The following is a 115,343-nucleotide window of genomic DNA, read 5'->3' as shown; positions in this document are numbered from 1 at the left end:
CCCGGAAAGCGCTGGAAAATAACTCCATCGACGACACCGAAACCCTCGGGCATTATCTCAACCGGAACGGCTACTCCCGATACTTCCGGAATTACTACATCGTGCCTATGGGTGCCGCGATCTGGTCCGCCCCGGAAATCGTTCTGGAGCAGTTTCCCATCCGCTTCTTCCTTCAGTTTTTCAACAACCACGGGATGCTGTCCGTCGATGATCGGCCCACCTGGCGCGTCATCTCCGGAGGATCGTCCCAGTACGTGTCCAGAATGATGGACCGCCTCGGACCTCATACTCATTTAAATACTCCCATCGACCGCGTCAAACGGGATGAACAGGGCGTGAGCCTTTGGATCCATGGAGAGGAACAACGGTTCGATCAGGTGATCTTCGCCTGTCACAGCGACCAGACACTGTCGATTCTGGGTGATGACGCAACTGCTCAGGAACGCGAAATTCTTGGCGCTATCGGTTTTCAAGACAACGAGGTGGTCCTGCACACCGACAGCCGCATGCTTCCCAGCACACAGCTCGCCTGGGCGGCATGGAATTACTTCATTCCGCAGCACAGCACCGAACCGGTGTCCGTCACCTACAACATGAACATTCTGCAGAACTTTCACGATGCCCCTGAAACCTTCTGCGTAACCCTCAACCGCAGTCAGGACATCGATCCGACGAGGGTCATCAAGACATTCCGGTACTCCCACCCTGTATTCACTCTGGATGCGGTGGCAGCCCAGAACCGCTATGAGGAAATCGGAAACCGGAACCGCAGCCACTTCTGTGGGGCCTACTGGTTCAATGGCTTTCATGAGGACGGCGTTCGAAGTGCCCTGCGCGTCACTGGCGACCTGGGCGTGGAGCTAAAGGCATGAACAGCCAGTGGCTTGAGGGCTCAGTTCGGCACCGGCGAATGGCCCCCACCCGGCATCGGTTCGAGTACAGCACCGGCATGCTGGCTGTGGACCTGGATGAGTGGGATTCGGTCACGGATATCAGCCCGCTCTTTTCTCTGGAACGCTTCAACTGGCTGTCTCTTCGGCGGGCCGATTATTTCAAGCCGGATCATGGCCCTCTGGCTGACGCCATCCGCCAGCACGTGGAGCAGGCCACAGGCTGGCGGCCAGAGGGCCGCATTGAGCTGATATCCCATCCTCGATACATCGGATACGTGTTTAACCCGGTGAGCTTTTATTTCTGCTACGCCGGGTCAGACGATCCCTTGGAAGGCGCTGTTCCAAAGGTGATCGTCGCCCAAATCACCAACACGCCCTGGCACGAACGTCATACCTATTGTCTCGAAACCACCGGCTCGCCACCGAGCCCAGCTGGCTGGCGCAGCGAACGGTTTGGGTTTGAGAAACGATTCCACGTATCACCGTTCAACGGCATGGAACAGTCCTACCAGTGGACGTTCAGCTTCCGAGGCCCGGAACTGCGAATTCATATGAACGTGAATGAAAACGACAGCAAACACTTTGATGCCACGCTGGTAGTCCAGCGGGCACCCCTGACACGTAAAGTACTGCACAGAAGCCTGCGCCGATTTCCGCTGGAAGCATTCAAGGTGACCGCGGGGATTTACTGGCACGCGTTTAAGCTGAAGCTCAAGGGTGCGCCTTTTTACACCCACCCGGACAAGCTGCCAGCAGACGACCCTGCCTTTGAGCGTGGTGTGCAGGATGCGGGGCTGGACGTGTCGTCAACGGTCAATCACAACCAACATCGCGGAAGGGTTAGCTCATGGAGAACCTGAACACACCGGCAACCACGCCAGAACAGGCTGTGGCGCCTAATCCCTGGGCGAATCGAATGGCCCGTAAGCTGGTGGTCCAGCAGTTTGAACGGCTGGCGCACGGACGCCTTCTGGTAAAGGATGTCGATGGCGAAACCCTGACCTTTGGCGACGGCGACAGCCGCTATCCGGTCGCGGAACTCCTGGTCCACGACAGTTCCACCTGGAGAGATCTGCTCACCGGAGGCAGTGTGGGAGCTGCAGAAGCCTTCGTGGCGGGCGACTGGTCGTCCCCGGACCTGGTCGCCCTACTGCGTTTTTTCACCCGCAACATTGACCGGATGAACGCCTTTGAAGACCGCTACAGCTGGTTGACCAAGCCTGCTCTGAAAGGTTTGCACTGGCTGAACCGGAACACCAAAGAAGGCTCCCGCAAGAACATCAGTGCCCATTACGATCTCGGTAACGACCTGTTCGAAATGTTCCTTGACCCATCCATGATGTATTCGTCGGCAATCTACCCCAACGACGAATCCAGCCTGGATGAAGCCGCCACCCACAAGCTGGACACCATTTGCCGGAAACTCGACCTGAAGCCTACCGATCACGTAATCGAAATTGGCACCGGCTGGGGCGGATTTGCTGTTCACGCCGCCAAACATTATGGCTGCCACGTGACCACAACCACCATTTCGAGTGAACAACTGGAACTCGCCCGGACCAGAGTGAAAGAAGAAGGCCTTGAGGAGCAGATTACCCTGCTGTTCGACGATTATCGCGACCTTGGAGGCAAATTCGACAAACTGGTCTCCATAGAGATGATCGAAGCCGTCGGCCCTCAGTTTCTCGACAGCTACATCAGCCAGATCAACCAGCTCCTTAAACCTGACGGGCTTGCCCTGATTCAGGCCATCACCATGCCAGAGCAACGCTACCAGCGGGCGCTTAAGAACGTGGATTTTATTCAGAGGTATATTTTCCCGGGCAGTTTCATTCCGTCGTTTGGTGCCATTCTCGATTCGGTTCGCTCACGCAGCAATCTGGTCATGACCCACGCCGAGGACATTGGATTCCACTACGCCAGAACGCTCAACGACTGGTGCAAACGGTTTATGGCGCAGGGCGATAAAGTAGAGAAACTGGGCTACGACCTGGCTTTCAGGCGCCTGTGGCAATTTTACTTCGCGTACTGCGAAGCGGGATTCAGCGAACGTGCCATCGGGGTTTCACAACTCCTGCTGGCCAAGCCTGAAAACAAGCGCGCCAATCTGCTGAGCCTATGATCACTTCGGAAACCGCCCGCAATGTTATTAACTTCCTGCTGTTTCAGGCGGGGTGGCTGATCTGCGTGCTATTTCCCGGAAAGCCCGCAGCCGCTATCGTCCTGGGATTTCTGGTGCTTCACTTTATTCTCGTAAGCCAAAAGCGCAAGAGTGAGCTCCAGTTTATTGGCCTGGGGACCGTGGTTGGTGCCACGCTCGATCTGCTGTGGTTCCGGACCGGTGTTCTTGGACTGGACAGCCAGGAAGTGTTTCTGACGCCGCCATGGCTGGTGGCCATCTGGGCGATTTTTATGACAACCCTGTGCCACTCGCTGGATTGGATCAGCCGAAGGGTCTGGTTGCCCTTTGTGCTGGCGCCCGTTGCCGGCCCCTTTGCTTACTGGTCCGCCAGCAAACTCGGTGCAATCACCCTTCCCGACCTGGCCCCGTCACTGGCGGCCATGGCCATTGGCTGGCTGGTGGTCTTCCCCCTGCTACTCTTTATCCGCAAATCCCTGTATCCGGAATTGCAGGCATGAACCGTAAACGTATCCTGACACTGGCCTCGGCCCTGTCGCTGACCTGCTCACCAGCCATCGGCGGTGAGATGCGCTTTACGGGCACCGCCAAGACGTTTTCGGGAGGAATCCTCTATACCGAGGATCACGATATATCCGGAAGCTGTCGGGACGGCAGTTTCCGGCCAGACGCTCATCAAGTGAGTTACCGGTGGCCCGATCAGGAGCAACCATTTGCCCGGAAAGACCTGGTTTACGGTGAATCCCTTATTCGGCCAACCGTTAATTTTCGCCAACCTCAGTTCAACGAATCCATAACCATTAACTACACCGGCGAATTCAAGCTGGAAGTGAACTGGCAGGCACCCAAGGGCGAAACAAAGACCTTCGATATCTCGTTCCCGGAAAACCTCGTGGTGGATGCCGGTTTCGATAATTTTGTCCGCCGGCACTGGGAGCAGGTGCTCAGTGGCGAGTCCGTCTATTTCCATGTTCTTGCACCCACACGGGGAGAGCATTTTGCGTTCGTGCTGGAGCCGGCAGAAAACCCTGACATCACAGCCGATCACGTGTTCCAGATTCGCCCCACCGGCTTCGTTCTGCGCTTCCTCGTCAAACCGATCCAGCTCGGGTACGACGCCAATGGCGCACTCACCGACTACTATGGTCTGACCAACATTCGGAAGAACAAAGATTCCAACTACACGGCCCATATCCGGTACCGCATGACAGACTGGCCAGACTGTGAACTGATCCGCTGAAGCCGCCTCCCCCGCCAACGCCGCCCCCCCAGGGCAATGTGTTACACTGCTCTCGCCTAGGTTCTTAAGAGTCCAGAGTTCGCGCCCATGATGTTCGTTTCGTTCAACGTCAACAGTATTCGTACCCGTCTTCATCAGCTCCAGGCGGTCATTGATCAGCTCAACCCGGATTTCATCGGCCTTCAGGAAACCAAGGTACGGGATGAAGAGTTTCCCGAGGATGAAATCCGCTGCATGGGCTATCACGTCAGTTTTCATGGGCAGAAAACCCATTACGGCGTAGCCCTGCTGTCAAAGCAGGAGCCCGATAAGATCATCAAGGGATACCCCTGGGACGGCGAAGATTCCCAGCGCCGACTGATCACCGGCGATTTCACCATAGACGGGAAGAAGCTGACCGTAATAAACGGCTATTTTCCTCAGGGTGAAAGCCGGGACCACCCGGTCAAGTTTCCCGCCAAGGAAAAGTTCTATGCCGACCTGATGAAATACCTGGATGAACTGGCAAACGCCGGGGGTCATGTCGTGGTCATGGGCGACATGAACATCTCGCCCACCGATCGGGATATTGGCATCGGGCCGGACAACGCCAAGCGATGGTTACGCACCGGCAAATGCAGTTTCCTGCCAGAAGAGCGGGAGTGGCTTGGCGAGGTTGAGTCCCGTGGTTACACCGACGTGTTCCGGCACCTGCACCCGGAGGAATCAGACACCTTCAGCTGGTTCGATTACCGCAGCAAGGGGTTTGAACGCGAGCCCAAGCGCGGCCTCCGAATCGACCTGATCATGGCCAGCAGCAGCCTGCTGCCGAAAGCCATTGAAGCCGGGGTGTCCTACGACATCCGGGGCATGGAACGTCCATCAGATCATTGCCCCGTATGGGCGAAAATTGAACTGTAGGGGCAAGCTCGTTATTGCATGAAAAAAATTAAAACCAGGGATCGGATCCTCAATACCAGCCTCGCCCTGTTCAACAGCCTGGGCGAGCCCAACGTCACCACGCTGCTGATATCCGACGAAATGGATATCAGCCCGGGTAATCTCTATTACCACTTTAAAAGCAAGGGCGACATTGTGGATGAGCTGTTCAAGCTCTACGAAGAGGAAATGGTGGATCTGCTGGCCGTTCCGGGGGACGCCGATATTTCCCTGGACCAGAAAGGCTTCTTCCTTCACCTGTTGTTCGAGGCGGTTGCCCGGTATCGATTTATCTATCAGGACCTGGTGAACATACTGTCCCGTTACGACCACCTTCAAAGCCGCTTCAAGCGCCTCAAAGGCAAAAAGACCGAAGCGTTCCGCGTGATCTGCCGGAGCTTTCAGCGCCAGGGTATGATGGTAATTGACGAAGAACAACTTGAAGCAGTTTGCGAACAGCTTACTCTAACAGCCTGTTATTGGAGTAGTTTCGATACGCTCTCACACTTAAGCGACCGGGAATCGGTGGATCCCGGCCGGGGGGTTTATCAGATGTTTCATCAGATCATCCCCTACCTGACCCCCTCCGAGCGGGAGCAAGCCAGGCTTATGAGCCGGGATTACCTCTAGTTTATTACTCTTCCTCGTCAGCGGCTCGCTTGCCCCGAAGACGCTTAAGCTCATTCTCGAGCGCTTCGATTCGGTGCTCCAGCGCTTCAATTTCTTCCCGGCGATGAATGCCAAGGCGACGTAACGCTCCGGACACACGCTCATCAAACAGGTGCTCCAGCTTATCCCACGTGCCCGTCGCTTTCTGACGGACGTCATCCACCCGGGTTTCGACCGACTTGATCTGCTTTTCAACAACGCCGCGGGTCTTGTTTTCCAGTTGCTCGCCTTCCTGAACCAGGCGCTCAAAAAACTTCCCGGTATCTTCTTCAGCCTTGTTGTACGCCCCAAGGCCGGCCAACCAGATCTGACGCGCAGATTCTTTCACTTTTGCCGCGAGCTGCGGATCGTTCTCCGGCTTTTTATCGCTTTCTTCAGACATGCAACAACCTCAGGGAAAGGAATTAGGACTGGACGACCATTGTATTACACCACCGGCACAATTTCAGTGCGCCTGTAGGCCGCTCTGGATAAGGCTTCAGTATAAGCAGGCTACAGATATGAAAAAATGTTTTGAATAGATGAGGGGAAGAACTTGCGGTGCTCAAAATATATACAATACTTCCTAATACCGGTATCCCTGCTGATGCCGGTTTGTCTGGAAGTCTTTCATGGATACTACTCGCACGCCTCTGCCCGGCACCCTCTGCCGGGCTTTTTTTTGATACACCGCGCCGCTCACTCACCTTGAGCCCCCGCGCTCAGTGCTCTGGACGCTCATCCCTCCTTGATGCCCCCGTCGGTGCTGGCATTTGGGATAGTCCCGACTACGCTCGAATGCCCAGGTTGTCAGGGTCATCCTCAAACTCCCGCCCTTACAAAACCGGCCCCGAATGTTAACTCCCCGGGCGAACGGGGCGCACTCCTCGATACCTTTAGATGCCTGGCGTTCAATTCAGCCCAAACCGTTCAGGCGTCCGCTTTATCGAGGGTTTCCATACTTTCCTTATGGTTGTGCTGGTTGAAAACCTGGTTATCAGCCCAAGGACTTCTATTGCAGGGTCAAGAGAATTCTGCCGCAAAGGTCAGCTCGTCATTCAATGAATGCAAAAAGGACCCAACTATGCTTTCGAAACTGTTGCCCTGGAAATACCTGATGCAACGTGCGGCCCATCATTACGGCTTTATCGACCCGGTTTCCTTTCTCGCTCGTCTGAGAAAGTTTTCCCAGCCATCCGAAGTCGCCGAACCGATAGAGCTACTGCGGGCAGGTGTCACCTTTCATTCCCGCGGGCTTATCAATACCAAAGCCATCCAGACCAACCTGGACTGGGTCTGGCCTTACTGGGTTGAAAAGCAATTCAAGCCCGGCGATCCCAGCTTCGTTCCACGGGCATTCAGTTTCAGCCATGTAAACCTAACCCACCGAGACTGGTCTGCGGTCGGTTTACCGGATATGTCGCTGTATCCGATTGTCGATCCCAGGGGTTTGGTCACCCCACTCTACGATGGCTGGTCGCTTGATTTCTGGTTGCAGTCGGCAGATGGGCAACTGCACGTACCCAGCCGCGCCGCCGATTTTCAACAACAGCTGCATACGGACGGCCGACTGCAAGTCGAGTCCGTTTTCAATACCGCGGCAGGCTCCCTGACAGCAGTCACTGAACTGGTACTCAATGCACAAGATCACCCGGAGCTAAAAATCCAGCTCCACGGCCACCTGCCCGAGGGTGGGCGTATATTGGTAACCGCCCGTCCTTACAATCCCGAAGGCATTCAATTTATCGAGGACATTTCAGTGGCCTCCCCCCAAACGCTGACCGTGAACAGCAATACGACCGTTTCATTCGACCACGCCGCAGACCAGCGTTTTCTGTCAAACTACAGCCACGGGGATGTCGCCCCGGATATCCAGCGCCAGCAAACGACCGAAGATACCCACATCCACTGTCGTGCAGGGATGGCAACAGCTGCGCTCGGGTTTGACGTTCCCGCCGAACAGGGCCGGCGCTCGGTTGCGATGATCATCGATCTGAGCCGGGAAATGAATCGGGAAAGCCGGAGCATAAACTTCTCCACCACCTGGCCAGACGCACTTGCATCAGCCGCGACGCTGCAGGTACCAGATAAACGCTTACAGCAGCTTTACGACACCAACCTGAAAACACTGACATTGCTCAGCGCCGAGGATGTGGTACCCGGCCCCTACACTTACAAACGCTTCTGGTTCCGCGATGCCTGCCTGATGATGAACGCCCTGTTGGCTGTCAACCTGCCGGACCGCGTTGGACGAGCCCTGCCCGGGTTCCGAAAACAGCAGAAACGCGATGGCTATTTCCAGTCACAGGAAGGTGAATGGGACTCCAACGGACAGGTCCTGTGGATCTTTGATCGGTACGAAAAACTCTCCGGTAATACGCTAGACGACAATCTGATCGACGCCGCCCGCAAGGCCGTCACCTGGATTGACAAAAAACGGGTTAATGCGCCCGGCACACGACATCACGGTCTGTTCCCCGCAGGTTTCAGTGCCGAGCATTTCGGTCCGAACGACCATTACTACTGGGATGACTTCTGGGCCATTGGTGGCCTTCGCGGTATCGCCGATCTGTTCCGGCGTCATGGGCTAAACGAGGAAGCCGAAAGAGCCGACCGCGTCCGCCAGGTTTTCGAGCACGATGTTCAACAATCCATCGACAGTATCGAACCACATCGCAGTCTCGGTGGCATTCCGGCCTCGCCCTACCGGCGAATGGATTCGGGTGCCATAGGCTCGATGGTGGCTGATTACCCATTGCAGCTAACAACCGACAATGACCCGGCTATGGCTGCGACTGCGAACTATCTGATCGACCACAGTTTTTACAAAGGCGCCTTTTTTCAGAACATGATTCACTCGGGTCAGAATATCTACCTGACCCTTGCGGTCGCGCAGACCCTGCTTCGCCAGGGTGATGACCGCTATCAGGCGTTACTGTGGACGGTGATGGACGCTGCCTCACCGACCGGGCACTGGCCGGAAGCGATTCACCCCAGCTCAGGGGGTGGCTGCATGGGCGACGGTCAACATGGCTGGGCAGCGGCTGAGTTTCTGATGATGGTCCGAAATTTGTTTGTGCGTGAAGAGCAGGATCGCCTGGTCATTGGTTCCGGTCTACCCAGGGAGTGGATCGAAAGTGACGAAAACCTGCACTTCGGGCCAACACTGACCCCCTGGGGGGGCGTCAGTGTTACCCTCGAGGGAACCGGAACCGAACGACGCATTAAGGTGAATGCGGACTGGCACCATAGTGGCCGGATGCCGGATATCGACGTTGCGATTCCCGGTTATGAGGCCTTCCAGTATCGAAGCGGCGCCGGCCCTGTTGCACTAAAACCCGCCCGGCAGACCAAGGAGAGCGTGAATGAACATTCTGATGTTCACTAACACCTACCTGCCTCATGTCGGCGGGGTCGCCAATTCGGTTTCACAAACGGCCCAGGTGTTAAGGAGCAAGGGGCACCGGGTCATCGTAGTCGCACCCGAGTTTGACGACAGTGAGGAACCGCTGTTTGAACTGCAAGATGATGTCGTCCGGGTGCCGGCCATCCAGAACTACAATGGCAGCGATTTCTCGGTTCGCCTGCCGGTTCCCTTTGCGCTGACCAACCTACTCGACGAGTTGCCGTTCGATCTGATTCACAGTCATCACCCCTTCCTGCTGGGCGATACGGCCGTGCGCATGGCGCGTCGCTATCAGGTGCCTCTGGTGTTCACTCACCACACCCGTTACGAACAATACACCCATTACGTCAGTGAGCAGTCTGCACTGATGCCTCAATTTGCGGCGGAGCTTGCCACCGAATACGCCAACCTCTGTGATGCGGTTGTGGCACCGAGTACCAGCATTCGGACACTGATCCGCAAACGCGGCGTCGAAACCGCTGTGGAGGTGATTCCGACCGGTGTCGTCATGGAGCGCTTCAACCAGGTCGATCAGGCGCAGGCCCGTCATCGCCTTGGGCTGAACGCTGATAGCAGGATCATCGGCCATGTCGGTCGCCTGGCAAAGGAAAAGAATCTGGATTATCTCTGCGATGCCGCCATCAGCGTACTGCGACAGGACCCTGCTGTGCACTGGATTATTGCCGGTTCCGGCCCCAGCGAACGCGATATGCGCGCCGCTGCTGAAGAAGCGGGGGTTGCGGAACAAATCGTCTGGCTCGGACAACTCAGCGGTCAGGATCTGGTTGACGCTTACGCCGCCATGGATCTTTTTGTGTTTTCCTCACAGTCGGAAACTCAGGGAATGGTGGTCACTGAAGCCATGGCGGCAGGTACACCGGTGGTCGCCCTATCAGCTCCTGGAGTTGATGATGTTGTTGACAACGACAATGGCCGGTTGCTGCCGGACAATACACCCGCCGACGCGTTTGCAGACGAATGTCAGAGCCTGCTCAATGCCCCGGACAAACGACAGGAAAAGCGGAAAGCAGCACTTGATACGGCGAAACGCTTTTCCGATCAGTACAGCGCCGAGAGACTGCTTCGGTGGTACCGCCAGACACTGGACTGGTTTGAACCGGAGCTGAGCCGAAACGAGGAATTCCCAGTGCTGGATAACCTCACGGCGAAACTGCAGGCGGAATGGCAGTTACTGCAACAGAAACTGACCGCCGTCGGACAGACCCTGACCGAAGATCTGGGCGCTTCCTGATGAACGCGAACCGCAGAAAACGACGCCAGGCGACTCTCTGGCTGGGGCTAACCCTGGCTGCCATGGTGGTGATCGCGATGGTGCTCACCTTTGCAACCGATATCGGGCAGGTTCTTGTCCAGCTCAAAGACTTTTTGCTGAAGCCGAATGCCGCCACGGAGTGGTATCTGGTCGCGCTGATCTTTCTGCCGCTTCTGGGCGTGCCCCTTAGCATGTTCTGCATCATGGCCGGGGTTAAATTCGGCTTCACCTGGGGAATGGCGGTCATTGGCGCGGCCATGTTCGGCCAGATGCTAATCTGCTATGCCGCCATGCATTCGTACATCAAGCCCGTCGTAAAGCGCTTTCTGGACCAGCGCGGCTATAACACGCCCAGGTTAGGCAAATCATCGCAGGTTAACTGGGCGGTCGCGCTTGTTGCTGTGCCGGTTCTGCCATACATGGTGAAAAACGTTCTTCTCGCCAGCGGTACATTGCCTCTGCGGACCTACATGCTCATCAACTGGCCACTGCAGATGCTCCAGGCCGTGCCGTACGTCATGTTTTCTGGTGCCGTGAAAAGCCAGAACGCAACGCTTATGTGGGTGGCTATCGGTATTTTTCTGGTTTTCTGGATTGGAGCCCGCAAGCTGCAAAAGCGACACAAGAACCGGACCAATGCATCCGATCAGCCCCCCCCAAGATATTAAGCCCCTACGCTGCTGGACACTTCACGCACACCCGCGATGACCCTTTTTTTTTGGTAAGATCGCCCCAACTATTTGTCCATTCAATCTTTTCGGTTACTAAATCGGAGTCATCAACAATGACCATAGCCTGGAGTGATTTCACCCCATGGGCCGCGCTCAGTGGCGGCATACTCATCGGGGTTGCGGCAGCCATCTTCCTTCTGTTCAACGGCCGGATTGCCGGCATAAGCGGCATATTGGGCGGTTTGCTCACTCCCTCTCAGGGAGGCGCATCATGGCGCATTGCGTTCGTCGGCGGCCTGATCGCAGCTCCCCTGCTGTGGCTGGCCTTTGGTGCCTTGCCACCGATTGAGATTAACGCCGGCTATCCCGCGCTCATTGTTGCCGGCCTTCTGGTTGGCCTGGGCACCCGTTACGGGTCCGGGTGTACGAGCGGGCACGGTGTCTGCGGATTGTCCCGACTGTCGGTTCGTTCCCTCGTCGCCACGCTTTCCTTCATGGCGGCAGGGTTTGTCACCGTGTTCGTCATCCGCCACATTCTGGGAGTCTGAGTCCATGAAACAAACCCTTGCAGCATTAATTGCCGGGCTGGTATTCGGCATCGGCCTGATTGTTTCCGGCATGGCCAACCCCGAAAAAGTACTTGGTTTTCTGGATCTCGCCGGTCTCTGGGATCCGTCACTGGCCTTCGTGATGGGCGGCGCCATCATCGTCGGGCTTGTGGCTTTTTCGGTTGCACGCCGACGCACCCTGTCGTTTCTGGGGCTTAAAATGAACATTCCTCAGTCCAACCAGATCGACAAGCGCCTGGTGTTTGGCAGCCTGGTGTTCGGTATTGGCTGGGGCATCGCCGGTTTCTGCCCTGGCCCCGGTCTCGTCGCCCTGGGGGCAGGCGAAGGCAAAGCTGCGGTTTTCGTTGCCTCAATGATTGGCGGCATGATCCTGTTCGACCTCCTCGAGCGCAGAAAAAAGGCGGCCTGAATCCCGCCAGGACGTCGCCAGCCACCTTACAGCCGGTCCAGGCATGTGAGATGATGGCGACCATCCATTTTTCGTTTTTTAAGGCAAAAGCTAATGGATATCAGAAAGATCGATGACACTATTTCAGTAGCGCCCCAGATATCTGTCGAAGACGTTGCGGAAATCGCTCGTCTTGGCTATCAGACCCTGGTAGCCAATCGCCCCGACCAGGAGGAGTTCGGCCAACCCCTGATGAGCGACATCGAAGCCGCTGCCCGGCAGCAGGGGCTGAACTGGGTCTACATGCCCGTCGAATCCGGCAACATTACCGATCACGATGTGGATCAGTTTGCGCCCATGATCCGTGACGCAGAGAAGCCCGTACTGGCTTTCTGCCGATCAGGAACCCGTTGCACCGTATTGTGGGCATTGAGCGCAGCCAGAGATTCCGGTGCAGAAGAGATCTTCACCAAAGCGCGAAACGCCGGTTACGACATTACCCCACTGGCACCACGGCTCGCTCAGCAGGCGCAGCACCGGGACTGAAAACGGACCTCATTCACCAGCTTCAGGATGATTTATGCGCTTCAAAGGTTCAGAGAGTTTCAGCCACCGGCAGCCGGACAAACTCGGTGTGCTTGTCACCAATCTTGGAACACCGGATGCACCAACCCCCTCTGCCCTGCGTCGATACCTTGCTGAATTTCTCTCGGACCCCCGCGTGGTTGAAATACCACGTCCGATCTGGTGGCTGATTCTTCACGGCATCATCCTCAGAATTCGTCCCCGCCGCAGCGCCAAGGCCTATGCCGGCGTCTGGCAGCCTGAGGGGTCCCCGCTCCTGATCCACACGGCCAAGCAAGCGGAGTTCATCCGTGACAGCCTGAGGGAAAAATACGGGCACAACATCGTGGTTGGCTTCGCCATGCGCTATGGCAACCCCTCTATTTCACGGGTTCTGGATGAAATGCAGGAGCAAGGCGTGCGCAAGCTGCTGGTTGTGCCTCTTTACCCTCAGTACTCAGCCTCAACGTCAGCGTCGACGTTTGACGCCATCGCCAAGGATTTCATGGGGCGGCGCTGGCTTCCTGATTTCCGTTTCGTGAGCCACTACCCGGACTACCCGCCCTACATCGAAGCCATGGCCCGTCATATTGAAGCGCACTGGGCGAATCATGGCCGTAACGACAAGCTGATTCTGTCCTATCACGGCGTTCCCCTGAAGTATTTGCAGAAAGGCGACCCCTATCACTGCGAATGCCACAAAACGTCGCGACTTCTGGCCGAACGCCTTGGTCTCTCGGGCGATGATTATCTGACGACCTTCCAGTCCCGCTTCGGACGGGAAGAGTGGCTGAAACCCTATACGGACCACACGCTCAAAGCTCTGCCTGGTCAAGGCGTCAAGTCAATCGATGTATTCTGCCCCGGATTCTCTGCGGACTGCCTTGAGACCATCGAAGAAATCAACGAAGAGAACCGTGAGTACTTCATGGAGGCGGGTGGCCAGGCCTTCAGCTATATCTCTGCGCTTAACGCGACGCCGGGTCACATTGAAGCTCTCGTGAAGCTGATCGACGAGAACCTTCAGGGCTGGACGCTGCCTAACAATCAGGCTGAGACACTGGATGCCCGCCAGCAGCGCGCGGATGAACGCCGGGAAGCCACCTATCCTGGCAGGACGGTATGACCATGAAACTGAATTGCGATCTGGGGGAAAGTTACGGTGCCTGGACCATGGGCCAGGATGAAGCCGTCATGCCCTTGATCGATATGGCCAATGTCGCCTGCGGTTTCCACGCAGCCGACCCCGTGGTGATGCGTAAAACCGTGGCCCTGGCCCTGAAACACGGTGTGGAAATTGGAGCCCATCCGTCCTACCACGACATTGCCGGTTTTGGCCGCCGGTCCATATCCCACTCCCCCGAAGAGATACACGCCCTGCTGCTCTACCAGCTTGGCGCACTGGACGGCATGTGTCGCGCTGAAGGCGCTGAAATCCAGTATGTAAAGCCCCATGGCGCCCTCAATAACGACATGATGCAGGATGATGACCTGCTGCGCACCGTCGCCCGGGCCTTAGCCAGTTATCGGTCGGATCTGCCCCTGATGATCCCGGCCACCCGCCGGCATCGGGAACAACGCTCCATCATCGAGTCCATGGGCGTGCCCGTCCTTCTTGAAGCCTTTGCCGATCGGGCTTACACCGACGAAGGCCAGCTGGTCCCCCGATCTCAGCCCGGTGCCGTCCACACCGACCCGGAAACCATCGTGGCTCAGGCGACGTCATTCGCCCATGAGCAAGGTGTATCCAGCCACACGGGGCAATGGCTGGATCTGCCAGCGGACAGTCTGTGTGTCCACGGGGACAACGAAGCCGCCCTGCAGGCCATTGTGGCAATCCGGGAGGCACTGGCGAAGTCTCGTCCATGATCCAGAGCGTGTCAGACGACAGCATCCTGATCACTCTGGGCGATCATATTGACCCGACCCTGACACCACGCATTGCGCAAGTCTGCTCAATCATTGAGGCAACCTGCACCCCCTGGCTGGTAGACATCATCCCCTCCTATACCACCATCCTCGTGGTTTACGATCCTCTGCAGGTCGATTTTCGACGGGCGGAATCAACGCTCTCGAAACTGGTCCGCGCAACAACGCCATTCACATCCGACGATTCACCGGCGCCCCACGCCCCGAAAACCCATGACATTCCCGTCTATTACAGTGATGAATCGGGCCCGGACCTTCAGCGCATTGCAGACATGCATAACCTCCGTGTGCAGGAGGTTATCGACCGACATTGTGGCACCACCTATCAGGTCTATGCCCTTGGCTTTATGCCGGGATTTGGGTTCCTCGGTTCGGTTGACGAGCAAATTGCCACCCCACGACTGGAAACACCCAGAAGCCGTGTTCCTTCCGGCAGCGTCGGGATTGCCAACCAGCAGACCGCAATCTACCCCGCGGTGTCACCCGGTGGCTGGAACCTGATAGGCCGAAGCCCAACCAGAATGTTTGACCCGGAAACGCTCTCGCTTCTGAAGGTTGGTGACCGGGTGACGTTCCACTCCGTATCACGTGTGGAATACCTGGCTCTGGGAGGCGAACTGTGAAACTTTTTCGAGTCTTGCAGCCGGGCCCACGGACCACCATTCAGGACAGTGGCCGCCAGCATTACCAGCGGCACGGTTTGGCCCAGGGCGGCGCCGCTGATCGCTTTGCTTTCCTGTCGTGCAATAAATTGCTGGATAACGACCTCAATGATGCCTGCCTTGAAATGACGCTCGGGGGGCTTAGCATGGAAGCACTGGCAAATGTCTCAATAGCGATTGCTGGTGCCGACTGTCAGGCCACCATCAACGGCGTGTCTGCGCCGGCTTGGCAAAGCTATGCACTGCGTGCCGGGGACCGCCTCAGCTTTTCTACGCCAGGCACCGGGCGCCATACGTATCTCGCCGTGAAAGGAGGCCTTCGCAGTGCACATAAATTTGATAGTCAATCGGTCGTGGTCCGGGAACAGATTGCAGGGCTCAGCGCGCTCGAAGAAGGCGATTCATTGGTCGGAGTCTCGCAACAGCCGACACTGGCCCGATACTTTCCGGAAGAGCTGATACCCGCCTACGACGCGCCCCTGACAATGGGAGTTGTACCCGGCTACCAGTTTGAGCGGTTTTCTAGCACTGACCGTGCACGCTTTGTCACATCGACCTATCAACTCAGCTCCCAATCCGACCGCATGGGTTACCGGCTGGAAAATGGCACACTGGGGACGCCACCAGAGGGGATCGTGTCCGAGGGTATTGCGTTTGGTGCCGTCCAGGTGCCGGGGGATGGTAATCCGGTGATTCTGCTGCAGGACCGGCAAACCATCGGTGGCTACCCCAAATTGGGAAGCCTCTGCGCTGTGGATTGCTACCGACTAGCTCAGGCCAGGCCAGGTCAATCCATTGGGTTTCGATGGATAGATATCTCTGAGGCTCAGTCGGCACGAGTGTTGTTTGAGGAACGATTCAGGCGGTCTCGCTGGACCTCACAAGGAGATTTGGTCTGGAGTTAACCGGAAGAAAATCCTTCAATCCTCATCTGCGTTCGGGGATTCCGACCGGGTAACCGGCTTAACTTCGCAGAAAGTGCATTCCTCCAGATCAACACCAGCACCCCCTGTTTCGACATAACGCACACGATGCTTGGCGCTTGAGCGGTTGGCCGACACCGAAAATTTCCGGTCAGTCTCACGGTCAGCAGGGACTTTTTTTCTGGATACCATAACCTTCTCCTCAAACGCTCAGGCGAATTCGAGCTGATTTGACCTATTAATTAGGAACGGATACGGGATAATTCAATGCTGAGAGGAAAAAGAAAATTATCTGCCCCACACAAATAATCGCAATGCCCCTACTTTTCGAGAAGCATCCCATTACCTATGCCATCAGTAGCGGGCACACCAGGTATCTTGATGTCATCATCGATTAACCAACGAGCGATATTAACGGCTCGTATCCAGAAAATTCGAAACAAGAATGCTACGCACTGGCTCAGGAGGCCCCTTGAGAGACGTAACGGCCGTTGAAGGAATCTCTACATTAGAAACTTTTTCACTGGTCCAAATATGAGTACTCGACCCATCCAAAGGAGAAGAGAGCCGGCTCGCTATGACGACACAAGCACCCTTGAGGGCACCGACCGTAGCGCAGACGGCAGCCCCACATTCCGGACAGGCAAAATAGGTTTTCTCAATTCCCGAACCACCCTTCATCGTCGTCGGACGACTTTCTCCTAGAGCTTTACATCCGTCGGGCTCAAAGAAAGCGATATCTACGTAAGGCAACCCAGTCACACCCCTGCAATCAGAGCAATGACAAACCACCTGAGTCACGACCGGTGTTGTTATATCCAGTACCAGTTGACCACAATCACAACTCGCAGAGATTTTTTTGCTTTCGGTCATACTTTCCCTCGCTCCTTTAATTAGCGCAGCCTCCCGGAAAAAGAGATGATATGGCGTCAGTCACTGCGATGATTGTATCAGTGATTCCGGAATACCAATGAAGTTGGCGCGTCTTTCCCAAATCATCTTATACAGCGGCATAAGACCGATTTAAACCAAGCTATGGGGGATCCAGAGGACTTGAGGATATGCGTGAGGAGTCAGTACTGAGGGAAAAATGGCGGTGGGCCAGGGATTCGAACCCCGGGAAGGCTATTAACCTTCGGCGGTTTTCAAGACCGCTGCATTCAGCCACTCTGCCAGCCCACCGTTTTTCCATTGCTGCCGTGCGACAGCGGTGTGCATGATACCGGATTTGCCTGTGCTGTCAACGCCCCGAAAATCCGTCGAGGACATTTTCGAGCATTACCGGCATTTAATGGAATCCATCTACCGGTTTACGGTCGTAAATGATTGAAAGTTACGTGTACGGCATTATTATGTGTACATAGAACTTAGAATCATCACTCAGTGGAGATGAGAATGGAGAACAGACACATCAACAGTCAGCAGGGCACTTACGCAGCGCCCCACACACAAACGTCGACCGGTATCAGCGCCGACACTACCAAAGTGCTGCGCAACACCTACACACTGCTTGCCATGACACTGGCCTTCAGCGCAGTAATGGCTGGCGTTTCCATGGCTGTTGGTTTGGGCCGCGGCGCGAGCCTGCTGTGCAGCCTGGGTGCCTTGGCTTTGATCTGGTTGGTGCTGCCACGCACCGCCAACAGCTCCAAGGGTATCGCCGTTGTTTTCGCTTTTACCGGCCTTCTCGGCCTGTCCCTCGGTCCTATCCTGAACTACTACCTGTCTCTGTCCAACGGCGGTAGCATTGTGATGCAGGCCCTGGGTGGCACCGCGCTGGTGTTTTTCTCACTGTCCGCTTATGTGCTGACCACCAAGAAAGACTTCAGCTTCATGGGCGGCTTCCTGTTTGCCGGCCTGATGGTCGTGATCTTCGGCATGCTGGGCATGTTCGTGGCCTCCATGTTTGGCGTCGAAGTCAGCGCCTTCAGCCTGGCGCTGAGTGCAGCGATCGTTCTCCTGATGTCTGGCCTGATCCTGTTTGACACCAGCCGCATCGTAAACGGTGGCGAGACAAACTACGTCATGGCAACCACAGCGCTGTACCTGAACATTTACAACCTGTTCACCAGCCTTCTGCACCTGATCGGCGCCTTTAACGACGAGTAAGACGTCGTTGGCAACCGACCGAAAAAGCCCCGGCTCCGGCCGGGGTTTTTGCTTTTTGACCGGTTTGATATAAAACACTCCCTATGAGCGAAAACACACACAACTCCTTCACCCTGGTGATTACCGGCGCCCCATACACCACTCAGGCACCGCAGACTGCGCTGGCCTTTGCCCGTGCAGCGATTGCCAAAGGCCACACCATTGACCGGATCTTCCTGTACGGTGATGGCGTTCACCTTGCGTCCTCGTTAACGACCCCACCGTCGGACGAAACCCATTGGCCGAATGCCTGGGCCTCGTTCCTGAGTGCCAACCGGGTACCCGGGGTCGCCTGTGTTGCTTCTGCACTTCGTCGTGGCCTGGTGGACGAGAACGAACAGAAACGACATGAGCTGACCTCAAGCAACCTGCTTGCCCCCTTTGAGATCGCAGGACTTGGCGAATGGGTTGAAGGTAATATCAAGTCATCCAAAACCCTGTATTTCCACGGCGGACACTGAGTCATGACGACGCTCATCGTGATAGACCAAGCTCCCTACGGACTCTGGGCAGGCCGCGAGGCACTGGATATGGCCTTCTCACTGGCAACCTTTGATCAGCCAGTAAGCCTCCTGTTTACCGGTGCCGGCGTGAACTGGCTGCGCAAGGGGCAGACGCCGGACGCCATTGAGCAGAAATCGGTTGAGAGGAATCTGTCTGCCGCTCCTGTTTTCGGGATTGAGCAGCTGCTGGCCGATGAGGCATCCTGCCAGCGCTATGGGCTGTCACCAGATGAACTTATTGACGGTGCAAATATGGCTCGGGGCAGCTCTGGCTTGTTAGCCAGCTACACCAACGTTATTTTTTCCAACTGAGTCTCAGCATGAAGCTTCCTATGAGCCAGATTCACACCTTACACATCCTGAACAAGACTCCGGAACACCCCCGCTTCAATGAGTGTTTGGCCATGATGGGGCCAGACGATGCATTGGTTCTGACTGAAAATGGCGTCACTGCCCTGTGGAGCACGAGCAAAGCAGCTCTCCCCAAGGTTTTCGCTACTAAAGCAGATCTGCAGGCTCGCGGCCTTGTAGCAGAGGCAAATGGCGCGACGTCGGTGGACTACCCTGAACTGGTAGATCTTACGGTTCAGGCAAAACGGGTTATCAGCTGGTAATCGGAAAATGAACGAGCAGGCACTTCCGCGACGAAATAACGAGGGGTTCCTGGAGTCTGCCAATGAGTGGACCCAGGCCGTGGCTCAGGTAATTGCCTCTGAGGACGGCATTAAACTGTCTGAAAAGCACTGGGAAATCATTGAGTTCTTGCGGGAATTTTACGGAAAACACGAGATAGCACCGCCCTCTAACCGACTCTTCGTAAAAGCCGTCAGGGAGGCGTTTGGACAAGATAAGGGTAACAGCATCTACCTGATGCAGCTTTTCCCGGGCACACCGGCAAAGACCGCGTGTCGGATTGCCGGCCTGCCGCGGCCGACCAACTGCCTTTAGTCCTTGTCTCTGGCGCGAGAGGAATCCTGGCTGCGACGTTCAAGATCGTCCGCATTACCAATAAAGCTGCTAAGTCCGTTCTCAAACAGCCCCGAACCAAATTTCAGAAACTGCCGGGTGGATTCCTTCAGGCTTCCGTCCAACGCCGTTTCTGGCAGCTCTCGAAAGGCTTCACGCACACCTCGCTTAACACCCTGTGAGACTTTGGGCTCGACCTCCCGGGAGGCATCAATCAGTTCCTGAACCTTGCGGTCCAGATGCGGGCGAACCACAAAAAACCAGACGACCAGCAGCACCAGCGTCACGGTTAATCCGGTTATTACTGCCACCAACGCAATCAGTGTCCAGTCCGTCATAACGATCTCCCTGTGATCAAGGTGCTATAAAGCAAGGTACGTGAGCGAAACAAACTGGGCCGCACCGGCCGCCGCACCGAAAATTCCCCCGATCAGCATCAGCAACAATTCTTCTTCGCGAAACGCTGGCCGCAATATGTCCTGAAATTCCGTTGGCCCCAGAGCCTTCAACTGACTCGACAAGACCTCAGCAACCACGGGGGCGCGCTCCCGATTGAATTCCGGGTCACTGAATACGTCCCTGGTCGCCACAACCGCTTTCTGGTTCATGACTTTTTTCAGTTCGGTGTAGCCCGCCATCCCCACGCTCACTTGCGCCGTTAGTTTCATGATAACGGAGTCATCGAGCAACGGACGTAAATGCTTCTGGATAATGGCGCGGGTTCGGTGACCGTAACGCCCATTGAGCATGGCGTCAGCCACCTTCTCAACGGTAATCAACTCCTCAGCAACAAGCCGTGCCCAGACTTCGGAAATTTCGGGCTGGCGACGGAGGAAAAGCCCCTGAAATTTCCAGAACAGAATACGGCGAGGCCGAACCGGCGCAAAAATAAAGTTGATCGCAAGCCAGTTGGTAATGAATCCTATGAAGAACCCGCCAACAGGCAACATCCAGGGTTCCGGGAATCGAATCCAGAGGGGAACCAGCGCAGCCCCCAGCACACCACCGATGATGGCGCCGCAGTTAACCACGGAGCGCAACTCCACCGAACCGGCCTGCTGAAAGATTCGATTCATCAAGTCAGGATGATTTTGAAGCTCCCGGCTCAGAAGCGCCTTAAGATCGACCAGATCGTCGAGATCATCACCGAAATCCTCGACCAGCTCCTCAATCCGGTTTGGCAGCTGCTCCCTCGCCCACTGGTAAATCCGACGCTTCACGAACATGGGCAGATTGTCCCAGAGCACAGGCTGAATCTCATACATGACTTCGTCGATGTATTCATCCAGACGCGGCGTCACCTGGGAAATGATCCGCTCAACAATTCGCTCGGGTTCCAGCTTTTCGTAGACGGCGTTTAGATCGCCAAACTGCTGCATGGTGCGATCCACGCATATATGCGCCATTTTCTCCGACTTCCGGGGAATAACACCCTGCCACCCGATGGCACCCAGCCCGATAAACCGAACAGGATAAAACGACATCTGAATAGCCAGCCAATTGGTCACCCAACCGACCAGGCCCGCCGTTAAGGGCAGCATAAAAAGTGTAACGTCGAACAAATGAAACCCCGGAGTGAAAATAACTTGCCAGAGATATTAGAGGAGACCACCAGACATTGCCGATGGCGAAACCACTCGGCCCATACGGAGATAATGGCGTAAAGGCCCAGGAGCATCATTGGCCGTGCAGCCAGCCGAACAGCGGTACTGCGGCAGGCAGGTACAAAAAAGCGCCACCCGCTGACTGCGACTGGCGCCCTTTTTACAGGAGCAACACCTTACTGCTTACTGGTAGTAAGCGTTCTCGGTATTGGTATGGTCCGTGATGTCGCGGACACCGGTAATTTCAGGGATCCGCTCTTTCAGAGTCGTTTCCACCCCCTGCTTGAGTGTCAGACTCACTGCGGAGCACCCCTGACAACCGCCTCCAAACCGAAGAACTGCCACGGATTCATCTACGATTTCCACCAGTGAAACCTCGCCACCGTGTGCCGCCAGATTCGGGTTGATCTCGGATGCCAGGATATAGTTCACCCGATCAGGCAACGGCGCATCGTCAGACACGTTCGGTACTTTTGCGTTCGGCGCCTTGATGGTCAGCTGACCACCCATCTGATCCTTGGAGTAATCGACGAACGCCTCTTCCAGGAAAGGTACCGAGCTGTGGTCGAGATACAGTGTGAACTTGCCCAGATCCAACTGTTCGTCCGTCGGCACAATTTCATTGGGCGGGCAATAAGCCAGGCAGGTTTCGGCGTTTTTTGTGCCGGGCTGGGTGACGAACATGCGAACGCCCATGCCCTCTACGTCCTGCTTGTCGATCAGTTGTGCGAGATAATCCCGGGCGGGATCTGTCACAGTTACCAATGCCATTTTAAGAACCTGTCTGAATGTTTCCGGATATTCTAAGGGACTCACTCGGAACATGAAAGACCAAGTAAAATACTCGGTCTTTTAAAGGGTACTCATTTCTACGTATAGTTGAGCAACCTGAAATTCAACCGGGCAATACGATAAAAAGCGTGGCGGCTCTACGACGGCCCCGCGCATTTTTGCTATGATTCCGCGCCATTACTGACAATACGACGCAACAACAGACTCTCGGAAGTACACCTATGACCGATCGCAAAACCCGCCTCGAGCAGCTTAAGAACGCATTGAAAGAACGCATTGTCGTTCTCGATGGTGGTATGGGCACGATGATCCAGAGCCGCAAACTGGACGAGCAGGCGTTCCGCGGCGATCGGTTTGCAGATTACGACCGCGAGGTTAAAGGCAATAACGACCTGCTGAACCTGACCCAGCAGGAACTCCTCAAGGAAATCCATGCAGAATACCTGGAGGCAGGCGCGGATATCATTGAGACCAATACCTTTAACTCTACACGCCTGTCCCAGGCGGATTATGGTCTTGAATCCATTGCCCGCGAGCTGAACGTCGCTGCCGCCAAGCTGGCCAGGGAGATCGCCGATGAGTTCACCAGCCAGACCCCTGACAAGCCGCGCTTCGTAGCCGGTGCCGTTGGCCCAACCTCCCGGACCGCCTCTATCTCGCCTGACGTGAACAACCCGGGTTTCCGAAACATCGATTTTCAGACCCTGGTCGACAACTATTATGAGGCAGTCGAGGGTTTGGTCGAGGGCGGCTGTGACCTGATCCTGTTTGAAACCATTTTCGACACACTGAACGCCAAGGCCGCGATTTACGCGACACAGCAGTATTTCGAAGACAGTGGCATTGAGCTGCCGATCATGATTTCGGGCACCATCACCGATGCCTCTGGCCGTACCCTGTCGGGCCAGACCACCGAGGCTTTCTGGAACTCCGTCACCCACGCCAAGCCACTGTCCGTAGGACTCAATTGCGCCCTGGGCGCCGATGCGCTGCGCCCTTACGTCGAAGAACTCGCCACCAAAGCGACAACCTACGTCAGCGCGCACCCCAACGCAGGACTCCCCAATGAATTTGGTGAATACGACCAGACTCCCGAGGAGATGGCGGAAATCATCGAAGATTTCGCCCGCGACGGCTTCCTGAACATTATTGGTGGTTGCTGTGGCTCGCGCCCCGATCACATTGCCGCTGTGGCAAAGGCAGTGGCGAAATACCCGCCCAGAAAGATTCCGGATATCAAGCCGGCCCTCCGCTTGTCCGGTCTCGAGCCGTTTACCGGCGACGAAAACACCCTGTTCATCAACGTGGGTGAGCGCACCAACGTTACTGGCTCCCGGCGTTTCCTGCGCCTGATCAAGGAAGAACAATACGAAGAGGCCCTGAGCGTGGCCCGGGACCAGGTCGAGAATGGCGCCCAGATCATCGACATCAACATGGACGAAGGCATGCTGGAGTCCAGGGACGTCATGGAGACCTATCTCAAGCTGGTCGCTTCTGAGCCAGACATTTCCCGCGTTCCCATCATGGTCGACTCATCCAAATGGGACGTTATCGAAGCGGGCCTCCGCTGCATCCAGGGTAAGGCCGTGGTGAACTCGATCAGCCTGAAGGAAGGCGAAGAAGAGTTCATCAAGCGCGCCCGGGATTGCATGAAGTACGGTGCGGCCGTGGTCGTCATGGCATTCGACGAACAGGGTCAGGCCGACACCTACGAACGCAAGACCGAAATCTGCAAGCGTTCCTACGATGTGCTGACTGGTATCGGCTTCAACCCGGCCGATATCATCTTCGACCCCAACATCTTCGCCATTGCCACAGGCATCGAGGAACACAACAACTACGCCGTCGATTTCATTGAGGCAACCCGCTGGATCAAGGAAAACCTGCCCCACGCCTCTATTTCCGGCGGTGTCAGTAACGTCTCCTTCTCCTTCCGGGGAAATGATGTGGTGCGCGAGGCCATCCACTCGGTATTCCTCTACCACGCCATCAAGGCCGGCATGAACATGGGGATCGTGAACCCGGGCCAGCTGGTGATTTACGACGAGATTGACCCCGAACTGAAGGAGCGGGTCGAGGATGTGGTGCTGAACCGTCGGGACGATGGTACCGATCGCCTGCTGGAAATCGCCGAGCGCTTCAAGGGGCAAAGCGGCAAAACCCAGGAAGAAGATCTTGCCTGGCGAGAATGGCCAGTCGAAAAGCGCCTGGAACACGCTCTGGTCAAGGGCATCACCACGTACATTGTTGACGACACCGAGACCTGTCGCCAGAACGCCGACCATCCAATTGAGGTGATTGAAGGCCCGCTGATGGACGGTATGAACGTGGTGGGCGACCTGTTCGGCGACGGCAAGATGTTCCTTCCCCAGGTGGTGAAAAGCGCCCGGGTAATGAAGCAGGCGGTGGCACACCTGATTCCCTTTATCGAGGCCGAGAAAACCGCCGACCAGAAAGCCAAGGGCAAGATCCTGATGGCCACGGTAAAAGGCGACGTTCACGACATCGGCAAGAACATCGTTGGAGTGGTTCTCCAGTGCAACAACTACGAAGTGATTGATCTCGGGGTGATGGTGCCCTGCGAGAAGATCCTGGAGGTTGCCCGAAAAGAAAACGTGGACATTATCGGTCTGAGCGGGCTGATTACCCCGTCGCTTGATGAAATGGTCCACGTGGCCAAGGAAATGCAGCGACTGGATTTCAATATCCCGTTGATGATTGGTGGCGCCACCACGTCCAAGGCCCACACCGCCGTCAAAATCGAGCCGGAATACCAGAACGATATCAGCCTGTACGTATCGGACGCCTCCCGCTGCGTGAATGTCGCCTCCCAATTGCTGAGCGAGACGGCCAAAGACCCAATGGTCACCGCTACCCGTAAGGAATACGACCAGATCCGGGAACGCCGGAAGTCCCGGGGCGACCGCACCAAATTGGTGAGTCTGAAAGAGGCCCGCGATCGGGCTCCTGAAATCTCGATGGATGACTACGAGCCGCCGAAGCCAGCATTCACCGGGATCCGGGAGTTCAAGGACTATGACCTCAACGAACTGGTCGAATACATCGACTGGACACCATTTTTCATTTCCTGGGATATCAGCGGAAAATACCCCGCCATACTGGAAGATCCGAAACGGGGTGAGGCCGCACGGAGTCTGTTCAACGACGCCCAGAGTATTCTGCGCCAGATGATCGATGAAAAGCGTATTACGGCCCGGGCCGTTATCGGATTCTGGCCAGCGAACCGCCGCGGAGATGACATTGTGGTCTATCGCGACGAATCGCGTACCGGAGAGCTGACCACCCTGCACCACCTCCGCCAGCAGGACGAGAAAGCCCCGGGTCAGGCAATGCGGGCGCTATCAGACTTCGTCGCACCTGAAGGCTCCGGATGCTGTGACTACGTGGGTGGCTTTGCGGTGACCGCCGGGATTGGTGCTGATGAGTTCGCCGATGAATTCAAGGCACAGCACGATGACTACAGCGCCATTATGGTGAAGGCCTTGGCCGACCGCCTGGCAGAAGCATTTGCCGAGCGCCTGCACGAGCGGGTCCGGAAGGAATTCTGGGGCTACGCCAGCGGAGAAAGCCTGGATAATGACGCCCTGATCAAGGAACGCTACCAGGGCATTCGCCCTGCCCCCGGTTACCCGGCCTGCCCGGACCATACGGAGAAAGCGACCCTGTTTAATCTGCTCAACGCACCGGAAACCGCGGGCATTGAGCTCACCGAACACTTCGCCATGTTCCCCGCAGCCGCTGTCTCCGGGTGGTACTTTGCTCACCCGGAATCCAAGTATTTCGCGGTAGGGAAAATTGGCGCCGATCAGGTTGAGGACTACGCTGAGCGTAAGGGCATCACCAAAGCCGAGGCAGAGCGCTGGCTGGCACCGAGCCTGTCCTACGACCCTGCGGAGTGACCCCGCGGGTCATACAGACATCCCACCACTAAAGGATGCAGGATGAACAGTGGGAATGATGGAGAAAGCAAAACGAAGCCAACCCCGGAATCGCCCGGGGTTCTGAAAATCATTCAGAGCATTCTGGCCGGTGCCTTCGGTGTCCAGTCGGACAAGCGCCGGCAGGAGGATTTCGCCAGTAGCAGCCCCTGGCCCTATATTATTGCCGGAATTCTGTTTACTGCTGGCTTCGTCGTTATGCTTATCCTGATTGTCAAGATGGTCCTTGCGGGCAGTTAGACTACTGCCCGGATACCCACATCACCGCGAAGGCCACCACCAACAACACCAGAAGAACCGAAGCAATCGCATCCACCTGGCTGTCTGAACTCGCTGTCTTTTTCATCGCACAACCCTCTTATTAATCTGCGTCTTTTGCACTTATTTTTGTCAGAAACTGAAGGACTTAGCCCTTACAAAGATTAGTTAAGACAGCAAATGGCGATTCGTCCAGTTTCCGCCTTTCTATATCACCTGAATCGATAAACATATTTGGAAATAATCATTTTAGAAATATATACGCGGTGATATCCTGCCATGAAGCTATAAGACCCGGCCCTTATCCTCCCTCTTTGAGGTCCCGAGCCGGGCATACAACTGATGAGTTTGAGCAGGATCTCGCATTATGTACGTATACGACGAGCACGATCGGCAGATAGCCGCCGAACGGGTAGCCCAATTCCGAGACCAGACCGACCGGGCCCTCGCAGGAGAGTTGGCAGAGGAAGAGTTCCTTCCACTGCGCCTGCAGAATGGTCTCTACGTTCAGCGCCTGGCGCCCATGCTCCGTATCGCGGTGCCCTATGGCATGATGCGCTCGAACCAGGTACGTCGTCTTGCGCGAATCAGCCGTGACTACGACAAGGGCTACGCCCACTTCACCACGCGCCAGAATGTTCAGCTGAACTGGCCGAACCTTGAAGATGTACCGGACATTCTTGCCGAACTGGCGGAAGTCGAAATGCACGCCAACCAGACCAGCGGCAACTGCATCCGGAATACCACCACCGACCAGTTCGCGGGTGTGCAGGAAGACGAAATTACCGACCCGCGCCCCTACTGCGAAATCATTCGTCAATGGTCCACATTCCACCCGGAGTTTGCCTTCCTGCCGAGGAAGTTCAAGGTAGCCGTAAACGCCTCCGAAAAGACCGACCGGGCCGCCATTCAAGTTCACGATATCGGTCTGCAGATTGTTCGTAACGAATCAGGCGAGCTTGGCTTTCGGGTTCATGTGGGCGGCGGCCTTGGCCGCACACCGATGGTCGCACCGGTGATCAGGGAGTTCCTGCCAGAACTGGATCTGCTGACGTACATGGAAGCCGTACTGCGCGTCTACAACCGCTATGGTCGTCGGGATAACAAGTTCAAGGCCCGGATCAAGATTCTGGTCAAAGCCCTGACACCTGAAGGCTTCGCGGAAAAAGTCGAGGCCGAATGGGCGCACATCAAGGACTCCCCCACCAAGCTCACTCGCGAAGCGATTGACCGCATCAAGGGATATTTTACCGAGCCGGACTACGAAAGCCTCGAGAACGCGTCAGATCTTCTTGCCAGGCAGCGATTCGAAAACCGCGCCTTCGATCAGTGGCTCACCCACAACGTGGATACCCACAAAAAAACGGGTTACGCCATAGTGAACCTGACCATCAAGGAAACCGGCACGCCTCCGGGGGACGTTACCGATCGTCAGATGGAACAGATTGCTGACCTGGCCGACGAGTACAGCTTCGGTGAGATTCGAGTGACCCACCAGCAGAACGTCGTGCTGGCTGACGTCCGGCAGGATCGCCTGTTCGAACTCTGGCAGGCCATTGTTCCCATGGGCTTCGGCACGGCCAACCTGAACACACTGACTGACGTGATCTGCTGCCCGGGCGGTGATTATTGCGCCCTGGCGAATGCCAAGTCCATCCCGGTTGCGGAAGCGATTCAGCGCCGGTTCGATGACCTGGATTATCTCTACGACCTGGGCAACATCGACCTCAACATCTCTGGCTGCATGAACGCCTGTGGTCATCACCATGTGGGCAATATCGGTGTGCTGGGCGTGGACAAGAAAGGCGAGGAGTTCTATCAGATCAGCCTGGGCGGCTCCTCGCACCACGATGCCTCGATTGGCAAGATCCTTGGTCCGTCTTTCGCCAGGGAAGCCATGCCGGATGTAATTTCCACCATCATCAATGTGTACGTTGACAAGCGTACCGAGGAAGAGACTTTCCTGGACACCTATCGTCGCATTGGAATTGACCCGTTCAAGGAGCGCGTTTATGCCTGATATCGTATTGCAGGACGGCAGCATCAAACAGGATGACTGGGTTGTGGTTTCGCGCCCCGAGGACGGAGACTCGCTCAACCCTCCCAACCAGAAAGCACTCATTCCGGTTGATCTCTGGCTGGCAGGCTACGAGCGGTACGCGGGCCGTGAGGACATCGGTGTGTGGTTCGACAGCCATCAGGAACCCGAAACCCTGGGAGACAAGGTCAACGAACTCACCGTCATAGCGGTTAACTTCCCAAAATTCACCGATGGCCGTGGCTACAGCATTGGCCGGCTTCTTCGGGAGCGCATGGGCTATCAGAACGAACTCCGGGCCATTGGCGATGTTCTGCTTGACCAGCTGCAGTTCATGAAGCGCTGCGGGTTTGATGCCTACGCCCTGCGTCCGGACAAGGATATCCAGAAAGCCGCCAGATGCCTGGGTTTCTTCAGCCAGGGCTATCAGGCCGCAACGGATACCGATACCCCACTGTTCCGACGTCGCGCCGGATAACAGCGCACGCGAAACGAAAAAAAGCCTGTCAACTGACAGGCTTTTTTATGCTTGTTTTCCCGATTTACTTGCTGTGGTCAAGCACGATCTTACCGGCGGATTCACCCTTCAGGAACGCCTTGAGCGCTCCATCAAGTTCGGCCCGGCCAATATCCCGGGCCGAAGCCTCGGTTTTCGAACAGGCCCACTCTCCCGCGAACTTCTCCCAAACCGATACCTTATCCGCCAGCGGTATTTCCACCGAATCGACACCCAGCAGATTGACGCCCCGAAGAATAAACGGCAGCACCGTCGTCTCAAGCTGAGGACCGGCGACCAGGCCGCAGCAGGAAACCGAACCTCCTGGCTTCACCTGCTTGAGCATCTCCGCCAGAGGCGTCCCGCCCACGGTATCCACGGCATTGGCAAAAACAGGCTTGAGCAGGGGTTTCTTTTCCTGGATCAGAGTGTCCCGGCCCACCACGTCTTTGGCTCCCAGCGCTTTCAGGTCTTCTGCGTGGTCTGCTTTACCACTGATCGCTACCACGTCAAATCCCAACCCTGAAAGCAGTTCCACCGCGACGCTACCCACTGCACCACTGGCGCCGGACACCGCCACAGCGCCCTGCTCCGGCGCAGCCCCCATCTTCAGCAACTTTTGCACGCACAGGCCAGCGGTCAGACCGGCTGTGCCGTAAATCATGGCGGTGCGGGCATCCCAGCCTGCAGGCATTGGAACGCACCAAGCTGCCGGCACCCGGATGTATTCGCCAAAACCACCATCGGTGTTCATGCCCAGGTCGTAGCCGGTGACAATCACGGGCGAGCCGGCAGTGATTGAGTCCGAGGAAGACTCGACCACCTCGCCCGCCGCATCTATGCCTGGAGTGTGGGGAAAGTTACGAGTCACGCCCTTGTTGCCGGACGCCGACAATGCATCCTTGTAGTTCAGGGAAGAATGAGACACCCGGATCAGTACTTCGCCCTCGGGCAGATCCCCTGTATTCAGGGTCTTCTCGGAGCCTACGTAATCGCCACCTTGCTCTTCTACCCGCCAAGCCTTGTAGTCAGTACTCATCGTCACAATCCCCTCTCCGTTGTATGGGCTATTGGATGTTTTGTTTCCGCAACGCGCTCAGCAGCCGCCAGACCGAATGCTCCAGGGCTGCACTCGTGGCGAGCCCCAGCTTCTCGGCCAGTGACCGTTTACGCTGATAAGATACTGAGACTACGTCGGCCCGGTCGCAGGCTTCAATCAGATATTCGTCGGAGGTCTTGATCTCGTCAATCAGCTTCACCTCAAGGGCCCGACTGCCAAACCAGATATCGCCATTAGCCACCTCGGCAATATCAACCTCTGGCCGACGCTCGCTCACGTACTCCTTGAACAACACGTGGGTGTCTTCCAGATCGGCAAGGAATTTCTCGCGTCCCTTTTCGGTATTTTCTCCGAACATGGTCAGCGTCCGCTTGTGCTCACCGGCTGTCAGCACCTCGACGTCGACGTCGTTCTTCTTCAGAAGTCGATGAAAATTCGGAAGCTGTGCCACCACCCCGATGGAGCCCAGCACGGCAAAGGGCGACGCCACGATACGATCGGCGACACAGGCCATCATGTATCCGCCGCTGGCTGCGACTTTGTCGACACACGCGGTCAAACGAATGCCTTTTCCCCGGATGCGATCCAGCTGAGCCGCAGCCAGACCATAGGCGTGCACCAGACCGCCGCCGCTTTCGAGACGGATAACCACTTCATCCTTCTCTGGATCGGCAATGCTCAACACCGCAGTAATGGAGCGGCGCAACTGGTCGTTGTCACTGGCCTTGATATCGCCGTCAAAGTCGAGCACGAACACGCGGGCCGACTCTTCTTTAACCGGTTCACTCTGCTTGCCCTTTGCCTTCTCTGCTTTTTTTCTGGCCTTTTCTTCTTTTTTGCGCGCCTTGGCAGCTGCCTTTCGCTCACCATCAGACATCAGTCGGGCCTGAATCGACTCACGCAACTTGGTATAGCTGTCATTCAGCTTCCGGATTTTTAGCTCACCATCTCCTCCGTGATCGTCCCGATCTTTATGGGCGGCGGAAACAATCACCGAGATAATCACCAGAGCTGCCACCACAAACGTGACAACCTTGGCGAGGAATAAACCGTACTCTGTCAAAAACTCCAAAGCGCTTCTCCGTAACCTAGTCAGGGCGTAACAGTGTAACTTACCGAATTTACGCTGATAAGGTGAGCGAAATTATTTAAACAAGCGTTCGATCGAGCTTGACACCACTAGACACTAACCATAAAGTCGAATGCGAGGTCGGCTATGCAAAAGCGCCCGTTCAGGCTCACCTGCCAGGGGGCATCCAGGCCGTCGCCAACACCAGACAACCAGTTAAAAAGGGAAAGATAATGTCTGTAGCTCAGGTATTCGAACAACTCGAACAGAACTTCAACGCTGACGCAGCGCAAGGCCTGGACTTGGTATTCCAGTTCGACGTTGAAGACGACAAGACCTACCACATTGTGATCAACGATGGCTCCTGCAACGTCCAGGAAGGCGAGCACGACGATCCTTCCGTGACCCTGATCATGAGCTCCGAAACCCTGCACGGCATCGTCTCTGGCGAAACCGACGGCATGCAGGCATTCATGGCTGGCCAACTGCGCGCTGAAGGCGACATGATGCTGGCCACCAAGCTGGGCGAGCTGTTCAAGATGGGCTGATTGCTGCCCTCTTAACGAAAAAAGCCTGCGCTATGCGCAGGCTTTTTTGTATCTGTTCAGGTCGCCTGGGCATTACCAGTACTGAACCGCCTTGTGCGCTTCTTCATTCGCCGGCACCGCAACCAGACCGGAACCGGAGAGCCGGACATCGAAAACCGCACCATCTCTCATGGGCATGAAGGTGGCGTTACCATAAACCCCCTCCACGAAGGGTAAGTCGAACTGCCGATCCAGTTCCCAGAGATCTACCCATACGGCATCGTTCAGGCCAATCACCGACCTTGGATTGCTGCGCTCCTGCTCCAGCGAGGTATAGCGCCCTCCCAGCCGCTCCAGACGATAGGCCGGCCCGATACCCAGCCAGCGCAGCGGGCCAGTGAAGCGGATGATCCGGGCATCAACTTGCCACTGATCCCCCCGAAGTGATGCCACCACCGGTTCCTGCCCAACCAACTCGAAGGCTACGCCCCAGCGCTGATCGCCCTGCTCCTGAGTGGAAACGCTGGCGACGGTCTGCATGCCGGAGAGGGACTGATAGTCGTAGAGGTTTAACGCGATGACCAGCAGGTAGCCACCTATGGCCATGATTCCGAAAACGGCCATGCCCTTGAGCCAGCCCAGCAACCAGCTCGGTCGCAGGAAAAACAGCAGGCCACCAACAAACAGAACCGCACCCACGGCGGCGAGCAGAATGGTCGAAAACTCCTGGGACATAAACTCTAGAGACCTACATCGTCCAGCGAGCTGGTAGCCAGCTTCAGGAGATCCTGATTCTTGTCTTCACGCTGACCAATGCTTTCGATGTAATATTCCATCGACGTCAGCGCATCGGCCAATGCTTCCAGAACCTGGGAGGAAGGCGCTTCACGTCCTTCAAGCAGTTGATCCTTGATCGAGCCAGCTACCCGTTGCAGAACATTTGCTGCGGCCGGGTCATCCACCATCTGCAGGCCGCCCCAAATACTATGCAAGGTGCCCGGCAGGTTGGCGAGGTGAAGCTTGTCGTAATCAGATTCAACAAACGCGGTAATCGCTCGCTTTGCCAGCGTAAGCGCGCTTCGTGCTTCATCAGCCACAACAAACAGCGCTTCGCGCAGATAAACCGATTCATCCTGGCTCTTCTTCGCTGCAGCCAGAGCATCAGTTTCAGAGGTGATGCCCCGACTGACGATCTGTGTGACCGCGTCCTCAATACTCAGTACGGAACTGGCCAGGCGATAGAGTTCGTCATCCTCCGGCAGCTTGGAGTCTGCCTCCCATTTGCGCAGACGGGTGGCCTCCTCCCGGGCAACACCTGCCAACTTGTTCAGGTCCAGCATGACCAGCGTGTTGGCGAGGCGATCAAGCGCTTCGGCAATGGACGACAGTTCCGCCAGATCAGGCTCGATACCACGCTCGATGATATCGAGTTTGTCCTTCAACTGATTCAGCTCGTCCTGAAGCGCCTCCGAGAGCGATTTGAGAACATCACTGCCCGGGCCGTACAACCGACGGGCATGGCTTTCCAACAGGGAATCGGTGAAATCGGCAGGCGCCAGACGGTACGATGACAAAACACGGGTGACTTCCGGATTACCCGACCCGCTGCGGTACAGCAGGTAAATCAGGTCCCGAATCAACGAGTCCGGAGCCTGCTTGGCGGTTGCCACCTTACCTACGTACACCACCTCACGGGCGTATTTTTCGATACGCATGAGCATGCGTTTGCGGGCCTTGTTGAACCCCATGGCCCGATCCAGCATGGTATCGGCCACCACAGACACAAGACACCACATCTGCCCCATGGGCGCACCGGAACACAAGCGAGCAAACCCGCGGGCCGACCGGCCAATCAGCTTCTTGCTGACAACCTCGTTACGTTCTTTCAGTATGCCAAGCAGTGCCACCTGAAACGTAAGGCGCATGCGACGGGCCATGATTTCGTATTCTGACTCGCTGCCGCTAAACGGATCGATGGGCATGCCCGAGCAAAAATCAGGCTGGTTTTTGACGTCTACGTCAAAGAAAACGGATTCGGGATAGGGTTTTTCCCGCCGGGCTTCACGGAGGTCGTTGATCACAGGCAAAAGCAGCTCAGGATGATCCGCCCGCTGCTGGTGGTAGTACTCCACATACCGGCGAAGAATAAACAGAGCGCTGTTCAGGGTCGTCAGGAGGATGTTCTTGTCGTCGTTTGCACCAACGGGAACATCATTGGCCATGGACACGGCTTCCTGGCAAAGCAAAGCCCCGCCCCGCAGCTCCACCAGAACGAAAATCCCCCTCAGCTGATTGATAAAATCGACGCAGTTCTGGAGATCTTCCCCGCTTTCGCGGTTCTCCTGGAAGCGTTCCAAACTGGATTCTGCCTGCTTGATGGTCTGCTCTATTTCACTTTTGACCAGATCAAACGACTGGGATTTCGTCGCTAAAGACGACTGAACCATAAACGCTTCCTGTTATTATTAGCGGAGACTACCGCGACCTCATGGTAACCACTGCCGGCCTTATACATTGACGCAGCTCATGTTGTTATCGCGTAATGTCCAAGCTTTCAGTCATTGCTTTTATACTGAAAACTGACTAACTGGTCATTACTTATATCATAAAACTCAAGCACCTCAAGAAAGGCGGAATGTAACATTTGGTATAGTTCCGCCCCGGTTCTCATTTGGGTTAATGCAGTTTACTCCACACAGTCTCGCCGGCCTGTTTTTCCATCATGCCCATAAACTCCTCGTGCGCCTGGCGCTCGTCTTCGCTGGCACTGACAACGGCCAGAGGTGCTCGATCGGATGGAAGACGCCGTATTCCGCCTACACTTCCGCCCTCTTCGGAACCGCTGTCGAGAGAGAGCGCGGTCTGACCACCGGTTAACAACAGATAAACATCGGCCAGAATCTCGGCGTCGAGCAAGGCTCCGTGAAGTTCCCGATTGCTGTTATCAACACCGTAGCGCTTACAAAGCGCGTCGAGGTTATTCTTCTGGCCCGGGTGCTTCTTCCTTGCTATCGCCAGTGAGTCGACAACGCCACAGTGGTCGCCGGTTTTTCGCACCGGCTTCAAGCGGGCGAACTCGGCATCCATAAAGCCAACGTCGAACGCTGCATTGTGAATAACCAGCTCAGCCCCGTCGATAAAGGCAAAGAATTCGTCGGCGATTTCCGCAAACTTCGGCTTATCCGCCAGAAATTCATTGGTGATGCCGTGCACAGAAATCGCTTCGGCTTCGACTTCCCGCTCGGGATTGATATAGACGTGGTAGGTTCGGCCCGTCAGCTTGCGCTCCATCAACTCCACACAACCGATCTCGATGATTCGATGGCCGGAGGACGGATCAATACCCGTGGTTTCGGTATCCAGTACAATTTGTCTCATAAACTCACAAAAAATCTGCGTTGTTGTATTCAGGCACCGCTCAGTTCGGAGACACCACGATTGGCCAGCTCATCGGCCAGCTCGTTATCCGGGTCCCCCGAATGACCTTTTACCCAGTGCCAATTGATGCGGTGGCGAGCAACCTCTTCATCCAGTGCCCGCCAGAGATCTTCATTCTTGACCGGCTTCTTGGCTGCGGTTTTCCAGCCGTTTCGCTTCCAGCCTTTCATCCATTCCGTGATGCCTTTCCGAACGTACTGGGAATCCGTGTAAAGCTCCACTTCGCAGGCGCGCTTGAGAGCGGAAAGCCCCCGAATGGCTGCCATTAGTTCCATACGGTTATTGGTGGTCTGCGCTTCGCCGCCATGGAGCGTTTTGCACGCATCGCCATACCGCAACACCACACCCCAGCCCCCGGGCCCGGGATTCCCCTTACACGCACCGTCGGTGTACAAAACTACCTTGGCGGACATATTGCTCCTGGTTTTTCAGTCAAAGTCCTCGGACATGGTCTTTTCGGCGTGGGCACCCCGCGATGCACCAATGACTCGCGTACCCGACAAGGAAATCACCTTCGCCGTCCGCCAGGTTGGCCGCTTGGGCAACCCCGCATAAACCCGCTTGCGGGCCATGATGCAGTAGTAGGCCCCAAGCGGCAGAATTCTATTGCCCGCCCTTCTGGAATCCAACCAGCTTTCACGATCTCGTCCACTTCTTTGCAGAGGCAGCCTGAAAAATCTGGTGGAGGAGGCTTCTATATTGAACCCAAGCAGATGCAACCAGTCCTCCATGCGCCTGCGGAACAGAAAACGGCCGCCCCATGGGCCTTCCCGGTGCCGCGATACGGCTCGCCGGAGCCCCCACAGGCTGAGCGGATTCAAGCCGATCAGCGCGATGGTCCCTTCGCCGCGCAAAACACGAGCAGCCTCCCGAATTACTTCATGGGGGGACCGGCTAAAGTCAGCACTGTGGTGAAGAACCACAAGATCCATGGAGTCCGAAGGGAAAGGTAACTCGTGCGAATCGCAAACGACCACGCCTTCGGAAATTTCCGGTGACCATACCGGAGTGGTCATGATGCGCTGGGTAAAATCCGTACCCGTGGCCAGCGGCAAACGATGACTGATCCCCACTTGCAACTGGCGCGCGCCCGTCAGCGGCGCAAGATCCGCATCCAGGAGCCTGCGTTGATCCGCCAGCAACGCCCTCCCCAGGGCCGACTGAAACCACCGTTCGAAGCTTTCGTGGCGCACGGCATAATCAATCGTTTCTGATGTTTTTACAAGGTTCACGGGGTCACCTCGCTGTGGGCCCGGTTTCAGGCCAACCCGGTATTGTTCTATCATATCAGTCACACTTCGTTTTCACAGGTGCGACTTGCATGTTGAACGTGTCCCCCATACGCGCATTCAGTGACAACTACATCTGGTGCCTTTCAAACCCTGAAACCCGCAAGGCCCTGGTGGTGGACCCCGGACAGGCCAGCCCGGTATTGGAGCACCTGTCGTCCAACGACTTGTATCTCGACACCATTCTCATCACCCATCACCATCCAGACCACGTGGGTGGGGTACCAGAATTGCGCAAGGCAGCACCTGAGTGCCGGGTAGTCGGCCCGGCGGGTTCCCCCTTCAAGGGCGTCACCGAGTCGGTCGAACCGGGCCAGCGCCTCCGCTGGGGCGACATGGAGTTTTCGGTGATTGGCGTTCCTGGCCACACCCTCGACCACATCGCCTACTTCTCGGAGACAGCGGTTAACGATCGGCCAGTGTTGTTTTGCGGCGACACTCTGTTTGTGTGCGGCTGTGGCCGCTTGTTCGAAGGATCCGCCGCGCAGATGCGCGAATCTCTGCAGACGTTACGATCCCTTCCGGAGAACGCCGCCGTCTACTGCGCCCATGAGTACACTCTCGCGAATTTGCGCTTCGCCCGCAGTTGGTTGCCCAACGACGAAGGTTTGAGAACCTTCGAAGCCCAATGCATTGAACAACGGGAACAGAACCAGCCAACCGTGCCTTCCACTCTGGCCAGGGAAAAGGCTCTGAACCCCTTTCTGCGCTGGGATGACCCGGCGGTAGTGGACGCCGCCCGAACCTATTGTGAACAGAATAACCTGCCTTCGGATTCCGCCGATGCCATATTCGCCGCGGTAAGACACGGCAAGGACCATTTTTAAGTCGTTAACAAATCCTCTCACGGACGTAACGAGAGGCTCCTTGACCCTTTTCAGGGCGCTTTCATAGAATCGTTCCACCTTTTTGTCGCAACCCATTAAATCTGCCGGATTTTCAGATACACGATCCGGCCCCAACGTGAGCCGGAATTTTTCTATGTCGGTCAAACGATTGTCGCTGCTCTTCTTTACCGGTGCGCTGGCCAGTGGATGCAGCGTATTGAGTTCTTCCAACAATAACGAGCAGGCAAATGACGAAGCGCTTCTCAACTCCGAGCAGGTCACGGTCGCAGCCGGCGACGAGGACCTGAAACAAGCCGTCGCCGCCGGAAATGGCGAGAACGCAACCAAAGGGGCAGCGCTCGACGACGCCATCGCACCGTCACTCAGAGCGGCGGCACAGGACGCCCGAGAGAAGCTCGACGCGCCGGAGCAACAGGCAACAACCGAAACACAGGACCTCTGGCAGCGCCTTCGGGCCGGCTTTGCCCTGAATCATGACGTCAACAGCGATCGGGTTCGTGACCAGCTTAACTGGTACGTAAAGCATCCAAGCTACATCAAGCGCGTTGCAGATCGTGGTAGCCGCTACCTGCACTACATCCTGAACCAGACCGAAGAAAGAAAGCTGCCGAACGAACTTGCACTTCTTCCCATCGTTGAAAGTGCTTTCGATCCGTTTGCCTACTCCCACGGACGGGCTGCGGGTCTCTGGCAGTTCATCCCCTCTACGGGCAAGTACTTCGGCCTGACACAAAGCTGGTGGCACGATGACCGCCGCGACCTGATTGAAGCCACCGACGCTGCCCTGACCTACCTGGACCGCCTCGCCAACCGTTTCGACGGCGACTACACCCTCGCCCTTGCCGCTTACAACAGTGGTGGCGGTACCGTTTCCAGTGCCATGCGCAAGAACCGGAAGCGGAACAAGCCCCAGGACTACTGGTCCCTGGACCTGCCCCGGGAAACTCGCCATTACGTACCCAAGTTGATTGCCCTGGCTAAAATTTTCGATAACCCGGAAAAATACGGCATCGAACTGCCGCCCCTTAAAGATGAAGCCTACTTCGAAGTGGTTGAAACGGGCTCCCAGCTTGATCTGGCCCAGGCGGCGCAACTGGCCAATGTTGACGTTGATGAAATCTACTTGCTGAACCCCAGCTACAACCGTTGGGCCACCAATCCCGATGGCCCCCATCGTCTGCTGGTTCCCAAGGAAAACGCCGAAGCCTTCCGTGCTGCCCTGGACAACCTGCCAGTGGAAAAGCGCGTCTCCTGGCGTAACTACAAAGTAGAGTCCGGTGACAGCCTGATTTCCATCGCCCGCAAGTTCACCACCACCCCTTCCGTGATCAAACAAGTGAACAAGCTGGATTCCGATCTGATCCGTATTGGCCAGCGCCTGCTGATTCCTTCGGCACTCGAGGGCTCGGATACCTATGCACTGAGCGCGTCCGAGCGACTGGAGCGCAAACAGGACCGGAAACGTGACGGCAATAAGGTTCGTTACACGGTTCGTCGCGGTGATACCTTCTGGGATATCGCCCGGGAGCATCGGGTATCGGTTCGTGAAGTTGCTGGCTGGAACGGCATGGCCCCCGGCGACCCACTGATTCCCGGAAAGCAACTGGTGATCTGGTCCAAGGCAGCCAAACCTGCCCAGGTGGCATCGACCAGTGCCCGCGGCAAATCCATGGTTCGCAAAGTCGGTTACCGCGTACGTGAAGGCGACTCCCTCTGGACCATTGCCAGCCGTTTCTCAGTGAATGTGCGCGATATCGCTAGCTGGAATGACCTGAACACCAAGCGCTATCTTCAACCGGGACAAAGTCTGGTACTCTACGTTGACATACGGAACAGTCCCTGACCCCCATTGGTCCGGACTATCCGGTAACTTATAAGAATCAGATGGGTCATGATGACCCGGAGCGTGCCGCCCCTTTTCGCTGTTAAATAATAGGGGCGTCAACTCTTAACTGACATTCCGGAACGCGCGAGACCTATGACCAGCAAACGGACAGCTTCATACCTGACGACGCTTCTGACCTCCATTACCTTGATGACCGGTGCAACCACCGGATTCGCGGAGGAGGCTCCGGCAGCCGAACCACGACATGGCATCGCCATGCACGGGGAAACCAGTTATCCCGCCAGCTTCGAGCACTTTGACTACGTAAATCCGGACGCCCCGAAGGGCGGGACGGTCAAGATGGCGGTCGTTGCCAACGGGTACGACTCCTTCAATCCGTTCGACATTCGCGGCATCGCTGCAGCAGGTATCAACACCTATCTGTATGACACCCTGATGGAATCATCCGACGACGAGCCTTTTTCAGTCTACGGACTGATTGCAGAGTCCATCGAAACACCGGAAGACCGAAGCTATGTCACGTTTAACCTGCGCGACGAAGCCCGCTTCCACGATGGCCATCCAATTACGGCCGAGGACGTAAAGTTCTCTTTCGATACCCTGACCACCAAAGGCCATCCCTTCTTCCGCAATTACTACGCGGATGTGTCAAAAGTAACGGTTGAGAGCCCGGCACGCGTCCGGTTCGATTTCAGCGATACCACCAACCGGGAACTGCCTTTGATTCTCGGCCAGATGCCAATCCTCCCCGCCCACTACTGGGCCGATAGGGAATTTGGAAAAAACGGTCTGAATCCGCCCCTGGGTAGCGGCCCTTATCGAATTGGGGAATTCGAGGCCGGACGCTCCATTACCTATGAGCGGGTGGAAGACTACTGGGCCAAAGACCTGGGAGTTCGAAAGGGCCGTTTCAACTTTGACCAGGTTCAGTACGACTACTACACCGACGATACTGTTGCCCTGGAGGCCTTCAAGGCAGGAAACTTCGATTACCGCATCGAAACCTCCGCCAAGAACTGGGCCACCGCCTATAGCGGCCCGAAGTTTACCGATGGCCAGATCATCGCCGAAGCCATCGAACATCACCGCCCCACCGGCATGCAGGCATTCGTCTTCAACACCCGAAAGAAAATGTTCAGTGACTCCCGGGTACGTCAGGCGCTTGCCTATGGCTTCGACTTCGAATGGGCCAACAAGAACCTCTTCTACGGCCAGTACACCCGTACCGACAGTTACTTCGAGAACAGCGACCTGGCGTCAACCGGCCTGCCGGAAGGGCGGGAACTGGAAATCCTCAACCAGTTCCGGGAACAGCTACCGGAAGAGGTGTTCACGGAAGCCTACGCTCCACCTGAAACCGATGGCCAGCAGGGGTTGAGAAAGAACCTCCGCACGGCAATGGAACTGCTCAAGTCGGCCGGTTACGAGATCAAGAACCGTAAAATGGTCAATGTGGAGACTGGCGAACCACTGGCCTTTGAAATACTGCTTTTCCAGAAGAGCTTTGAGCGAGTCGTGCTGCCATTCAAGAACAATCTGCAGAAGCTGGGCATCGATGTGACTGTCCGGCTCGTGGACAGCAACCAGTACATTCAACGGGTGCGTGAGTTCGACTTCGACATGATTACCCAGGTTATGCCTCAGTCGGACTCGCCCGGAAATGAACAACGGGAGTACTGGCACTCCTCCAACGTGGATGCAAACGGCTCCCGAAACTATATGGGCATTGCTGACCCTGTGGTGGACAGCCTGGTGAACATGGTCATTCAGGCACCCGACCGCGAGGAACTGGTTCAACGGGTGCACGCCCTCGACCGGGTTCTGCTCCACGGCCACTACGTTATTCCCCACTGGCACCTGGCTCAGGACCGGGTGGCGTACTGGAGCCATTTGCAACGACCTGAAGAAACACCGAAAAACGGGTCAGAGCTGAATAACTGGTGGATTAGTCGCTGAGCCACTTACCTTGACCCAAGCTGTAACGTAAGGAACGCGCCGCCAGATGGGCATCTACATACTCCGACGGCTTGCTTTGATTATCCCGACGCTGATCGGGATCATGCTGTTGAACTTCGTAATTGTTCAGGCCGCCCCCGGCGGTCCTGTTGAGCAGTTGATTGCTGAAATGGAGGGGCATGGTGGCAGCGCCCTCGCCCGGGCTTCCGGCGGTGATGGCGGCGGGGAAGTCTCCAGTGGATCAAGCGATAGCCGGGGTGCACGGGGCATTCCCGATGAGCTGCTCAGGGAAATCGAAACCATGTACGGTTTCGACAAGCCCGCCCACGAGCGTTTTTTCAAGATGCTCGGAGATTACGCCACCTTTGATTTCGGTGATTCCTTTTTCCGCGAGAAAAGCGTCATTGATCTGATCATCGACAAGATGCCCGTGTCCATTTCCCTGGGTCTCTGGTCCACCCTGATTATCTACCTGATCTCCATACCCCTGGGCATCCGCAAGGCCGTCACCGACGGCTCCCGCTTTGATGTCTGGACCAGTTCTGCGATTGTGATCGGGTACGCGATCCCCGGCTTCCTGTTTGCGATCCTCCTGATCGTCCTGTTTGCCGGTGGCAGCTATTTCGACTGGTTCCCGCTGCGGGGCCTCACCTCCTCCAATTTTGATGAAATGACCTGGTATGAACAGGTGGCCGACTATTTCTGGCACCTGGCCCTGCCCGTCACCGCCAACGTCATAGGCGGTTTCGCGACCCTGACCCTGCTCACCAAGAACTCGTTTCTCGACGAAATCAGCAAGCAATATGTGGTGACAGCGCGGGCCAAGGGTCTGGACGACAAGCAGGTACTCTACGGTCACGTGTTCCGTAACGCCATGTTGATTGTGATTGCCAGTCTGCCGGGTGTGCTGGTGTCCCTGTTCTTCACCGGCTCTCTCCTTATAGAGGTCATTTTCTCGCTGGACGGGCTTGGCCTGCTGGGCTTTGAAGCGGCGCTGAATCGGGACTACCCGGTTATTTTCGGCACTCTCTACATTTTCACCCTGATGGGGCTGGTGCTGAAGCTGATCAGCGACATCACGTACGTGCTGGTGGACCCCCGCATCGACTTTGAAAGCCGGGAGGGCGCATAACCATGGCGTCACTCTCCCCCATCCAGCAGCGGCGCCTGCGGAACTTCAAAGCCAATCGGCGGGGTTACTGGTCTCTCTGGGTGTTTCTCGCTCTCTTCGGCTTATCCCTGTGTGCGGAGCTGATTGCCAATGACTCCCCGCTCGTGGTGTCTTACAACGGCGACTGGTATTTCCCTGTGATCGAAACCGTTCCCGAAGAAACCTTTGGTGGTTTCCTGCCGACTGAAGCAGATTATCGGGATCCCTTCATCGCGGATGAAATCAAGGCCAATGGCTGGATGATCTGGCCGCCCATTCGTTTCAGTTACAACACCATCAACTATGATCTTGAGGTGCCCTCGCCAGCGCCCCCGAGCGGGGAAAACTGGCTGGGAACCGACGATCAGGGACGGGACGTCGCCGCCCGCGTCATCTATGGATTCCGCATTTCCGTCCTGTTCGGCCTGACGCTGACCATCGCCAGCACCCTTGTCGGTGTGGTCGTTGGCGCAATTCAGGGCTACTACGGCGGTAAAATCGACTTGCTGGGCCAGCGGTTCATCGAAATCTGGTCGGGCCTGCCCGTGCTTTACCTTCTGATCATCCTTTCCAGTATTGTGCAGCCGAATTTCTGGTGGCTGCTCGGCATCATGCTGCTGTTCAGCTGGATGGGACTGGTAGACGTGGTTCGTGCCGAGTTCCTGCGAGCACGGAATTTTGAGTACGTGAAAGCCGCCCGCGCCTTAGGCCTTGATAACCGGATGATCATGTTCCGGCATATCCTGCCCAATGCCATGGTAGCGACGTTGACCTTTCTGCCATTTATCCTCACCGGCGCCATCACCGGGCTGACATCCCTGGATTTCCTCGGCTTCGGTTTGCCATCAGGCTCCCCCTCCCTTGGCGAGCTGATTGCTCAGGGCAAGGCGAATCTCCACGCTCCGTGGCTTGGCATTTCCGCGTTCGTGTCTCTGTCCGTGATGCTGACCTTGCTGGTGTTTGTCGGCGAAGCCGTCCGGGATGCCTTTGATCCGAGAAAGAGCTGATATGAGCAATCTGCTGGAAATTTCCGATCTCTCAATCTGTTTCGATAACGGGCCTCGTGTGGTTGACTCCCTGTCACTCGACATCCGTCAAGGCGAAACTGTTGCTCTTGTAGGCGAAAGTGGCTCCGGCAAATCCATCTCTGCCCTGTCCGTACTTCGACTGCTGGACGAACGCCATGCCAGCTACCCCACCGGAACCATCCATTACCGGGGCGAAGACATGCTCAAAGCCTCGGATAAGCGTCTTCGCCAGATCCGGGGCCGCCAAATCAGCATGATCTTCCAGGAGCCCATGACCTCGCTAAATCCACTGCACACGGTGGAAAGACAGATTGGCGAGATTCTGGAACTTCACAAAGGGCTAAGAAACTCTCAGGCCCGAAAGCGAACGCTGGAACTCCTGAATCTGGTCGGTATCCATGATCCGGAGAGTCGCTTGGGAAGTTATCCTCACCAGCTGTCAGGAGGCCAGAAGCAACGGGTTATGATCGCGATGGCATTGGCCAACGAGCCGGAATTGCTCATCGCGGACGAACCAACCACTGCCTTGGATGTCACGGTTCAAAAACAGGTGCTGGAGTTGCTCAGGGATTTGCAGCAGAAGCTGGGCATGGCGATCCTGCTGATTACCCACGATCTCACCATTGTGCACCGCTATGCCGACCGCGTAGCTGTCATGGAACGCGGGAAGCTGGTGGAAGAAGCAGAGACTGAAACCCTGTTTGCCAGTCCCCAGCACCCTTATACCCAAATGCTGCTCAACGCCGAGCCGCCCACCGAACCGCCAAAAAAATCCGCTCCCGGTGGCGAGTTGCTGGATGTGCACCAACTGGATGTGCGTTTCCCCACCAAGAAATCCCTGCTAGGCAAGGTGAAGGCCTACTTCCACGCCGTGCAAAGTGCCGACTTCAGTCTCGAGCGCGGGGAAACACTGGGCATTGTGGGTGAAAGTGGCAGCGGCAAAACCACGATCGGCCATGCCCTGCTCAAGCTCATCAACAGCACCGGAGAGATTCGTCTGGATGGCCAGCAACTCGGTCCTTTATCCCAAAGTGAGTTCCGTCCCTGGCGAAAACGTATTCAGATCGTGTTTCAGGATCCGTTCGGTAGCCTGAGCCCTCGCATGTCGATCGCTGAAATTGTCGGTGAAGGCCTGGAAATCCATGATCCGGATAATAAGGCCGACCACGAGGCGCGGGTTATTCGAGCTCTCCAGGACGTGGGGCTCGACCCCGATGCCCGCCACCGCTATCCCCACGAGTTCTCCGGCGGGCAGCGTCAGCGCATCGCCATTGCCCGGGCCCTGGTTCTGCAACCAGACCTGATTATCCTCGACGAGCCTACCTCGGCTCTTGACCGAACGGTGCAGAAACAGGTGGTTGAACTGCTCAGGGATATTCAGGGTCGCTATGGTCTAAGCTATATCTTCATCAGTCACGACCTTGCAGTCGTTCGTGCGCTCAGCCACAAGTTGTTGGTGTTAAAGCACGGCGAAATCGTCGAGTACGGGAGTGCCCACGACATTTTCGAGTCACCGAAGCAAGCCTATACCCGGGAACTGCTGAACGCCGCGTTCTTCTACCAGACGCCTTCTACGACCAATTGAGCGTTACCCCGTCTTCACAGGTTCGGGGATAATGCAGCAAATTCAGTCATGCATGGAGATTTACCCATGGGAATACTCAGCGGCAAACGCGCCCTGATCGTCGGCGTTGCCAGCAAGCTTTCCATCGCCTACGGCATTGCCGAAGCCTTCGCCCGCGAGGGCGCCGAGCTGGCCTTTACCTATCAGAACGACAAGCTTAAGCCACGGGTGGAGAAATTCGCCGAGCAATGGGGAAGCCAGCTTACCTTCCCGTGCGACGTTGCCTCCGACGAAGAGATTGAGCAGGTGTTTGCAGAGCTTGGCAAGCACTGGGACAACGTAGACATCATCGTTCACGCGGTTGGCTTTGCCCCTGCCCATGAACTGGATGGCAACTACGTGGACGTAACTACACGGGAAGGCTTCCAGATTGCCCACGACATCAGCTCCTACAGTTTCGTTGCCCTGGCCAAGGCAGCTCGACCGATGCTGCACGAAGGCAGTGCCCTGATCACCCTGAGCTACCTGGGTGCCGAACGGGTGCTACAGAACTACAACGTCATGGGGCTGGCCAAGGCATCACTGGAAGCCAACGTGCGCTATATGGCTGCCAGTCTGGGCAAGGACGGCATCCGTGTGAATGGTATTTCCGCCGGCCCGATCAAGACCCTGGCCGCGTCCGGTATTCGGAGCTTCCGCAAAATGCTGGCGGAAAACGCCAAGCGCGCGCCCCTTCGCCGTAACGTGACCACCGAAGAAGTGGGCAATGCAGCCGCCTTCCTGTCCTCGGACATGGCCAGCGGTATCACTGGTGAAATCATGTATGTCGACGCGGGATTCAATATTACCGGCATGGGTGAGCTCGACGAATAGCCTGTCGCGTTCGTCCGCCGTCAAAAAAAGCCGGGTATTAACCCGGCTTTTTTACTTCGCCACTCGACTGGCCCGCTCTCACAGGGCCGGCGGACTAATTTGGGGTTGTTTTGTACTGTGTCCGCATAGTGAGACGTGTCCCGGCGCCGCCTCCAGCAAATCACTTCTGTTCAAGGCCCGCTTGAGCTTCGCTTACAGGCGCCCGACCAGTTTCAACAAAATAGGTTTGGCAGATCAACAGCGATGACCGTCAGTCATTGATACCACCGGTCCCAGACGTACCCGCGGTCTATAGACTGCGAGTAAGGTGCCAACCAGAGAGCATCCTCGGTCAAGCGCCCAATAGGATTAATACACCTAGGACCGGCGTAATCTCTTTGTTTTGCGCCACTCAGCCCTTCGGTCAGGAAGCGTTGAAAAGCCCCATAAAATAACGCAGTATAACCATCACTTCGGTCGTTACCACAGACAAAGACCGCGGACAATTGTGACAATCGGCAACCCAGTAAATCTGTGTTTTCAATCGGGTTGCAATGATCGGAATCGGGGATAACAAACAAGATGTCAGGCAAGAAACTGGAAAACCTGAATGTGGCCAGCCAGGAACCGCTGATTACTCCGGAAGCTCTGAAAAAGGAACTGCCACTTTCAGAAAAAGCCGCGGAAAACGTAGCCAAGGGCCGTCAGGCGATTTACGACATTATGGACGGCAAAGACCACCGCCTGTTTCTCGTGGTTGGCCCCTGCTCCATTCACGACGTTGAAGCGGCGATGGATTACGCTCGCCGCCTGAAAAAACTCGCGGACGAGGTCAGCGATACCCTGCTGATCGTTATGCGCGTCTACTTTGAAAAGCCACGAACCACTGTTGGCTGGAAGGGGCTGATCAACGACCCGCATCTGAATGACACCTTCGATATCGAACAGGGTCTTCATATCGGTCGTCGCCTGCTGATCGACATCAACGAACTTGGCCTGCCGGTAGCTACCGAAGCTCTGGATCCGATTTCCCCGCAGTATCTGCAAGACACCGTTGCCTGGTCTGCCATTGGTGCCCGAACCACCGAATCCCAGACGCACCGTGAAATGAGCAGCGGCCTGTCCATGGCTATTGGCTTCAAGAACGGTACAGACGGAAGCCTCGATGTCGCAGTGAATGCCATGAAGTCAGTGTCTCATCCCCATAGTTTCCTGGGCATTGACCAGCAGGGCAAAGCCTCCATTGTGCGCACCAAGGGCAACAACTATGGCCATGTGGTTTTGCGTGGCGGTGGTGGCAAACCCAACTACGATTCCGTCAGTGTTGCCCTGTGTGAGCAGGCTCTGGACAAAGCCGGCTTGCGTAAATCCATTATGGTCGACTGCAGCCACGCGAACTCGAATAAGGACCCGGCGCTGCAACCACTGGTTATGCAGGACGTCAGCCATCAGATTCTGGAGGGCAACAACTCCATTCAGAGCCTGATGATTGAAAGCAACATCAACTGGGGCAACCAGTCGATTCCTGAAAACCTGGCTGACCTGAAGTACGGTGTCTCGGTGACTGACGCCTGCATTGATTGGCCGACGACCGAGAAAGCGGTTCACGACATGCGTGACAAGCTTAAGGACGCTCTTCCCAAGCGCAACATCGGCTGAGCAATCCGGCCAGCCTGGCTAACAGGCGAAGGGAGAGACTGAACAAAAAAGAGAGCCATCTGGCTCTCTTTTTTCATATCTTTTCACTGCCTTGAGCCGGCCCCGCCCTTAACCCGGTTTCGATCCCGAGAGCTCTGGCATAGCGCCAACCCAATCCAGCTTGCTTCGCAGTGACACCACGTTACCGATAATCACCAGCGTCGGGGGCTGAACCTGCTGCGCCTTGACCCGCTCAACAATCGTATCCAGCGTCCCGGTAACCACCACCTGGTCCGGGTTGGTGCCCTTGGAGACAAGGGCAACGGGCATGTCTGGCGCCATCCCGTGCCCCATCAGCTGCTGGCAGATAATCGGCAACCCCACCAACCCCATGTAAAACACCAGGGTCTGGTTGTTCTGCACAAAATCTTTCCAGGGCAGATCGCAGGTATCGTTTTTCAGGTGACCGGTGACGAACCGAACTGACTGTGCATGGTCCCGGTGGGTCAACGGAATGCCCGCATAGGCCGCACAACCTGACGCAGCGGTGATACCCGGCACCACCTGAAAGCGCACGCCAGCCGCCGCCAGCGTTTCAATTTCCTCGCCGCCACGACCAAAGATAAAAGGATCCCCGCCCTTCAGGCGAACGACCTTCAGTCCTTCCCGAGCGAGATCCACCAGGCGTTGATTGATTTGATCCTGAGGAAGCGCGTGGTTAGCGCGCTGCTTGCCAACATGGACCCGCCTGGCCGTCTCAGGGATCAGAGCGAGGATTTCCGGAGACACCAGGCGATCATAGAGCACAACCTCGGCCGAGGTTATCAGCCGCCAGGCCTTGATGGTCAGGAGGTCGGGATCTCCCGGTCCTGCCCCAACGAGCGCCACCTCACCGGCGGAACTGTTGGGGTTATCCGTAACCGGGTTGCTACGGTAACGGGCGGGCCCTGGCGCTACGCCCATAGTCTTCCTTGGTACAAATCCCTGCCGATCGTTCATTGAATTCGGTCCATGCCTCCCATGTACGGCTTCAGTACCTCGGGAACGATAATGCTGCCATCGTTCTGCTGATAGTTTTCCATGACCGCAATCAATGCTCGACCCACCGCCAGGCCGGAACCATTCAGGGTATGCACGGGTTCGGGCTTTCCGGTTTCCGGGTTACGCCAACGCGCATGCATCCGTCGCGCCTGAAAATCACGGGTATTGGAGCACGAGGAGATCTCCCGATACTTGCCCTGGCCCGGCAGCCACACTTCAAGGTCGTAGGTTTTGGCCGCTGAGAAGCCCATATCGCCACCACACAAAGTGACCACTCGATACGGGAGTTCAAGGAGCTGAAGCACTTTTTCTGCGTGGCCGGTCAGAGCTTCCAGGGCAGCCTCGGATTCCTCGGGGCGAACCACATGAATCAGCTCGACCTTGTCAAACTGGTGCTGGCGAATCATGCCTCGGGTATCCCGGCCGTATGACCCCGCCTCACTGCGAAAACATGGGGTGTGGCAGACCATCTGCAGCGGTAGCTCTTTGGCATCCAGAATCGTGTTGGACACCAGGTTGGTTGCCGGTACCTCGGCCGTGGGTATCAGATAGAGAGGATTTTCACCCTCCATCTTGAACAGATCTTCCTCGAATTTCGGCAGCTGGCCGGTGCCATACAGGGTTTCGGCATTCACCAGATACGGAACGTAGGCCTCCATATAGCCATGCTCGCTGGTATGCAGGTCGAGCATGAACTGGGCCAGTGCACGATGCAGACGGGCAACTCCGCCCCGCATCACCGCAAAGCGGGAGTGCGCCAGTCGGCTTGCGGTTTCAAAATCCAGGCCCTTGAGTTCTTCGCCCAGTGCAACGTGATCCTTGGGCTCGAAATCAAAGGTCTTCGGAGTGCCCCAGGTGCAAATCTCGACGTTGTCGTCCTCGCTGTCGCCTTCGGGAACGTCCTCATCCGGCAGGTTCGGAATGCCCGCCAGGAAAGCATTGAGTTCTTCCTGCAACCCTCGCAGTTCGTCTTCGGCTTCCGAACGCTGTTTCTTCAGGCTCTCCACTTCGTCCAGCAACGGCTGGATATCCTCGCCTGCCGCCTTCGCTTTACCAATCGACTTACTGCGCTTGTTCTGCTCGCTCTGCAAAGTTTCGGTGCGCACCTGAAGGGCACGGCGGCGTTCTTCAAGTTGCTCGAAGGCGGCAGTATCAAAAGCGTAGTTTTTGACAGCCAACCGACGGGCGATCTCTTCAGTCTGGGTACGGACACGTTTTGGATCGAGCATGGTTATCCTGAATCTTAACGTTTGCGTTGTAGGAAAAATGACAGGCCATTATACCTGCACTGGAACTGGTGGCTACCGCGAGGTCAGGGGTAGCGTTTACGAGGACTATCACTGTTCCATCGATCGAGCCGCTGGCGCTTTTCCGCCAGCTTGATTTCCAGGCCACGGGGAACGGGCTCGTAATAACGACGCTGGTGAATGGCTTCCGGCAAATAGGACTCACCGGCTGCGAATGCTTCCGGCTCATCGTGGGCGTACCGATAGTCATCACCATGCCCCATCGACTTGAGCAGCTTGGTAGGCGCATTTCTTAGATGAACAGGCACTTCGTAGTCGGGATCCTTGCGGATATCGGCCATGCATCGGTTATAGGCTGAATAGACCGCGTTACTCTTGGGCGATAACGCCAGATACGTTACCGCCTGGGCCAGAGCCAACTCACCTTCGGGAGAACCAAGGCGCTCCTGGGCATCCCAGACATCCATGGCAATACGAAGGGCGCGAGGGTCCGCATTGCCGATGTCTTCACTGGCAATACGCACCAGACGACGAGCGACATACAGAGGATCGCAGCCGCCGTCGAGCATCCGGCACAGCCAGTACAGGGAACCGTCCGGATCCGAGCCCCTGACAGATTTGTGAAGGGCGGAAATCTGGTCATAGAAAACATCGCCGCCTTTATCAAAACGGCGGAGACTGGTCTGCAGAACCTGTTCCAGATGAGCCGCCGTGATTCGGTCCTGCCCCTCTTCGTCAGGCTCCGCCAGATCCGCAGCCACCTCCAGGATATTCAGAGCCCTGCGGGCATCCCCCCCTGAGGCGGCCGCCATCAAACTCCGGACATCAGCCGCGACTGCCAAGCGACCGTTGAAACCCTGTTCTGCACTCAACGCCCGGTCGAGCAGATCAACAACATCATTTTCTTCGAGATTCTTGAGGACATAGACCCGCGTTCGTGACAGCAGTGCGCTGTTCAGTTCAAAGGAAGGATTCTCGGTGGTTGCGCCAACGAAGATAAAGGTGCCGTCTTCAATATGGGGAAGGAATGCATCCTGCTGGCTCTTGTTAAAGCGATGGACCTCGTCAACAAAAAGCAGCGTGTCACGACCCTGCCCCTGTTTTCGGTCCCGTGCCCGTTCAACCGCCGCACGAATGTCCTTGACACCACTCAGGACCGCCGAAATCGTTTCGAAGCTGAGGTCACTCAGGTTCGCCAGAAGTTTCGCAAAGGTGGTTTTACCGACTCCAGGTGGGCCCCAGAGAATCATCGAATGAAGCTGACCCTGCTCCACCGCACGGCGCAGTGGTTTTCCCGGGCCCACCAGATGTTTTTGGCCGACGTAATCTTCCAGCCGGGTTGGACGCATCCGGTCCGCCAGCGGACGGAACCCGGACGATTCCGCGAACAGGCTGTCCTGCATCAGGCGCCATCCCGGATTACGTCAACGTCCTCCGGATAAGTCAGGGAGAATGCGCTGTTATCGATGTCTTCATTCAGACGAATATCGTCAAAGCTCAGTATGCTGACCTGGGCCAGCGAATCCAGCATGCGCATCTCCCTGAGTTCGCCGTCAACGAACGACAGACGAAGGGAAACGAACAGGGAATCCGGATTGCGGGGTTCCAGCATATATTCCTGCCGGCTTTCCCCAACGGCACGGTGGGAAACCGTGTAGGTTTGCTCAAGGTCATCCACTTCACCACTCAGCAGCAGCGCCGGTGTGGTCTGGACCCGCTCATCGAGGTTATGAATGGTCACCTGCTCAAGATCAGGGTCGTACACCTCTACGGTTTCGCCATTGCTGACAATAAACTGCGACAAGGGGGCACTGGTTTCCCAGTAGAATAGCCCCGGCCGCTTGGCCTTGAGCTTGCCACGAGTTTCCTGAACGGCATTGCCATACTCATCCGCCACAATCTGGATAAAGCTGGCCTGGTAGGATTCGTATCCCTTGAGCAACGCGGCCAGATCTTCGGCCGCTTCGGCGTTTTGGACGGAGCTTTCTTCTGCCCCGGCAACGAAGGTCTGCATGGCGAGGGCCGCAACCATCACCCATTTGAACCATCGATTCTGTGCCATATGCAATGCTCCTAGTCTCTGGGTGGTGGGGGTGCCAGAACTTCGCGCCCGCCATTGTGGCCAGCTGCGCTTACGACACCCGATGCCTCCATGGCCTCTACCAGGTTCGCGGCCCGGTTGTAGCCAATCTTGAACTTCCGCTGAACGGAGGAGATGGAAACCCTGCGGCTTTCGGTTACAAAGGCCACGGCCTCGTCGTACAGGGAATCACCTTCGTTGTCTCCGCCCTCGGTAAGCGTGGGAACACCTGGCAGGTTTTCACCTTCAGCCCCGTTGAGTACCTCGTCCACATAAATCGGTTCGCCCCGCGCTTTCCAGGCACTCACAACCCGGTGAACTTCATCATCATCGACGAAGGCACCGTGTACCCGCACCGGAAGACCGGTACCCGGCGGCAGGTACAGCATGTCACCGTGACCAAGGAGTTGCTCCGCCCCACCCTGATCCAGAACGGTACGGGAATCAATCTTGGACGACACCTGGAACGACATCCGGGTCGGAATGTTGGCCTTGATCAGACCGGTAATGACGTCCACGGACGGGCGCTGTGTCGCCAGCACCAGGTGGATACCGGCTGCACGTGCCTTTTGAGCAATACGAGCGATCAGTTCTTCAACCTTCTTGCCGACGATCATCATCATGTCGGCGAACTCATCAATCACCACCACGATGAACGGCAGGGTTTCCAGCTCCGGACGTTCCTGTTCATCGTTCGCCAGATACTCATCGGGTTTCCAGAGGGGATCCAGCAGCGGCTCACCGGCGGCGATCGCATCCTTAACTTTGCGGTTGTAACCGGCGATGTTGCGGACGCCTAGATTGGCCATCAACCGGTAGCGTCGTTCCATCTCTGCCACACACCAGCGAAGCGCGTTGGCCGCTTCCTTCATGTCAGTCACAACCGGTGCAAGCAGGTGTGGGATACCGTCGTAGATGCTCAGTTCCAGCATCTTGGGATCCACCATGATGAAACGAACTTCTTCCGGGGTCGCCTTGAGCAGCATGCTCAACAGCATGGCGTTAACCCCTACGGACTTACCGGAACCCGTAGTACCGGCCACCAGAAGGTGTGGCATCTTGGCGAGGTTCGCGACCATGGGGTTACCGCCGATGTCGTTACCCAGTGCCAGCGTCAACGGTGAGGAAGAATCTTCGAATACCGGGGCGCCCAGCACTTCACTCAGGCGCACAATTTCCCGCTCCTCGTTGGGTATCTCGATACCGACGACGGATTTACCAGGAATAACTTCCACAACCCGCACGCTCAACACCGCCAACGAGCGGGCAAGGTCCTTCGCCAGGTTGGAAATCTTGCTGACCTTCACGCCGGCAGCCGGTTTGATTTCAAACCGGGTAATCACCGGGCCGGGATTGACCTCGACCACTTCCACGGAAACCCCGAAGTCCGCCAGTTTTTCTTCCAGCAGACGGGACATGTGCTCCAGTGACTCTTCCGAATAGCCCTTTTCCTGATGCTCCTCAGGGGGATCCAACAAGGAAATTGGCGGCACGGGGCTTTCGATATCTTCAAGCAGGGAACCCTGCTGGTTGTTATCGGCGCCACCCTGCGCTCCCTTGGGAACCTGTTCTTCTTTCTTGAACGGCGAGATTTTCACCGAACGGGCTGGCGTGTGAGCGGGAACTGGCTCTGCCTCAACCGCTTTTTGCTTAGCCTTGGAACGCTTTTCTGGCGCCGGTTCGCCTCTAGAGCTGAAACTCTCGAACTCAACCGGTTCGACACTCAGCCCCGGAGGAATGCCCTCAAACCCGGGCTCTTTGCGTTCGATAACCTTATCTGCACGCCTGTCTCGGGTCTTTTTGCCACCGCCGGTTAGCTTCTGCCACCATCCGGTCTTACCTTCGCCAGTCCCCCCTTCGGAGTCGATACCCTCAGCTGTACTGGAGACTACTCGATCCTGAACGACAGGAGGCTCCGGTGTTTTAAGAGCCTTTTTCGCCTGTTTCGCCTGTTTTTTCTCGTCGGCTCTCCGCTGCTTCGCTTCGGCCTTCTCCTTCGCCGCCGCTTTCTTCTCCGGATCAGAAGCGAAGGCGGATTTCAGGGAATCAAACAACCGGATCATCAGCCCGCCAATCTGATCCATAAGCCTGAACCAGGACAAACCGGTCGTTACGGTAAGTGCGAACAGGAAAATGGCAATCAGTAGCAGTGTGGTCGCCGGCAAATTGAAGAAGCGGACCATGGCTTCCGATACTGTGGTGCCCAGAACGCCGCCCGAGGAAGCTCCCAGGCCGAACACGGAATACAGGGACAGCAAACTGGACGCCGACAGCAAGATAAGGAGGAATCCGCCAAACTGCATCATCACCAGAGGCCAGTGAAGCTCCAACGGCTCGTTCCTTCTGCGGATAAGGATCACTGCGTAACCCGCGATCATAACAGGGAACAGGAACGCCACCTGGCCAAAGAAATCGATGAACAGACTGGCCAGCCAGGCTCCAGTTCGGCCGGCATGATTGGTCACTGACGTATCATGGCCGATGCTGGCCCAGCCAGGGTCGGTCGGACTGTAGGTAACCAGAGCCATGGCCAGGTAGATGGCCAGCGCAATAAGGGCGATTACCGCACCCTCCCGGGCCCCCTGGGTAACCAGGCGCCGGAAACGCTGCTGTTTATCGGTCAATTCCTTTGGGGCGCGCTTTGCTTTTACGGATTCGGCCATGCAATTCTGCTATTTTTATTTATTGGTTCTGAAGGGCCTGAAACCCCCGGGCAAGGTCGGTCTTCAGGTCTTCGACTGCTTCCACACCCACTGAGATCCTTATCAGGTTTTCAGTGATGCCCGCGGCGCTTTTGTCTTCAGGAGACAAGCGTCCGTGGGTCGTTGTGGCCGGGTGAGTAATCGTCGTTTTGACATCGCCCAAATTGGCGGTGATTGAGACCATTCGGGTGGCGTCGATGAAGCTCCAGGCTTCCTCCCGGCCACCTTCTACCCGGAACGACAGAACCCCCCCAAACCCACTCTGCTGGTGCTTTGCCAGTTCATGCTGCGGATGCTCAGGCAAACCGGCATAGAATACCGTCTCTACCTCAGGTTGTTGTTGCAGCCATTGAGCCAACTCTAATGCATTCTCACAGTGGGCTCGCATACGGATTGGTAAGGTTTCCAGGCCTTTATGGAACACCCAGGCGTTAAACGGGCTAAGGGTCGGCCCTGCGGAACGCAGGAAACCATAGACTTCCTCCATCAGTTTCTCGGGGCCAACGACCACGCCGCCAACGCACCGTCCCTGACCATCCAGGTACTTGGTCGCGGAATGAATAACCACATCGGCGCCGTGTTCCAGCGGCCTTTGCAACACCGGCGTACAAAAGCAGTTGTCAACGACCAGCAAAGCCTCGTGTGAATGCGCCAGGTCGGCCAGTGCACGAATATCCGCCACTTCGCAGAGCGGGTTGGAAGGTGTTTCAATAAACAGCATGCGGGTGTTCTCACCCACCGCACTTCGCCAGCCCTCGTCATCCGTCAGGCTCACAAACGACGTTTCCACTCCGAACTTGGCCAGGTATTTCTGGAACAGCACGTTGGTCGTACCAAACACTCCCCGGGAGCAAACCACATGGTCGCCGCTCTTGAGCAACGCCATACAGGTGCTCAGGATGGCCGCCATGCCCGATGCAGTGGCGACCGCACGCTCGCCACCTTCCATCGCGGCCATTCGTCGCTCAAATGACTGCACAGTGGGGTTGGTAAACCGGGAATAGATGTTTCCGGGCTCATCACCACCGAAACGGGCGGCCGCCTGAGCGGCGCTACCGTAGACAAAGCTGGATGTCGGGTAAATCGGGTCACTGTGCTCCAGCTCCCCGGTACGCATCTGCCCTGCCCTCACCGCGAGGGTATCGACGGACATACCCTCAAGATCCGATTCCGGGATCCAGACAGTTTCTTCGCGGCGAAAGGTCATGAACTGCTCCTGCTTATGTCTTATGTGTCTTACGGTCTAGTCTTCGTCGTTATGTAGATCAATGATGCCGTTGTCAGCGGGATTGCCGCCTCCGGTACCTGATCGCTTGGTATCGTTGCGGGCGGCGTCGAGCTTGTCCAGATAAGCCTGATCAATATCGCCGGTCACGTAGTTGCCGGTGAATACCGAGCATTCCCAGCCTTCGATGTCGTCGTTCACATCACTGACACAGGTCACCAGATCCTCAAGATCCTGGTACAGCAGCCAGTCAGCGCCGATCATTTCACCCACCTCTTCGACCGTGCGGTCGTGCGCAATGAGTTCGTTGGCCGAGGGCATATCAATACCGTACACGTTCGGATAGCGAACGGGGGGCGCGGCGGAAGCAAAGTACACTTTCCGGGCACCGGCATCCCGGGCCATCTGTACGATCTCCTTGCAGGTGGTGCCGCGAACTATGGAATCGTCCACCAGCATGACGTTCTTGTCCCGGAACTCGAGGTCGATCGGATTCAGCTTCTGACGCACCGACTTCTTGCGCATCTTCTGACCGGGCATGATGAACGTCCGGCCAATGTAGCGGTTCTTGATAAACCCTTCGCGGAACTTGACCCCAAGCCGGTGAGCCATCTGCATCGCAGAGGTACGGCTGGTATCCGGGATTGGCATGACCACATCAATGTCGTGATCCGGGAATTCGCGCAATACTTTATCAGCCAGGGTCTCGCCCATGCGCAGGCGCGCCTTGTAGACCGATACGCCATCCAGGATCGTATCCGGCCGGGCAAAGTACACATGCTCAAAAATACAGGGGTACAGGTGCGGATCCTGAGCGCACTGTTGGGTGTAGAGCGTGCCATCGGTCTCGATATACACCGCCTCACCAGGGGCAATGTCACGAACCAGGGTAAAGCCAGCAGCGTTCAGGGCCACACTCTCGGACGCGATCATGTATTCCTTGCGGCCATCCTCACTCTCCCGGACGCCATAACAGGCCGGACGAATACCGTTCGGGTCGCGGAAACCGACAATGCCATAGCCCGTAATCATAGCAATCACCGCGTAAGCGCCCCGACAACGCTTATGAACAGCCTTGACCGCGGCAAAGATTTCATCCTTTGTCGGCGTCAGCTTGCCCAGTTTTTGCAGTTCGTGAGCAAATACGTTGAGCAGAACTTCGGAGTCCGAATTGGTATTGATATGACGGAGGTCCGTACGGAAAAGGTCCTGGCTCAACTCGTCTGCGTTGGTGAGATTACCGTTATGGGCCAGGGTAATCCCGTAGGGGCTGTTCACATAAAACGGTTGGGCTTCTGCGGAGCTGGAGCTGCCGGCTGTCGGGTAGCGGACATGGCCGATACCAACATTACCAACCAGCCGGCGCATGTGTCGCGTATGAAACACATCGCGTACCAGACCATTGTCCTTACGCAGATGAAAGCGCTCATTCTGGAAGGTCACGATTCCCGCGGCATCCTGGCCCCGATGCTGAAGTACGGTCAGCGCATCATAAAGCGTCTGGTTGACGTTGGATGTACTGACGATGCCGACGATGCCACACATGGGTCAAACTGTCTCCGAGGGTTAAATTCTGAATATTAACTGGATGCAGATACAGGCTCTACACCTGTCTGCTCCTGAATGGAAGTTCCCGCATCCGTGCTATCTGGCGCGGGCCCCAGGAATCGCGCGAACTCGTCGCCCAGAGTCCGCCTGGACCAGTCCTCGACCACCGCCAGATGATTGATCATCACCGATTCCCGCCACCAGGTATCCTGCGCCAAGGGGGTGTAACGGGTAAATGCGATACCCACGATCACAACCACCACACCCCGGAGAAGCCCAAAGCCCATACCCAGCACCCGGTCTGTTGCAGACAGCCCGGTCGCGCGAATCAGGTGGCCAATCATGTTGTTGATAATAGCGCCGACAATCAACGTACCAAAAAACAGAATGGCGAAGGCGGCGATCAGACGCACCAGTGGGGTTTCAACCGTGCTTTCAAGCAACATCTGCATCTGGGGATGAAAAGTGCGTGCCAGGATAAACGCACCCACCCAGGTAACCAGCGACAAGGCTTCCCGGACGAAACCTCGTTTGAGGCTAAACAGAGTGGATACTGCGATCAGGGTGATAATCACCCAATCAATCCAGATCAGAGTTTCCATGAACTACCCAATGGAACGAGAGGAAGCGCGAATTCTATCAGGAAACCGACCTTCGCCAAACCGCCAGCGCCGCCAAACCAACCGGTTTATTTGTCGCTGGTTGTAACCAGACTATTAAGGCTGAAGGACTCATCCAGGACGCGCTTTGCGGCCTCGGCACTGGCGCGGTCCGGGAAAGGACCACTGAACACCCGCGTCAGGGTGGCATCGCCGCGTTTGACCGCCTGTAGCTGGGAACCGTAACCCTTATCCCGAACCTGCTCGCTCAGGCGACGGGCATTGTCTGCGTTGCCGAAACTGCCAAGCTGGACGACCCAGTCACCCGCTTCAATGTCTCGACCGGCATCGGGAGACGTTTCAGTGATTTCAGGCTCGACCTCGGCATCTTCGGGCGCTTGGCTTGATACCTCAGGAGCACTTTCTACCCTGGATTCGGCGACTGGCTCCGACTCCTGATCGACCTCAGGAACGCCCTCAAAGGGAGCCTGCTCCGTTTCGACAATTCGGTAATCAGGTTCGGGCTCATCATCGCTGGCAGCGCTTGCACCACCGTCACCCTCAACACCGGTCGGCCCATCGACAGGCGCAACAATCGCATCATCCTCCGGAACGGTCACTTCGGGAAACGGGGGTTCCTCAGGAATCTGAATGGAATTAGAAGTACGCTCCGAGTGCGGCTCATCAAATATCATGGGAACAAAGATGACCGCCAGGGACACCAGCACCAGTGCACCGACAATTCTTTGTTTCAGTCCATCCACAATCCCACACTCCTGTCTGAAAACCATTCTGCGTTTTTTTATCGCAAAAGATACTAACCGCGATACTGACATAACACAAAGGCTGAAAGTTCGGGAGAACCACTCCCGGGCTTAAAGCCCAACTCTGCCCCAGGGTTCAGCCTTCGCTGACCTCACCAGACGACGCCGCGGACCCGAACTTCCCCAGCAAGCGCCCAATGGAGGTGCGCATATCCAGGCGATCAACCACCATGTCCACCGCACCATGACTCAGGAGCTGCTCGGCATCCCTCAGCTGTGCGTCTCCGTCCAGGGCCCCCTGCTCCATAAGCGCCAATGGCGCCATACTGACCCGTACTCCGGATTCGGCAATGTTGATATCACCAAGAACCGCAAGACTGGCCCAAACCTCTCCGGACACATGGTTGGCAAGAACGGAAATGTAGGGAACACCCTCCTGGTGGAGCTTCTCTATCGATGCAGCCGTCTTCGCCATCTGCATGAGGGAGCCCATACCCTCTTCTATCCTTGCCCCCTCGCTGGCCGTAAAACAGACGAGGGGAACCCGCATCTCCAGCGCGTAGCGCGCTGCACGTGCAAACACCTCACCCGCTACCGCACCAAGTGTGCCACCCAAAAAACCATGCTCGAAAGCACAAGCGACCACCGGGTTACCAAGACAGGTTCCGCTCATGGCAAGTAAGGACTCCTGCTCGCCCGTCCTATCCTGGGCCAGGGCATGGTCATCGACATAGGAGCCCGGAAAGGCCACACAGCTCGAGGTCCCTTGTTGATCGAAAACGCTCAACTCGGAACGACCGTCCGGATCAAGAAACTCATCCAGCCGCTGCCGCGCTGTCGGGTGGGCAAGCAAGGCGCGAGCCTCGGCAACCGTAAAAAACGAGCCAAACACGATAATGATGTCGTTGCTGCACGCCTCATCAAGAGCCGCACGTATTGCATCGGATACCGTCTCGACCTTCTCAACACCAGTGAGCCCACACTGATGGGCCTGATCAAACAACTCGACCGAAGACATCCCGCGGGGCACATCCAGGCCAGCCACCCACCACCTGTCGGCCGCCGGCGCCATGGCGGCAAACACGCCTGCCACATCTTTGTCCGCCAGAGCAGCATATACCGCCAACACTCTGCATCCAGAATACTTACGGGCCAGCAAGCGGCCCGCCAGCCAGCGCGCTGCATGGGGGTTGTGGCCAACATCAGCAAACACTGCGGGCCGCTCCCCCAACTGCTCGAAACGGCCGGGAACCTTCAGGCCAGCCAGAGCGCTTTCAACCATGCGCTCGCTGATGTCCGGCTCAAGGCGGCGCACCGCCACCACGGCCGCCGCCACACTTGACACGGGTAACGGACCATTTGGCAACGAAACTTGCCACCCCTTCTCGTCCAGCAAAATCTGCGGCGACAAATTGCCGGTAATCCCGCGGTCCTCATACAAGCGGTAATCACGGCCCACTAACGCCAGATCGACCTTCTGGGCCTCGGCCTGCTGCAGAATCGACTGGGGCGGATTGTCATCCGCGCACACGGCGAGGATACCCGGGCGAAGAATACCGGCCTTTTCGAAGCCGATGACCTCCCGGTTATCGCCAAGGAAGGCAACGTGGTCGATATCCACGGAAGTGATAACGGCAAGATCAGCGTCGAGCACGTTGACGGCATCCAGGCGCCCGCCAAGACCCACCTCAAGAATCCAGTCTTCAACACCAGCGGCGTCGAACACTACGAATGCCGCGAGGGTACCGAATTCGAAGTAACTCAGGGAAACGTTTCGACGAGCCTCTTCAACACGCTCGAATGCTGCAATCAGGCGACGATCTTCAACGTCACGTCCGTTAAGGCGGACCCGCTCGTTGTAGACCTGCAAATGGGGAGAGGTGTAGGCACCAACCTTACGACCACAGGAAAGGAGCAGTCGCTCTATGGATGCAACCGTGCTGCCCTTGCCATTAGTACCTGCCACCGTGATGATTCGTGCATCTGGCTTCCGCGGGAATAGTCGGCGCAACACCAGTAAAACACGGTCGAGGCCAAGATCTATCTCTTTGGGATGGATAGCTTCCAGATAGGTAAGCCACCGGTCGACAGTGGCGCCAGCCCCGGGCGGTTCCGGAGAGCTGGCATCACGCTCATTCCACCGCGCCATCAGATCCCGGCATTTCGCTGACTTCGAATTCAATTGGCTCTTCCGTGCCCGGTCGTTCTGCCGCGGTAAATTTGGCCAATAGATGCGCAATGCGCTCGCGCATCTGATGGCGGTGCAGAATCATATCGATGGCACCGTGCTCTACCAGAAACTCACTGCGCTGGAAGCCTTCCGGAAGCCTCTCTCTCACCGTCTGCTCAATCACCCGTGGACCAGCAAAGCCGATCAAAGAATTCGGCTCGGCAATATTGAGGTCACCAAGCATGGCAAGACTGGCGGATACGCCACCAAATACCGGGTCAGTCATCACCGACACGTATGGGATACCTTCCTGTTTCATGCGTTCCAACACAGCCGCCGTTTTCGACATCTGCATAAGAGACAGGATGGCTTCCTGCATGCGAGCGCCACCACTGGCAGAGAAACACACCAGGGGAATCCGCTCTTCCAGCGCAACGTTGGCAGCCTGGACGAATTTTTCGCCAACCACCTGCCCCATGGAACCACCCAGGAAGTTAAACTCAAAGGCACAGGCAACCAGTGGAACACCCATAGTCGCACCCTTCATCACCACAAGCGCGTCTTTCTCCCCGGTGGCCTTCTGTGCCTGGGACAACCGATCCTTGTAGCGCTTGCTGTCTTTGAATTTCAGGCGATCCCAGGGCTCCAGATCCGCTGCGATTTCCACACGGTCACCGGGATCGAGGAAAATATCGAGACGACGCCGCGCAGCGACCCTCAGGTGATGGTTACACTTGGGACAAACATCAAGGTTTTTCTCCAGCTCCGGCTTATAGAGAAAGGCGCCGCACTTGGGGCACTTTTTCCATAGCCCCTCCGGCACACCGGTTCGTTGCTTGGAGTCCGAGCGAATTTTGCTCGGCATGATTTTGTCCAGCCAGTTACTCATGATTTCATCCTGTCCTGTGATGCCGTCCAGCCTGAAGCACCAGGGCTCAGGAACTCAGGCTGTCCAGTGCTTCTCGCATCGGTTGCAGCAGATCTGTCAACGCGCGTTTAAGTTGCGCGGTATCTGCCTGATTTCTGGCAATTGTATCGACTAGGACGCTTCCAACAATTACACCATCGGATACCTGCCCTACCGCAGCGGCGGTTTCGGCGTCACGAATACCAAACCCAACACCCACAGGCAGGGCTGTCAGCTCGTGAATATGGCTGACACGCGACGCTACTTCCTCCACATTCAGTTTGGCAGCTCCTGTCACCCCCTTGAATGAAACATAGTACACATAGCCGGAAGAATACTCGCTGATGGCGCGGATCCGATCATCTGTCGTGGTCGGGGACAAAAGGAAAATGGCGTCCAGCCCGCGGTCAGTGAACAGTGGCGCAACCTCGTCTGCCTCCTCCGGAGGCAGGTCTACCGTCAAGACACCATCAACGCCCGCGTCGCGCGCGGCGTCTGCAAACGCCTCGTAACCCATTGCTTCCATGGGGTTGAGATACCCCATTAACACGATGGGCGTTTCAGAATCCCGGGATCGGAACGCCTTGACCATACCCAGAACCTGACGCAAAGAGGTGCCATGCTTGAGTGCCCGCTCGCAGGCCAGCTGAATGACCGGTCCGTCAGCCATGGGGTCGGAGAAAGGCACACCCAGTTCAATAATGTCGGCGCCAGCTTCAACCAGCGTGTGCATCAGTTCAACGGTTGTATCAGGGTGAGGATCACCCGCGGTGATATAGGGAATCAACGCCTTTCGACCTTGCCCCTTGAGCGTCTTCAGAACTCCTTCAATTCGGCTCATGCCAATGCTGCTCCTGTTACAACCTTAGATCTCGATGCCTTCCAATCGGGCAACCGTGTTGATGTCTTTGTCGCCCCGCCCCGATACATTGATCACAACGGTTTGATCCTTATCCATGGTGGCAGCCAGCTTGATGGCATAGGCAACCGCGTGAGCGGTTTCCAGGGCCGGCATGATGCCTTCAACTCGGGTCAGCTTTCGGAAGCCTTCCATTGCTTCATCATCGGTCACCGACACGTAGTTGGCACGACCGATATCCTTCAGCCAGCTGTGCTCCGGACCGACGCCAGGATAATCAAGGCCAGCGCTCACGGAATGGGTGCCCGCTATCTGGCCATTTTCGTCTTCCATCAGATAGGTGCGATTGCCGTGCAGAACGCCCGGGCGACCGGCGCACAATGGCGCAGCGTGCTTGCCCGTCTCAATGCCAAGCCCCCCCGCTTCGACGCCGTACAACTCTACCGACTCATCAGCGAGGAATGGGTAGAACATACCGATGGCGTTCGAGCCACCGCCCACACACGCCACGAGCGCATCCGGGAGCTTGCCGGTTTTCTCCAGTGCCTGACGACGGGTTTCCCGACCGATCACGGACTGGAAATCGCGAACCAGCAGAGGATATGGATGGGGCCCTGCCACAGTGCCAATGATGTAGAAAGTATCGTCCACATTGGTAACCCAGTCGCGCATGGCGTCGTTCATGGCATCTTTCAGGGTCTTGGTCCCACTCTCTACCGGATGCACCGTTGCACCCAGCAGCTTCATCCGGAACACGTTGAGCGATTGCCGCTGAACGTCTTCCGCACCCATAAACACATGACACTCAAGGCCCAACCGAGCACAGACAGTCGCGGTGGCAACACCATGCTGGCCTGCGCCGGTTTCGGCAATCACCCGTTTTTTACCGAGGAAACTCGCCAGCAGGGCCTGGCCAATCGTGTTGTTAACCTTGTGAGCACCGGTATGACAGAGGTCTTCCCGCTTCAGCCAGATCTGGGCGCCACCGGTTTCACGACTGAGGCGCTCGGCAAAATAAAGCGGCGTGGGCCGACCGACGTAATCCGCCAACTCCTTGTCGAATTGGGCCTGGAAATCAGGATCCTTTTTCAAGCGCTGGTACTCGTCTTCCAGCGTCATCAGCGAATCCATCAATGTTTCGGAAACAAAGCGGCCACCAAAGGGTCCGAAGTGCCCCCTTGCATCCGGCAATGCACTCAGCATTTCTTCAGTCAGTTTTACAGACACGGCGAACCTCTTTCATGAAATTAAACATTTTGCTTCTGTCCTTGACGCCTTTTTGCTCCTCAACGCCGCCACTCACATCCACTGCCCACGGCTGGACCTGCTCAATGGCGCGAAATACGTTATCAGATGACAAACCGCCGGCCAATATCAACGGCATAGGACGCTTTTCAGGGATAAGTTGCCAGTTAAAGGACTGCCCTGTACCACCGTAACGGTCAGGGTCCCAAGCGTCTACCAGTAATCCACAGGCTTTTCGGTATTCCGAAAACGCCCTTTCAATTTGCCCGGACTCACGGACACGAATAGCTTTGATCCACCGGCGACCAAACTGGTTACAGAACTCCGGGCTTTCATCCCCGTGAAACTGCAGAACATCCAACGGAACCCTATCCAGAACCGTTCGGACGAACCTGTCACTCGGATTCACGAACAGACCAACCAGCGTAACGAAGGCCGGCACTTCGGCGGCCAGCTCCGCTGCCCGCTCAACGCTCACGGCTCTCGGACTGGGCTCGTAAAACACCAGGCCCAGCGCGTCCGCGCCGCTTGCCACGGCATCCCGTACATCCTCGGTCCGGGTCAAACCGCAAATTTTTGCCCTTGTCGTCATACGTCCTGTCTTTGCTTACGATGGATATGTGTTGGCTCGATGGGCCTGTTTTCCTCAGGCGTAAACCACGGCCGCAGAAATGCTGGCCCACAGTCCGCCTCGGGGATTCCGCATTCGGCTGGGTAGCCCACATCAACCAGATACAACCCTTGTGCCGGGCCGGTGACACCCGCTTTCTTTCGGTCCCGGGTTGCCAGAATATCCGCTATCCAATTAGCTGATTGCTCACCCGTACCAACCGCCATAAGAGCCCCTGCGATGTTTCTGACCATATGATGCAGGAAAGCGTTCGCCTGCACATCAATCACAACGAACTCAGCCTTACGGGAGACGGAGATACGCTCGAGAAACCGTATCGGTGAGCGGGATTGACAGCCAGCTGCACGGAAAGCGGAAAAATCGTGCTCACCGACCAGAGCCTGAGCCGCCTGATGCATTTTGTGTTCATCCAGAGGGCGAAAGTTCCAGCTCACCTGGCCCCGGAGTATGCCTGGTCGAACCGCGTGGTTATAAATGACATAGCGGTAGCGGCGATACGTGGCAGAAAACCTCGCGTGGAAATCGGCTGCCCCGTTTCCCGCCCAATGCACGGCGATGTCGCTGGGCAAAGCGGTGTTGATCCCCATCACCCAGGAGCGCCGGTTCCGAATCGACGAGGTTTCGAAATGCACGATTTGGTGGCTGGCATGAACGCCCGCATCGGTTCGACCTGCGCACACCAGATCGACCGGGTGATTGGCAACTTTGGCCACCGCCTTGGCCAGTTCACCCTCAACGGAGCGAACTCCGGATTTCTGGAACTGCCAGCCATGGAAGTCACGACCATCGTATTCAAACGCGATGGCCACCCGACCATTGCCAATTGCATTATCCGTCGTGAGAGGTTGTGGTTCGAGAAACAAGCGCCATCCCGATTCTTTCTGCTGACAAAAGAAAACGCCGGCTCACTCGGGAACAGTTCCCGGTGGCCGGCGCTCGTTACCTGATGTTTCGATTATAACGAATCAGGCCAGATTTTTAAGGAGATCCTGCGCTTCGGCTTTCTGCTCCTCATCTCCTTCCAGAGAGACCTCTTCGAGAATATCGCGAGCACCATCGGCATCGCCCATCTCGATATAGGCTCTGGCCAGATCCAGCTTGGTGGCTGCTTCATCCGTGCCTGCCAGGAAGTCAAAATCATCGTCCTCACCCAGATCGCCTTCGTCGATATCAACAGGCGCAGAGGGTTTTGACGCAGATTCGCCTTCAAGCACTTCAGACGTAACAGGAATTTCAGGCTCCGCTGGCTCTTCAAGAGTGTCCCATGACCCCAGGTCCCCGAACTCCTCTACAGCCGCCACTTCTTCCTCTGGGCTATCAGTACTCGAGGCGCCTTCCGGCTCCAGCGTATCCTCGAGACTCAGGTCTTCGCCCAGAGCTGGCGCGCCTGGTTCGTCGTCGTTGGCTGCGTCAGTAGTCTCTGAGAACTCCTCCATCAGGGCGAGATCTTCATCGGAAACGTCCAGCTCCAGCTCGTCCAGACCGCCGTCTTCGGAAACCGATTCACCAGCTTCATCTTCTCCGGCTACTTTGTCCAGCTCCGCGTCGAGTTCATCAAGAAATGACTCGTCGAGAGAATCCAGGGTGTCGACACCCTTCTCCTCGGAAGTTCTATTATCCCCATCGACGATCTCTTCCTGAGCCTCTTCGAGATCAAAGTCGAGACTGTCCTCGAGCGTTTCCAGCTCGGGCCCGGTTTCATCCGATTCAGCCAGGCCAGACTCTGGTTTCTCAGTGATGTCACTCAGCGACTCTTCAAGATCGAAATCCAGAGAACCGTTATCTTCGTCGATTTCCAAAGACAGGGAATCAAGATCATCCTTCTCTTTTACCGGCTCCGACGGCAATTCGGATTCCAGTGAGACGTCCGACAGATCGAATTCGATAGCATCATCTGCACGACTCCGATTTTCGCCCTCAGTCTCGAGCGCTGATGCTTCTTCAACATCACTCTTCGATTCTTCCGGCTCGTTCAGTTCAAAGTCGGCAAAATCGGTGTCGAATTCCGCAAACTCGTCTTCAACCTTTTCTTCTTTCTGCGCATCGTATTGATCGGCCAGCAGCTCATCAGAGAGGGTCGCATCGCTTTCATTGTCCGACGCAAAGGAAAAATCATTCTCTACTTGAGGTTCGGCTGTGCTGAAAGAATCAGAGCGCAGCTGAGATTCCAGATCGTCAATACTCGGTATCGACTCGGCGTCTTCCAATTTAGCGCGCAACTCGTTAGCGGTTGCCAGCGCCTTCTCGTCGTCGAGTGACTCGATTTCAGAGTATTGCTTGTCAAACGACACCTGATTCTGGGTTTCGGCATAGATACCCAGCAACTTCAGCCGCAGATCGGTCCGGCTAGGCTCACGGGAAATTGCCTCCTCGAGAGTCTGGGCCGCCTGCTCATGGCGACCGAACGCGATGTAGTTATCGGCTTCAGCAATGGCGCTGTCCTTGTCGGACTCGAACGATTCGTCATCATCCAGAGTCAGTTCAAGATCATCACCCTCAGATTCGGACTCTTGATTCAACTGCTCGTAGAAAGCTTTCTCGCGGTTAGCGTTCCGACGCGCAACCACCAGAAGCAGAAGCAGAAGCAGGATCAGACCACCACCGAGGGCCACCTGATACAAGAGGTTGCTACGGATGGTATCAATGATGCCCGCAATCGCCCCCTGCTCTGCGGCGGGCTGAGCGTCTGGCTGTGCAGGCTCAGCATTCGCAGTAGCGGGCTGGAACTCCGGAGCAGTTTCTTCAGGCTGCGGCTGTTCAGTCGCCTGGACGCCCGCATTCTCAGCAACCTCGGAAGCGTCAGAGCCTTCAACAACCTCAGGCTGCTCCACCTCAGTTTCACTACCGGCTTCAGTCATCACCGGATCAACCTCAGCCACTTCATCAGTTTGCTCAGCAGCCAGATCGACTTCAGAACCGTCCTGCTCAGCCAACTCACCGGTAACAGGCTCAGAGGCTTCCTCGCTCTCAACCGCTGTTTCGCCAGCAATCGCGGAACCCTCTACGGCTGCTTCTGCTTCCGCATCGACCTCAGCATCAACACCTGCATCCGCAGCGGCTTCGCCATTAACGTCAGCTTCAGCGTCGGCTTCGCCCTCGCCAGACTCAGCGACGCCCTCTTCGCCGGAAGTTTGCACAGGTGAAGGCTCTTCACCTTCCTGGGCCATGCCCTGAATATCAGCCAACTGACTGTTTTTCAGCTCCAGCAAACGCTGCAGGGTTTCGATCTGACCTTCCAGATCCTGAACCCGACCAGAGAGCTCTTCGTTTTCGCGACGGGCGCTTTCAAGCTCTTCCATCGCTACAGCTGCACCCGCGTCTACGCCTCCTGGCAACTGACCATCGCCACCGGCAGACCCTCCCTCACTGGTTTCTCGGGAATCCGCGTCAGCAACCAGCAGCTTCAGTTCGTCGCCGCTAGCCTGGGCCTGAGTACCGGAAGCCTGGGCTACCTGTGTATCTGTTGCATCAACCGTACGCTGAGGAGACTGGAACTCACGATTCTGCTGGGCAACGATCCGCGTAGCTTCGGCACGAGAGCGGCTTTGGATCTGCTCAAGGGTCGGGACTCGCAGAACCTCGCCACGTTTCAGGCGATTAATATTTGCGCCAATGAATGCATCCGGATTCAGATCCTGGATGGCAATCATCACTTGCTGAGTGGTCACGCTGTTGTCAGGACGGACCCGGGAAGCAATCGTCCAGAGCGTGTCGGAGGAATCGGTCGGACCCAGGGTATTACCCTGGTAACCGCGCTGCACCGAGGCTTCAGCCTGCGCCTGGCGACGGACGGATTCCGGATCACGTGTCTGGGAAGGCTGGGAGGTGCTGGTAGCCGCAGACGGCGCGGTCACACTTTCCTGAACCCCGGAATCTTCTGCGTATACAGGGGGATCAACCAGAACAGCGTATTCACGCATCAACCGGCCGCTTGGCCAGGTCAATTCAAGAAGGAAGTTAAGGTACGGTTCACGCAACGGTTCCCGCGAGGAAACCTGAACCACCAACGAACCATCGCTTTCTGTTACAACCTGGAACCGGAGCTTGCTCAGGAACTGGTCACGATCCAGACCCACGGTCTCATAGGCCGACTCTGGGGCTATGTTTACGTATACATCGCTGGGATCCACACCGCGGCTTTGGGGAAGACGAATCTCCGCATCCAAAGGTTCATTCAGATAGGACTGAAGTTTAATTTCTCCCAGCCCCAAGGCTTGTGCGACGCCGGACCCGAGCCCTCCCGCCAGCGCCAGGGCAACCGCAAGCTTGCGTACCTTCATGCTTTTTCCTTTCCAGTCTCCGTTATTCTCTACTGCTTGTTAAAACAGAATCGGACGAGGTTGGATGACTTCCGTCTGGATAGTTCTAGTTATTATGTCGAATGTTTAATTTTCGTCGGGCCAGTATTGTTGATAACGCCCTTTGAATCAATCAATCACCGGTGAAATTTGTACCGTTTTTTTACAAACCACGTGGAACTTGTTAGTTCGCCACAAAATAACAGGGGCGAAGGCTGTCGTCAGCCTCCGCCCCCAGCCGGCTTTACCAAAACCGGACGCAGTTGGCACTACTCAGCCCCTGCGTAACATTTCTTAACGTTCTTGCAGGATACGGAGCATGCGCCGCAAGGGCTCCGCAGCACCCCACAGCAACTGATCGCCTACGGTGAACGCGGAAATGTATTCCGGGCCCATTGCCAGTTTCCGGATACGGCCGATTGGAATGCTCAGGGTTCCAGTCACCTTGGCCGGCGTCAGCTCTTCCATGGTGGCGTCACGATCATTGGGAATGACTTTCACCCAATCGTTGGCTCCGGCAAGAATGCCCTCGATTTCCGAAACCGAGAGATCCTTCTTGAGCTTGATGGTCAGCGCCTGACTGTGAGAGCGCATGGCACCAATACGAACACAGATGCCATCGATGGGAATCGGGTTGTCGCTGCGACCAAGAATTTTGTTGGTCTCAACGCCCGCCTTCCACTCTTCCTTGCTCATACCGTTATCGAGCTGCTTGTCGATGAACGGAATCAGACTACCCGCCAGCGGCACACCGAAATGCTCAGTGGGGAAATCGCCTCCACGCATGGTGTCCGTGACCTTGCGATCGATGTCCAGAATCGCCGAGGACGGATCCGCCAGCTCATCAGCCACGCTGTCTTTCAAAGCACCCATCTGGTTGAGCAACTCACGCATGTTTTGCGCGCCGGAACCGGAGGCCGCCTGGTAAGTCATGGGTGAAACCCACTCAATCAGATCCTGCTCCAGCAGCCCACCCAGGGCGAGCATCATCAGGCTCACGGTACAGTTACCGCCGATGAAGTCTTTTACACCCTTTCCGAGCGCGTCATCAATAACGTTTCTGTTAACAGGATCCAGTACGATCACGGAATGATCAGCCATCCGTAACGTGGATGCCGCATCAATCCAGTACCCTTCCCAGCCTGCATCACGCAGCGGCTGAAAAACCTTGGAGGTATAGTCCCCACCCTGACAGGTGACGATCACGTCCATGGTTTTCAGGGTGTCAATGTCGAAGGCGTCCTGCAGAGTGGGAACGCCGGTTTTGCCTACGTCCGGTGCTGGTTTCCCGGTCTGGGAAGTGGAAAAGAATACCGGATCGATATCGGCAAAATCATTTTCTTCGCGCATGCGCTGCATCAGGACAGAGCCCACCATGCCGCGCCAGCCTACAAGTCCAACTCGCTTCATTTGCGACCTTTGAATCTCGTATTGTGCCCGCCCCTTGCCGTTATCGCTGGCAGGGACCGGATGGATGATTCCGCGGCAACAGCATGTTGTTGCCGTCGGATCTCGGGTTCACCAGGGCTGGTTTACAGCGCGGCCAGAACGGCGTCGCCCATTTCTCTCGTAGAGACCTGGCGACCACCCTCGGCCATGATATCGGCTGTACGAAGGCCCTGGTCGAGCACCTTGCTGACAGCGGTTTCGATCGCCTGAGCAGCCTTTTCCTCGTTCAGACTGTATCTCAGCATCATTGCCGCGCTCAGAATCGTGGCCAGCGGGTTGGCAATGCCTTTACCCGCAATATCCGGCGCTGAACCGTGACAGGGCTCGTACATCCCCTGCTTTTGGGAGTTCAGTGACGCGGACGGCAACATACCGATGGAACCGGTCAGCATGGCAGCTTCGTCCGAAAGGATATCACCAAACATATTGCCAGTCACAATCACGTCAAATTGCTTGGGTGCCTTGACCAGCTGCATCGCCGCGTTATCCACATACATGTGAGAGAGTTCCACATCGGGGTATTCCCGCTGCAGATCATTCATGATTTCCCGCCACAGAACAGTCACTTCCAGCACGTTTGCCTTGTCCACCGAGCACAGCTTCTTACCGCGCTGCTGGGCAGCTTCGAAAGCGACACGGCCAATACGACGGATTTCGGATTCTGTGTAGGCGTACGTGTTGTAACCCTGGCGCTCACCGCTCTCCAGCTGACGAACGCCTCGGGGCTGACCAAAGTAAATTCCACCGGTCAACTCCCGAACAATCATGATATCCAAACCGGAGACAACCTCCGGCTTCAGAGAGGACGCTGACGCCAGTTGCGGATACAGAATGGCAGGACGAAGGTTCGCGAACAGTTCAAGGTTGGAGCGCAAGCCGAGCAACCCTTTCTCAGGCCGCTTGGCCATTGGCAGTGCATCCCACTTCGGGCCGCCAACAGCGCCAAGCAAGATGGCATCGGCGCGTCGGGCCTTGTCGAGGGTTTCCTGCGGAAGCGGGGTGTCGGACTCATCAATGGCGGCACCACCCACCAGCGCATCGTCAAACTCGATTCCGAGCCCAAACTGCTCATTTACTTTCCTGAGAACCTTGTCGGCCTCAGCCACAATTTCGGGGCCAATGCCATCGCCCGGCAACATCAATACAGTTCTGGACATAATCAATTCCTGTTTTAAATCACTTCAATCTGTAAACGATCAGCTTCCGGAGCCGAACAACCAGGGCGCGGTCTCCCGACGCTCTTCTTCATAGCTACGGATCGCATCCGCATCTTCGAGAGTGACGCCGATATCATCCAGGCCGTTCAGCAGGCAATGGCGACGGAAATCATCCACTTCAAAATCGAACGTCTCGCCGGACGGGGTCGTCACAGCTTTCTTGACCAGGTCAATCTCAAGGGAATAGCCCGGACTGGCCTCAGCTTCCCGGAACAGCCGATCAACAATTTCCTCATCTAAAACAATGGGCAAGAGACCATTCTTAAAGCAGTTGTTGTAGAAAATATCGGCAAAGCTCGGTGCGATTACGACCCGAAAACCGTAGTCTTCCAGGGCCCAGGGAGCGTGCTCCCGGCTTGAACCGCAGCCAAAGTTTGCCCGGGCGAGCAACACACCTGCCCCCTGGTACCGATCCTGGTTGAGCACAAAATCCGGATTCAACGGCCGGGACGAGCAATCCTGATCCGGTTTTCCTTCATCGAGGTAACGCAGCTCGTCAAACAGGTTCTGACCGAAACCGGTCCGCTTGATGGACTTCAGGAACTGCTTGGGAATGATCATGTCCGTGTCCACGTTGGCACGGTCCATCGGGGCAACCAGCCCTTTGTATTGAGTAAAAGCGCGCATGGTGTCTCCTATGGATCAGTTCAGCAAGTCGCGGACATCAACAAAATGACCTGCCACTGCCGCAGCAGCGGCCATGGCAGGGCTGACGAGATGGGTTCTGCCACCAAATCCCTGCCGGCCTTCAAAATTCCGGTTGGAGGTTGACGCACAGTGCTCACCCTGCCCCAGCTTATCGGCGTTCATGGCCAGACACATGGAACAACCCGGATCACGCCATTCCAGGCCAGCCTCAACAAAAATCTTGTCCAGACCTTCCTGCTCGGCTTGCGCCTTGACCAGTCCGGAGCCCGGAACCACCAGGGCCTGCTTCAGGGTCGGCGCAACCCTGCGTCCCTTCACGACCGCCGCAGCTTCCCGAAGGTCTTCGATTCGACTGTTGGTGCAGGATCCGATGAACACGCGGTCGAGCTGAATATCAGTGATGGCCATATTCGGCTCCAGCCCCATGTACTTGAGAGCACGAACAATGCCTTCACGCTTGATGGGATCTTCTTCGCGAGCCGGATCCGGCACCTGGCCATCCACATCGGCCACCATTTCCGGCGAGGTCCCCCAGCTGACCTGCGGCTTGATGGACGCGCCATCCAACACCACGACTTTGTCGAACTCCGCATCTTCATCGCTGTGCAGGGTTTTCCAATAAGCAACGGCGGCATCCCAGGTGTCACCAGCCGGTGCAAACGGACGACCGCGAACGTAATCGATGGTGACATCATCAGCCGCCACCATACCGACACGAGCACCCGCCTCTATGGCCATGTTGCAAATGGTCATCCGGCCTTCCATGCTCAGGCCACGAATCGCCTCACCACCAAACTCGATCGCGTAGCCGGTTCCACCCGCCGTGCCGATCTTGCCGATGATGGCCAGAATCACGTCCTTACCGGTAACCCCAGCCCCCAGCTGGCCGTCCACGCGCACCAGCATGTTTTTCATCTTCTTCTGGACCAGACATTGGGTGGCCAGAACATGCTCAACTTCAGAGGTTCCAATACCGTGAGCAAGACAGGCGAAAGCGCCGTGGGTGGACGTGTGGGAATCACCGCAGACGATGCTCATGCCCGGCAGCGTAGCGCCCTGCTCCGGCCCAATCACATGCACGATACCCTGGCGCTGATCCTTGATCTTGAATTCCTGAATACCAAACTCGTCGCAGTTGCGGTCCAGGGTTTCCACCTGGGTACGGGAGACCGGATCAACGATGCCGTCGATGCCCTTTTCCCGGTCCGTGGTTGGCACGTTGTGATCGGGAGTAGCGAGGTTCGCATCGATGCGCCACGGCTTGCGACCCGCAATACGCAGGCCTTCAAACGCCTGCGGTGACGTCACTTCGTGCAGCAGTTGACGATCGATATAGATAAGCGCGGAACCATCGTCCCGCTGTTTTACCAAATGGTCATCCCACAACTTGTCGTATAAGGTCTTGCCCGCCATAACTGATCTCTCACTATCAAATCATTGCTGTTATTAACAACGCTGGCCGAATGATACTCACCATCCACACATAACCGCAATTCATGTTTTTTATTTGGCCCATTCCCAAATGGAATGCTAAATTGATTCGCCCTATTGCGCGGTCGACCTTCTTTCAGCGAGCACATCTTATGGATTCCAATGCATTAAAAGCGTTCCTGGCCATTGTTGATCAGGGCTCCTTTTCCGAAGCGGCAGAATCACTTCATTTAACACAGCCTGCAATCAGTAAGCGGCTCGCTGCTCTGGAAAGCCAGTTGGACACCACCCTGATTGATCGCAGCCAACGGAGCATCGGCCTGACTGACGCCGGCAAACGCCTGATCCCCCACGCCCGCCGAATCCTCGATGAGATCCATAACGCCACAACCATGCTCTCTTCCGGCGATGGAGTGGTTTCCGGCGAGCTTCAGATCATCGCCAGTCATCATATCGGTCTCCACCACCTGCCGAACTGGCTCAGAAAGTTCACGCGCGAGCATCCCAGGGTGTCGCTGAATCTGCAGTTCATGGAGTCGGATACGGCCTACATCCAGATGCGAAAAAGACAGGCGGAACTCGCCTTTGTCACACTTAGTGACAGTATGGAAAGCGACTTCGTGGTATACGAACAATGGCCAGATCCTATGGCGTTTGTCGTGGGACCCGATCATGAGCTTGCCACCCGTGCTCGCATCGAGCTGAAGGATCTGGCCGAGTATCCGGCGATCCTGCCAGATACAACAACAGCGACCTATCGGGTGGTCAGCCGACTGTTTTTGGAGGCCAACCTACCGCTTCGGCAACAGATACCGACCAACTACCTGGAAACCATCAAGATGATGACCGGTGTGGGTATCGGCTGGAGCGTATTACCGATCAGCATGGTCGATTCAAGCATCCGGACGCTGGACATCGGGTTTCCGGTTGCAAGGGTATTAGGCGCTGTCGGCCTGAACGGCAGACAGCTCAGTCATGCGGCCCGCGCCCTGCTGGAAACGGTTCAGAGGGAAGGGTCCGGAAAGTAACGATAAACAACAATGTTTTAGGAGATTTCATGGGGTTCGACGATTACCTGAAGATTCTGGCCAAACACGATGGCTCTGATCTTTACCTGAGCACCGGTGCCCCGCCCTGTGCGAAATTCCACGGTACCCTGAAGCCCATTGACCGAACTCCGCTCGGGCCCGGCGCGATCAAGGACATCGCCTACGAGATCATGGACAGCGAGCAAGTGGCCGAATTCGAACAGGAACTCGAGATGAACCTGGCGTACAGCATCCGCAACGTCGGCCGTTTCCGGATCAACATCTTCCGCCAGCGCAACGAAATCTCCATCGTTGCACGAAACATTGTCACTGAAATCCCCAATGCCGACGATCTGGGCCTTCCGCAGGTTCTGAAAGAAGTCGTTATGGCCAAGCGTGGTCTGGTTCTGTTTGTTGGCGCCACCGGTTCCGGCAAGTCCACTTCCCTGGCGGCTCTGATTGATTACCGGAATTCCAACTCCGCGGGCCACATCATCACGATTGAAGACCCGGTGGAATACATCCACCGTCACAAGAAGTGCATCGTGAACCAACGGGAAGTGGGCGTCGATACCCGCAGTTTCCACCAGGCGCTGAAGAACACCCTGCGCCAGGCCCCGGACGTTATCCTGATCGGTGAGATCCGTGACCGTGAAACCATGGAACACGCTCTGGCCTTTGCCGAAACCGGCCACCTCTGTATTTCGACCCTGCATGCGAACAACGCCAACCAGGCTCTGGACCGCATCATCAACTTCTTCCCGGAAGAGCGGCGCCCTCAGCTGCTGATGGACCTGGCCATGAACCTTCGTGCGTTCGTGTCACAACGACTGGTACCAACCGTCGACAAAAAACGCTGCGCCGCGATCGAAATTCTGCTGGGAACGCCAACCATCAGTGAACTGATCCTTCGTGGCGAAATTGAGGGCATCAAGGAAATCATGGAGAAGTCCGCCAACATTGGCATGCAGACATTCGATCTGGCCCTCTTCAACCTGTGGATAGATGGCAGGATTTCCGAAGAGGAAGCGCTCAAGAACGCCGATTCCGCCAACAACCTGCGCCTGAAGATCAAACTGCACGGCCAGGGTGGCGAGTCCGCTGCCGCGGCACCAAAGGCGGCAAGCGCCATGGGCAGTGGATTGTCGCTTCAGATTGAGGAAGACGAAGAAGACACTGAAGCCTGATTAACCAGGCTCCGGCGACGATGGCGGGAGTCTGAGGCCCCGCCAGGTTACCAAAACAGCAACCACAATCACGGCAGCGCTGCCCCAGAAGGCCAGGGAGGTGCTGCCGCCTTCTACCAGAAAGCCTGATAGCCAGGCACCCAGCGCTCCCCCGGCGCCAAAGGTCAAACCGCTATACAGCGCCTGCCCCTGCCCGTGATGATCCTTGCCGAATGCGTTCTGGATAAAGCCAACCGACACCGCATGAAGGGCGCCATACGACGCCGCGTGAAGACACTGAGCAAAAATCAGCACAGCAACCACGTCGGTGACTTCTGCAATCAACACCCAGCGAACCAGGGTCAGCACCAGTGCACCTATGACAATATGACGCACACTGAAGCGCCGGAACAGACGATGCATCACCAGGAACAGGACGATCTCGGCAATGACCCCCAGTGACCAGAGCAAGCCAATCGACAGTTTTCCGTAACCATGCTGCTCCAGATGAATGCTGAAAAAGGTGTAGTAAGCCCCGTGAGACACCTGGAGCAGGAAGTTCATCAGGAAGAACGCAAGCACCCCGGGGTGAGCGAGGATGGCTCGCAGACTGTCGGTGGCTTCAGCTGGTTTTCGCTCACCTCGCTCCGACGGCACGAGAAACGCCGACACCCCGATGCCAATAAACACCGGCAGTAACAGAAACGGCAATGACTGAATCGGCACAAACTCCAGAACGGCGCCTACCACACCGACCGCGCCAATAAAGCCCACAGATCCCCACAGGCGCACTTTTCCGTACTTTTCTTTGTGGGTACCCAGGGCTCGAAGAGTAATAACCTCGTACAGCGGAAGAATGGCGTTCCAGAAAAAGGTAAACGCCAGCATAACCATCAACAAACCGTAGTAGCCGGGCTCCATGAACACACCGGCGAAGAACAGCGAACCGAAGATGGCGCCGAAGCGAACCAGCCGGACCCGCTGCCCCGTACGGTCGCCCAGATAGCCCCAGACGCTGGGGGCGATAATCTTGGTGAACTGAATGGTCGCCATCAATGTGGCGATCTGAAGATAGGTGTAGCCCCGCCCCTCAAGGTAAAGCGACCAGTAGGGCAGCAAACCTCCGAGCAGCGCAAAGAACCAGAAGTAGAGGTTAGATAAACGCCAGTAGATACGCACGCTCCCTAGCGAACAGAGCCCGGCAATCTGGGCTTGGCTGAATCCGGTTCAGCCAAGCCTGAGAACACCGACCTTAGAGTGGATCAGAGTTGACCAAGTACCGGCGTATCCACCTGCACGTCACCATTCTGACCACGATGACGCAGGTAGTGATCCATCAGCACGATGGCCATCATTGCCTCTGCAATCGGCGTCGCGCGGATGCCAACACAGGGATCGTGTCGACCGGTGGTGATCACTTCCACGGGATTGCCGTGAACATCAATGCCCCTGCCCGGCAGGCGAAGGCTGGACGTGGGCTTGAGCGCGATGCTGGCAACGATCGGCTGGCCAGAAGAAATGCCGCCAAGCACGCCGCCCGCGTGGTTCGATAAAAAGCCCTCGGGCGTCATCTCGTCACGATGCTCCGTGCCCTTTTGTTCAATGCAGCCAAAACCAGCCCCAATTTCAACTCCCTTGACCGCATTGATACTCATCAGGGCGTGGGCAAGGTCGGCATCCAGACGATCGAAAATCGGCTCACCAAGACCCGGAGGCACACCTTCGGCAACCACATTGATCCGGGCACCGATGGAATCCCCTTCTTTACGCAGGGCATCCATGTAGGCCTCCATCTCTCCCACCTTGCTGTCATCCGGACAGAAGAACGGATTCTGGTCGACCTGATCCCAATCGAGCTTTTCAGCTTTGATGGGGCCGAGCTGGGACAGGTAGCCGCGCACGCGAATGCCAAGGCGCTGCTCAAGAAACTTCTTGGCCACCGCGCCGGCCGCAACCCGCATGGCCGTTTCCCGCGCCGAGGAACGTCCACCACCCCGGTAGTCTCGAACGCCGTATTTATGCATGTAGGTGTAATCGGCGTGGGCCGGGCGGAACTGCTCGGAAATTTTGGAGTAATCCTTGGAGCGCTGATCGGTGTTTTCTATCAGCAAACCAATGGGCGTTCCGGTGGTTTTGCCCTCGAATACCCCGGACAGTATACGAACTTCGTCCGCCTCGCGGCGCTGGGTAGTATGGCGGGAGGTGCCGGGCTTGCGACGGTCAAGATCTCGCTGCAAATCCTCTTCTGACAGCTCCAGCCCTGGAGGACAACCATCGACGATGCAGCCCAGTGCCGCACCGTGGCTTTCCCCAAAGGAGGTAACCGTGAACAATTTACCGAAGGTATTTCCCGACATATCTGCTACTTCTTCTGTTTTTATGGGACAGGGGCTTACGCCTTGTTATGCCACTGGCGCAATGCGTCTTCCGTGAGTAAAAACACACCGTTACCGCCATTTTCAAAATCCAGCCATGTTAATGGCAGATCCGGATAGGCTTCGTCAAGCGCTACCCAGCTATTTCCTACCTCCACGATCAGCAGACCACCCGGCGTCAGGTGGTCCAGGGCCTGGGCAATGATGCGGTGCGCAATATCCAGCCCATCTTCGCCCGCAGCAAGGCCAAGCTCCGGTTCGTGCTGGTACTCCTCCGGCATCGAGGCAAGATCGCCGGCATCCACGTACGGCGGGTTACTGAGAATCACATCGTAGCGGCCTTCGATATTGTCGAAGACATCGGATTGCACAAGATGGACGCGATCCCGGACCCCGTGGAAATCAATATTGGAACCAGCAACCTCAAGCGCATCCGCAGAAATATCGGACAAATCCACTTCCGCATCCTCAAACACGCTGGCTGCTCCGATTCCAATGCAACCGCTTCCGGTGCACAGATCGAGAACCCGCTCCACGTGCTTTTCGGCAAGCCAGGGCTGAAGGCCGTTTTCCAGAAGTTCGCCAATGGGCGAGCGCGGCACAAGCACGCGTTCATCTACATGGAACGGCATGCCCATGAACCACGCCTCACCCAACAAGTAGGCTACGGGGATGCGTTCCTTGATGCGTCGTTCGATGCGCTCCAGGATGCGCTGTCGCTCTTCCCGGGTCAGCCTTGCGTCCAGGAACAGCGTGTTGTTTTCCAGCGGAAGGCTCACGGAGCGAAGCACCAGTTGCACAGCCTCGTCCCAGACGTTGTCGGTGCCGTGACCGAAATACAACTCGGATGCCGCAAATCGGGAGCTGGCATAGCGCAGGTAATCACGGATGGTTTGAAGATCGTCGATCGGACTGGTCAAAGCTTGAATCCTGTTGGGAGTAATTTCAGCGCGGCATTATACGCTCTTTGTTCACTACCCTGCAGCCTGGGAAAACAAGCGTTGCCATAAAGCCATTCAAATCGCCAACGGACCTGAACTGTTGCGATTGCGTTCATACCGATCGAGCGCGGCGGTCATTTTCTCCCGGCCCAACTGAATCAACTCGGGAGCCTTGTGGTAGTCATAGCTCCGGCACGCATTCTTGGGCAGGTTGACCAGCAAATCCGGTGGATAACCGGCTATTTTGTATTGAACCAGAGCGCTCTGCATGGTTTCTATGGTCAGGTTCATCACATCAAACTTGCCAATGCCCAACTTGTCCCAGTCGATTTTTTCCTTTTCTTCCGCCTTTTTCGAATCCGAGGACGCCTTCTCAACACTGTTTTCACTGGCGGCTTCAGGCGGCTGGAGAGGCTGTTCTTCAAGTTCCTGCCCCCCGCTCGAAGATTCGCCTTTTTTGACCGCCAGCGATTTCAGGTTGTCCCAATCAAACCAGCGTGACGCTTTGTCTCGAATGGAATCGACCCACTCTTCCAGATCGCTCCCCTCATCCGCCTGCAAAAACGCTGCATCCTCAACGGTCTGACCCTGCTGCCGCTCTTCTTCACCCGCCAGGTTCACCGCAACAATCAGGTCCGCGTGGGCAGAGATCGTAGGGATGATGGGCAGGGGATTCAGCAAGGCACCGTCGACATAGGCGCGTCTGTTGAGCACCAGGGGTGTCACCAGTCCGGGAATAGCCACCGACGCCCGAATGGCCTGTTCCAGGGGCCCCTCCTGAAACCATACTTCCTTGTGAGACAGGAGGTCTGTCGCCACGGCCGTATAAGCCAAGGGCAAATCCTCAATGCGGATGCCGCCCAGCATTTCACGAACCACAGAGAATATTTTTTCGCCTCGAATGGCACCGATGGCGTTGAAGGTGACATCCAGCAGCTTGAGCACATCGAATTGGCCCAGCCCGGTGACCCAGTCCTTATAATCCTGCAGCTTACCCGCCGCATAGACCCCGCCGATCAGGGCGCCCATGGAACAGCCGGAAATTGCAACAATGTCATACCCGCGCTCATTCAGGACTTCAATGGCGCCGATATGCGCGTAGCCTCGCGCGCCACCGCTTCCAAGGGTCAAGGCGACAGTTTTCTTAGGATGGGATTCTGGGGATGGAGTAGTCTCTGCTTTCACATCGGAAGAGACTTCGGAACCACGCTTGCGATCCTTCGCACTCTTTTTTGGGGAATCCTGATCGGATGCCTGAGCTTTCAAATCCTTTTTACTCACCTCTTACCCCATGCCCCTATTGAGTGATGACGGTAATTTCGACTCGATTACCCTGACGATCAGGATCACCAATCGGTATTGCGGGACCCACAACCAGCGTTCTCTGCTGCTCTTCAGGCACGCCCGTCTTCGCAAGGACATCGGCCAAAGAAGCAACCGCCCTTTCAGCACGCTGCAGCGATTCTTCTAGTCCCTCTCCGGCGTCCAGCGACGAAAACCCGGTCAAGACCACAATGGTTGATTCCGCACGGGCCCAATCCGCTATCTTGCGCCGGTCATTGGCCGACCAGTCAAATCGATGGGTCAGACTCCCTGTCCAGGGCACAACAATAGGGCCCCGAATACGACTATCTACACTACCCAATCCCGGAATCACCACGGAGCCCGTAACCTCCAGGTGCTCAACCCAGATATATTCCCGCAGGTTACCCCGAGTTACGGTGTAAACCAGCGTCAACCACCGGCGCCCGTCTTCTGTTGTAGTCCCTGCAACGAGATAATCCTGGTTAGCATCCCTGCCATACAGCTTTCGCTGGCCAAAGATCTGATTAGCCCAGACGTTACTGCGCCCGCAAGACAGCCCTACACACTCAAACAGAACCTGGCTGCCACGGGCCTTCAAAACGCGAAGGTAATGATCCCTGGCTTTTTCCCGGTTAGAATCCCGCTCTATTTCATACAGGTGCCCTTCGCCTGATACCGGGAGGCGTGCCATCGTTTCGGACCGAATCTCGTCACGCACCTCACGGACCGGACTGAATAGCACCAGGTGCCCGGATGACTGAATATCAGCAACGTCTTCCAATTCAGCCTGCGGAAAGGGTTCAGGAATTGTTTCCGGAAACGCGGCCATGCCCAGAATGGGAAAGCCCGCAAAAAACCAGAAACCCAGAGCATTCAATGTTAGCCGTGCTGTCGTTTTAGTCATCGCTCAAAAAGGATTTGATGAATTCACAAACGGGGCGAACATCCCCGTCTAAATGGCAATGGTGACCACCTGGAACGCGAACCGTTTTCAGATGCGCAACAGCCGCCTCCCGGTTTTCAAGCCCCTTTCGCGTTGCAAGCAACCCTTGCTCTGCCTTGATAAACAAAGTCGGGCACTGGATGGCACGTAAGGTCTCCTGTACCTGTTTTTCGGTCATCATCAACGGTGACGGATGGCGTAGCCTCGAATCCGTTCGCCACACGAAACCGCCATCACGGGGTTTCAGGTTTCGTTCGGTCAGGATCTCGGCGCTTTGCTGACTCAGAGGGATAAACCCACCCGAACGAACCCGCGCAGCGGTCTTGATATCAGCATACACCGTAGGCTTGCGGGAACCGCCCAGGCGCTTATCAATGGCTTTTCTCAGTTGGGAAGCCGTTTGGTCGCTTGGCCGGCTGAGGGCACCAAGACTGTCAATCATCACAAGTTTCCGGACCCGCTCCGGAACCGCAGCCGCATAGAGCGCGCATATGGCGCCTCCGAGCGAGTGCCCGACCAGATCGATAGACTGCCCCTCTCCCGAGACGAGATGGGACTCCACCATTTCTGCCAGGTCGACCACGTAATCCATCAGCAGGTAACTCTGACCCGATGGCCGGCCACCCGACAAACCGTGCCCTGCCAGATCAACACCATGGAGCGTTCGGTTGACGGACAGCTCCGGTGCCAACCGGGAAAAACTCAGACAGTTATCCAGCCACCCATGGACCATCACCACAGGAACAGAGGAAAGATCACCATTGGATCTGGCCGGCCAGGTTTTGCCCGCCAGAGTAATAGATTGAAGAGGCCAGCGGTCTTCGAAAGCCCCAGCTTCCGTTGCGACAATGTCGGGCGACGTTTCGATCGCGTTCATGGGCCCCTTAAGGTTACATGGTGTGAGTTGGGCGATCCGAGCTCAGGGATCCGGCAAGATAGGACTCAATTTTAGTGCGGGCTGATTCATCGTCGCCGGTGAACTGCACACCGATTCCGGCAGCACGGTTGCCCTGCGCACCCTTGGGCGTTATCCAGATGACCTTTCCTGCGACCGGAATTTTCTCGGGCTCGTCCATCAGGTTCAGAAGCAGAAACACCTCGTCACCCAGTTGGTATTGCTTTTGAGTGGGAATAAACAGGCCACCCTGACGGATGTAGGGCATGTACGCCGCATAAAGCACTGCCTTGTCTTTAATGGTCTGGGTTAGAATGCCACTGCGTGCGCCAAATCCGGGCCCCATAACTGACACCTTTTCTCTTTTCGATTTCGTTGTTGTTTCAGGGACAAAGCCCCGGTCATCCCGGCATCATACCAGTAGTTTGCATCACAGGTGCAAGGCCCGGCCAGATCCCTGCTCAGGCATTACGACGCCGCCTCGGCATCAGCTTCTTCCACTCGATGAGAAGCTGCGCGGCTTCCAGTTCAGGATTGGCATTGTATACGGCAGCCTCGCGCGCTTCGTTCACCTTGTCCTGAAGCTCGTGCGCACGCCAGCCGGGATTGGTGCGCGCGAGGAAACCAAGCATTTCCGCGGCCTCTGAATCCATGGCCTGCCCGCCCGCGCTCAGCCGGGCCAGATCCACTGCCCAACCTTCGAACAGGGTTAGCGCGCCCTCCAGGCCCAGCGCCTTGAAGGCACGGGCGGCCTGTGTCACCGGCACCTGACCCTTCATGAACTGACGAAACTGCTCGAACGCCTCGTCCCGCAAGCCAATAAAATCACCGGTCGCGTATTCCAGCGCCAATCGCGGCGCATTGCCAGCCAGCATCAATGCCTTGTTGAGAGTTTGCTCCGATGGCCGGTCAGCCCCGTCCATTTGCTCAATCCGGGCACTCAACCAGTCTTGAGCCTGCTCGATGCCCGGAGCAGGAATCGTCAGGACCTGGCAACGTGAACGTATGGTCGGCAACACAGGCCGTCCGCTTTCCTGTAGCAGCAATAAGCTGACATCCGGTTGCGGTTCTTCAAGCGTTTTGAGCAATGCGTTGGCGGCGTTGATATTCAGCTGATCTGCCCGATCAACAATGGCCACTTTCCTCCGGCCTACCTGAGGTGAAGCAACGGTAAACGCAGACAGCGCCCTCACCTGAGCCACCTTGATGACTTTCGATTTTTCCGGGGAGTAGGCCCGCACATCAGGATGACTGGCCGCCTGAAACAGTGCGCACTGCTTGCAATGACCACAGGCCGTAGGAAGGCCCTCGGCATTATTCGCGGGTTGATCACAGAGCAGCAGTTCAGAAACAGCGTCCGCCCAGGCACGTTTTCCCACCCCATGTTCTCCGGCAATGATCAGGGCATGAGGCAGGCGGTCCTCTTTCAGGCCGTTTTGCACAACCTTCCAGGCCTTGGCAAGCCAGGGCATTTCACCAGCGATGTTATTCACGAACGGTTCCTGTTTGAGCGGGAATGACGAAGCTGCTTTTTCATGGTCGCAAGCAGCCGGCGAAGCCGGGCGAGTTCCACGCTGCCGCCCTCGGCGCCCGCCTTATAGTAATGACTGTTCACGCCCTGGGCAAAAAGCCGAGCTGTATCCGATACTTCCGGTGCGGCGGAGGCCAGTTTTGAGGCCAGATCGATGGGTGTATCACCTGCCCGCACCGGCACCCCGGTACGATTGCACAGACGGTGCCATGCCACGATTAACCGGCCAAAATCGTCCTTCCGTTCAAGCTGCTTTAACCGCAGAGCAGAAAACAATGCGGCGATTAGCAGCCCGACACCCACGATACCGGCTGAAATATAGCCCAGTTCCTTCAAGCCGAAACTTCCGGGCAAACGCGACAGCAGGTCCATCTGGCTTTCCCCCTGATAGCCCACCACCCAGCGCTGCCAGTTGTAATTAATGCGGTCAAGCTGATGGCTGAACCAACGGACCACTTTGATATCACTGTAGCGCTCGGGAGACGCCCAGTTATCTTCGAGAAAGGACCCCTCCTCTGCCACCGCATCTCGCAGTCCCGATTCAATCCTCGAGGGAGCGATCGCGGCCGTCGGATCCAGTCTCACCCAGCCCTGCCCATCAAGCCAGACTTCTACCCAGGCATGGGCATCGTATTGGCGAACAATCAGGTAGTCATTGTTGGCAACCGGCTCGCCACCCTGATAACCGACCACTACCCTGGCCGGAACACCCGCCGCACGCAGGACAAACGTCGTGGCGCCTGCGTAGTGGGCACAGAAGCCCCGACGAACATCGAACAACAAAGTGTCGATGCCATCTTCAGCCATCCGGGGTGGCCGAAGCGTGTAGTAATAAGGCTGGTCACGAAAGCGACTTAATAAGGTTTCGACCATACCAGCATCATTCAGCCTTTCCTTAAACGACGCAGCCAGCTCACGGGCCCGCGGATTTCCGGCATCCGGTAACTGGAGGTAGCGCTGACGTTCCTCCACGGACAATTGTGGGGAGGAGGCCTGAGTTTCCTGCTCGAACGCCAGCCGATACCGAACCGTGGTATCGGCCGGACGGCGGAAACGAAACAGGTCCTCGGATTCCTCAACCACGTTTCGGGAAGCAACACGGGACTCAGCCAGGGCAAACGCCCAGCGCTGATCCGTGGGCTCGAGGAGCACCTCGTATTCATCAGATTGAAGCTCACCGACACCGCCATCATTGGCCACTCGACCAGGCCGGCGAAACCCGTCGCTCGAAGACTGCCGCCAGGTTTCCCCATCCAGATAATCCAGAATCAGACCCCGCCAGTAGCGATCGCGATGCGCGGGCGTTTCGCCGCCGAAAGTCACACGAAAAGCACGCTCGTCATTTTTGGCCAGATTGGAGATATCGCCGGGCTTCATGGTTTCGGAAATGCCCGACCGCGCCTCACTGGAAACCAGCGGCACACTCCAGAGCGGTGCCATTCGGGGAAAAAAGATAAACAAAAGCACCACAATCGGGAGTGTTTTGAACATCAACCCGCCCAGGCGACGCCACCCCGACGCCACACCATGGGGCAAATCAGGTGCATTGAGCAGTTGCAGACCAATCAGCAGCCCCGCGAGAGCGACAAAATTCACCAAGGCCCAGTAAATTTCCTGGCGGAACAGGAAATTGACGCCACCGAGATAGACGAGAATAAAGAACAGGACGTAATAGTCCCTGGTCGAACGACACTCCAGCCATTTGAGACTGACTGCCAACACAAAAAATGAAGCGGCGGTATCGACCGAGAAGCTCTCCTTCACGGTCGCTACATACGCCGCCACCAGTGTAATAATCACCGCCAGTCTGGCCGCTCTACCGGGCAGCCTGACCCGGCTGGACTGGGCAAGCCAGCGCCACCCCGCCAGCACGGCACAGGAAGCCACTAACCAAAGTGGAAGGCGGTCAACCTGCGGCATTACCAGGATACCGAAACTGGCGAGCAGCCAGAGCAAGGCACTGGAGGGCAACGGTGGCTGCTGCGTGTCTGCCCGCTCGTTACTACCGGTCATCGGGAAAAGCTTCACGACCGCGCCTCCGAACCGGAACTTGCCCGGGCAACCTCCAGCGGGTTTATGGCTTCACCATCCGGTACTTCCGTTCCCTCAAGCCCCCACACCGCGAGAGCGCGCAAACATCTCTGGCCATGGGCAGCGCCCTGATCCGGCTCAATGGTGACGCCGGGGAGAAGCAATCCAAAGGGCTGATCGGCTTTGGTACGCTCCCGGACCAACCAGGCAAGGTATCTCAGCCGAACCTCCGGATCGATGCCCTGAAAGCTGTCGAAATCGAGCCAGTGGGGGCTACCACCCTCACCTTCCCAGTCTGCGACCACCATCTGCCCATTTCTGGCGTAACGCTTCCACATGACTCGCTGACTCAGATCACCTTCGCGCCAGGGTCGTAACTCGGCGTGATCGGTGTCGTCAATGGGGCTTGCGCTGGCATCATCGCACTCGTCCGGAACCGCTCCCGTACTCTCAGGAGCTGTCAGAGGCGACGGATAGATCACTCCGGACGTCGCAGGCCGGATCCAGGACCAGGCCCTGAGCAAACCGAAAGGAAAACGGGTTTCAACCCGAATTCGTTCTGGCCGGAAATAACCACGATAAGTCGTTGGAATCAGGAGATTGACATCGCGAGTCTGGCCGGCCGGGATGTGCACGGGCGCAACTTTGTGTCCGCGCCAAGAGAGCCAAATCGCGACCACATCCGCGCCACTCGCTTTCGCCCTGAAACGGAATCCAATTTCCTCGCCGGAAAAGGTCTCGCCGGCTTTTAACAGGGATAGCTCAAGCCCGGAAAGGTTTCGATGGGTCTGATGCATTGCACCAATGAAAACCGTACCAAGCACAAAGGTCATCAGATAAATGAGACTGTTCTGATAGTTAATTCCGGTAATCAGCATGATCACCAGCAGAATGCCGAAGACAAAGCCCGCTCGCGTGGGAAGAATGAAGATATTTTTTTGATCGAAATGCTGCACATCCGACCGGGGAATTCGCCGATGGATCCATCGCTGCCACCGATCTGTAAAAAAATGGCCCATCAGTCCCACTGCGATTGAATACGCTTGTTATTGAATATTCTGAAACTGTATCGGAGTAAGCATCCAGTGACCACAGAAAATGAAGCCCCAGCCCGGAACCGCTGGCCACTTTAACGATCCCTATCACAAACCCCGGGCTCTTATCTTGAAAAGATTCTGTGTTAACCGAATACTGCTCATCAGCGTTCGACTATCCCCATTGTCTGCAGCGCTGGGCATTACTCGTCTACACAAGGGCCACGCCATGAAGAAGCACTCACAGCTACTTGCCGTATCCATCGCGGGGGCGAGCGTTTGTTTATCGGCAAATGCCGGGGTCCGAACACTCACTTCGGACGAGATGGTTGAAACCTACGTAAAGGATTCGGCAGTGATTATTGTGCCGACGGATCGCCCTAAAAAATCAGAGGCCGACCGGCGTCGAATTATCAGAGCCCTGACCATAGCGCCGGGTGAACCGGAACTTTCCGAGGCGGAGGAAGAGGCTTACAGGCAGGAACTGCAGCGCCTTACCGAAGAAGGTAAATCCGATGCGCTGGTCAGTGCGGAGGAAGAATTCGTCCGGCGAGCCATTCTTTTGCCTCAGCAGGAGCTGGCGAACGCCCAACCGGGTGTCGTGGACTTTTCGCCCAATATACCCCCGATTATCTTTGGCGAGCAGCTCGTCATTCCTGAAGGACCGTTCGAGCAGACGTTCCTCAATGACCAGCTGGGACTCAGCTTTGATGGACAGGCTCTTAACTTCTCCATTGGCTCACCCGCGGGGATTGACCAGATTCAGATTCCAAACGCAATCAACGAGGGCCCGATCAACCTGACACCAAGGCCCGGCGGTGGCTTCGATCTGTCCATTCAGGTGCCCGATCAATAACCGCAGCTATTCAATAAAAGCTAAAGATTGGGGTAAGGCTGAGGGTCAGCTCCCAGCCGTAAAACAAGGAAAGAAGTCCCCTGAACCTGCGTTAGCTTCTACGGGAACTCGAATACGCAGAGAAACTCAAAGAAAAATCAGGGAGTAAACGTCAGGACTGTATCGTGGACCTGAACGTTGTCCAGCCGCATAACGCCCAGGTCGACCTGGCCTACGGAAAGACTGGTCATGCCGATATCGGCGGCAAATCCGTGGACTTCAACCGCTACCGTTTCAACACCTGTTGGAGAGTCAGCCGCACTCACCGGGCGATAGGTGTATTCCATGGCCGCGAAGCCATCGGTGATGTCGGATAGAGGCGAACTGAACCCTGCTGCCCCATCGTTTGCCCACCGGGAAAATTCACTGGTCAGTGTTGCGCCGCCAATCGCCTGCCCCCCCGATTCTGTACCTCGTACGTAGGCGCCGGTAAGGCCAAGGGTATCTGGCGTTACCGTAGAAGACAGGTCTTCAACGGTAAACGCCGTGTACATATTCGAACCCACCGGCAACCCATTGGCTCCGGCAGTTGGTTCCACCCGTCGATAGGCCCGTCGTAAATAACCCCAGGCTTCGACGCCAGACAGCAGACTGACCTGTTGCGCTGTGGAGGAAATCAATGACACCTCGTTCGCCCGGAAACCCCAGTCAATGGCAGAGCCTGCTCCTGGCTCCCAGCGCACATCGAGGGTTCCATCCGGCCCGATGTCGATGGTGGCGATCGCATCATCAAAGTAAGCGCCCAGCCCCTGCGCAGAACCGTCGGCGGTGACACCCGCCCCCCCCATAGTGATGCCATCGACCTGATAAGTGCCCAGCTTTTCAAAACGAAACTGACCCAAGGTTGCCCGACCGGAATAGGCAACGGTCAACCCACTCTGGCCGGTGACACCGGAGAGTTCGTCGTCGTCAATGGATTTGAGGTCGGCGTTGGTAACGCCGGAGAGAGCCAATGCCAGGGCCACAACCCCATATTTTGTCATTGAAGTCATGAGTACCCCTAGTCAGAAGCCCAGGAAAAACGAACGGATCAAGAAGGGATTAAGGAGAAGTGACGCCCCGCAAGGGGCGTCACTGAATTGCTCACGAAAGTGAGACTTAGTGGCCGTAGATGTGCATATCCGCGGTGATTGCCAAATCAGTCATGTACAGTGACCCGATAGACGCTGTGCCACCCGTGTTGATGTTGGTCAGATCAAGATCACCTGAGAAGTCCTGAACCACAACATGCAGAGTATCATCAGAGGTGGCTGCATAACCGGGCGTCACACTGACATCAACCTGTGCGTGAGCGAAGCTTGTCTGCTGAGAGCCACCTGTCGCAGTTGAGTCGCCACGATTATTGTGCAGAGCGAAGTTCATACTAGTGCCCACAAATGGCATATCCAAGCTACCGAAGGCATTGAAGTAGGCGTTGATGTTCATGTTCTTGGTATCTTCCTTGATCACGATGTCGATCGGACCCAGGTTACCACCAATCTGCAGATCGGAAACCAGAACGGTGCTGGTTGTAACCCCAGCTTCATAAAGGTTACCACGGGTGCCGGTAGACTCAGCCAAGGAGATCGTGTCGATACCCAGTCCGTAGTCAACACCCGCGGTAGGGTCCTGCGCACGTAGAGAAATCACAAGATCACCATCATCCAAAGCCGGCAGCGCCTCATTTACAGTGCTAGCGTCGATGCCAAGCCCCCCCAGGTAAGCTGCACCGCGGGCAGGCGAGCCCAAATCGGTACCACTGGCTCCAACAACATCGATAAACATACGGACGTTATCAAGCGCGGACACACCGTCTGAACCGGTAATGTCGACACCAGTGAAAGCAAGGTAACCGCCGTCCTGATAGGCAACTTCGCCGATGGACACAGTTGCTTCCAGGTCGATAGTCACACCAGCCTGACCAGTAACTGAACTCATGCTGGTGTCATCAAGCGCTTTCAGCTCTGCTTGAGCGGCAAATGGAGCTGCGGCAACGGCAGTTGCCAGAACTACTTTCTTCAGGCCTTTCATACTTTTTCTCCTAGAGTACTTATGTTTTGTTCTTATACAGCCAGATCCTCCGACTGCAGATTCAGTCTCTCAGACCCATTTCAGGAAAACTGCGATGAAAAGCACGTTTCTGTAACAGATTGTCACACGCCAGCATCATCAGAATTATTTTGTGACAAAGCACTCTTAATTCGTATGGGTTGAAACGGCTATCGGAGAAAAAATCAGTGCATCATAATTTTTTGATGCACCCTTATCGAACTCAACCTCTTGCCCCTCTGCGCTATACTGCGCTGCCACTACCTGAGCGAAGCCCCCCAAATACTCCAGTTCAATATTGATTTGGTTGGCACCACCATTATTCTTTGCCTGGTACCTATACACCGCAGCAGAACCCAGGATTCGTCCTTCGTCCGCATGAATCTTCAGAGCCTGACGCACAGTACCAAGCACCACAGGAGCACTAACCCCATCCAACGGATCTCCCGGCTTCACTGCCCAGACATAGCGTACGGCTCCATCAGGCATCAATACCGCCCCAAAAGGTGCAAAATCGCCATACGCGCCCATTAAAGCTTTTGTCTTTGCCGCGACATGCTTCAAAAGGTATTGCGTGTTTGCTTGGACCTCCTTGGTAATCTGCTCCGGCGAGAGCTGTTTAGTTTCCCCAACCGCCAAAGGAGCACCGATAGAGAGCGCGAGCGCAGCGCAAAACCCAACTTTGGGTAACTTGCTGCGAAGCGTGTGAGAAAGCATTAAACGGATACGTTGAGAAACCTTGCTGCGAGCATTAGTTAAAGTGTCGAGCATCATAATTATTATTCCTTTTAATGATGTAACGGGCAGCCAATGCCTTTACCCCTGAGTTAAAATAAGGCTCGGAGTCGCTGCCCTGCGTACCATTACATCAGCGCGACCCCCTCAGAGACAACGCGTTTTCTGTGCACGATGTATCACTTCTTGGAATCAATTCGGGGACACCTTGAGCTCTTCACTACTGCAGGAACTGTCTGAAGCGGAATATCTGCGTTTGCAGGAACACGCCTCACAAAGCGCAGACTTTGTTTATCTTGGCAGCATCGGCGAGGGAAAGGGGCGCGGAACGCTCCGGGGCTTCAGTGCTCTTGCACTAGAACAGCTGCGTGTCGATGAAAGCCCCAAACGCGGTTCAGCCGTAGACCACATCAGTCAGGCCATGCAGTCCCGTATGGACGAATTCCGACTTTCGTCTGGCGATGGTGAAGAGCACCTCACGGGCGGCTGGTATGGCGTTATCGGTTACGAATTCGGACTGCACCGGGAACCGAGGCTGAGAGGCTCGGCAAATAACACGCCCTTCCCCCTGATTCATGCGGGCTTTTATCTCTGGGCAGCCAGTTATAACGAACGAACCGGGCGGCACTTTTTGTGGATTCACCCCCAGTGTTCTACGGAGACCCGGCAAACTCTCCTACGCTGGCTTGAAGTTCCGCCCGGCGACAACCCACCTGCCTGGTCGGTGACTCGCCCATTCAGGGCAACCCAGTCAAAGCCCCAGTTCAAAGCGGGTGTCGGGAGTATCCTCCGGTACATCAATGCCGGCGATTGTTATCAGGCCAACCTGTCCCAAGAATTCGTCGGGCAATCCTCGGGGGATCCGTGGCACGGATTCAAGGCCCTGGCTGAAGAGCACCCTACACCGTTCAGTGCGTTTCTCCGGGTAAACGGCGGCGCTGTTTTATCCCTTTCGCCAGAACGATTCCTGGAAATCGAACGGGGCACTATAACGACCAGTCCGATCAAGGGAACGCGGCCCCGTGGCGACACACCGGAGCAGGACAACGCCTACGCCGAGGAATTACAGGCGTCGGAAAAGGATCGTGCAGAAAACCTGATGATCGTGGACTTGCTGCGTAACGATCTCGGTCAAAACGCGGTGCCCGGCAGCGTCAAGGTGGACCGTCTGTTTGCCCTGGAGTCCTACCGAAACGTTCACCATCTGGTCAGCCATATTCGCGCCGAACTTCGTGACGGAATCTCACCCATCAAGGCTCTGATGGATGCCTTCCCAGGGGGCTCCATTACCGGGGCGCCGAAGATTCGTTCCATGGAAATCATCAACGAACTGGAGCCACACTGGCGAGGCCCCTATTGCGGCTCGGTATTCTACTGGGGACTGAACGGCCGGCTGGACAGCAACATTGCCATCCGGACGCTACTGTGCGAAGAGGACGGCACCATCCGCTGCTGGGGCGGTGGCGGCATCGTGGCGGATTCCGATCCGGAGAGCGAGTATCAGGAAACGCTTACCAAGGTGAAGCCACTGATGGATTTCCTCGAAACGCTCCACGCCTGAGCACCAGGAAGCCGGAACTGCCCTGGCTCAACGACCATAAAAAAGGGGGCTTTCAGCCCCCTTTCCTATCTTCCCTGATCAGCTGTTGTGAACAACGCTGGCTTTCAGGAATTCATTTCTCAAATCATCGTAGGTATGCACAGCCGGATACTGGGGGAATTCCTCAATCACGTTCTGCGGCGCGTGGAACAGGATGCCTGCCTCCGCCTGCCCCAGCATGGTGGTGTCGTTGTAGGAGTCACCGGTGGCGATAACACGGTAGTTCAACAGCTGGAAAGCCCGCACGGACTGGCGCTTCGGATCCCGCTGGCGCAGCAGGTAGTCGGTAATCTGGCCGTTTTCAGCGACTTCGAGTTTGTGGCACAGCAGCGTGGGGTGCCCCAGCTTGGCCATCAGGGGCATGGCGAATTCGTAGAAGGTATCGGACAGGATCACCACCTGGAACCGTTCACGCAGCCAGTCAATAAACTCACGGGCGCCGGGGAGCGGATCCAGCGTGCCAATGACCTCCTGAATCTGTGGCAAACCATAGCCGTGCTCATCCAGGATGCTGAGCCGCTGGCGCATCAGCACGTCATAATCGGGAATGTCCCGGGTAGTCGCCTTGAGCTCTTCAATTCCGGTTTTCTCGGCAAACGCAATCCAGATTTCCGGAATCAGTACTCCCTCAAGGTCAAGGCATGCGAGTTCCACGTTGTTCTCCTGATCGTTGATTTACATAGTTAAGAGGCAGGGCTTATACCGGGTGCCAATGATGGACCGTATGATAGGCAAATCACCTGCCCCATGCATAGGATTAAGATCCCCCACCACCGACGCCAGTGTATATAAATCTGGGAATAAACATATAGATTGTCATTCCTTCCAGCTATGTATGAGTTAGTGTTAGCCTCTGTGTTTATCAGTTCCGACCAGTAATGGGTAAACCTATGAATGATATCAATCAGCTACAAGCCGAACTGCAAGGTCAGAGCCCAAGAAGCATTCTGAAGGCCGCCTTTCAGCGCTATGAAAATATCGCTATCTCGTTCAGCGGTGCGGAAGACGTAGTACTGATTGAAATGGCTCACCGGCTGACGGACAACCTGAAAGTTTTCACCATCGATACCGGTCGACTGCACCCGGAAACCTATGAATTTCTGGAACAGGTTCGAAAACACTACGATCTGGATATCGAAGTGCTTTTTCCGGATTCACAGGAAGTGCAGGAACTGGTGCGGGATAAGGGATTGTTCAGTTTTTACGAAGATGGACACTCGGAGTGCTGCGGCATCCGCAAGGTAAACCCGCTGCGTAAGAAGCTCGCACAGGTAGATGCCTGGATTACCGGCCAGCGAAAGGATCAGAGCCCGGGCACCCGTAACGACGTTCCGACGGTTCAGCTAGACTCCGCGTTCTCGACGCCAGCGCACCCTCTGGTGAAGTTCAACCCGCTGGCAAACTGGAGTTCCCAGGAGGTCTGGGACTACATCCGTATTTCGGAAGCACCCTACAACAAGCTACATGAAAAAGGATTTGTCAGCATTGGCTGCCAGCCCTGCACCCGCCCCGTCTTGCCGGGACAGCATGAAAGAGAAGGCAGATGGTGGTGGGAAGAGGCCACGAAAAAAGAATGCGGCCTGCACGCGGATAATCTGATCGCCAGTACACAGTCACACTGAGCGTCGGCGGTGGTTTACCTCAAACCACCGCTCGGCCATCAGCAGGTGGGCAACTCCACATCCTTGAACAACTCTTCGATTTCCGTACGACTGCCCTGGTGAGCGACCGCCTCATCGACCTTTTCGCGGGTCAAATGCGGCGCGAATCTCGAGATGAAATCATACATATAGCCTCGGAGAAAGGTTCCCTTGCGGAACCCGATCCGTGTCACGCTGGGCCGGAACAGTTTGCTGGCATCCAGCGCTACCAGGTCACCGTCTGTTTGCGGGTCATACGCCATACTTGCGATGATACCGACCCCCAGCCCAAGTCGAACGTACGTCTTGATCACATCCGCATCCGCAGCCGTGAACACCACTTTTGGGGTCAGGCCTTGAGACTGGAATGCCTCATCCAGTTTTGATCGGCCGGTGAAACCGAAAACGTAAGTCACCAATGGGTATTCAGCCAGCTTCGGAAGCGTCAGTTCATCGAGTTTCGCCAGGGGATGATCCTTGGGCACGATGACACTGCGATTCCACTTGTAACAGGGCATCATGATCAGGTCGTTGAAGAGCTCCATGGCTTCCGTAGCGATGGCAAAATCAACAGCACCATTGGCCGCCATCTCTGAAATCTGCATGGGGGTACCCTGATGCATGTGCAGAGACACTTCAGGATAGGATTCGATGAACCCACGAATAATGGGAGGCAGCGCATAGCGGGCCTGGGTATGAGTGGTGGCAATGCTCAGCTCACCCTGTTTCTGGTTGCTGAACTCCTGGGCAATTTTCTTGATACCCTCAACCCGCCGCAGGATTTCGCCCGCCTCGCGAATAATAATCTCGCCACCAGGCGTAATGCGAGTCAAATGCTTGCCGCTGCGGGCAAACACCTCCAGGCCCAATTCATCTTCGAGCAAGCGAATCTGCTTGGAAATACCGGGCTGGGAGGTAAAAAGACTTTGGGCAGTCGCCGAGACATTCAGATCGTGGTGGGCAACTTCCCATATGTAGCGCAACTGTTGTAATTTCATCGAGTCTGCTGCTCCTGACTTCCCGGCCACTCAGGGGAGAAATCCTGCCCCTGACACTTTCTGGCCAGTTTACGCATAAGGTTTTTGTTTTTCATTCCTTTTTAATATACGCAAGACCTAAAGCTAAGTTTAGACCAAAATTGAATTTACGAGGCCGAAAACCAAACAACAGGTCTTTAAAGCCCTTGACTTGCCTGTCACAAAGCACACAATCCCATACTAATCGTTGGCAAATCAGGTAAGTATGCTACTCACCACCAAGTTTCTTCGTCCTTCCGCAGATTCACGGGCTGTCCGCCGGGACAGGCTGATATCACTGCTGCATCCGGAAGCGCCGAAGCGACTGAATCTGGTGATTGCACCTGCAGGTTTTGGGAAAACCACTCTGGCATCGCAATGGTGCTCCCAAACAACCTCGCGAACCGCCTGGCTATCACTGGACGAACATGACAATGAACCACGCCGCTTCTGGGAATATGTGGTCGGAGGGTTCGAGCACGCTGGGTTGGCCAATCTGGATACCTGCAGAAAGCTGCTGAGCCAAGATAGTGGAGACGCATCCACAGGTGCCGTGACTGCATTACTGAATACTCTGGCTGAGGATGACAGCGCATGGGCACTCGTGCTGGACGATTTTCACTTCATCCAAGATCGCGGCATTCTGCGGGAATTCGCCTATTTTATTGATTACCTTCACCCGGGAATCACTGTCACGATTGCCTCTCGAACCGAGCCTGCCCTTCCCCTTGCCAGGTGGCGTGTCAGACGCTGGATTCAGGACATACACCCGGGATTACTGGCCTTTTCCGAGGCTGAATGCCGGCAGTTTTTCAAAGACACCATGGGCGTTGAGCTGTCAGGAAACGATGCGGCAACCATCTACCGAAAGACCGAGGGATGGGTGGCTGCGATGCAGCTTTCAGCCCTGTCGGGACGGACCATCCTGGGACACAGCCAACAATCCCCGGCCAGCTCTCATCTGGAAGTCGATGAACGTCACATCAGTGACTATGTCCTGAGCGAGGTTCTGCAAAATCAGCCCGAAGAGGCCGTGCAGTTCCTGCTTGACACGGCATGCTGTCCCCGTTTGTGCGCCTCTCTTTGCAATAGTATCCGCGGCCAAGGTGATAGCCAGGAAAAACTGGAACAGCTGCTGAGCCAGAATCTGTTCCTGATCCCTCTGGATACCCACAATGAATGGTTCCGTTATCACGACTTGTTCCGGGATGCATTGTTATACCGGTTGCACCAGAGCAGCCCGGAACGTGCAAAGGAATTACGGCGCGAAACGGTAAGCTGGTTGCTCGAACATGGAGAGGTTCATGAAGGCATCGCGCAGATTCTTCAGCTGGAAGACTGGCCATGGCTGGCCAGCGTTCTGGCCGAGCACGGCAATAACCTGATCCATGGCGGCTATCACCTTCCGGTATTGGGTTGGATTGATGCGCTTCCGGTTGACCTGCTCCAAGACAGCCCGCAGCTTCAAATGCTCAAAATCTGGGGCCTCTTCTTTGCCAATCGGGTTGACACCCTTGAGCCGCTGCTGACCTCTCTGGAAGACCTGCTCGACAAACGGGTCGCAGACTCGCACCCGGATGCGGAGGGTGCACTGGGCCTGCAGAGCGAAATCTCGCTTATTCGCTCCTACCTGGCACGTACCCGCAGTGACGAAAAGAGCGCCAGCGATCTCACCCGACAAGTACTCAAGGATATTGACCATACCCAGATTCCATTAAAGTCAGTCACCTACTACGGTGTGGGGCTGGACTATTACGGCCAGGGAAATCTTGGCGATGCCGAAGACGCTCTCCGCTCAGCCGTGCATTATGGCCAGATTGAGCGAAAGCCCAGTACGGTTCTTTCCAGCGGCGGACTGCTTGCCTGGATTCAGTACGATCGAGGGGATATCGACATCGCGCTGGATACGTGTACCGAAGTAAGGCGATGGGTTGACAAGCATTACGCCGATCCCACGCAGCCGGTACTCATTTCCTGCTGGCAAAACAGCGCCTTGACGGAAATTTTCCGGGAAACCGACCGGCTGGAACAGGCCAGCACCTATCTGGCCCCTCTACTGGAACATGTGGATGGAGGCACCGAACCCGGACAACACGTGATCATTCAGTATGTCCGCGGCCACCTGGCCTTCAGTGAAGGGCGGCTTAACGAGGCGGTTGAGTTCCTGGAAGATGCCGCCCATACCGGCCGCAAGCGGCGCGACCACATTGTATTTGAGCCCCCGGCAAGCGAGGCACTTCTGGCACGATGCTATCTCACCCTGGGCCTTGTTAACAAAGCCAGAGACTGCCTTGGCAACCCGGACGCTCTTGAATGGAGCAACCCGCTCAACCGCGAGCAGATGCAAATCAGCATGGCGCGCGTACTGGTTGCTTCGAATAAGCCTGACACGGCCCAGGAGATGCTCACTGCCCTGATGCGGGCTGCAGAGAAAAACGCCCACATTCGTCACCAGGTTGAGATACTACTGGTCTATGCTGAGGCCCTGGATCATCAATCCCGGCAGAACGAAGCCCGTGAGATACTCGAGCGGGCCTTAGTCAAAGCCTCCAATGCAGGGTTCCTCCGGCTGTTTGTCGAAGAGAGCCGTCGAGTTCGCGAGCTTCTCCTGGAACTCCCTTCTCTGAAATCTCCGGGATCCTGGAATCAGCGGTTGCTGTCGATGCTCGCAGAGCAAGGCGTGGAAGAAAAAGCGCCAGAGAGGACCGAGATCCCGCCCACCATCACTGCAACAGTACCTAAACCCGCTGAAGTGCCCCTGGTGGAACCCTTAAGCCAACGGGAACTGGAAGTGCTGTCCCTGATCAATGACGGCTACGCTAACAAGGAAATCGCGGCAAAAATGGATGTAGCTCCAGCAACGGTCAAAGCCCACATCCGCAACCTGTACGGCAAGCTGGGGGTAAAACGGCGCACCGAGGCTCTGGTGCGCGCTCGCAATCTGGGACTCCTGCACCACTGACAATTGTGATTCGCATCACATTTTGCTCGAATTTAAATTTTCCACTACGCCCTTTGGACGATCCGGTTACGCCCCCTTACGCCCTATTATTAACCCAACGGTGAGGCAAAGTCTTACCCGGAATTCTGGAACTTCAGGCCTTCAGATTCCTTGTTTCCTTTTATTTCGACGCTTGGGTTCTAGCTGGACCCCTTTTGACACGAGCCATCCATTTGGATGGCTCTTTTTTTATGGACGGGAGTCTAGTCAATCACTCGTCGGAAAGGTGGAAGGGCATCCAGCAGCAATTGGCCATACCGACGGCTAATGATCCTCCGATCCAGGATCGTTACCCGGCCCGTATCCTGCTCGGTTCTGAGCAGACGACCAACCGCCTGAACCAGCTTTACCGACGCATCGGGAACCGTGATTTCCATGAACGGATTGCCACCGCGCTGGGTCACCCATTCGGCCAGGCTGGCCTCGATGGGGTCATCGGGTACCGAAAACGGTAGTCGGGTGATCACTACATGGTGCAGGTATTTGCCGGGCAAATCGATGCCTTCGGCGAAGCTGGCAACCCCAAACAATACACTGGGTTTCCCTTCATCCACCCGGGCACAATGTTCCCGCAGAACCTCCCCCTTGGCTTTGTCATCCTGAGTTATGATCAGCCCGGGATATTTGGGATCGAGGGCGTCCCGTACCTGCTGCATTTGCCGGCGAGCCGTGAACAGCACCAGGGTCGCCTTTTCGCCAGCCCACAGATCCGGTAATCGCTCGGTTAACGTGTCAGTGAAACTGTCGTCGGTAGGCATGACCGACATGGCCGGTATCTCCACGGTGGCCATGTCCGCGTATCGGAACGAACTGGGCACGTTCAGAAACCGGCTGTGCTCCGGCAGGCCAGCACGTGTTTTCAGTCGATCGAAACGGCCCAGCGCCGTTAAGGTAGCGCTGGTGAGGACCGCGCCGTAAGCCCGGGACCAGAGCCTGGAATACAGAAGGTTATCCGCCAGCACCGGTGAGCTGTACAGCGTTATGTCCTCTGCATGCTCCCACCGCTGCTTCACCGCCCATCGTGCCGGTGCGGGGCTCCGGCGCTCGCTCTTTGGTTCACCTTTGACCGGTTCCGGCGATGGGCCCGCTTCCTCTCCGTCCCGCTTTGAACCGACGTCCCTCTCACTCCAGGCAACCCAGAGTCGCAGCTGATCTTCGGCGCGGCTGTGAAACGCCCCAATCACCGGGAACCAGGCTTCAGCGGTATCCCGGTCAATTTCGCTTTCCTTGCGCTCATCGAATGCTCCCTGAAGCTCATCCACGAGCGAACCCAGGTGTCGGCACACGTTGGCCGTCGCTATGCGCGCTTCAGCCGCCAGGTTGGAGAGCACCTCTGGCAGTTCACCGTGGGCATAGCGCCACTGTGCAGGCCGTCGTTCATCGCTGAACTCCCAGGCGGTGTTCTCATCCATCTGCTCATAGACCCGGGCCAGCACCAGATCCAGATCCCGGGATGCGATGCTGATTCGGTCCAGGGTTTTAGTCGCCTGCGCGCCGGGAGCGAGGTAAGGCTGCATGGTGGACAGTGCCTGCGACAACTGCTTGAGCCATTGCCGAGCACTGTTCAGGCCCACGGAGGCAGCGAAATGGTTCAGTGCCTTATCCGGAAGATGATGGGCCTCGTCAAACACATACAGGGCATTCTCAGGCTCAGGCAAAATGGCACCGCCGCCCAAAGCAAGGTCTGCCAGGACAAGATCATGATTGGCAACGACAACCTCTGCTTCGTCCAGGCCCTTGCGGGCATCGAAAAAGGCACAGCTGTCAAAGTAGCTGCAATGCCGGTTGGTGCACTGGCGATGGTCTGTGGTCACCTGCCGCCAGACATCGTCGGGAATCTGCTCTGGCCAGTGATCCCGGTCTCCGTCCCATTCCCGGGAGCCATAACTGGCCAGCATCTGCTCGAAAAAGGCTTTTGAACCGGCTTCGTCGGTCTGAAGATCATCCAGCAAAAACAGTGGCATGGTGTCGCTGTCACCATGTCCCTCTTCCTGCAAACGGCTTTCCAGCCGGGACAGGCACAGGTAACGCCCCCGCCCCTTGGCAAGGGTCCAGGAGAACTGGAGGTTCGTGTGTTTTTTCAGGTCAGGAAGATCTTTCAGGACGATCTGGTCCTGAAGCGCCACCGTGGCGGTGGAAATGACCAGGGTTTTGCCAAGCGCCTTGGCAACAGGGATAGCAGCAACAAGATACGCCAGTGTCTTGCCGGTACCGGTACCTGCCTCAACCACACAAACCGAAGGCGGCGACGTGCGCTGCCCATCGTTGTCGGTGATTGCGCCCATATAACGGGCGATCTCGGCAATCATCAGGCGTTGACCGTACCTGGCCCGAATGTCTTTGCCGGAAAGTAAGTCCCTGTATGCCTGCTGTATGTCCTGCTTGATTGCGTCCGTAAGTGCCATTACCGGGGGCTCACCCAGTCACGGACGATGCCAACCCGGAAACGCTGCCCCTGCTTGCTCAGAATAACGCCTTCCTCGGTTATGTCCTCAACCTCTACGCCAGAGAACGTATCGCCTCTGCGCAGGTACTGATTGTTGATCATCACCCGGCTGGCGAAGGGGTCGGAAGAATGGATATGGCTGTTGAAGGTCAAATCGGGAATGCTCCGCTGGAAAGATAAGGGCAGTTCGACCAGATGGGGAACGCGCTCAGCTGGACCTCGTTCGTCGACAGGTTCGGCGGACCGTTCTGGCTGGGAAGACGGCGTGATAATAACGGGACGTTCCTGAGGGCCGGGCTTGATAACCTCGGGGTTGGCATCGTCGAACCTGGTTGCCGTTTCTACCGGGTTAACAGTGGCATTGGACTGACTCACGGGGACACTCTCAGGGCGGCCTTCCGGCATGCGCTCAACCGACGTCTTCGAAACCGCTGGGGAGGGCGAATGTGTCTCAGGCTCGCCTTTTTTTGGCACGGCCATTACTGTCTCTGAATCAACAGCAGGCGCTGAGCGTTGCCAGAATACACCGGCGACGATCCCGGCATTCACCAGCAAAGCGATGCTTAGCCAGACCACTGGTGAGATGGACTTCTTCTTGGGCTTGTGGATCAACTGAACCTGCTGGCCAAGATCGGGCACTTTACCCTGACGCCGCTCGGTCTCGGATTTTCTGAGAGCATCGAGTATGTACGACATGTGTTACCCCTTTCCGGAACGAGCGCCGGGGACCAGACGTGGCAAGTCCGAATCTAGATCATTATTGATCTGGATGATGGTCATGGCACCTGCAATACCATCGACACTCAGGCCCTTCAGATCCTGATACCAGCGAACCTGCTCTTCGGTACCCAACCGCTTAACACGAGCATTTTCCGTTCTCGACGCCGTGTATTTATCAGCAAGCTCCATCATGCGTGCGCCCAACCAGAGCTGCTCGGCCCTGTTTGCAGTGTCTCCCCGGGCATCCAGAAACGAAGGCCGGCTCCACAGGATCTGGTAGGTACCGAACCAATAGGGCTCAATGCTTGCAAAGGACACCTGCCGCACACCTATCCGGGTGTCCACCTCGGCCACATCGCCCATCAGTGTCCTGAGCACCACGTAGCCTCTCTCTCCGGAATCGCCACGGAGTTCGAGCAACGCCGGCCGGTTCAGAAATTCGAGGCTGCGGCGGGTGCCCTGCCGTTCAAGACAGCCAAGGCCTTCGGTCAGGGCAAAGTCACATGGAGCCGGGGACTGGTCTGCCTGATACTCTCTGCCCCAGATTTCAAACAGAGACCGATACCCTTCCGGCAAGGCCAGCGCATCCGAGCCAAACTCGAACAGAGCCCGAGAGGGCTCAGCCACATTTTCTGCAGGCTCAACCGGCTGTGCCGCCGCGCTTTCCTGTAAGGGACTATTGTCATCCGGCCGATCAATTTTCCCGGTCGCCAGAAGGTCGCCCGCGATCTCCTGCATGGCGGTGGCATCGGCAATTGGTGACTTCTGGTAAAGCCAGGCCAGACTAATGAAGGCCACCAGTGCAAGAGCTGCCAGCATCAGATATCGGTGTGGGCGGGATAGCCAACCGGGCCGGCCACTCTGTTGCCATCCTTCATGCCCGCGTACTTCTCGGGCGGCCTGTCGAATATGAGAGGCCGTAATCTCGTGCTCGCTTTCGGCGTAGGCGCCAAGCAGCGCTCGATCACTGATCAGATTGATCAGACGCGGAATGCCCTCACTTTCCTGATAGAGCCGGCCTATCGCTCTTGGGGAAAACACCTCGCCCCGAACACCGGCAACGCCGAGACGATAACGAAGGTAATTGGGCAATTCGGCCTTTCCGATCGCATCCAGATGGTACCGGGCCGTGACCCGTTGGTTTAATTGCCGCAGTTCGGGCAGTCCAAGAATCTGCTGCAACTCAGGTTGCCCGAGTAACACAATCTGCAGAAGTTTTTTCTCAGCGGTTTCCAGGTTGGTCAGCAAACGCAACTGTTCCAACACATCGGCGGACAGGTTCTGGGCTTCGTCGATCAAAAGAACTTTGTGCCGGCCGGCGGCATGCGCCTTGAGCAGTTCCCGATTGAGCAGGTCAACCATTGTCTTGACGCTGGCATCGGACTGATGGGGAATTTCCATCTCGCTGCAGATTGAGGACAACAGTTCCCGCGCCGACAATCGTGGATTCAGGATCAGCGCAATATCCACATAGTCCGGCGCATTTTCGATAAAGCAGCGAGAAATGGTGGTTTTCCCCGTGCCCACCTCACCGGTGATCACGATAAACCCACCCTGCCCCTTCACCCCGTACATCAGGTGCGCCAGCGCTTCTTTGTGTCGTTCGCTGAGATACAGGTATCTGGGGTCGGGTGCGATGGAAAACGGTGGTTCCCGAAAACCGAAAAAGTCGTAATACATGGGTATCCAGTATGGTGCTCAGGCGTCGGGAATCGCTGTGGAGCGCGCCCCTTTAACTATCGCCGTATCATACCGTTGGCGCCAAGGGGCTGTCATCTCAGGCGTTCCCGGAATCGTTTTTCCTGACCAGTCGGAGCTCGCCGCTGTGCCCTCTATCCTGTTTAAGACGTGCAACGCATCGCTCCAGGGTCTTGGAAATCCGGGCATGGGAACGAATCATCGAGATTTTTGGCCAGGTCGCCCGCTCTCCTGCCAGAATCATCTGGCGCAGGTATTTGGGGTCCGGATTCGCCAACATCCGACCGTAGTCCCGGAACGAATAGGTGGGCGCAATGGTGACATCGCCCGAATAGCGCTGGGCCATCATCGTGTAAAGCTGCCCGGAAGCCTGACGAAGCAGCTCCGGTCGCACTCGCTTGCGCAGGTAGTCGAAAACCCCCTGACCATGAAACTGCACTTCCGACTTCAGCAGGTGGAGCGGGAGCCGGGATAGCGACAGCCTGTCATCGTCCGCCTGATCGCCCAGGAACGGCACCACATGCGGATTCGTCTGGCTGACAATGGTGAAATTCACATCGTACAGGTGCATGAGCCGTTCAATGGGCAAGTCACTCACCACCGACCCATCCACAAACTTCAGCCGTGGCATATACGGCAGGACGTTTCCGTGTATGTCCTTCTTCATCAGGGTCACTGGCGGGAATACGCCGGGCACCGCCGCACTGGCAAGTGCAGCACTCCATACCATCAGGTAAGGCGAAGTGTATCCGCAAAGCAGCCGCGCTTTTTGATGCGTCTGAATGGGGGAAACGCTGATATTAATGGAACGGCCAGTGCGCTCGTAGGCCTCTTCGAAAGTGTATTCACCGATGTTCTCGCGGAGACATCGTTTAAGCTGCTCCTGGTCCATCAGGCCATCGCCACGCATGGCGCTGAGCAGTCCGCGCCACTTCCACGCCTTGAGGTTATGGGTTTCGGGAACCAGCATCTCCGGGATTTCGGCGTCGGTATGTACCCCTAGGATACCGGCGATAATGGCCCCAATACTTGAGCCGGCCACCACCTGGGGCAGCAGCCCCTTTTCCCAGAGCGCTTTGATAACGCCAAAGTGAAAAATCCCGAGGGTTGCACCGCCACTCAGCAACAGGGTGGGACGGCCAAAACTTTTGAGGGTCTCCCGGAAGAAGCGCAGCTTTTCCTCAACCGGAAAATCGGGGACGGGATGATCGCAAAGAAAGTCCAGGGCCTCACAGGCCTGGGTAATGTATTCCTCGATGAGGTGCTTGGTGCCCACCCTGGAGCGACGGTACAGCGCCGGGTTTCCGAGATTACCCAGATCGTGGTGCAGGCCTTCTCTGAGCGCTCGTTTGAGCCGATGGATATCGTTCTGCTGACGATACTGCTTGAGGTGGCTCAGACGATCATAGATCAGTTCGTAGTGGTAAAGATCAGAGGAGAAATCCTCCTTCCAGTCGGCATTGCCCTCGAGAATATCGAGCTCCAACGCCGCCGCTTTCCAGACCTCATAGTTCTCGGCTTCGGCCAGCATTTTTCTGTATTTCTTGATCCTTGGATCCCTAAGCACCGAAGCCCTCCACTATTGCTCGCCAGATAAATCCGATCAGAAATCCTCAAGCATCAGGTCATCATCGCCACTGGCAAAGGGGTCTTCCACCACCACACCATCATTGATGAGAAACTCCCTGCGCTGAAGGAATGCGTTCCGAACAAAGGTATAGCTGTCACCGGAAATGAAGCTCTCGGCGGGAATCAGGTCTGCCCGCCGGTCAACCAGCTGAACGCCCCTTGCGTAGTAGTTGTAGGGGCTGTCCACGTTATCCCAGAGGGATGGCAGCACCAGCAAATCGGCACCGTATCCACCCAGGCGCCGGGGTGTTGACGGCCCCAGCAGAGGAATCACCAGATAAGGCCCGGAGCCAACGCCCCAGTGCCCCAGGGTTTGACCGAAATCCTCTGGCCGCGCTGGCAGATCAAAGACTGTTGCCACGTCAATAAAGCCTGCGAGCCCGAACACCGTGTTGTAGGTAAACCGGCCTGCCGCCACCACGGCGGACTCGCCCTTTAGCTGCAGCAAGCTGTTGACGAAGTTACGGACCTCATCAAGATTGCCGAAAAAGTTGGTGATACCCCGATCCACGAAATCCGGTGTGATCGTCCGGTAGGTTTGTGCCACGGGTTTGAGGAACCACCGATCGATCGTGTCATTGAACCGATAGACCTTCCGGTTCCAGTTCTCATAAGGGTCATTGGTTTGAAACGCCATGACCTCGCCAGCATCCGTTTCAGGCAGTGGCTGGGAAACCGCCGGGGAGACTGGAAGCATCAGGCACAGGCCTAACGTGACGGGCAGCAAACTCCAACGCCGCAGAAAAGCTTTTTTCATTCGTTACTCTTAGGTTGTTTCATTCAACTCAATTCGTTGAGAATACCGGCGCCCTATTTTGAGAACGTTATTCAGCCAATCCAGAGGAAAGTAATGACAATTCCCGGAAAGAAGGTCGCTACGCTTGAAGTTCCACTCCGGTGGGGAGACATGGACGCATACGGCCACGCCAACAACACCGTCTATTTTCGTTTTTATGAGGAAGCCCGAATTGCCTGGCTCACTTCCCTGCAATTGGGCGGCCCGGAGGAACCCACCGGCCCGGTCATTATAAAGACCAGCGCCACGTTTCTGAAGGAGTTATATCACCCAGCCACCCTGTTGGTAGAAACATACGTAGACAAGGCAGGAAACACCAGCCTCGACACCTATTACCTGCTCAGGGATGCGAACTCGGGCGACGTTTATTCGGAAGGATACGCGAAAATTGTGTGGTTTGACCGGAAAACCCGAACGTCTGCGCCGCTGCCAGACACCCTGAGGGCGCTGGCAGCAAGCTGACGCCGGTATCAGCGGTGACGAACGACCACGCTGCCAATGGAATAGCCAGCGCCAAAGGAACAGATAACGCCAATATCGCCCTGCTCGAAATCATCCTTGAATTTGTGGAAGGCAATGATCGAACCGGCTGAACTGGTATTGGCGTACTCATCCAGAATAACAGGCGCTTCATCAGCGGCCGCATCACGCCCCAGCACCCGGCGGGCAATCAACTGATTCATGTTCAGGTTTGCCTGGTGCAGCCACATCCGGCGCAAATCATCCGGGCTCAGTGAGAGCGATTCCAGCTGTTTCTGGATAGTCTCAGCCACCAGCGGAGACACTTCCTTGAACACCTTGCGTCCCTGCTGGATGAACAGCTTGTCGGGCTTGCCTATGCCGGATTCGTCGGCGCGGTTCAGGAAGCCGAAGTTATTGCGGATGTTGTTGGAAAACTGGGTTTTCAGGCGGGTGCCAAGAATTTCGAAGCCCTGCCCTTCAGCAACATCTTCCTCCCGCTCCACCAGGATGGCAGTACAGGCGTCACCGAAAATGAAATGGCTGTCGCGATCACGGAAGTTCAGATGGCCGGAGCAAATTTCGGGACTCACCACCAGCACGGCACGGGCGGAACCGTTTTCAACGGAATTGACTGCCGCCTGCAAACCAAAGGTTGCGGAGCTGCAGGCCACGTTCATATCGTAGGCAAAGCCATCAATACCGAGCGCCTGCTGCACTTCAATGGCAACAGCCGGATAGGCACGCTGCAGATTCGAACAGGCCACAATGACAGCATCCACATCGCTGGCGGTCTTGCCGGCCTGCTCCATCGCTCCCTTAGAGGCCGCAACGGCCATGTCGCACTGTACCGACGGTTCGTCGTTACTTCGCTCCGGAATATAAGGAGCCATCCGATCCGGGCTCAGGATACCCTCCCGATCAACCACATGTCGGCGCTTGATACCGGAGGCCTTTTCAATGAACGACGACGCAGATGGCTGAAGGGGCTCCAGATCGCCCCGGGCGATCTCTTCCGCATGTTCGGAGTTGAACCTTTCAACGTACTGGTTAAACGCCTCAACCAGTTCGTCGTTATCAATCGATGCGGGCGGTGTGTACAGACCGGTTCCGCTAATGACGGCTTTAATCACGCTTACTCCACGTCATGGTCGTTGGGCCAGAATTCTTGACTTTTACAGTGGCAGGAATACTAACACACTCTCTGCGCTTTGCCCGGCGCAACACCCCCTCCCTACGCCTAAGGTCGAAGACGCTGTTGGCGGGTCATACGCGGGTTTGCTCCCACTGCTTATCCAGACGTTTGACCGACACCGTCATCTTTGTTCCCAGTTGCTGGGCAAAAAATGACACGCGGAATTCCTCCAGCATCCAGCGGTACAACACCAGTTCCCCATCCCTGACGCCCTGACGCTCCTGCGCCGCCTTCTTGGTGGCATAACGGGACCAAAGGGGCTCGATGGTGTGCAGAAATTCTCGCTCGCGGCCCATTTCGCGGGGCATTTTGTCCAGTCGAATCAGCGCAGCTTCGAAATAACGTCCATATTCCGCCAGCCACTCCGGCGGTGTTTCTACCAGGAAGCCCGGATACACCAGATGCTGTAACTGGAATTTGAGATCGGCCATGCTGTTGGCCAGGGCAAGATTGATCTTGCCCTTGAGCTGCTTGGCCACCTTCTGGTAGCCGGACAGTGCGCGATGCAAGTTCACGTCTGCTTCCTCCAGCGCAGGAATAAAATCACCGCGATGCTGGTTAAACAGCGCCTCGAACGCGTCGGGGCTCCGGGGAACGCCCTCGGTGAGAAAATGGGCCATGGCGGTTGCCAGCACAAGATCATCCAGCAGAACCTTCGCCTGCCCCACGGGCGCGAACAGGAGCGCTGACTGTTTGAAATGAGGCAACTTGCGGTCAAGGTCGTCGAGGGTCTTGCCAAAACGGTTGATAATCAGGCGAGCCACCGCCTTGCGAGTCGTATCTTCGGCAGTGAGCGGGTCGAGGCAGCGAATCTGGCGCACCTTGCCGCCGAGATCCTCCAGCGCCGGGTACACCGTCACCTGCATGCCGCCCTTTTCCGTCTGCACCTCTTCAGGGAGCGTTCCGAATTGCCAGTCCTCCGCCTCGGGCGTCGACGGTGTGCCCTTATCCTCACTGGCGGCATCGGCCAATGCCTGCTCGGCCCTGCCCTCCAGCTGATCCTGAATGGCGGAAGAATCACGACCTTCCGCCAGCACCTTGCCCTTGTCTCCCAGGACCCGCAGTCCCATTCTCAGGTGCCGAGGCAGTTCAGCGTCAGGCCAGACTTCGGGGTCGATCTGCACACCGGTCATTCGGCGCAGTTGGTCGCCCAGCTGAAGCGCCAGTGGTTCGTTACTGGGCTCCATATTAGCCAGCGCCGCATCGACAAAATCCGGAACCGGCACGAAATTTCGACGCAGAGATTTTGGCAATCCCTTAACCAGCGCAATGCATTTTTCCCGCAGCAGTCCCGGAACCAGCCATTCCAACCGACGGGACGGTATCTGCTTCAACGCCATGAGGGGCACCTGCAGGGTTACACCATCTCTTTCGCTGGTGGGCTCGAACTCATAAGAAAGGGGATAACGAACACCTTCCCATTCCAGGTAATCCGGATACAGTTCCGCAGCGCCTGCATCAAGCGGCCTCTGCAAAACGTCGTCCTCGGACAGCTCCAGGCGTTTCAACTCGTCCGCAGACAGGCCTTTCCACCAGCTTTCGAAGTGACGACCGCTCACAATGTCCGCGGGTAGCCGCTCGTCGTAAAAGGCCACCAGAACTTCGTCGTCCACCAGAAGGTCGCGTCGGCGGGTTTTCTTTTCCAGATTCTCGACGGTATCGAGCATTGCCCTATTGCGGGCAATGAAAGGCGCCCTGGACCGGTAATCCCCTTCCACCAGCGCCCGGCGTATAAACAGGTTTCGGCATTCCGCAGGATCCACCTTGCTGTAGGCAATCCGGCGCTTGGGCACTACATCCAGGCCGTACAGCGTGACCTTTTCGTAACCCATGACCTGGGCACGTTTCTGTTCCCAGTGGGGCTCGAAGTAATGATGCTTGACAACATGCCCCGCCAGGGGCTCGATCCACTCCGGCTGTATCGAGGCCACCATGCGGGCGAACACCCGACTGGTTTCAACGATTTCCGCAGCCACGATCCATTTAGGCGAACTCTTGGCGACCTTGGAGCCCGGGAAGATCAGCACCTTCCGGTTACGGGTCGCCAGGTACTCTCTCTTCTCAAATTTCACCGCTACCTGGCCAAGCAGCCCCGCCAGAATAGCCCGGTGAAGCGCGTCATAGCTCGCAGACTTGTCGTTGAACTGAAACTTTTGCTCGCGACATAACAAGGTCAACTGTCGATGGACATCCCGCCATTCCCGCATTCGCATCCAGCTGAGAAAGTGCTTCTGGCACACCTTCTTCATCTGGTTCTGTGAAAGCTCCTGACGCTGCTCCTCGTAGAAATTCCAGATGTTCAGCAAGGTAACAAAATCAGATTCCTTGTCGTTGAACGGCGCATGAGCCTGGTCCGCTGCCTGCTGCTTTTCCTGAGGTCGCTCCCTCGGGTCCTGCACACTCAGCCCGGCAATGATGATCAGGGTCTCCGCCAGACTGCCCTGCTCTGCGGCGGTAATCAGCATTCTCGCAAGCCGGGGATCGAGAGGAAGTCGTGCCATGCTGCGGCCAACCCGGCTCACCCGCCGCTTGTCGTCAACGGCACCCAATTCTTCAAGCAGTTTGTAGCCATCGTTGACCTGACGACGGTCCGGCGCCTCCAGAAAAGGGAACTTTCGGATGTCTCCCAATCCAGACGTCGCCATCTGCAGAATGACCGACGCCAGGTTAGTGCGGAGAATCTCCGGGTCTGTGTACTCAGGTCGGTTGATAAAATCCGTTTCGTCGTACAGCCGGAAGCAGATGCCCGGCGCCACACGTCCACACCGACCCGCGCGCTGGTTGGCACTGGCCTGGGAGATAGGCTCGACCGGCAGTCTCTGAATTTTCGAACGGACACTGTACCGGCTGATACGAGCCACACCCGTATCAATGACGTACCGGATTCCCGGCACGGTCAGGGAGGTCTCAGCGACGTTGGTCGACAGAACAATTCGCCGTCCGCGGTGGGCCTGGAAAACCCGGTTCTGTTCCTGCGCACTTAACCGGGAATACAACGGAAGGACTTCCGTATGCTTCAGGTCCGCATGCCGCAGCACTTTGCTCAGGTTGCGAATTTCCCGTTCGCCCGGCAGGAACACCAGTACGTCGCCCGGAGGCTGTTTTGCGGATCTCTCGTGATCTTCAATTTCTTCCAGCGCACTGAGCACACCATCCGTCCATCCCTGATCGCGATCGTCTTCGTCTCCGATCAATGGGCGGTAACGGACATCCACCGGATAGGTTCGACCACTCACCTCAATGACGGGCGCCTTGTCGAAGAACGCACTGAAACGCTCCACCTCGATGGTAGCGGAGGTGATGATGACCTTCAGATCCGGGCGCTTCGGGAGGAGTTGGCGCAAGTAGCCGAGCAGGAAATCAATATTAAGGCTACGCTCATGAGCTTCGTCGATGATCAGCGTGTCATAGCGGTCCAGAAACCGGTCATTTTGCACTTCCGCCAGAAGGATACCGTCGGTCATGACCTTGACCCGTGACTGCTCCGAGGTCACATCGGTAAAACGGACCTGATAACCAATCTGCTGGCCAATTTGTTCTCCGATCTCCTCGGCAATGCGAGTGGCCACACTGCGAGCCGCAATCCGCCTGGGCTGAGTGTGACCGATCAGCCCCCGAATACCCCGCCCACTGTCCAGGCAAATCTTGGGAATCTGCGTGGTTTTGCCGGAGCCGGTTTCCCCGGCAATGATCACGACCTGGTTATGCTCGATGGCGTCGCGGATGTCGGCGACTCGCTCCGACACCGGAAGCCCGTCCGGGTAGCTGACCGGCTTGTGCAACGAACGCCGGTGCTGAACGACCTCCTTGCCACGTTCCAGCCATCGGTTCATCTTTTCCAGATCTTTCTGACCGGGCTTTCCCCTGTAGCGCGCCACGGCACGGACAATACGGGCAGCCTCAAGCTGGTTACATGCTTCCAGCTGTTCGGTGATGTCTTTGGCCCAGGCGTGGCCGTTTATCGGCGATTTATCGGCTTGTTGAGCGTTACGTGTCATCGAAATCCAGCAGTCATCGATTCAGGGTTAGTCGGACAGTCTATCGGCAAACGTGTCTCTTACAAACGCAAAACCCCGCCGAAGCGGGGTGGGAATGCGGCATCCCTGCTTACATGGTGTCAGCAGGGACCGGCCTTCAGGATTTACTTGTTGGCTTCGTCGCGAAGTTCACGACGCAGAATTTTACCAACGTTGGTCTTCGGCAGTTCGTCGCGGAACTCAAAGTGCTTGGGCACCTTGTAAGCGGTCAGGCGCTCACGACAGAACTCGCGCAGTTCGTTCTCAGTGACACTGTCTTCAGCCGGCACCAGGAAGACTTTCACGGCTTCCCCGCTCTTGGCATCGGGAATACCGACGGCAGCACACTCAACCACTTTTGGATGGCTGGTTACCACATCTTCGATTTCGTTGGGGAACACGTTGAAGCCAGACACAATGATCATGTCTTTCTTCCGGTCGACGATACGCAGGTAACCGTCTTCCTGCACGAGCGCTACGTCACCGGTAAGTAGGTAGCCATCCTCGGTGAACGATTTCTGGGTATCTTCCGGACGCTGCCAGTAACCGCGCATGACCTGCGGTCCCTTCACGCAGAGCTCGCCTGGCTCACCGACGGGGGTTTCTTTACCATCTTCGTCAATGGTCTTGATCAGCGTGTTAGGCACAGGCAAGCCAATGGTACCGATCTGCACAGCCCCGTAGGGGTTAAAGGTAACCACCGGCGAGGTTTCGGTCATACCGTAACCTTCGGAAATCTCACAGCCAGTTACCTTCTGCCATGTCTTGGCGGTGTCGCTGGTCAGAGCCATACCGCCTGAAGAGGTAAGCTTAAGCCCACTGAAATCAAGATTGCAGAAATCTTCGTTATTGCACAGGGCAACAAACAAGGTGTTCAACCCCAGAAAACACGTGAACTTGTGATTTTTCAGTTCTTTCACGAAGCCCGGAATATCGCGCGGATTCGGAATCAGCACGTTATGACCACCGGCTTCCAGCATAATGCCGCAGTTCAGCGTGAAGGAGTAAATGTGGTAAAGCGGCAGAGGTGCAATTACCACCTCCTGACCCTCAATCAGGACACCGCCCATCATGGTACGGGTCTGCTGAAGGTTGGCCACGAGGTTCCCGTGGGTGAGCATGGCACCTTTTGCTACACCCGTCGTACCCCCGGTGTACTGCAAGACCGCAATGTCGTCTTTCTTGCATTCAACCGGTGTGAACTTCTCACGAGCACCGGCACTCAGAACCGCCGGCAACTTGTGCGCACCCGGGATGTTGAAAGCCGGAACCATCTTCTTCACGTGCTTGACCACGGCGTTCATCAGCGTCCGCTTGATCGGCGAATGGAGGTCCGCGATCTCGGTCACGATCACATGTTCAATGCCGGTATGCGGAACGACCTTCTCTGCGTTCTCCGCCATGTTTGCCAGCACAACCAGTGCTTTGGCACCGGAATCATTGAACTGGTGTTCCATCTCGCGGGCGGTGTAAAGCGGGTTGGTGTTGACCACAATCAGCCCGGCACGCATTGCACCAAACACAACAACAGGATACTGACACACGTTGGGCATCTGAACGGCAATACGGTCGCCTGGTTTCAGGTCCGTCTTGTTCTGCAGCCACGCCGCGAAATTGCGGCTCTGAGTGTCGAGATCACGGTAGGTGAGAGTTACACCGACAGCACTAAAAGCAGGACGATCCGCGTATTTTTTTACCGCCTGTTCAAACACGTCCACCATGCTGGTGTATTTGTCGAAATCAACGTCGAGGGATACACCAGCCGGGTATTTGTCCTGATAGAACTGCTCAAAATCCATCACCATCTCCTGTTCGGTGTTTTCTAATTGTCAGGCTTTACGAGCTTAATGCTGATTAAAAATCAACCCTACCAAAGTCTCGGTAGTGAAAAGTTGGGGAGAGAATAGCAGTTTTGGTATCGATGAGGTAGTTCTACGGATTCCCCAATAACACCAACCGTGGCGCCTTTTCTTGGCTGAGCATATCACTCTTAACGCGGCCTAATACGCACGCTTCAGGCAGGCAAAAGGTTCGGAAAAATCTCAATAGAACAGAAGTGCGCTGCTAATGAACGCCTCTGTGAAAGGGGCGAAATGCAAACATTGGTAAAATGGCGCTGGTAGAGGTGGGGCCGATCAAGACTCAAACACCAGCCTCGATCGGCTAACTTGTGAACGGATCAGCCGGGTACGAAATCCAGCGGGAAGCGCACACGGCGGGTTTCGACGTTCGCCGACCCGAAGTTGAACATGCGGACTCGCATGGCAAGCCTCTGCTCCAACATGGGATTCCCCAACTCAGAGCTAACCACCTGGCAATCCGACACGGACCCATCCGGCTCAATGACCAGTTCCAGAAGAACCGTGCCTTCCAGCATAGGATCCTGACGGTGCTCGCGTCGATACAGGGCGTACAAGGCGGACTGCTGAGCGTAGAACTTCTGCCGAATGCTGCTCATGGCCCGTTCGCCATCTCCGGAAGACGAAGCTGCTTTGACGGGCTGTGGCTTTTGAACCGGGGCACTGGCCACCTGGACCTGCTTGACTTCATGTCCCTCGACGGCAACTTTGGTCTCCGGCATTGCAGAATCTGTCACTCCGCCACTGCCCTGAAGGGCTGTTTTGGAATCGGGCACGGGGTTCGACGCATAAGCACTGCCACTGGTGTTCGCTGTGAGAGTCTGGACGGATTCGTTGTCCGGCTTGCGCAACGATGCCAGTCGATCTTTCATCGCGAGAAGGCCCGACTGCGATGCCTTCTGGCGCGCTTGTTCGAGGGTCTGCTTTGGTGCGGCCTCAGGCTTCGAAACAGGTTCCGGCCTGGGCTCTGGTTTCGCCACCTGCTGAACTGGCTCTGACTTTGGCGGATTCACCTCGGCGGGTTTAGGTTCAGGTTCAGGTTCGGGCTCCGACTCAGGCTTGACCGGCTCAGGAGGCGGCAGGGGCTTGGCCCGCTCCATCAGTCGTGCCAGCCGGGGCGCAACCTTCTCCGCTTCGTTCCGTTCAATTTCCGGCACATCCAGTAACGGAATCATCAGGGCCGGCGGTAAGGTAAGCGCAAACAGAAGCCCTAGGATGAGCCCGAAACGCCGGTTCTCGCCAATGGAAGAACTCCATGGCAGACCACTGCTGCGCACATCCATGTTGCGAGATTCAGCCACTGCGCACCTCCGGCTCGACCGCCAGGCGAACCTGTCGGAACTCTTCATCTACGCACGTTTGCATGATCTTTCTGAGCAGACGGTAGTCGGTATCCTTGCCGGCCATGATCGTAACTTCAAGGCCCTGCTCCGGAATTTCTTGCCATTTTCCCCGACGATAAGCCAGCTCGTCGGAAAGCCCGGAAATATGGGCGTCGGCACCAACAATACTGTCGAGCCGCGCCACTTCCCTACCCTGCACCAGAATGGCACCACCGGTTACCTGCACAGTCAGATTTTCAACCGCCTGTTGATCGACCGTCGACGTTGGCAAAGGCACGTCGGCAGTGTTCTGCATCACCTTGACGTCGGAGGAGTTCACCATCAGGAAGAACACCAGAATGGTAAAGATATCCATCAGGGACACCAGATTCAGCCCGCCTGCCCTGTGCATGCGTCCGTAATGCCGCTGCATACGCTGAGCTCTGCGAGAAGCTTTCATACGCCACCTCCACTCGCGCTGCTGGAGGTCGTAACCAGCTGTCGGTCTTCCTGCGCGTCCATGAGGGCGACATCCGGAAACAGCTCGCCTTCGACTACACTGGCGGCAACGACGGCAGGGTAAGAGCGGACGGTATCCATCGTGCTCACCAGGGTCTGATAATCAATCTCGGGGCCAACCTCAAGAACGATATCAGTCTTGTCCGGCATGCGAGTCTTGATCTGTCGAAGCACAAAGCGCAGTTCGGCGTAATTCTGCTCGCCCGCTTTGGCAGGAAGAACCTTTATCACTCCTCGTTCACTATCCCCAATCTCGATCCCTTCCGGAATAAGCGTCACAACCAGCTTCAACTCCTCCTGTGGTGGCACATCACCACTTTGGGTACCCGGAAAATTGAGCTCGATCATCCGCACCTGACTGAAGACCATACCCAGCAGAAGCACGGGCACCAGCACAATCATCAGATTCAGGAACGCAGTGATATCGAGCTCGGGTGAGCCGGTAATTCGTCGATGTCGGCGTCTCATAACTGCTTACTCTTGCTGCTCACGTCCATGATTAAGTGGATTCCAGATCAGGCAACCACACCCGGCTGTTTCGGATCGGCAATCATGTTGAGCAGCTTTACGCCAGCCATTTCGAAGCTGTCGACAATTTCGTTGGTTTTGGTCTGTAAGACCGCATGGAACATCAGCAATGGAATGGCAGACATCAGACCAAACGCCGTGGTATTCATGGCGACGGAAATACTTTCAGACAGCAGACTCGCTTTCTGCGAGGGATCTGCAGCTGCAACCGCAGTAAAGGCTGCAATCAGACCGATGATGGTTCCCAGCAGGCCAAGCAGTGTTGCAACGTTGGCCAGCGTTGCCAGGTACTGCGTTCGCTTCTCCAGCCGGGGAAGCACTTCCATCAGCCCTTCTTCCATGGCGTATTCCACATCTTCACGCCGGCTATTATTCAGAAGGCGCCCAAGGCCAGCTCCCATGATGGCAGCAATCGCGCTGTCCGAGCTGGAAGCAGCTTTCATGGCCCTGTGGTAATCGCCTTTTTTAAGAAGCGGGAGTATTCCTCGTTCAAAGGCCACCCGGTTGTGGCGGCGCATGGCGCCGAGGTACACAAAACGCTCAACCGTTATCGCAAGTCCAATCAACAGCACCACGCCAATCGGGTACATGAAAGGGCCGCCATCCTGGAAAAACCGAACAATCGTATCCATTTTCTGAACTCTCCGTTATTACTGCTGGCTCACGGCAGATTCCCGT

The 115,343-nt window shown here is 56.3% G+C and carries 102 protein-coding genes, 1 tRNA gene and 2 pseudogenes (2 of these 105 cut by a window edge); 42 read left to right on the top strand and 63 right to left on the bottom strand.

All coding sequences use genetic code 11. The features are described 5' to 3' along the window. The 7 genes from K8I84_RS04425 to K8I84_RS04395 form a co-directional block, all read left to right on the top strand. Positions 1-872, top strand: partial view of an NAD(P)/FAD-dependent oxidoreductase gene (locus tag K8I84_RS04425; RefSeq protein WP_223793497.1) — the 3' portion only. 403 nt of this gene lie to the left of the window's left edge; only the last 872 of its 1,275 coding nucleotides appear in the window; its start codon lies off the left edge, out of view; it ends in the stop codon at positions 870-872. Then, positions 869-1,753 carry a DUF1365 domain-containing protein gene (locus K8I84_RS04420; RefSeq protein WP_223793496.1) on the top strand — a complete coding sequence of 295 codons (885 nt, stop codon included), beginning with the start codon at positions 869-871 and terminating at the stop codon, positions 1,751-1,753. The genes K8I84_RS04425 and K8I84_RS04420 overlap by 4 nt, the downstream gene beginning before the upstream one ends. Beyond that, positions 1,741-3,015: an SAM-dependent methyltransferase gene (locus tag K8I84_RS04415; protein ID WP_223793495.1), complete on the top strand. Its 1,275-nt coding sequence runs from the start codon at positions 1,741-1,743 to the stop codon at positions 3,013-3,015. Before K8I84_RS04420 ends, K8I84_RS04415 begins: the two co-directional genes overlap by 13 nt. After that, entirely contained in the window at positions 3,012-3,533 is a 522-nt protein-coding gene (locus K8I84_RS04410) for a DUF2878 domain-containing protein (RefSeq protein WP_223793494.1), read from the top strand. The genes K8I84_RS04415 and K8I84_RS04410 overlap by 4 nt, the downstream gene beginning before the upstream one ends. Beyond that, positions 3,530-4,273, top strand: coding sequence for a hypothetical protein (locus K8I84_RS04405; RefSeq protein ID WP_223793493.1), 744 nt, complete (start codon positions 3,530-3,532; stop codon positions 4,271-4,273). Before K8I84_RS04410 ends, K8I84_RS04405 begins: the two co-directional genes overlap by 4 nt. 87 nt (positions 4,274-4,360) lie before the next feature. After that, complete coding sequence (xthA, locus tag K8I84_RS04400) at positions 4,361-5,173, top strand: exodeoxyribonuclease III (RefSeq protein ID WP_223793492.1); 813 nt, start codon at positions 4,361-4,363, stop codon at positions 5,171-5,173. 18 nt (positions 5,174-5,191) lie between these two features. Then, positions 5,192-5,821 carry a TetR/AcrR family transcriptional regulator gene (locus K8I84_RS04395; protein WP_223793491.1) on the top strand — a complete coding sequence of 210 codons (630 nt, stop codon included), beginning with the start codon at positions 5,192-5,194 and terminating at the stop codon, positions 5,819-5,821. Between the two features lie 4 nt (positions 5,822-5,825). On the opposite strand, the gene K8I84_RS04390 is transcribed toward K8I84_RS04395, so the two are convergent. Next, entirely contained in the window at positions 5,826-6,242 is a 417-nt protein-coding gene (locus tag K8I84_RS04390; protein WP_223793490.1) for a phasin family protein, read from the bottom strand. Positions 6,243-6,923: 681 nt separating this feature from the next. Between K8I84_RS04390 and K8I84_RS04385 the strand changes: the two genes are divergently transcribed. The 10 genes from K8I84_RS04385 (at position 6,924) to K8I84_RS04340 (ending at position 16,206) form a co-directional block, all read left to right on the top strand. Continuing rightward, complete coding sequence (locus K8I84_RS04385; RefSeq protein WP_223793489.1) at positions 6,924-9,227, top strand: hypothetical protein; 2,304 nt, start codon at positions 6,924-6,926, stop codon at positions 9,225-9,227. Continuing rightward, complete coding sequence (locus tag K8I84_RS04380) at positions 9,205-10,497, top strand: glycosyltransferase (protein WP_223793488.1); 1,293 nt, start codon at positions 9,205-9,207, stop codon at positions 10,495-10,497. The genes K8I84_RS04385 and K8I84_RS04380 overlap by 23 nt, the downstream gene beginning before the upstream one ends. After that, positions 10,497-11,186 (top strand): hypothetical protein, encoded by a 690-nt coding sequence (locus tag K8I84_RS04375; protein ID WP_223793487.1) that lies wholly within the window; start codon positions 10,497-10,499, stop codon positions 11,184-11,186. Before K8I84_RS04380 ends, K8I84_RS04375 begins: the two co-directional genes overlap by 1 nt. A gap of 83 nt (positions 11,187-11,269) precedes the next feature. Beyond that, positions 11,270-11,737: a YeeE/YedE family protein gene (locus tag K8I84_RS04370; protein WP_411722655.1), complete on the top strand. Its 468-nt coding sequence runs from the start codon at positions 11,270-11,272 to the stop codon at positions 11,735-11,737. A gap of 4 nt (positions 11,738-11,741) precedes the next feature. Further along, on the top strand, positions 11,742-12,167 hold the full coding sequence (locus tag K8I84_RS04365; RefSeq protein WP_223793485.1) for a YeeE/YedE family protein: 426 nt from the start codon (positions 11,742-11,744) through the stop codon (positions 12,165-12,167). 93 nt (positions 12,168-12,260) lie between these two features. Continuing rightward, on the top strand, positions 12,261-12,692 hold the full coding sequence (locus K8I84_RS04360; RefSeq protein ID WP_223793484.1) for a TIGR01244 family sulfur transferase: 432 nt from the start codon (positions 12,261-12,263) through the stop codon (positions 12,690-12,692). A 34-nt stretch (positions 12,693-12,726) separates the two neighbouring features. After that, positions 12,727-13,836: a ferrochelatase gene (gene hemH, locus K8I84_RS04355; protein WP_223793483.1), complete on the top strand. Its 1,110-nt coding sequence runs from the start codon at positions 12,727-12,729 to the stop codon at positions 13,834-13,836. 2 nt (positions 13,837-13,838) lie between these two features. Continuing rightward, the gene (locus tag K8I84_RS04350; RefSeq protein WP_223793482.1) at positions 13,839-14,579 is read left to right on the top strand and encodes a 5-oxoprolinase subunit PxpA; all 741 of its coding nucleotides are present in this window, start codon (positions 13,839-13,841) and stop codon (positions 14,577-14,579) included. Beyond that, the gene (gene pxpB / locus K8I84_RS04345) at positions 14,576-15,262 is read left to right on the top strand and encodes a 5-oxoprolinase subunit PxpB (protein ID WP_223793481.1); all 687 of its coding nucleotides are present in this window, start codon (positions 14,576-14,578) and stop codon (positions 15,260-15,262) included. The genes K8I84_RS04350 and pxpB overlap by 4 nt, the downstream gene beginning before the upstream one ends. Then, a complete protein-coding gene (locus K8I84_RS04340) occupies positions 15,259-16,206 on the top strand; it encodes a biotin-dependent carboxyltransferase family protein (RefSeq protein WP_223793480.1) in 948 nt (315 codons plus the stop codon). The genes pxpB and K8I84_RS04340 overlap by 4 nt, the downstream gene beginning before the upstream one ends. Before the next feature lie 15 nt (positions 16,207-16,221). On the opposite strand, the gene K8I84_RS04335 is transcribed toward K8I84_RS04340, so the two are convergent. From K8I84_RS04335 to K8I84_RS04325, 3 genes are all read right to left on the bottom strand, one after another. Then, entirely contained in the window at positions 16,222-16,416 is a 195-nt protein-coding gene (locus K8I84_RS04335) for a hypothetical protein (RefSeq protein WP_223793479.1), read from the bottom strand. Between the two features lie 219 nt (positions 16,417-16,635). Further along, the gene (locus K8I84_RS04330) at positions 16,636-17,097 is read right to left on the bottom strand and encodes a GFA family protein (RefSeq protein WP_223793478.1); all 462 of its coding nucleotides are present in this window, start codon (positions 17,095-17,097) and stop codon (positions 16,636-16,638) included. A 218-nt stretch (positions 17,098-17,315) separates the two neighbouring features. Next, a tRNA-Ser gene (locus K8I84_RS04325) sits at positions 17,316-17,406 on the bottom strand. Between the two features lie 213 nt (positions 17,407-17,619). On the opposite strand from K8I84_RS04325, the gene K8I84_RS04320 reads away from it, so the two are divergent. From K8I84_RS04320 to K8I84_RS04300, 5 genes are all read left to right on the top strand, one after another. Further along, complete coding sequence (locus K8I84_RS04320; protein WP_223793477.1) at positions 17,620-18,333, top strand: Bax inhibitor-1/YccA family protein; 714 nt, start codon at positions 17,620-17,622, stop codon at positions 18,331-18,333. 83 nt (positions 18,334-18,416) lie between these two features. After that, the gene (gene tusD, locus K8I84_RS04315; protein WP_223793476.1) at positions 18,417-18,833 is read left to right on the top strand and encodes a sulfurtransferase complex subunit TusD; all 417 of its coding nucleotides are present in this window, start codon (positions 18,417-18,419) and stop codon (positions 18,831-18,833) included. Between the two features lie 3 nt (positions 18,834-18,836). Next, positions 18,837-19,187 carry a DsrE family protein gene (locus K8I84_RS04310; protein WP_223793475.1) on the top strand — a complete coding sequence of 117 codons (351 nt, stop codon included), beginning with the start codon at positions 18,837-18,839 and terminating at the stop codon, positions 19,185-19,187. Positions 19,188-19,195: 8 nt separating this feature from the next. Next, positions 19,196-19,489, top strand: coding sequence for a sulfurtransferase complex subunit TusB (gene tusB / locus K8I84_RS04305; RefSeq protein WP_223793474.1), 294 nt, complete (start codon positions 19,196-19,198; stop codon positions 19,487-19,489). 7 nt (positions 19,490-19,496) lie between these two features. After that, complete coding sequence (locus tag K8I84_RS04300) at positions 19,497-19,823, top strand: TusE/DsrC/DsvC family sulfur relay protein (protein ID WP_223793473.1); 327 nt, start codon at positions 19,497-19,499, stop codon at positions 19,821-19,823. Here K8I84_RS04300 and K8I84_RS04295 read toward each other — a convergent pair. The 3 genes from K8I84_RS04295 to nfuA form a co-directional block, all read right to left on the bottom strand. Next, positions 19,820-20,179, bottom strand: coding sequence for a hypothetical protein (locus K8I84_RS04295; protein WP_223793472.1), 360 nt, complete (start codon positions 20,177-20,179; stop codon positions 19,820-19,822). The genes K8I84_RS04300 and K8I84_RS04295 overlap by 4 nt on opposite strands. 24 nt (positions 20,180-20,203) lie before the next feature. After that, complete coding sequence (locus tag K8I84_RS04290) at positions 20,204-21,325, bottom strand: hypothetical protein (RefSeq protein ID WP_223793471.1); 1,122 nt, start codon at positions 21,323-21,325, stop codon at positions 20,204-20,206. Between the two features lie 303 nt (positions 21,326-21,628). Further along, positions 21,629-22,216: a Fe-S biogenesis protein NfuA gene (gene nfuA, locus K8I84_RS04285; RefSeq protein WP_223793470.1), complete on the bottom strand. Its 588-nt coding sequence runs from the start codon at positions 22,214-22,216 to the stop codon at positions 21,629-21,631. Positions 22,217-22,458: 242 nt separating this feature from the next. Between nfuA and metH the strand changes: the two genes are divergently transcribed. From metH to K8I84_RS04265, 4 genes are all read left to right on the top strand, one after another. Further along, positions 22,459-26,157: a methionine synthase gene (gene metH / locus K8I84_RS04280; RefSeq protein ID WP_223793469.1), complete on the top strand. Its 3,699-nt coding sequence runs from the start codon at positions 22,459-22,461 to the stop codon at positions 26,155-26,157. A 42-nt stretch (positions 26,158-26,199) separates the two neighbouring features. Continuing rightward, entirely contained in the window at positions 26,200-26,436 is a 237-nt protein-coding gene (locus K8I84_RS04275) for a DUF2970 domain-containing protein (RefSeq protein ID WP_223793468.1), read from the top strand. A gap of 385 nt (positions 26,437-26,821) precedes the next feature. Further along, entirely contained in the window at positions 26,822-28,474 is a 1,653-nt protein-coding gene (locus K8I84_RS04270; RefSeq protein WP_223793467.1) for a nitrite/sulfite reductase, read from the top strand. Beyond that, positions 28,467-28,970, top strand: coding sequence for a DUF934 domain-containing protein (locus K8I84_RS04265; protein WP_223793466.1), 504 nt, complete (start codon positions 28,467-28,469; stop codon positions 28,968-28,970). The genes K8I84_RS04270 and K8I84_RS04265 overlap by 8 nt, the downstream gene beginning before the upstream one ends. Before the next feature lie 64 nt (positions 28,971-29,034). Here the strand turns inward: K8I84_RS04265 and K8I84_RS04260 are convergent, their stop codons facing one another. Continuing rightward, a complete protein-coding gene (locus K8I84_RS04260; RefSeq protein WP_223793465.1) occupies positions 29,035-30,027 on the bottom strand; it encodes a YhdH/YhfP family quinone oxidoreductase in 993 nt (330 codons plus the stop codon). Positions 30,028-30,055: 28 nt separating this feature from the next. Then, entirely contained in the window at positions 30,056-31,120 is a 1,065-nt protein-coding gene (sohB, locus tag K8I84_RS04255; protein WP_223793464.1) for a protease SohB, read from the bottom strand. A 230-nt stretch (positions 31,121-31,350) separates the two neighbouring features. Between sohB and K8I84_RS04250 the strand changes: the two genes are divergently transcribed. Next, a complete protein-coding gene (locus tag K8I84_RS04250) occupies positions 31,351-31,665 on the top strand; it encodes an SCP2 sterol-binding domain-containing protein (RefSeq protein ID WP_223793463.1) in 315 nt (104 codons plus the stop codon). 72 nt (positions 31,666-31,737) lie between these two features. On the opposite strand, the gene K8I84_RS04245 is transcribed toward K8I84_RS04250, so the two are convergent. The 5 genes from K8I84_RS04245 to K8I84_RS04225 all read right to left on the bottom strand — a co-directional run bounded on the left by K8I84_RS04245 (position 31,738) and on the right by K8I84_RS04225 (position 36,314). Continuing rightward, on the bottom strand, positions 31,738-32,379 hold the full coding sequence (locus K8I84_RS04245) for a multidrug transporter (RefSeq protein ID WP_223793462.1): 642 nt from the start codon (positions 32,377-32,379) through the stop codon (positions 31,738-31,740). Positions 32,380-32,384: 5 nt separating this feature from the next. Then, a complete protein-coding gene (locus K8I84_RS04240) occupies positions 32,385-34,091 on the bottom strand; it encodes a chemotaxis protein (protein WP_223793461.1) in 1,707 nt (568 codons plus the stop codon). A gap of 229 nt (positions 34,092-34,320) precedes the next feature. Then, positions 34,321-35,022, bottom strand: a complete 702-nt coding sequence (dnaQ, locus tag K8I84_RS04235) for a DNA polymerase III subunit epsilon (protein ID WP_223793460.1) — start codon at positions 35,020-35,022, stop codon at positions 34,321-34,323. Between the two features lie 29 nt (positions 35,023-35,051). Then, positions 35,052-35,495: a ribonuclease HI gene (rnhA, locus tag K8I84_RS04230; protein ID WP_223793459.1), complete on the bottom strand. Its 444-nt coding sequence runs from the start codon at positions 35,493-35,495 to the stop codon at positions 35,052-35,054. 15 nt (positions 35,496-35,510) lie between these two features. Next, positions 35,511-36,314 carry a class I SAM-dependent methyltransferase gene (locus K8I84_RS04225; RefSeq protein WP_223793458.1) on the bottom strand — a complete coding sequence of 268 codons (804 nt, stop codon included), beginning with the start codon at positions 36,312-36,314 and terminating at the stop codon, positions 35,511-35,513. 89 nt (positions 36,315-36,403) lie between these two features. Between K8I84_RS04225 and gloB the strand changes: the two genes are divergently transcribed. From gloB to K8I84_RS04185, 8 genes are all read left to right on the top strand, one after another. Continuing rightward, the gene (gene gloB, locus K8I84_RS04220) at positions 36,404-37,198 is read left to right on the top strand and encodes a hydroxyacylglutathione hydrolase (protein ID WP_223793457.1); all 795 of its coding nucleotides are present in this window, start codon (positions 36,404-36,406) and stop codon (positions 37,196-37,198) included. Between the two features lie 154 nt (positions 37,199-37,352). After that, the gene (locus tag K8I84_RS04215; RefSeq protein WP_223793456.1) at positions 37,353-39,062 is read left to right on the top strand and encodes a LysM peptidoglycan-binding domain-containing protein; all 1,710 of its coding nucleotides are present in this window, start codon (positions 37,353-37,355) and stop codon (positions 39,060-39,062) included. A 135-nt stretch (positions 39,063-39,197) separates the two neighbouring features. Beyond that, positions 39,198-41,021 carry an extracellular solute-binding protein gene (locus K8I84_RS04210; RefSeq protein ID WP_223793455.1) on the top strand — a complete coding sequence of 608 codons (1,824 nt, stop codon included), beginning with the start codon at positions 39,198-39,200 and terminating at the stop codon, positions 41,019-41,021. 46 nt (positions 41,022-41,067) lie between these two features. After that, positions 41,068-42,153: a microcin C ABC transporter permease YejB gene (locus tag K8I84_RS04205; RefSeq protein WP_223793454.1), complete on the top strand. Its 1,086-nt coding sequence runs from the start codon at positions 41,068-41,070 to the stop codon at positions 42,151-42,153. 2 nt (positions 42,154-42,155) lie between these two features. Next, positions 42,156-43,178, top strand: a complete 1,023-nt coding sequence (locus tag K8I84_RS04200) for an ABC transporter permease (protein WP_223793453.1) — start codon at positions 42,156-42,158, stop codon at positions 43,176-43,178. A gap of 1 nt (position 43,179) precedes the next feature. Further along, a complete protein-coding gene (locus K8I84_RS04195; RefSeq protein ID WP_223793452.1) occupies positions 43,180-44,784 on the top strand; it encodes an ABC transporter ATP-binding protein in 1,605 nt (534 codons plus the stop codon). 66 nt (positions 44,785-44,850) lie between these two features. Then, entirely contained in the window at positions 44,851-45,636 is a 786-nt protein-coding gene (locus K8I84_RS04190; protein WP_223793451.1) for an enoyl-ACP reductase, read from the top strand. 561 nt (positions 45,637-46,197) lie between these two features. Next, the gene (locus tag K8I84_RS04185) at positions 46,198-47,274 is read left to right on the top strand and encodes a 3-deoxy-7-phosphoheptulonate synthase (RefSeq protein ID WP_223793450.1); all 1,077 of its coding nucleotides are present in this window, start codon (positions 46,198-46,200) and stop codon (positions 47,272-47,274) included. 108 nt (positions 47,275-47,382) lie between these two features. On the opposite strand, the pseudogene cobA reads toward K8I84_RS04185, so the two are convergent. The 21 genes and pseudogenes from cobA to leuC form a co-directional block, all read right to left on the bottom strand. Continuing rightward, positions 47,383-48,147 (bottom strand): annotated as a pseudogene (gene cobA / locus K8I84_RS04180) (uroporphyrinogen-III C-methyltransferase); the annotation flags it as partial. A gap of 101 nt (positions 48,148-48,248) precedes the next feature. After that, positions 48,249-49,523 carry a serine--tRNA ligase gene (gene serS / locus K8I84_RS04175; protein ID WP_223793448.1) on the bottom strand — a complete coding sequence of 425 codons (1,275 nt, stop codon included), beginning with the start codon at positions 49,521-49,523 and terminating at the stop codon, positions 48,249-48,251. An 83-nt stretch (positions 49,524-49,606) separates the two neighbouring features. Next, positions 49,607-50,944, bottom strand: a complete 1,338-nt coding sequence (locus K8I84_RS04170) for a replication-associated recombination protein A (RefSeq protein WP_223793447.1) — start codon at positions 50,942-50,944, stop codon at positions 49,607-49,609. Next, positions 50,944-51,555 (bottom strand): outer membrane lipoprotein chaperone LolA, encoded by a 612-nt coding sequence (gene lolA, locus K8I84_RS04165; protein ID WP_223793730.1) that lies wholly within the window; start codon positions 51,553-51,555, stop codon positions 50,944-50,946. The genes K8I84_RS04170 and lolA overlap by 1 nt, the downstream gene beginning before the upstream one ends. A gap of 59 nt (positions 51,556-51,614) precedes the next feature. Continuing rightward, the gene (locus K8I84_RS17040) at positions 51,615-51,893 is read right to left on the bottom strand and encodes a DNA translocase FtsK (protein ID WP_411722654.1); all 279 of its coding nucleotides are present in this window, start codon (positions 51,891-51,893) and stop codon (positions 51,615-51,617) included. Then, positions 51,893-54,284, bottom strand: a pseudogene (locus K8I84_RS04160) (DNA translocase FtsK); the annotation flags it as partial. The gene K8I84_RS17040 and the pseudogene K8I84_RS04160, both read right to left, overlap by 1 nt. A 19-nt stretch (positions 54,285-54,303) precedes the next feature. Then, positions 54,304-55,530 carry an O-succinylhomoserine sulfhydrylase gene (locus K8I84_RS04155; RefSeq protein WP_223793445.1) on the bottom strand — a complete coding sequence of 409 codons (1,227 nt, stop codon included), beginning with the start codon at positions 55,528-55,530 and terminating at the stop codon, positions 54,304-54,306. Positions 55,531-55,566: 36 nt separating this feature from the next. Then, positions 55,567-57,093, bottom strand: a complete 1,527-nt coding sequence (gene purF, locus K8I84_RS04150) for an amidophosphoribosyltransferase (RefSeq protein ID WP_223793444.1) — start codon at positions 57,091-57,093, stop codon at positions 55,567-55,569. A 35-nt stretch (positions 57,094-57,128) separates the two neighbouring features. Then, a complete protein-coding gene (locus K8I84_RS04145; RefSeq protein ID WP_223793443.1) occupies positions 57,129-57,698 on the bottom strand; it encodes a CvpA family protein in 570 nt (189 codons plus the stop codon). 86 nt (positions 57,699-57,784) lie between these two features. Then, entirely contained in the window at positions 57,785-58,459 is a 675-nt protein-coding gene (locus tag K8I84_RS04140; RefSeq protein WP_223793442.1) for an SPOR domain-containing protein, read from the bottom strand. Positions 58,460-58,595: 136 nt separating this feature from the next. Continuing rightward, positions 58,596-60,641, bottom strand: coding sequence for a bifunctional tetrahydrofolate synthase/dihydrofolate synthase (gene folC / locus K8I84_RS16980; protein ID WP_317848197.1), 2,046 nt, complete (start codon positions 60,639-60,641; stop codon positions 58,596-58,598). Continuing rightward, on the bottom strand, positions 60,592-61,518 hold the full coding sequence (accD, locus tag K8I84_RS04125; RefSeq protein WP_223793441.1) for an acetyl-CoA carboxylase, carboxyltransferase subunit beta: 927 nt from the start codon (positions 61,516-61,518) through the stop codon (positions 60,592-60,594). The genes folC and accD overlap by 50 nt, the downstream gene beginning before the upstream one ends. Positions 61,519-61,564: 46 nt before the next feature. Then, positions 61,565-62,377 (bottom strand): tryptophan synthase subunit alpha, encoded by an 813-nt coding sequence (gene trpA, locus K8I84_RS04120; RefSeq protein ID WP_223793440.1) that lies wholly within the window; start codon positions 62,375-62,377, stop codon positions 61,565-61,567. Positions 62,378-62,401: 24 nt separating this feature from the next. Then, a complete protein-coding gene (trpB, locus tag K8I84_RS04115; RefSeq protein ID WP_411722653.1) occupies positions 62,402-63,610 on the bottom strand; it encodes a tryptophan synthase subunit beta in 1,209 nt (402 codons plus the stop codon). After that, entirely contained in the window at positions 63,603-64,232 is a 630-nt protein-coding gene (locus tag K8I84_RS04110) for a phosphoribosylanthranilate isomerase (RefSeq protein WP_223793438.1), read from the bottom strand. Before K8I84_RS04110 ends, trpB begins: the two co-directional genes overlap by 8 nt. Then, the gene (gene truA / locus K8I84_RS04105) at positions 64,229-65,134 is read right to left on the bottom strand and encodes a tRNA pseudouridine(38-40) synthase TruA (protein WP_223793437.1); all 906 of its coding nucleotides are present in this window, start codon (positions 65,132-65,134) and stop codon (positions 64,229-64,231) included. The genes K8I84_RS04110 and truA overlap by 4 nt, the downstream gene beginning before the upstream one ends. Positions 65,135-65,236: 102 nt before the next feature. Next, a complete protein-coding gene (locus K8I84_RS04100) occupies positions 65,237-68,551 on the bottom strand; it encodes a FimV/HubP family polar landmark protein (protein WP_223793436.1) in 3,315 nt (1,104 codons plus the stop codon). 312 nt (positions 68,552-68,863) lie between these two features. Further along, complete coding sequence (asd, locus tag K8I84_RS04095) at positions 68,864-69,979, bottom strand: aspartate-semialdehyde dehydrogenase (RefSeq protein WP_223793435.1); 1,116 nt, start codon at positions 69,977-69,979, stop codon at positions 68,864-68,866. A 122-nt stretch (positions 69,980-70,101) separates the two neighbouring features. Continuing rightward, entirely contained in the window at positions 70,102-71,175 is a 1,074-nt protein-coding gene (gene leuB, locus K8I84_RS04090; RefSeq protein ID WP_223793434.1) for a 3-isopropylmalate dehydrogenase, read from the bottom strand. Between the two features lie 39 nt (positions 71,176-71,214). Further along, positions 71,215-71,862 carry a 3-isopropylmalate dehydratase small subunit gene (leuD, locus tag K8I84_RS04085; RefSeq protein WP_223793433.1) on the bottom strand — a complete coding sequence of 216 codons (648 nt, stop codon included), beginning with the start codon at positions 71,860-71,862 and terminating at the stop codon, positions 71,215-71,217. A gap of 15 nt (positions 71,863-71,877) precedes the next feature. Continuing rightward, positions 71,878-73,296: a 3-isopropylmalate dehydratase large subunit gene (gene leuC / locus K8I84_RS04080; protein ID WP_223793432.1), complete on the bottom strand. Its 1,419-nt coding sequence runs from the start codon at positions 73,294-73,296 to the stop codon at positions 71,878-71,880. Positions 73,297-73,466: 170 nt separating this feature from the next. Between leuC and K8I84_RS04075 the strand changes: the two genes are divergently transcribed. Then, a complete protein-coding gene (locus tag K8I84_RS04075) occupies positions 73,467-74,342 on the top strand; it encodes a LysR family transcriptional regulator (RefSeq protein WP_223793431.1) in 876 nt (291 codons plus the stop codon). A gap of 29 nt (positions 74,343-74,371) precedes the next feature. Next, positions 74,372-75,529: a PilT/PilU family type 4a pilus ATPase gene (locus tag K8I84_RS04070; protein WP_223793430.1), complete on the top strand. Its 1,158-nt coding sequence runs from the start codon at positions 74,372-74,374 to the stop codon at positions 75,527-75,529. On the opposite strand, the gene K8I84_RS04065 is transcribed toward K8I84_RS04070, so the two are convergent. The 10 genes from K8I84_RS04065 to K8I84_RS04020 all read right to left on the bottom strand — a co-directional run bounded on the left by K8I84_RS04065 (position 75,530) and on the right by K8I84_RS04020 (position 86,548). Beyond that, entirely contained in the window at positions 75,530-76,687 is a 1,158-nt protein-coding gene (locus K8I84_RS04065; RefSeq protein ID WP_223793429.1) for an MFS transporter, read from the bottom strand. Positions 76,688-76,770: 83 nt separating this feature from the next. Continuing rightward, positions 76,771-77,865 carry a chorismate synthase gene (gene aroC / locus K8I84_RS04060; protein WP_223793428.1) on the bottom strand — a complete coding sequence of 365 codons (1,095 nt, stop codon included), beginning with the start codon at positions 77,863-77,865 and terminating at the stop codon, positions 76,771-76,773. 35 nt (positions 77,866-77,900) lie between these two features. Further along, positions 77,901-78,803, bottom strand: coding sequence for a 50S ribosomal protein L3 N(5)-glutamine methyltransferase (prmB, locus tag K8I84_RS04055; protein WP_223793427.1), 903 nt, complete (start codon positions 78,801-78,803; stop codon positions 77,901-77,903). Positions 78,804-78,899: 96 nt separating this feature from the next. Continuing rightward, a complete protein-coding gene (locus tag K8I84_RS04050) occupies positions 78,900-80,009 on the bottom strand; it encodes a patatin-like phospholipase family protein (RefSeq protein ID WP_223793728.1) in 1,110 nt (369 codons plus the stop codon). Positions 80,010-80,121: 112 nt separating this feature from the next. Beyond that, on the bottom strand, positions 80,122-81,033 hold the full coding sequence (locus K8I84_RS04045; protein WP_223793426.1) for a DUF4892 domain-containing protein: 912 nt from the start codon (positions 81,031-81,033) through the stop codon (positions 80,122-80,124). Beyond that, on the bottom strand, positions 81,026-81,949 hold the full coding sequence (locus tag K8I84_RS04040; RefSeq protein ID WP_223793425.1) for an alpha/beta fold hydrolase: 924 nt from the start codon (positions 81,947-81,949) through the stop codon (positions 81,026-81,028). The genes K8I84_RS04045 and K8I84_RS04040 overlap by 8 nt, the downstream gene beginning before the upstream one ends. 13 nt (positions 81,950-81,962) lie before the next feature. Then, positions 81,963-82,313 carry a PilZ domain-containing protein gene (locus K8I84_RS04035; protein ID WP_223793424.1) on the bottom strand — a complete coding sequence of 117 codons (351 nt, stop codon included), beginning with the start codon at positions 82,311-82,313 and terminating at the stop codon, positions 81,963-81,965. 115 nt (positions 82,314-82,428) lie between these two features. Further along, positions 82,429-83,460 (bottom strand): DNA polymerase III subunit delta', encoded by a 1,032-nt coding sequence (locus K8I84_RS04030; RefSeq protein WP_223793423.1) that lies wholly within the window; start codon positions 83,458-83,460, stop codon positions 82,429-82,431. Beyond that, on the bottom strand, positions 83,457-85,511 hold the full coding sequence (locus K8I84_RS04025) for a transglutaminaseTgpA domain-containing protein (RefSeq protein WP_223793727.1): 2,055 nt from the start codon (positions 85,509-85,511) through the stop codon (positions 83,457-83,459). Before K8I84_RS04025 ends, K8I84_RS04030 begins: the two co-directional genes overlap by 4 nt. Before the next feature lie 11 nt (positions 85,512-85,522). Then, positions 85,523-86,548 (bottom strand): DUF58 domain-containing protein, encoded by a 1,026-nt coding sequence (locus tag K8I84_RS04020; protein ID WP_223793422.1) that lies wholly within the window; start codon positions 86,546-86,548, stop codon positions 85,523-85,525. A gap of 244 nt (positions 86,549-86,792) precedes the next feature. On the opposite strand from K8I84_RS04020, the gene K8I84_RS04015 reads away from it, so the two are divergent. Further along, positions 86,793-87,419 (top strand): hypothetical protein, encoded by a 627-nt coding sequence (locus K8I84_RS04015; protein ID WP_223793421.1) that lies wholly within the window; start codon positions 86,793-86,795, stop codon positions 87,417-87,419. Positions 87,420-87,556: 137 nt separating this feature from the next. On the opposite strand, the gene K8I84_RS04010 is transcribed toward K8I84_RS04015, so the two are convergent. The 3 genes from K8I84_RS04010 to K8I84_RS04000 all read right to left on the bottom strand — a co-directional run bounded on the left by K8I84_RS04010 (position 87,557) and on the right by K8I84_RS04000 (position 90,260). After that, positions 87,557-88,450: a DUF6160 family protein gene (locus K8I84_RS04010; protein ID WP_223793420.1), complete on the bottom strand. Its 894-nt coding sequence runs from the start codon at positions 88,448-88,450 to the stop codon at positions 87,557-87,559. 106 nt (positions 88,451-88,556) lie between these two features. After that, on the bottom strand, positions 88,557-89,468 hold the full coding sequence (locus tag K8I84_RS04005; protein WP_223793419.1) for a DUF6160 family protein: 912 nt from the start codon (positions 89,466-89,468) through the stop codon (positions 88,557-88,559). A 165-nt stretch (positions 89,469-89,633) separates the two neighbouring features. Continuing rightward, positions 89,634-90,260 (bottom strand): hypothetical protein, encoded by a 627-nt coding sequence (locus K8I84_RS04000; protein ID WP_223793418.1) that lies wholly within the window; start codon positions 90,258-90,260, stop codon positions 89,634-89,636. 169 nt (positions 90,261-90,429) lie between these two features. Here K8I84_RS04000 and pabB point away from each other — a divergent pair, with 169 nt between their 5' ends. Further along, positions 90,430-91,782, top strand: coding sequence for an aminodeoxychorismate synthase component I (gene pabB / locus K8I84_RS03995; protein ID WP_223793417.1), 1,353 nt, complete (start codon positions 90,430-90,432; stop codon positions 91,780-91,782). Positions 91,783-91,860: 78 nt separating this feature from the next. Here the strand turns inward: pabB and thrH are convergent, their stop codons facing one another. Further along, positions 91,861-92,475: a bifunctional phosphoserine phosphatase/homoserine phosphotransferase ThrH gene (gene thrH / locus K8I84_RS03990; protein ID WP_223793416.1), complete on the bottom strand. Its 615-nt coding sequence runs from the start codon at positions 92,473-92,475 to the stop codon at positions 91,861-91,863. A 236-nt stretch (positions 92,476-92,711) separates the two neighbouring features. Between thrH and K8I84_RS03985 the strand changes: the two genes are divergently transcribed. Next, on the top strand, positions 92,712-93,443 hold the full coding sequence (locus K8I84_RS03985; protein WP_223793415.1) for a phosphoadenylyl-sulfate reductase: 732 nt from the start codon (positions 92,712-92,714) through the stop codon (positions 93,441-93,443). 38 nt (positions 93,444-93,481) lie between these two features. On the opposite strand, the gene cysB is transcribed toward K8I84_RS03985, so the two are convergent. Beyond that, a complete protein-coding gene (gene cysB / locus K8I84_RS03980) occupies positions 93,482-94,459 on the bottom strand; it encodes an HTH-type transcriptional regulator CysB (protein WP_223793414.1) in 978 nt (325 codons plus the stop codon). Positions 94,460-94,703: 244 nt separating this feature from the next. On the opposite strand from cysB, the gene K8I84_RS03975 reads away from it, so the two are divergent. Next, positions 94,704-97,439: a LuxR C-terminal-related transcriptional regulator gene (locus tag K8I84_RS03975; RefSeq protein WP_223793413.1), complete on the top strand. Its 2,736-nt coding sequence runs from the start codon at positions 94,704-94,706 to the stop codon at positions 97,437-97,439. Positions 97,440-97,681: 242 nt separating this feature from the next. Here the strand turns inward: K8I84_RS03975 and dinG are convergent, their stop codons facing one another. The 5 genes from dinG to K8I84_RS03950 all read right to left on the bottom strand — a co-directional run bounded on the left by dinG (position 97,682) and on the right by K8I84_RS03950 (position 104,728). Next, positions 97,682-99,883 (bottom strand): ATP-dependent DNA helicase DinG, encoded by a 2,202-nt coding sequence (gene dinG / locus K8I84_RS03970; protein WP_223793412.1) that lies wholly within the window; start codon positions 99,881-99,883, stop codon positions 97,682-97,684. Then, a complete protein-coding gene (locus K8I84_RS03965) occupies positions 99,883-100,620 on the bottom strand; it encodes a general secretion pathway protein GspB (protein ID WP_223793411.1) in 738 nt (245 codons plus the stop codon). Before K8I84_RS03965 ends, dinG begins: the two co-directional genes overlap by 1 nt. Positions 100,621-100,623: 3 nt before the next feature. Next, the gene (locus K8I84_RS03960; RefSeq protein WP_223793410.1) at positions 100,624-102,324 is read right to left on the bottom strand and encodes an ExeA family protein; all 1,701 of its coding nucleotides are present in this window, start codon (positions 102,322-102,324) and stop codon (positions 100,624-100,626) included. Between the two features lie 97 nt (positions 102,325-102,421). Beyond that, on the bottom strand, positions 102,422-103,909 hold the full coding sequence (locus tag K8I84_RS03955; protein ID WP_223793409.1) for a DUF3336 domain-containing protein: 1,488 nt from the start codon (positions 103,907-103,909) through the stop codon (positions 102,422-102,424). A gap of 36 nt (positions 103,910-103,945) precedes the next feature. After that, positions 103,946-104,728 (bottom strand): VacJ family lipoprotein, encoded by a 783-nt coding sequence (locus K8I84_RS03950; protein ID WP_411722644.1) that lies wholly within the window; start codon positions 104,726-104,728, stop codon positions 103,946-103,948. 93 nt (positions 104,729-104,821) lie between these two features. Here K8I84_RS03950 and K8I84_RS03945 point away from each other — a divergent pair, with 93 nt between their 5' ends. Continuing rightward, positions 104,822-105,229, top strand: coding sequence for an acyl-CoA thioesterase (locus K8I84_RS03945; RefSeq protein ID WP_223793408.1), 408 nt, complete (start codon positions 104,822-104,824; stop codon positions 105,227-105,229). Between the two features lie 8 nt (positions 105,230-105,237). Here K8I84_RS03945 and K8I84_RS03940 read toward each other — a convergent pair whose 3' ends face one another. The 8 genes from K8I84_RS03940 to K8I84_RS03905 all read right to left on the bottom strand — a co-directional run. After that, positions 105,238-106,359: a beta-ketoacyl-ACP synthase III gene (locus K8I84_RS03940; protein WP_223793407.1), complete on the bottom strand. Its 1,122-nt coding sequence runs from the start codon at positions 106,357-106,359 to the stop codon at positions 105,238-105,240. A gap of 133 nt (positions 106,360-106,492) precedes the next feature. Beyond that, entirely contained in the window at positions 106,493-110,419 is a 3,927-nt protein-coding gene (hrpA, locus tag K8I84_RS03935) for an ATP-dependent RNA helicase HrpA (RefSeq protein WP_223793406.1), read from the bottom strand. Positions 110,420-110,562: 143 nt separating this feature from the next. Further along, positions 110,563-112,236: an AMP-binding protein gene (locus tag K8I84_RS03930; protein WP_223793405.1), complete on the bottom strand. Its 1,674-nt coding sequence runs from the start codon at positions 112,234-112,236 to the stop codon at positions 110,563-110,565. Between the two features lie 380 nt (positions 112,237-112,616). Beyond that, positions 112,617-113,597 carry a TonB family protein gene (locus K8I84_RS03925; RefSeq protein ID WP_223793404.1) on the bottom strand — a complete coding sequence of 327 codons (981 nt, stop codon included), beginning with the start codon at positions 113,595-113,597 and terminating at the stop codon, positions 112,617-112,619. Next, positions 113,590-114,078, bottom strand: a complete 489-nt coding sequence (locus tag K8I84_RS03920; RefSeq protein WP_223793403.1) for an ExbD/TolR family protein — start codon at positions 114,076-114,078, stop codon at positions 113,590-113,592. Before K8I84_RS03920 ends, K8I84_RS03925 begins: the two co-directional genes overlap by 8 nt. Further along, entirely contained in the window at positions 114,075-114,605 is a 531-nt protein-coding gene (locus K8I84_RS03915; RefSeq protein ID WP_223793402.1) for an ExbD/TolR family protein, read from the bottom strand. Before K8I84_RS03915 ends, K8I84_RS03920 begins: the two co-directional genes overlap by 4 nt. Before the next feature lie 47 nt (positions 114,606-114,652). Continuing rightward, on the bottom strand, positions 114,653-115,297 hold the full coding sequence (locus tag K8I84_RS03910) for a MotA/TolQ/ExbB proton channel family protein (protein ID WP_223793401.1): 645 nt from the start codon (positions 115,295-115,297) through the stop codon (positions 114,653-114,655). A gap of 18 nt (positions 115,298-115,315) precedes the next feature. Further along, positions 115,316-115,343 carry the 3' portion of a hypothetical protein gene (locus K8I84_RS03905; RefSeq protein WP_411722652.1) on the bottom strand. 329 nt of this gene lie beyond the right edge of the window, so only the last 28 of its 357 coding nucleotides appear in the window; its start codon lies beyond the right edge, outside the window — the gene reads right to left on this strand; it ends in the stop codon at positions 115,316-115,318.

The sequence above is a fragment of the Marinobacter sp. F4216 genome (assembly GCF_019931195.1).
In the GTDB taxonomy this organism is placed as follows: Bacteria; Pseudomonadota; Gammaproteobacteria; order Pseudomonadales; family Oleiphilaceae; genus Marinobacter; species Marinobacter suaedae.
Note: the sequence above shows the minus strand (reverse complement) of the source record. Positions and strands in the feature narration are given on the sequence as shown.

Coding starts and splice junctions, on each gene's coding strand:
- K8I84_RS04420 (WP_223793496.1), top strand. CDS start 869: ATGAACAGCCAGTGGCTTGAGGGCTCAGTTCGGCACCGGCGAATGGCC.
- K8I84_RS04415 (WP_223793495.1), top strand. CDS start 1,741: ATGGAGAACCTGAACACACCGGCAACCACGCCAGAACAGGCTGTGGCG.
- K8I84_RS04410 (WP_223793494.1), top strand. CDS start 3,012: ATGATCACTTCGGAAACCGCCCGCAATGTTATTAACTTCCTGCTGTTT.
- K8I84_RS04405 (WP_223793493.1), top strand. CDS start 3,530: ATGAACCGTAAACGTATCCTGACACTGGCCTCGGCCCTGTCGCTGACC.
- xthA (WP_223793492.1), top strand. CDS start 4,361: ATGATGTTCGTTTCGTTCAACGTCAACAGTATTCGTACCCGTCTTCAT.
- K8I84_RS04395 (WP_223793491.1), top strand. CDS start 5,192: ATGAAAAAAATTAAAACCAGGGATCGGATCCTCAATACCAGCCTCGCC.
- K8I84_RS04390 (WP_223793490.1), bottom strand. CDS start 6,242: ATGTCTGAAGAAAGCGATAAAAAGCCGGAGAACGATCCGCAGCTCGCG.
- K8I84_RS04385 (WP_223793489.1), top strand. CDS start 6,924: ATGCTTTCGAAACTGTTGCCCTGGAAATACCTGATGCAACGTGCGGCC.
- K8I84_RS04380 (WP_223793488.1), top strand. CDS start 9,205: ATGAACATTCTGATGTTCACTAACACCTACCTGCCTCATGTCGGCGGG.
- K8I84_RS04375 (WP_223793487.1), top strand. CDS start 10,497: ATGAACGCGAACCGCAGAAAACGACGCCAGGCGACTCTCTGGCTGGGG.
- K8I84_RS04365 (WP_223793485.1), top strand. CDS start 11,742: ATGAAACAAACCCTTGCAGCATTAATTGCCGGGCTGGTATTCGGCATC.
- K8I84_RS04360 (WP_223793484.1), top strand. CDS start 12,261: ATGGATATCAGAAAGATCGATGACACTATTTCAGTAGCGCCCCAGATA.
- hemH (WP_223793483.1), top strand. CDS start 12,727: ATGCGCTTCAAAGGTTCAGAGAGTTTCAGCCACCGGCAGCCGGACAAA.
- K8I84_RS04350 (WP_223793482.1), top strand. CDS start 13,839: ATGAAACTGAATTGCGATCTGGGGGAAAGTTACGGTGCCTGGACCATG.
- pxpB (WP_223793481.1), top strand. CDS start 14,576: ATGATCCAGAGCGTGTCAGACGACAGCATCCTGATCACTCTGGGCGAT.
- K8I84_RS04335 (WP_223793479.1), bottom strand. CDS start 16,416: ATGGTATCCAGAAAAAAAGTCCCTGCTGACCGTGAGACTGACCGGAAA.
- K8I84_RS04330 (WP_223793478.1), bottom strand. CDS start 17,097: ATGACCGAAAGCAAAAAAATCTCTGCGAGTTGTGATTGTGGTCAACTG.
- K8I84_RS04320 (WP_223793477.1), top strand. CDS start 17,620: ATGGAGAACAGACACATCAACAGTCAGCAGGGCACTTACGCAGCGCCC.
- tusD (WP_223793476.1), top strand. CDS start 18,417: ATGAGCGAAAACACACACAACTCCTTCACCCTGGTGATTACCGGCGCC.
- K8I84_RS04310 (WP_223793475.1), top strand. CDS start 18,837: ATGACGACGCTCATCGTGATAGACCAAGCTCCCTACGGACTCTGGGCA.
- tusB (WP_223793474.1), top strand. CDS start 19,196: ATGAAGCTTCCTATGAGCCAGATTCACACCTTACACATCCTGAACAAG.
- K8I84_RS04300 (WP_223793473.1), top strand. CDS start 19,497: ATGAACGAGCAGGCACTTCCGCGACGAAATAACGAGGGGTTCCTGGAG.
- K8I84_RS04295 (WP_223793472.1), bottom strand. CDS start 20,179: ATGACGGACTGGACACTGATTGCGTTGGTGGCAGTAATAACCGGATTA.
- K8I84_RS04290 (WP_223793471.1), bottom strand. CDS start 21,325: ATGTCGTTTTATCCTGTTCGGTTTATCGGGCTGGGTGCCATCGGGTGG.
- nfuA (WP_223793470.1), bottom strand. CDS start 22,216: ATGGCATTGGTAACTGTGACAGATCCCGCCCGGGATTATCTCGCACAA.
- metH (WP_223793469.1), top strand. CDS start 22,459: ATGACCGATCGCAAAACCCGCCTCGAGCAGCTTAAGAACGCATTGAAA.
- K8I84_RS04275 (WP_223793468.1), top strand. CDS start 26,200: ATGAACAGTGGGAATGATGGAGAAAGCAAAACGAAGCCAACCCCGGAA.
- K8I84_RS04270 (WP_223793467.1), top strand. CDS start 26,822: ATGTACGTATACGACGAGCACGATCGGCAGATAGCCGCCGAACGGGTA.
- K8I84_RS04265 (WP_223793466.1), top strand. CDS start 28,467: ATGCCTGATATCGTATTGCAGGACGGCAGCATCAAACAGGATGACTGG.
- K8I84_RS04260 (WP_223793465.1), bottom strand. CDS start 30,027: ATGAGTACTGACTACAAGGCTTGGCGGGTAGAAGAGCAAGGTGGCGAT.
- K8I84_RS04250 (WP_223793463.1), top strand. CDS start 31,351: ATGTCTGTAGCTCAGGTATTCGAACAACTCGAACAGAACTTCAACGCT.
- K8I84_RS04245 (WP_223793462.1), bottom strand. CDS start 32,379: ATGTCCCAGGAGTTTTCGACCATTCTGCTCGCCGCCGTGGGTGCGGTT.
- K8I84_RS04240 (WP_223793461.1), bottom strand. CDS start 34,091: ATGGTTCAGTCGTCTTTAGCGACGAAATCCCAGTCGTTTGATCTGGTC.
- dnaQ (WP_223793460.1), bottom strand. CDS start 35,022: ATGAGACAAATTGTACTGGATACCGAAACCACGGGTATTGATCCGTCC.
- rnhA (WP_223793459.1), bottom strand. CDS start 35,495: ATGTCCGCCAAGGTAGTTTTGTACACCGACGGTGCGTGTAAGGGGAAT.
- gloB (WP_223793457.1), top strand. CDS start 36,404: ATGTTGAACGTGTCCCCCATACGCGCATTCAGTGACAACTACATCTGG.
- K8I84_RS04215 (WP_223793456.1), top strand. CDS start 37,353: ATGTCGGTCAAACGATTGTCGCTGCTCTTCTTTACCGGTGCGCTGGCC.
- K8I84_RS04210 (WP_223793455.1), top strand. CDS start 39,198: ATGACCAGCAAACGGACAGCTTCATACCTGACGACGCTTCTGACCTCC.
- K8I84_RS04205 (WP_223793454.1), top strand. CDS start 41,068: ATGGGCATCTACATACTCCGACGGCTTGCTTTGATTATCCCGACGCTG.
- K8I84_RS04200 (WP_223793453.1), top strand. CDS start 42,156: ATGGCGTCACTCTCCCCCATCCAGCAGCGGCGCCTGCGGAACTTCAAA.
- K8I84_RS04195 (WP_223793452.1), top strand. CDS start 43,180: ATGAGCAATCTGCTGGAAATTTCCGATCTCTCAATCTGTTTCGATAAC.
- K8I84_RS04190 (WP_223793451.1), top strand. CDS start 44,851: ATGGGAATACTCAGCGGCAAACGCGCCCTGATCGTCGGCGTTGCCAGC.
- K8I84_RS04185 (WP_223793450.1), top strand. CDS start 46,198: ATGTCAGGCAAGAAACTGGAAAACCTGAATGTGGCCAGCCAGGAACCG.
- serS (WP_223793448.1), bottom strand. CDS start 49,523: ATGCTCGATCCAAAACGTGTCCGTACCCAGACTGAAGAGATCGCCCGT.
- K8I84_RS04170 (WP_223793447.1), bottom strand. CDS start 50,944: ATGCAGGACAGCCTGTTCGCGGAATCGTCCGGGTTCCGTCCGCTGGCG.
- lolA (WP_223793730.1), bottom strand. CDS start 51,555: ATGCAGACCTTCGTTGCCGGGGCAGAAGAAAGCTCCGTCCAAAACGCC.
- K8I84_RS04155 (WP_223793445.1), bottom strand. CDS start 55,530: ATGACCTTTCGCCGCGAAGAAACTGTCTGGATCCCGGAATCGGATCTT.
- purF (WP_223793444.1), bottom strand. CDS start 57,093: ATGTGTGGCATCGTCGGCATCGTCAGTACATCCAACGTCAACCAGACG.
- K8I84_RS04145 (WP_223793443.1), bottom strand. CDS start 57,698: ATGGAAACTCTGATCTGGATTGATTGGGTGATTATCACCCTGATCGCA.
- accD (WP_223793441.1), bottom strand. CDS start 61,518: ATGAGTAACTGGCTGGACAAAATCATGCCGAGCAAAATTCGCTCGGAC.
- trpA (WP_223793440.1), bottom strand. CDS start 62,377: ATGAGCCGAATTGAAGGAGTTCTGAAGACGCTCAAGGGGCAAGGTCGA.
- K8I84_RS04110 (WP_223793438.1), bottom strand. CDS start 64,232: ATGACGACAAGGGCAAAAATTTGCGGTTTGACCCGGACCGAGGATGTA.
- K8I84_RS04100 (WP_223793436.1), bottom strand. CDS start 68,551: ATGAAGGTACGCAAGCTTGCGGTTGCCCTGGCGCTGGCGGGAGGGCTC.
- asd (WP_223793435.1), bottom strand. CDS start 69,979: ATGAAGCGAGTTGGACTTGTAGGCTGGCGCGGCATGGTGGGCTCTGTC.
- leuB (WP_223793434.1), bottom strand. CDS start 71,175: ATGTCCAGAACTGTATTGATGTTGCCGGGCGATGGCATTGGCCCCGAA.
- leuD (WP_223793433.1), bottom strand. CDS start 71,862: ATGCGCGCTTTTACTCAATACAAAGGGCTGGTTGCCCCGATGGACCGT.
- leuC (WP_223793432.1), bottom strand. CDS start 73,296: ATGGCGGGCAAGACCTTATACGACAAGTTGTGGGATGACCATTTGGTA.
- K8I84_RS04075 (WP_223793431.1), top strand. CDS start 73,467: ATGGATTCCAATGCATTAAAAGCGTTCCTGGCCATTGTTGATCAGGGC.
- K8I84_RS04070 (WP_223793430.1), top strand. CDS start 74,372: ATGGGGTTCGACGATTACCTGAAGATTCTGGCCAAACACGATGGCTCT.
- aroC (WP_223793428.1), bottom strand. CDS start 77,865: ATGTCGGGAAATACCTTCGGTAAATTGTTCACGGTTACCTCCTTTGGG.
- K8I84_RS04045 (WP_223793426.1), bottom strand. CDS start 81,033: ATGACTAAAACGACAGCACGGCTAACATTGAATGCTCTGGGTTTCTGG.
- K8I84_RS04040 (WP_223793425.1), bottom strand. CDS start 81,949: ATGAACGCGATCGAAACGTCGCCCGACATTGTCGCAACGGAAGCTGGG.
- K8I84_RS04035 (WP_223793424.1), bottom strand. CDS start 82,313: ATGGGGCCCGGATTTGGCGCACGCAGTGGCATTCTAACCCAGACCATT.
- K8I84_RS04025 (WP_223793727.1), bottom strand. CDS start 85,511: ATGACCGGTAGTAACGAGCGGGCAGACACGCAGCAGCCACCGTTGCCC.
- K8I84_RS04020 (WP_223793422.1), bottom strand. CDS start 86,548: ATGGGCCATTTTTTTACAGATCGGTGGCAGCGATGGATCCATCGGCGA.
- K8I84_RS04015 (WP_223793421.1), top strand. CDS start 86,793: ATGAAGAAGCACTCACAGCTACTTGCCGTATCCATCGCGGGGGCGAGC.
- K8I84_RS04010 (WP_223793420.1), bottom strand. CDS start 88,450: ATGACTTCAATGACAAAATATGGGGTTGTGGCCCTGGCATTGGCTCTC.
- K8I84_RS04005 (WP_223793419.1), bottom strand. CDS start 89,468: ATGAAAGGCCTGAAGAAAGTAGTTCTGGCAACTGCCGTTGCCGCAGCT.
- K8I84_RS04000 (WP_223793418.1), bottom strand. CDS start 90,260: ATGATGCTCGACACTTTAACTAATGCTCGCAGCAAGGTTTCTCAACGT.
- K8I84_RS03985 (WP_223793415.1), top strand. CDS start 92,712: ATGAATGATATCAATCAGCTACAAGCCGAACTGCAAGGTCAGAGCCCA.
- cysB (WP_223793414.1), bottom strand. CDS start 94,459: ATGAAATTACAACAGTTGCGCTACATATGGGAAGTTGCCCACCACGAT.
- K8I84_RS03975 (WP_223793413.1), top strand. CDS start 94,704: ATGCTACTCACCACCAAGTTTCTTCGTCCTTCCGCAGATTCACGGGCT.
- dinG (WP_223793412.1), bottom strand. CDS start 99,883: ATGGCACTTACGGACGCAATCAAGCAGGACATACAGCAGGCATACAGG.
- K8I84_RS03965 (WP_223793411.1), bottom strand. CDS start 100,620: ATGTCGTACATACTCGATGCTCTCAGAAAATCCGAGACCGAGCGGCGT.
- K8I84_RS03960 (WP_223793410.1), bottom strand. CDS start 102,324: ATGTATTACGACTTTTTCGGTTTTCGGGAACCACCGTTTTCCATCGCA.
- K8I84_RS03950 (WP_411722644.1), bottom strand. CDS start 104,728: ATGAAAAAAGCTTTTCTGCGGCGTTGGAGTTTGCTGCCCGTCACGTTA.
- K8I84_RS03945 (WP_223793408.1), top strand. CDS start 104,822: ATGACAATTCCCGGAAAGAAGGTCGCTACGCTTGAAGTTCCACTCCGG.
- hrpA (WP_223793406.1), bottom strand. CDS start 110,419: ATGACACGTAACGCTCAACAAGCCGATAAATCGCCGATAAACGGCCAC.
- K8I84_RS03930 (WP_223793405.1), bottom strand. CDS start 112,236: ATGGATTTTGAGCAGTTCTATCAGGACAAATACCCGGCTGGTGTATCC.
- K8I84_RS03920 (WP_223793403.1), bottom strand. CDS start 114,078: ATGAAAGCTTCTCGCAGAGCTCAGCGTATGCAGCGGCATTACGGACGC.
- K8I84_RS03915 (WP_223793402.1), bottom strand. CDS start 114,605: ATGAGACGCCGACATCGACGAATTACCGGCTCACCCGAGCTCGATATC.
- K8I84_RS03910 (WP_223793401.1), bottom strand. CDS start 115,297: ATGGATACGATTGTTCGGTTTTTCCAGGATGGCGGCCCTTTCATGTAC.